Below are 112,883 nucleotides of genomic sequence, written 5' to 3'. Positions count from 1 at the left end.
CCCGATTGCCAGCGGGGTGCTGCGTTGCGCTGAGGCCAATGCAGCCATCTGCGAGTTCACCGCCGAGCATCGCCGCACCACCCGCGCGATGATGCTGGCGCGCCTACAGCAAGGGCAGGCCGCCGGCGAGCTTCCCGCCCAGCTCGATACTCAGGCGCTGGCCGGCTTTTATGCCGGTGTGATTCAGGGCATGTCGGTGCAGGCCATTGATGGCGCTACCTGCGCGGATTTACAGAAGATGGTTGATTTGGCCATGCAGGCTTGGCCTGCGTAGGGCGCCAAACCGAGGGTGCGTTTAGCGCAATTGAATCTGCTGCGCCAAATGGCTAAACACCGTGGCCACGCGGCGCAGGTGGCGCGATTCGGGGTGCGTCAGTAGCCACAGATCGGTGGCGCATTCGTCCAGCGCGCCAGTGAGCGGGCGTAAATTGGGGCGCGTGGCGGCCAGAAACAGCGGCACCATGCCCACGCCCATGCCACGTTCGATTAATTCCACCACCGTTAAAATGCTGTTGACCCGATAGCGTGGCGTGATTTTCGGGTAGTGCTTTTTGCGCCAGAGCACGGTGGGGTGATCGGGCAGGGCATCGTCGGGCGCGATCCACGGTGCCTGCTGGGCGATGGCCGCGGGCAGGTCGGCCCACGGGCTATTTGGCGCAGTAAACAGCGCCACGCTAATGCTACCCAGATGTTTGCCCACCAGATGTTGCGGCGGCTTGCGGGTGGCGCGAATGGCAATATCAGCGTCGCGCCGGGTTAAATTGGCCAGCTCATTGCCGGTGTGCAAATCAAAACTCAGCTGCGGGTGGTGGCGGGCGAGGATATCGAGCTCGGGGGCCACCAGCCCATGCAAAATCGAATCGGTGGTGGTGATGCGCACGCTGCCGGCCACATCTTCGGGCTGCAGTTGCGCGGCCGAGCGGGCTGATTCGAGCGCGATTTCCATTTGCTCGGCATGCTGGGCCAGGGTTTGCGCAAGCTCGGTCGGCAAATAGCCCGCTTTGCTGCGCTCGAATAAACGCTGCCCCAGCCCCAGTTCCAGCCGCTGAATACTGCGATACACCGTCGAGGCATCCACGCCCAGCCGCTCGGCTGCCGCGGCCAACGTGCCGCCACGGCTTACCGCCAGCAAAAATTCCAGATCCTGACTGCCAAGGTGGTATTGCGTTTTTGCATGCATGCTGTGCATTCCTGCGTATGTTTATTGCAAATGGGCAAGGCTAGACTAGCGCATATTAAACACAGGAGGAAATCCGTATGTCGCAACCGATTACCTTGGTCAGCCATTTGCTCTGCCCTTTTGTGCAGCGCGCCGCCATTGTGCTGCTAGAGAAAGGCGTGCCATTTACCCGCAAAAATATCGATCTGGCCAACAAGCCGGATTGGTTTCTGGCCATTTCGCCGCTGGGCAAAGTACCGGTGTTGCAAGTGGGCGAGACGGCGATTTTTGAATCGGCGGTGATTTGCGAATATCTGGATGAAACGCACGCGCCGCCGCTGCACCCGGCCGACCCTTTGGCGCGCGCCCGCCACCGTGGCTGGATGGAGCTGGGCTCGGCGATTTTGAATGACATCGCCGGGATATATTCGGCGCCGGACGAAGCCAGTTTGCAGCTTAAAGCCCAGCAATTGGCGCAAAAATGGGCGCAAGTTGAGGCCGCGCTGAGCGGCGGGCCGTATTTTGCCGGGGCTGAATTCACGCTGGTGGATGCGGTGTTTGCGCCGGTGTTTCGCTATTACGATGCTTTTGAGGCGATAGCGCCGCTGCGTGCGCATCTGTCGCTGGCGCCATGGCCGCAGATCGAGGCTTGGCGGCGCGCGCTGGCGCAGCGGCCCTCGGTGCAGCAAGCGGTGGTGGCCGATTATCCGCAGCGCCTGCAGGCGTTTTTACAGCAGCGTAATTCCTTCCTCGGCACGCTGCTGCAGCCCGCTGCGGCCAGCTGCAGTCTATAAACCCGCGGCAGTATCGGGCGGTAGAGCGCTTATAGGCTGGCGGCCAGCCCAATACCTGCTGGCGGCGATGGGAATGCCCGATTTTTGCCGCGCCATGCCGGTGATTATTGCATTTGAAGGAATAATCAATTCATTGCCATGGCGATTCTCTTGCCTGTGGCGGCGCGCCATACTGAGGCCATCCAATTACGGAACGCCTCAGGAGGCTCCCCATGCCACGCGCCTTTGCCGCCATCACCTTTACCGACAGTGTTAAAGCGGCACAAACTCGCTATCACAGCCGCGAGGGCAATCTGGGTTTTGAGCTGGCTGAGGATAGCCGCAGCGAAATCACCCCGCGCGAGGCTGAGTTTATTGCCGCGCGCGATAGCTTTTATATGGCCACCGTGAACGAAAACGGCTGGCCCTATGTGCAACATCGTGGCGGCCCCGCCGGCTTTTTAAAAGTACTGGACGAACACACGCTGGGCTTTGCCGATTTTCGCGGCAATGTGCAGTATTTGTCGGTGGGCAATCTGCATGCCAACGACAAAATCTCGATCATCCTGATGGATTACCCCAACCGCCGCCGGCTCAAAATCTGGGGCCGCGTGCGCATCGTGCACGAAATCGATGATCCGGCGCTGATCGCCGCGCTGGAAAGCCCCGCCTATCGCGCCCGCATTGAGCGCGCAATGGTCATCACGGTTGAGGCGTGGGATTGGAACTGCCCACAGCACATTACGCCGCGTTATACCGACGCCGATATCGAACAACTGATCGCTCCTTTGCAGAGCGAGCTGGCCGCGCTGCGCGCCAAGCCGCAGGCTGCCGCGCCGCTTGAGCGCTTGGGCAGCGGTGAGTTGGAATTAGTCATCAGCGGCGTGCGCCAGCTGACGCCGCAGGTGCGCGCTTACGAGCTGCGCCATCCGGCTGGTGAAGACTTGCCGCCGGTCACCGCCGGCGCGCATCTGCAAGTGCCGGTGCAGTTGCCCAATGGCCAACAGAGCGTGCGCAATTACTCCATCGCCTCCAACCCCGCGCGCCGCGATATTTACGAAATCGCCGTGCTGCGCCAGGACGACGGCACGGGCGGCTCGGCCTTTGTGCATCAGTATTATCAGCTGGGCATGACGCTGCATTGCAGCATGCCAAAGAACGATTTTGCGCTGAACGAGAGCGCTGCGCCGGTGTTGCTGATTGCCGGCGGTATTGGCATTACGCCGATCAAGGCCATGGCGCAACAGCTCAAAGCGCAAGGCCGTAGATTTGAATTGCATTACGCCGCGCGCAGCCGCCGCGAGATGGCCTATGGCGATCGCTTGCAGCGCGATCTGGCCGGGCAGATTCGCGTTTATTTCAGCGCCGAAGGCGCGCGGCTGAATTTGCCGCAGCTACTGAGCCAAATGGCCGATACCACCGAGGTGTATGTCTGTGGGCCTAGCGGATTGATTGATGCGGTGACCAATACGGCTGCGCAATTACAGATTGATCCCATGCACATCCATTTCGAGCGCTTTGCTGCCGCAGCGCATGGCGAAAACCGGCCCTTTGAAGTGCTGCTGCGCCGCTCGCAACGGGTGATTCCAATCGCCGCCGATCAAACCGTGTTGGCGGCGGTGCAAGCGGCGGGCGTGGATACGCTATCCGATTGCGGCGTGGGCAATTGCGGCACCTGTGCGGTGAAAGTGCTGGCCGGCGAAGTGGAGCATCGCGATCACGCGCTGAACGCCAACGAGCGCGAGCGCGCCGGGCTGATGTGCATTTGCGTGTCGCGGGCAAAATCGGCGCGGCTAGAGCTGGATTTATAAACCGATTGATTTTGATTTGAAAAAGGAAAGCACCATGATCCAGCTCTACGAATTCGCCCTCTCGGGTAATAGCCACAAGGTGAGGCTGATGTTGGCTTTGCTAGGTATACCCTATCAGAGTATCGCCGTGAATGGCGCCGAGCGCGAGCACAAATCGCCCGAGTTTCTGGCCAAAAATCCGCTCGGCCAAGTGCCAGTGCTGGTCGATGGCGACGTGGTGCTGCGCGATAGTCAGGCGATTCTGGTTTACCTCGCCCGCCAGTATGGCGCCGAGCAGGCCGACTTCTGGCTGCCGAACGATCCGGTCGGTCAAGCGCAAGTGCAGGCGTGGCTGGCGACAGCCGCCAATGAAGTGACGCGTGGGCCCAATGCGCTGCGGCTCTTTCATAAATGGGGCCGCACTGTGGCTTTGGCCGAGGCTGAAACCCTCACTGCGCAACTAATGGCCGTGCTGGACACCACGCTGAGCCAGCAGCCGTGGCTGGCCGCGCCGCACATCACGATCGCCGATATTGCCCTCTACCCGTATATCGCGCTAAGCCCTGAAGGGCAAGTGCCTCTGGCGCAATACCCCGCGATTTGCCAGTGGCTGGCGCGCATCGAGGCGCTACCCGGCTATGTGGCCATGCCCGGCATTGCGCAGCAAGTTGCCTAGCCCTAATCAAGCAATCAATCCATTCAACCCATTTTTGGAGTCAACCTATGTCAGCTCGTCCACCACTACCGCCGTTTGATTTGGAATCGGCCACCTTAAAAGTTCGCTTGGCCGAAGACGGTTGGAATTCGCGCGACCCCGAGCGCGTTGCTCTGGTCTACACCGAGGATAGCTTTTGGCGTAATCGCCACGAGTTTGTGCGCGGCCGTGCGCAGATTGTCGAATTTTTAAGCCGTAAATGGCAGCACGAACACGAATACCGGCTGATCAAAGAGCTGTGGGCGTTTGACGGTAACCGCATCGCCGTGCGCTTTGCCTACGAGTGGCACGATGCCGCCGGGCAATGGTTTCGCTCTTACGGCAATGAAAACTGGGAATTCGATGCCCAAGGCCTGATGCAGCGCCGCTTTGCCAGCATTAACGACCTGCCGATTCGCGAAGATGAGCGGCTGTTTCACTGGCCCCAAGGCCGCCGCCCTGATGATCATCCGGGTCTGAGTGATCTGGGTTTGTGAGCACCTTGTCGATTCTTATCTGATTAAAAATCAATGGCTTGTGGTGTTTTTGGCCAGAAACTGCATTTTGTTTGTCAGACCCCAGCCTTTGGCCCGACTAAGTTGCAGATACCGCTGACGGTATCGCTTAAACCACTTTGGAGATCATGCATCATGAACAAACAACTTATCCTCACTAGCGCATTAACCGCCGTACTGGCTGCCGGCGTTTCAGGTACCGTAGTCGCCGCCGACAAAGAAAAATGCTACGGCATCGCCATGGCCGGTAAAAACGATTGCGCGGCCAATGGCCATGCCTGCGCCGGCCAAGCCAAAACCGATAAAGATGCCAAAGAGTGGAAATACGTGGCTGCCGGTACCTGCAAGGATATGAAGGGTACGCTCAAACCGATGTAAGCCCGCTGGCGGTGGCGAGCGCACATGCTGTGCTGGCCGCCGCAGCCTAATCAATAAGGTATCCGTCACTATGCATTGCACTTTACCGCTAAGCACCGGCCTTGGCCTGCGCGCGCCGCACCTCGCTGATGTTTTAGCCCAGCGCCCACCAGTGGCGTGGTGGGAAGTTCACAGCGAAAACTATTTTGGTGGTGGCGAGCCGATTGCCGCGCTGTGCCAGCTGCGGCAGGATTACCCGATCAGCCTGCACGGCATTGGCCTGGGGCTGGGGAGTTTGGGCCCGCTAGATGCGCAGCATCTGGCGCAGCTACAACAGCTGGTGGCGCGCGTTGAGCCAGCGGTGGTGTCCGAGCATCTGGCCTGGAATCGCCACGCCGAGCGCTATTTTAATGATTTGCTGCCGGTGCCGCGGGTAGCCGGCGTGATTGAACATCTGGCCGAGCGCATCAGCATCGTGCAAGACACGCTGCAGCGGCCGATTTTGCTGGAAAACGTCTCGTCCTATGTTGGCTTTGCCGATGAGCTGCTGTCCGAAGCCGAGCTGATGGCCGAGCTGGTGCGCCGCACTGGCTGTGGGCTATTGGTGGATTTGAATAATTTTTATGTCAATGCCCTTAATCTGGGGCTAAACGCCGAAGCGGAGCTGGCGCACATTGCCGGCGACTCGGTGTACGAAATCCATGTGGCCGGCTTTGAATGGTTTGAAGGCACGGCGATTGATACCCATGGCGCGCCGGTGAGTGCCGAAGTGCTGGCGCTGTTGCGGCAGGCGCTGGCGCGCTGGGGCACCAAGCCGGTGCTGCTGGAGCGCGATACCAATCTGAGCGACTTTGCGAGTTTGTATGCAGAGTATTGCTCGCTAGACCAAATAGTAAAAGTATCGGCAGGCAATACAGCTAGGGAGTATGTATGAGCTACGCCCAAGCGATCAGCGCCTTTAGCGCCTTGCTGCTCGACCCGCAGGCCCAGAGCGCCGGGCTATTGTACGCCGCGCGGATGCGGCATTATCGGGCCAATTGCCGGCTTAACCGCATTGCCGCGCTGCAGGGCGTGTTTAGCAATGTGGCACAGCTGGTGGGCGAAGATTTTTTTACCGCTATGGCGTGCGAATATGTCGACGCCATACCGGCGCACGCGGCCGATTTGCACGCCATGGGCGCAGATTTTGCCGATTTCATCGCCCAATTTGCCCCCGCCGCCGAGCTGCCGTATCTGGCCCCCGTGGCGCAGGTCGATTGGGCGCGCTGGCGCGCGTATTTAGCGCCGGATGCCACCACGCTGGGTATGGCCGAATTGGCCGCGCTGGCCGAGGCCGATTTCGCCAGCCTGCGGCTCACGTTTCACCCCAGTTTGCAGTTGGTGCAATCGCTACACTGGCCCATTGCCGATATTCTGGCCATGCATGCCGGCGGCCCCAGCGCGGATTTGCGGCGCGGCGGGCAGCAATTATTAATTAGCCGTCGCCAGTGGCAAGCGATTAGTACTGGCCAGTGGACCTTGCTACAGGCGCTGGTGGCGGGCGAAACAGTAGGCGATGCGCTGGAGCGGGCGCTACAGTGCGAGCCAGATTGCGATATTCAGACCATAATCAGCCTGCTGTTTACCCAAGGGCTGGTGCTGCGGGCCGAGCCCTAGCGCGGCCTTGCCGGCCGATCGATTAAACGAGTTGATAAAAGCATGTTGCAAGATCGTTTTGGTAGAACCATTGATTATTTGCGGGTATCGGTCACCGATCGTTGCGATTTGCGTTGCAGTTATTGCCTGCCGGCGCGGTTTACGCAGTTTGAAGAGCCAAGCCACTGGCTCACCTTTGCCGAAATCGAGCGCGTGGTGGCGGCATTTGTGCGGCTGGGCGTACAGCGGGTGCGCCTGACCGGCGGCGAGCCGCTACTGCGGCGCAATCTGCCCGCGCTGGCGGCGCAGCTGAAAGCACTGGGGCTGCGCGATTTATCGCTGTCTACCAATGCCACCCAGCTGGCCAAATACGCCCAGTCGCTGAAAGCCGCCGGGGTGAACCGTATTAATGTCAGCCTTGATACGCTGGATCGGCAGTGCATGCAAGACATCACCGGCCGCGATGCGCTGGCGCAGGTGATGGCCGGGCTAGCGGCCGCGCGCGCGGCCGAGCTGAGCCCGATCAAGCTGAATATGGTGGCGATGAAGGGCGTGAATGAGGCCGAAATCGAAGCCATGGCCGATTTTGCGCTGAGCAATGGCTATATCTTGCGGCTGATTGAGGCGATGCCGCTGGGCGATACCGGCCGCAATGCGCAATTTCTGGAGCTGGGTGCCGTGCGCGAGCGGCTGGTGGAGCGCTATCAGCTGGTGCCGCAGGCGCTGGAATTAGGCGGTGGCCCGGCCCGCTATTGGCAAACACCGGATGGCAGCGCGCAGATTGGCTTTATCACCCCGCGCTCGCAGCATTTTTGTGCCACCTGTAATCGGGTGCGGCTGACGGTGGATGGTACTTTATACCTGTGTTTGGGGCAGGAAAGCACGGTGGAGTTACGCCCCTTGCTGCGCAGCGGCATCAGCGATACCGAGCTCGATGCCGTTATTATCGCGGCGATAGAGCTCAAGCCCGAACGCCACGAATTTAACGAGCAGCCCACCAAATTAATCCGCTTTATGTCGCAAACCGGTGGCTAAGCCCAGCCGCTCGCCCACACCGAATATGCTTTTCAGGAACCGATTGTATGCTTGATTTTGAAGTGGCCTTAGCGCAATTGCTGGCCCAGGCGCGCGTGGCTACGCGCACCGAATTACTGCCCTTAACCGCGGCGCGTGGCCGCGTATTGGCGCACGATGTGATTGCCCCCATCAATGTGCCAGGCTTTGATAACAGCTCGATGGATGGCTATGCGCTGCATATTCCGGCCGCTGCGCCAGCAACCACGCACTTTCAGATTACCCAGCGCATTGCCGCTGGGGCGGTTGGGCATGCCTTAGCCGCCGGTGAGGCCGCCCGCATTTTTACCGGCGCGCCCATCCCCGTAGGCGCAAATGCCGTGGTGATGCAGGAGCAATGCACGCTGGCGGGTGAGGCACTGCAGCTGGCCGCGCGGGTGCCGCTGGGTGCGAATATCCGCCGCATTGGTGAAGATGTACATCACGGGCAAGTGGTGCTGCGCGCCGGCCAACGGCTCAGCCCGGCCATGCTGGGGCTGGCCGCCTCGCTCGGGATTGCGCAACTGACTGTGTTCACCCCGCTGCGAGTGGCGCTACTGAGTAGTGGCGATGAGCTGGTCGAGCCCGGCCAGCCGTTGCCCGCGGGCAAAATCTATAACGCCAATCGCTATACGCTGCTGGCCCAGCTGCAGGCCTTGGGTTGCGAGCTGCTGGATCTTGGCGTGATCCCCGATCAATTCGACGCCACGGTGGCAGCGCTGGCGGCGGCGGCCAAGCAGTGCGATATTTTGCTCACCTCTGGGGGGGGTATCGGTCGGAGAGGAAGACCATATCAAGGCTGCAGTGCAATACCTCGGTGAACTTAATCTGTGGAAAATCGCCATCAAGCCGGGCAAGCCCTTTGCCTATGGCCGGATTGGCAACGCGGATTTTATTGGCTTGCCCGGTAATCCGGTGTCGGCATTGGTGACGTATTTAATGTTGGTGCGCCCGTTTATGCTGGCGCGGCAAGGCGCGAGCGAGCTGGCGCCGCCGCGCATGACGCTGCCGGCCGATTTTGAGCTCAAGCGCGCGGGTGATCGGCGCGAGTTTTTCCGTGCGCGGCGCAATCCGGCAGGGCAGGTGAGCTTATTTTCGCATCAAGGCTCGGCGGTGCTTACCTCGCTGGTCTGGGCCGAAGGGCTGGTGGATATTCCGGCGGGCACTACCGTGCAGCGTGGCGATCCGGTGGCGTTTATTCCGCTCAGTGCGCTGGAGGGCTAAATGCTGACGATTTTGTATTTCGCCCGCCTGCGCGATGTGCTGGGCTGCGCCAGTGAAACGCTGGCCACGCCACCGGCCACCGTGCGGGATTTAATTGCGCTGCTGGTGGCGCGCGGTGGTGTTTGGCAGGCTGAGCTGGGTGGGTCGCGCGTGTTTCGGATGGCGATTAATCAAGAGATGGCGCAGCTGGATGATGCGATTCCGGCCGGGGCCGAAGTGGCGATTTTTCCGCCGGTCACCGGGGGCTAAGATGCAGCAGGATGTCATCCGCGTACAAAGTGCCGATTTTGATGTCGCCCACGAATACCAGCGCCTGGCTGGCCAGCCGCAGATTGGCGCGGTGGTGATGTTTGTGGGTCGGGTGCGAGATTTGAGTGCCAATGCGGATCTGCTTGCCTTGCATCTAGAGCATTACCCGGCGATGACCGAACGCGCGCTGCAGCAGCTGGTGCAGGCCGCGCGCGCCCGCTGGCAGCTTGATGCGGTGACGATTATTCATCGCGTGGGCCGCTTGGCGCCGACCGAGCAAATCGTGCTGGTGCTGACCGCCAGCCCGCATCGGGATGCAGCCTACGAGGCCAATCGCTACCTGATGGATTATTTAAAAACCGCCGCGCCATTCTGGAAAAAAGAAATCACCCGCCACGGTGAAGCATGGGTAGAGGCGCGCGCGAGCGATGAGCAGGCGCGCGCACGCTGGGAAACCTAAGCCCCAGCGCGCGGCCAGCTAGAAATAGCCCTGGATCTTTTTGCGCTCCATCGAGCCGGATTGATCGGTATCGATCAGGCGGCCCTGTCGCTCGCTGGTGGTGGTGAGCAGCATTTCCTGAATAATCTGCGGCAAAGTGCTGGCGCGGCTTTCTACCGCGCCGGTGAGCGGGTAGCAGCCTAGGGTGCGAAAGCGTACCCAGCGCCGGCTAATGCTGGCGCGCTCGGCCGGGGTGAGGTAGGGCAGGATGCGCTCATCGTCGATGCAGATCCAGGTGCCATCTTTCCACACCACATCCCGCTCGGCTGCCCGATACAGCGGCACGATGTCGATGTTTTCCAGCCAGATGTATTGCCAGATATCGAGTTCGGTCCAGTTCGAGAGCGGAAATACACGGATATTTTCGCCCGGATCGAGCCGGCTGTTATACAGCTGCCACAGCTCGGGGCGCTGGTTTTTCGGATCCCAACGCTGGTGCTGATCGCGAAACGAAAACACCCGCTCTTTGGCCCGGCTTTTTTCCTCATCGCGCCGCCCGCCGCCAAAGCAGGCGTCAAAACCATGCTGCGCCAGTGCTTGCTTGAGCGCGTCGGTTTTCATCGCATCGGTGTATTTCACCGAGCCACTCGTAAACGGATTCACTCCTTCGGCCAGCGCCGCCTGATTAATATGCACGATGATTTCCAGCCCATGTTGCGCCACCAGCCGGTCACGAAAGGCCGCCATTTCGTGAAATTCCCAGGTGGTGTCGACATGCAACAAGGGAAACGGCACTTTGCCCGGCCAGAACGCTTTGCGCGCCAGATGCAGCATCACCGTTGAATCTTTGCCAATCGAGTAAAACATGCAGGGCTTGCTAAATTCGGCCACCACTTCGCGCAGAATATGAATGGCCTCGGCTTCCAACTGCCGCAGGTGCGACAGTTGGGCGGCGGGGATTACCAGTCGGTCCATGTTTGGCTCTCCGGATCATATGAGCTCAGCAGCAACCACTGATTGCGCACTTTGGTGGCAAAGGCGGGGAGCTGTGCCAAGAGTTGCTCGACATGTGCTTTGGGCGCTTCGATCACGACCAGCAGCCGCTGCGGGATATGGTAGGGCGTGTGGTCGTCGGCCATTACGGCTTGCCATGGCAAGCCCGCCAAGAGATCGCTGCCATTACCCTGCATCACCCCCAGCCCGGCGGTAACGGTTTGGGTGGCCTTGCTGCCGCTACCTTGATAATGCGGCGCGACGGCCGAGGCGTAGTACTGCAGATTGATCCACTGCGCGACGGTCACTGGCCCGGCCACGATCGCGGCCAGCAAGCTGCCCTCGCGGTCTTCGACCCAGTGGTAGCCATGCAAAAAGGCACGCCCTTGTAGATTGTGGCCCTGGCTCCAGCTGCGGCGGCCGATGATAAAGGCCGCATTGCGAGCCAAACCCCACTCGGGGCGTACTTCGCTCCAGTCTTCGGCGCGACGCAGGGCTTCCTCATCGGCACGGTCGGCTTCACCGGCCAATTTAGGCAGTTGTGGCAGCCGTTCAGCACTGAGCTGGGCGTAGGCAAAGGGTAGTGCCGCCTGCAGCCGCTGCCAAGCTAGGGCCGCCGGCCCCTCGTGCGGAGCGGCATCGAGCCAGTGCAAGGTATCGAGCGAAGTCTGGTGCTCGGCAGCGATAAACCGGGTGTGCGCCGGGATGGCGATACCCTGCGCCAGCAGGCGCTCGCGGATCAGGCTGTCATTACATAGGGCGGCCAGCACCCGCGCGTTAAAGCCACCGGCCGCGCCACCGCAGGCGCCGCAATCGAGCTTGGCGGCGTAGGGGTTGTTGCGGCTATGGCTGCCGTGGCCGGCAATCACCACCAGCGGGGCAAACTCGCGGGTAAGGCCAATGCCTTTGAGTGCGCCGGCCGCCCATTCGGCCTGCTGGGCGAGCGAAGCCGCCGATTGCGGCCCATGCGCGCCGACGGTAGGGCGGGTTTGCGGCTTGCGCACGCCCCGGGCCCAGCGCTGGCGCCAGCGGGCGGGAATAAAGCTGTGCCACAGCATCTGCAGCCCTTGCCAATGCCCCGCCAGCTCCGGCAGGGCCAGACTGGCCAAGGGGTCGTGTTTGATCTGCTGCTGTACCAGCTGGCGTTGCTGGCTTTGCTGCCGCGCTAAGCGATAGCGTTGGCGCTCATGCGGGGTAGCCGTTTCGCTCACTTCGGCCTGTGGCGCCAAAATCACCGGGCAGGCAGCGTGGGTGTGCTCGCTATCTAGCTCGCGGGTACTGATCGGCAGACCAAAAAAGCCGGCAAAGCCATAGGTGGCAAAGCGGCCGCTGGCCTCGATGGCCCGGCGGAGCGGCTCGGAGCGCACATCGATACAAAACACCAGCTGGGCGACTGGGGCCTCTGCGCGGGTGGGCGCGGCTGGCTGGCTGAGGGTATTTTGCAGCGTCTGGCGATATTGCGCTTCGCGAATTTCCAGCCCTAGCCGGCATTGCGCCAGTGCATCAAAGCGGTGAGCTAGGCGCAGGTATTGCGCGGTTTGCGCTGGGCTAAAGGCCGCCCAATCGGCAGGCTGCAGCTGCGCATGGCGCTGCCAGGCCTCTAGCAGCGGTAGTGGATCAAGAGTTGCGGAGGGTGCGCTGGCGGGTAGAGGCAGCCCTTCGGTCAGGGCGGCTTCGAGCGTGAGCCGCAGCGCCAGGTAATCGGTGAGCGCGCTGATTTCACCAGCTGCGCGGCGGCCCAGCCAGCGCAGCATCCCGGCCCAACCCGGCTGCGCAAGTAGATGTGCTTGCAGATAGGCTAGCTGCTCGACCGGGCTGGCAAGCTGAGCCAGTGCTGCTTGCAGTGCGACCTCGGGACTGGCAGGTAGCTGCGCCAGTTTGCGCCGCACGGCAGCGGGCAGCTGCGGATCATATTGCGCCTGTTGCTGCCAGGCGTGGTATAAATCGGTCTCGGCCAAGCCCCAGCTGCGACTATCGCGGGCAATAAAGAGTTTTGCCCAGCGCTGTGTGGTGCTTTCCAGTAGTTGCAAAGCGGCGGGCTGCCCGGCCTGCGCGAGGCGGCTGGCGCGGCTATGCAAGCCGTGGGCGCTGGGCGCAGGGATGGCTGGCAAGGTGTCGAGCAAGGCCGACCAATCCGCTGCAGGGGCCGCAGTAGTGCTGGCCGCAGGCAGGAGCTGCGCACTGCAAAAGCGCAGCGCCAGCAGATCATCGGCCGGGAAATCATGCTCGCGCAGCCAGTGGCGCAGATGCTGCAACAAGAGTGGTGAGTTGGCGGGCAGGGCATCTAGCTCGGGCAAGTGGGCGCGTGCTGGATACAGTGTGCTGGCGTTGTGGTGAGCAAACCAGCGGGCCACTTCATCAAAGCTGCGGTCTTCCACTCCCTGCCAGGGGCTGCGGGCGGCGAAAGTGGCGATCGGCCATTGTGGCGCCACCACCACCGCTGCGGCCTCGACCAGCGCCGGGGTGAGGTCGGCAGACTGGAGTGATTGCAATGCTTGAGACGACAGTGGGGCGTTCATACCAGTACTCCTTGTTGGGCGCGGCGCGCTAGATGGTTTGGATGCATATCGAGGGTGTGGCGAGGCGCTTCACTCAGGCTAATCAGCTGCCAGTACAGGCGCTGGGCCAGTGGGTGGCGTGGGCGCTGCAGCAGGTATTGCAGTGCGGCCGACCCGCCCAGCAGTAGCGCGGCGCTGAGGTAAATCCAGCCATTGGTCGGTGCGCTAAGGTCGGCCGGTGCCGGCAGCAAGGCGTGCAAACCGGCTCGCACGGCAAAGAAACCACCGACACTCACCAGCCAGAAAGGCAGGCTGCGCCATTGCCAGATCGGCAGCGTGGCTAATCCTTGCGCCAGCGCCCAGGCCAGCAACAGGGCACTGAGCCAGCCGGCAGGTTGTGCGGCATAGGCTGGGTGCAGGGCGAAGAGGCCAATCATCACCAGCGCGGCTAGCAGTAGTACTTTAGGGAAAGCCGGCAGGTTGAGGGCACGTCGCTCGGGGCTAACGGTGCCACCGGCCTGCAAAAACAGGCTGGCTTTAAACAAACCATGCAGCAGCAAGTGAATCAGCGCCGCAAGGTAAGCACCCAGCGCGCATTGCAGCAGCATGCAGCCCATCTGGGCCACGGTCGAGGCGGCCAGCTGGCGTTTTACATCAACCTGTACCAGCGCCATACCGCTACCCAGCAAGATCGAGCACACGGCCAGCAGTAGCAGCGCCACTTGCGCCCAGCCGGCGGCGGCCAGCAGGCTGCCGTAGTGCAGCAGCAAAATCCCGCCGGCATTTACCAGTCCCGCATGCATAATCGCCGATACTGGCGTGGGGGCGACCATGGTGGCCAGCAGCCAGCGTTGGGCAGGCCACTGCGCGGCAGGGATTAAGGCGGCCAGTAACAGCGCGGCTGCCGCAGATTGAATCGCCCAGGCAGGCCAGCTGGCCAGCGAGGTAGGCAGGCCCACTTGCCAGTGCCCGGTTTGCTGCTGCACGAGCACCACCAAGACTAGCAGTGCCAGCCAGGCCACACTCAGCCACAGCCCCACATAGCGGGCTGCGGCTTGTGCGGCCGGCCAGTCACGGGCAAGGCCAATCAGCCGGAACAGCGCCCACAGCGCCAGCCCCCAGCCCAGTAGCAGCAGGCGGCTATCGGTGCTGGCCCAGGCCAGCGAAGTGCCGCTAGTAAGGAGTGTGAGCCAAGCCAGGGCGCGGGCTTGATCAAGATCGCCGTGCAAAAAGCGCAGGCTAAAGCGCTGCACAATCGTGCCTAGCCCTAACACTAGGCTAATCAGCAACCAGGCAATCGGGCTGGTGCTAAGTGGCCAACTGTGGGCGGCTTGCGGTAGGGCTAGTTGCGCCAAGGCAGCCAGCGCAGCAATGGCCGCCAAACGGCTATGCCAGTGCAGATACAGCGGCGTGGTGCGCAGCAGCTGGGCGCTGGCCAGCGCCACCGACAGCGCCAGAGCGCCTAGCCAAAGCCCGAGCGGTAGAAAAGAAACAGTAGGCTGCATGGAACTTCTCGCGTTGATTGCAGATGCAGCCATGATAAAAAAGTGGTGGCATAATTAGAAATTGCGATTAATTTTGTTTTGCATAACTTTTGCTTATGAATGTAACCCTCCGGCAGTTGCAGATTTTTGCCAAAGTAGCCGAAACCGGCAGCTTTACCCGCGCCGCCGAGCAGCTGTTTCTCACGCAGCCCGCGGTGTCGCAACAGACCCGGCTGCTCACCGAAGCCGTGGGCGAGCCCTTGCTCGAAACCATGGGGCGCAAGGTGTATCTCACTGCGGCGGGGCAAGCTTTGCTGCACACCAGCGAGCAAATGAATCAGCAATGGAAAGCGTTTGAGGAAGACATCGCCGCTCAGCGCGGCCTGCACAGCGGCACCTTGCGGCTGGCGGCGGTGAGCACGGCCAAATACTTTATTCCACGGGTGCTGGGGCCGTTTTGCCAGAAATACCCAGGCATTGAAGTAAAGCTGGAAGTCGCCAATCGCGATCGCATCATCGAGCGGATCGAAGACAATCTCGATGATCTGTACATCATGACCAAACCGCCCGAAACCCTGGAGCTGGTGCGCGAGCCTTTTCTGGATAACCCGCTGGTGGCGATTGCTGCGCCCACCCATCCGCTGGCCGCACAGGCGCAGATTACCTTGGCCGAATTTGCCCAAGAGCGCTTTATCATGCGCGAGCCGGGCTCGGGCACCCGCATTGCGCTGGAGGCTTTTCAGGCGCGCGCTGGGGTGAGCTTCAATGTGCGGATGGAGCTCGGTAGCAACGAGGCCATCAAACAGGCCGTGGCAGGCGGGCTAGGGGTGTCGATTTTGTCGCGGCACACCCTGCACCGTTTACCGGTGGAAGAAGATGAAGTGGCGATTTTGCCGGTAGAGGGCTTTCCGCTGCATACCCAGTGGCAGCTGGTGTATCTGAGTAAAAAACGGCTTTCCCGTGCGGCGCAGGCGTTTCTGGCCGAGCTGGCGGCGTGGATTCCGCAATATCGCAGTCGCAAGGGGATTACATGAGCGCGCACCCACCCCGCTATCCGCGTGCCGCTGCCTTGCGCGGCGAGCGAGTGCTGGTCGCCAGCCGGCATCACAAGGCCGCCGCCATGCAACGACCTTTTGCCGCTCTGCTGGGCGTTGAGCTTTGGAGCCCGCCTGAGCTCGATACCGACCGCTTTGGCACCTTTAGTGGCGAAATCGAGCGCCCCGGCCCGCCCGTGGCCATGCTGCAGGCCAAAATCGCGCTGGCGCAGGCTGATTACCCCGCCCAACGCTACTGGCTGGCCAGCGAAGGCAGTTATGGCCCGCATCCGTATTGGCCGCAGTTGGCGGTGGGGGAGGAATGGCTGATGTGGTTAGATGCGCAGACGGGGCAGAGTCTGACTGAGCGGCGGCGGTTTACCACGCGGCATTACGGCGCCTGGATGATCAGTAATTGGGCCGAGCTACGCGCCCGCTTGGCGCAATGCCCGCTGCCCGCGCTGGCGCTCACGTTACGGCCGCTGGCGGGGGATTTGCCAGCGCAAAAAGCCCTGCGGGATGTGGCGGCGGTGGAGGTAGCCTATGCCGAGTATGTGGCCGCAGGTAGCCCAGCGGTGGTGCTTGCGCTGGATATGCGCGCGCATTTACATCCCCCGCGTCAGCGCAGCTTGCGCCGGCTGGCCACCCGTTTGGCCCATCGTTTGGCCACCGCGTGCCCAGCCTGTGGCGCGGCTGGCTTTGGCGAGCGGCAACTGCAGCCGGGCTTGCCCTGCGCTGATTGTGGCCTTGCCACGGCGCAACCCGCCGCACTGGTGTATGCCTGCTCGCAGTGCGGGCATCGCGAGCTGCATCGCCACTATCACACCCCGGCTGATCCGCGCTGGTGTGATTACTGCAACCCTTAGCCCGCGGGCTATGCCGCCTGCGGGCCGCGAGGGCTAGCCGCTTTAAGCGCTGGCAGTATTACTCATGATCAGCGCAGCGGTGGCGGCTACAGCGGCGCCGGCGCCTGCCAGCCGGATCGGCTTGGCTTCGCGGGCCCAATGCCACAGCAGCGCGCCGATTACGCCCACCAGCATCGCCAGGGCAAAAATCATCGCAAAACCAAAAACATAAGATTGAATCGGCATGGTTGCTACTCCTTAACTCCTAAATAACCGTGTTCACGGCAAAGCCGGCCATCGCTCGGGTGGCCACGAAGGGCAATGGCGATGGTGGGGCGCTACAAGAGGTGTTGGCGGCGTACCCTGCCGCATGGGGCCTCATGCTTAAATCGACCGCTGTTTTTGCGCCGCAGTTCCGGTGGTGGGCGAGTTTGTGACTTATTGCCACTCGTCTTGACCGCGCTGGGTTAGTCGGCACGGCATAGCGGCCAGCGGGGCCCAAGTTTCGCCGCGGTGGTGGCGAAACACCTGTGGGCACGCTGATTTGGCTCAATTTTTTTGCCGGCAGCCAGTGGTAGGCTGTTGTGGTCAGGGGGCGATAAGGGGCGCGTGATGCATGAGTTAAGTCTGGCCGAACGTGTACTCCGCATTGCCGAGCAAGCCGCGCAGCAAGCCGGCGCGCAACGGGTCACTAGGGTGCGGCTGGCGGTGGGGGCACTGGCGCATGTGGCGCCCGATACGCTGCAATTTTGCTGCGAGCTGGCCGCGCGCGGCACGCCGCTGGAGCACACCGAATTCACCGTTGAGCAAACCCCGGGCGCGGCCTGGTGCGAGCCCTGCGGGCAAACGGTGGCTTTGCAACGCGTGGGGCAGGCCTGCCCGCACTGTGGTGGCTATGCGCTGCGCATTACTGGCGGCGAAGACATGCAGGTACTGGATATTGCCGTGATCTGATTGGTAGGTATATGCATGCAGCTCATGAATTAATTGGCCTGTATGCATATACCCATCTAGCTGGCGCAGGCCGGCGCAAGGAGCAAGCGATGTGTACCAGCTGCGGATGTGGGCATGGTGAAACGCGGATTAATGGCCTGGTGCCACCCCGGCGGCGGTGCGGTCCCGGGCCGGCGGGGGCCTATCGCCTGGCGGGTGGCGCGCCAACTCAGGCCGAGCCCGCGACTACAGCGGCTAGTGGCCCCTTGGGCGCGGTGCATGCGCCGGAAGTAGACCCCGAGCGCACGATCCGGCTGGAGATCGATATTCTGGCCAGTAATGACGGCCAAGCTGGGGTGAACCGCGCGCGGCTGGCGGCGCAGCAGATTTTTGCATTAAATCTGGTCTCGAGCCCCGGCTCGGGCAAAACCACGCTCTTGGTCGAAACCTTGCGCCGCTGGGTGGGCGCGGCGGCGGTGATCGAGGGCGATCAGCAAACCGATAACGATGCCGCGCGGATTCGCGCCACCGGGGTGCCGGCGGTGCAAATCAACACCGGCAAAGGCTGTCATCTGGATGCGCATATGGTGGCGGGCGCACTGGATGTGCTACAGCAAGAGGGCACTTTGGCCGCCAATAGCCTGCTGTTGATCGAAAATGTCGGCAATCTGGTGTGCCCTGCGGCCTTTGATCTGGGCGAAGCGCATAAAGTAGCGATTTTGTCGGTCACCGAGGGTGAAGATAAACCGCTGAAATACCCGGATTTATTCCGCGCAGCCGATCTGCTGCTGTTGAGCAAAACCGATTTGCTGCCCTATGTGGATTTTAATATCGAAGCGGCAATCGCCATGGCGCGGCAGGTGCGCCCCGATTTGCCGGTGATTCAGCTCTCGAGCAAAACTGGCGCGGGCTTTGCCGAATGGCAGGCGTGGCTGCTGGCTGGCTGCCGACGGGCGCAGCAGCGGGGCTAGCCATGCAGCAGCGCCTGTGTGTGCGGGGCATTGTGCAGGGGGTGGGGTTTCGCCCCTATGTGTACCGCTTGGCCAGCGAATTGGCCTTAAGCGGCTGGGTGCGCAACGATAGCGACGGGGTAACGATCGAAATCGCCGGCCCGGCCCCGCAGGTGGCGCAGTTTTGCCAGCGTCTGCCGCTGGAAGCGCCAGCACAAGCGCGCATTGATGCGCTATTACTGCAGCCTGCCGAGGCGGCGATCAGTGCGCCGGGCTTTACGATTGTGGCCAGCGCCGCGGCGCATTCCGCAGCCAAGGCCAGCATTGGCCCCGACACCGCGCTATGCCCCGCGTGCCTGGCCGAGTTATTCGACCCCGCCAGCCGGCGCTATCGCTACCCGCTGATCAATTGCACCGATTGCGGCCCCCGTTACACGCTGGTGCGCCGCCTGCCTTACGATCGCGCCAACACCAGCATGGCGCCGTTTCCGCCATGCCCAGCCTGTGCGGCCGAATACCAGCAGCCCAGCCACCGGCGTTTTCATGCTGAGCCCAACGCCTGCCCGGTCTGTGGGCCGCAGCTCCAGCTCTGTGATCTGGCTGGCACGCCGCTGGCGGGCCACGGCACGGTGCAGGATGCGCTGGCGCACACGCTGGCCTTGCTGCAGGCAGGGCAGATTGTGGCGATCAAAGGGCTGGGCGGTTTTCATCTGGTGTGCGATGCGCGTAACTCAGCCGCCGTGGCCGAGCTGCGCCGGCGCAAACAGCGCGCCGCCAAACCGCTGGCGGTGATGGCGGCCAATGCCGCCTCGCTGGCGGGCTGGCTGCAGATCAACCCCGCCGAGCAGCAATGGCTCGATTCCCCCGCTCGGCCGATTGTGCTGTTGGCCAAGCTGGCTGGGGCTGATGAGGCTTTGCCGGGTATTGCCCCGCAGCTCTCATCCATTGGCGCTTTACTGCCCTATACCCCTATTCAGTATTTGCTATTTCATGAAGCGGCCGGCCGGCCGGCGGGCTTGGGCTGGCTGGATGAGCCACAAGATTTGCTCTTAGTCATGACTAGCGCCAACCCGCGCGGTGAGCCGCTGATTACTGATAATCAGGCCGCACTCACCCAGCTGGCCGGCCTGGCCGACGCGGTGTTGCTGCATGAGCGCGACATCGTGGTGCGCTGTGATGACAGCGTGCTGCGGGTGGACACCAGCGGCGCGGCGCAGTTTATCCGCCGCGCGCGCGGCTACACCCCGCTGGCTTTGCCGTTGGCGCGGGCAACAGCGCCCATCTTGGCGCTGGGTGGCTTTTATAAAAACACGCTGTGCCTCACGCGCGGGGCCGAGGCCTTTGTCTCGCAATACATCGGCGAGCTAGATCGGGTGGCCAATTGCCGGGCGCTAGAGCAGGCCAGCGCGCATTTGCAGCACCTATTGCAAGTTGCCCCGCAGTGCGTGGCGCATGATCTGCACCCTGATTTTTATAGTAGCCAGCTGGCGGCTCGGCTGGCCGCACAATGGCAAGTGCCGAGTTTAGCTGTGCAGCACCATCATGCGCATATTGCTGCGGTGCTGGCCGAACATCAGCTCGATGAGCCGGTGCTGGGCCTAGCGCTCGATGGGGTGGGCTTGGGCGACGATGGCAGCGCTTGGGGCGGCGAGCTATTGCTGGTGGATGGCGCGCAGGCCCAGCGCTTGGGGCATTTGCGACCACTGGCGCTGCCCGGTGGCGATCTGGCCGCGCGCGAGCCGTGGCGCATGGCCGCGGCGGTGCTGCATCAGCTCGGGCGGGCGGATGAAATCGCCAGCCGCTTTGCCGACCAGGCCGCCGCGCCTTGGTTGGCGCAAATCTTGCGCCGCGCACCAGCCTACACCACCAGCATGGGCCGTTATTTCGATGCCGCCGCAGGCTTATTGGGGCTGGCCACGCAGCAGGATTTTGAAGCGCAAGCGGCCATGCTGCTGGAAGGCGCGGCGGCTCGTTATGGGGCGGTGGCTGCGCCGGCGGCCGGGCATGAGCTGCAACGTTTGCCCAATCAAATCTGGCAGCTGGATTTAGCCCCGCTGTTGCAGCAGATCAGCGTGGCGACCAGCCCCGCGCTGGGCGCGGCGCAATTTCATGCCGGGCTCTGTGTGGCGCTGGCCGATTGGTTGGAGGCCGCCGCGGCGCAAACTGGGCTGCGCACGGTGGCGGGCGGTGGCGGCTGTTTTTTAAATGCGCTGTTACTCAGCGGCCTACAGGCCGAATGTCGCCGCCGCGGTTTGCGGCTGTTGATTAATCAGGCTATGCCCTGTGGGGATGGCGGTTTGGCGCTGGGGCAGGCCTGGGTTGCGCAGCGCTGGCTGGGCGCAGCAGGCCAAACCGATACGCACTGGAGAGCAGAATGTGTTTAGCGATACCGGCGCGGGTGACCGCGCTGCTGGCAAACGACGAGGCGCGCATCGAGGTCGGCGGCGTGCACAAGGTGATCTCGATTGCCTTGGTCGATGAGGTCGCGGTGGGCGACTATCTGATCGTGCATGTGGGCTTTGCCATCGGCAAGCTCGACCCTACCGAGGCTGAGCAAACGCTGGCGCTGTTTGCGCAAATGGCGCAGCTCGACCCCAGCAACCCGGCCCCGTATCAGTGAGGCGCACATGAAATACATTGCTGAATTTCGCGATGGCGAGCTGGCCCGCGGGCTGGCCAATACCATTGCCGCCACCGTCAACCCCGCGCGCGAATACCGGCTGATGGAGTTTTGCGGCGGGCATACGCACGCGATTTCGCGCTATGGCCTGCAAGATTTGCTGCCCGCCAATGTGCGGCTGATCCACGGCCCGGGCTGCCCAGTCTGCGTGCTGCCGATTGGCCGCATTGATAGCGCCATTGCGCTGGCCACCCAGCATGATGTCATTCTCTGTACCTACGCCGATACGCTGCGCGTCCCAGCCAGTGGTGGGTTATCGCTACTGAAGGCCAAGGCGCAGGGCGCGGATATACGCATGGTGTATTCCGGCGCCGATGCGCTGCGCATCGCGCAGGATAACCCCAGCCGCGCCGTAGTGTTTTTCGCGATTGGCTTTGAAACCACCACACCACCCACCGCCGCCATCATCCTGCAGGCGCAGCGCCTGCAGCTGGCGAATTTCAGCGTGCTGTGCAATCACGTGCTCACCCCGGCGGCGATGGTGCACATCATGGAATCGCAACAAGACCCCGCCGCGGTGGCGATTGATGGTTTTGTCGGCCCCGCCCACGTCAGCACCGTGATCGGCTCGGGGCAATACGAAGGCTTTGTTGCGCGCTACCAGCGCCCGGTGGTGATCGCCGGCTTTGAGCCGCTGGACGTGATGCAGGCGATCTTGATGCTGATCCAGCAAATCAACGCTGGCCGCGCCGAGGTCGAAAACGAATTCACCCGCGCCGTCACGCGCGAAGGCAACCGCAAGGCGCAGGGCTTGTGCGAGCAGGTGTTTGAGCTGCGCTACACTTTCGACTGGCGTGGGCTTGGCGAAGTGCCACTTAGTGCGCTGAAAATCCGCCCCGAGTTCGCCCAATTCGACGCCGAGCTGCGCTACCAGATTAATTATGTGCAGGTGCCCGACCACAAAGCCTGTGAATGCGCCACGATCCTACGCGGCCACAAACGCCCAGCCGATTGCAAAGTCTTCGGCACCGTTTGTACGCCAGATCATCCGCTGGGTGCGTGTATGGTGTCGTCGGAAGGCGCGTGCGCGGCGCATTATACTTATGGGCGGTTTAGGATGTCTGCAATGCTGTAGCTTTATGCTGAGCCTGAGAAACCTCTATATTCCTAAGCTATTTTCGGACTTAATGATATTTTTAAACTTTCTTTATTAAGTTTGATGTTTGTATCAGGGGAAAGTCCATCCCAGTGTGCACATTTGTAGAGATAAAATTCATCAAATACTTTAATGATGTGTTCGGATAGATTTGCTGATGAGTCTGGAAGTACTAATTCGGTCGCGGTTGCTTCCCCTGCTTGAGGGCCTTTGTTGTCACATTCTATTGTCATGAGGGCATGAGAATTTTTTTCAAAGATTAAGTATCTGTATTTCCATCGAGTAATTGAAGAGAAGTAGTTTTCTGGTTTGCCAGGAATGTAGCCAGGCTGTGATCTTATTCTCAGACTATCAAGCTCATATATGGCAATGAGTTTTTTGTAATCGACAAATCTTACAAATGAATACTCTTTGCCTATTCTGTCGGGATGCGCTTCATCAAGAATTGAGCAAACTACATCGTGTTCTCGGTTTAAATATTTTGTGCTCCTACCGTGAACAATCTCAGTTACAAACGGCATTTGCAGATTCCTTAACTTGGAGTGAAAAAAACTCACGCTTTGTCTGGTAAGCGTGGAATCAGAAATACACACAAATAGTTTTGAAGGACATGGCTGATGTCCGAATGGTGCAATATTCGTAATTGATCTGCAAGAGTGTACTGTCGTCGTTATTGTTGTGCATAAGGAAATTCCTCGGCCGACATATTATCACTTGCGATGAATTTGTCTTACAAACCCCATTGTCGTAGGCAAAGAATGAAAACATACACCCGCTCCCTCGATTTGAAAAACGGCCGCGTTGATATGAGCCATGGCAGCGGTGGCCGGGCGATGGCGCAGTTGATTGATGAGCTGTTTGCCCGCCATTTTGCCAACGATATTTTGGCCGAACAGGGCGATGGGGCGGTGCTGCCGAGCCTGAATGGTGGCCGGCTGGTGATGGCCACCGATAGCCATGTGGTGTCGCCGCTGTTTTTCGCCGGTGGCGACATCGGCTGCCTCTCGGTGCATGGCACGATCAATGATGTGGCGATGATGGGCGCGCGCCCGCTGTATTTGTCGGCCGGTTTTATTCTGGAAGAAGGCTTTCCGCTGGCCGATCTACAGCGCATTGTGGCTTCGATGGCGGCGGCGGCCCGCGAGGCCGGGGTGCCGATTGTCACCGGCGATACCAAGGTGGTGGAGGCCGGCAAGGGCGACGGGGTGTTTATCACTACCACCGGTGTGGGGGTAATGCCGGAGGGTATTGACCTGAAAGCATCAAAGATTAAGGTGGGCGACAAGATACTGGTGTCGGGTATGTTGGGCGATCATGGCGTGGCGATTATGTCGCAACGCGAAAACCTGACTTTCGAGACCACTATTCAATCGGATACTGCCGCGCTGCATACGCTGGTGGCGGCGATGTTGGAATCCGTGCCCACGCTGCACGCGCTGCGCGACCCCACGCGTGGCGGGCTAGCTGCGGTGCTGAATGAATTTGCCCACGCCAGCGGCCACGGCATGGTGATCCGAGAGGCCGCCATACCGGTGCGCAGCGAGGTTGCTGCCGCCTGCGAGCTACTGGGGCTTGATCCGCTGTATGTGGCCAATGAAGGCAAACTAGTCGCCTATTGCGCCGCTGCCGATGCCGATGCGCTGCTGGCCGCGATGCGCAGCCACCCGCTGGGGCGCGATGCGGCGATCATCGGTGAGGTGATCGCCGATGAACACGCCTTTGTGCAGATGGAAACCGTATTTGGCGGGCGGCGGATGGTGGATTGGCTTAATGGCGAGCAGCTGCCGCGCATTTGCTAGCCGCGTTTTAATCGGCCGCCGGGGCCAGCTGCAATAGCTTGCCATCGTCTTCATCGGTGAGCAGATACACCAGCCCATCCGGCCCCACCCGCACATCGCGTATGCGGCCAAACTGATCTTTCAGTAGCCGCTCTTCGTGCACCACCCGCTCGCCATCGAGCTCCAGCCGCACCAGCATCTGGTATTTCAGCGCGCCCAACAGCAGATTACCGCGCCACGCCGGGAAGGCATTGCCCTGATAAAACACCAGCCCGGAAGGGGCGATGGACGGTGTCCACTGATATTGCGGCTGGGTCATGCCGCTTTTGTGCGTGCCTTCGCCGATGGCCGTGCCCAGCCCATAATTGCGACCATAGGTAATCACCGGCCAGCCGTAATTGCGCCCGGCGCGAATGATATTGAGCTCATCGCCGCCTTGCGGGCCGTGTTCGGTGGCCCACAGCTCGCCCGTGCGCGGGTGAATGGCTGCGCCTTGCACATTGCGATTGCCCAGGCTGTAGATCATGGCGCGGGCGTCTTTGCTGCTGGCCCAGGGGTTGTCAGCCGGAAAGCGGCCATCGTCATGCAGGCGAATGATTTTGCCGGCCAGATCATCGGGCCGCTGGGCGCGCTGCATGTCGCCGCGATCACCTTGGGTAATGTATAAAAACCCCTGTGGATCAAAAGCCAGCCGTGCGCCGAAATGCTGGCCGGCGCTGCTGCCCGGCCGTTGCCGGTAAATCTGTTGCAGATTGTCCAGCCGTGGGCCGGCGGCGCCTTCGCTGAGGCGGCCACGCACGACCTGCGTGGCGTAGCCCTGACCTTCGGGGCCGCTGTAGGCCAGATACACCCAGCGATTGCGGGCAAAATCAGGGTGCACGGCCACATCCAGCAGGCCGCCTTGCCCAATTACCGCAATCGGCGGCAGGCCACCAATGCTACGTGGGTCTAGCTCGCCGCTGCGACTAATGAGGCGTAAACGCCCCGGCCGCTCGGTGACCAACATGCGTCCATCGGGCAAAAACGCCAGCCCCCACGGATGCGCCAGCCCTTGCGCCAAGATGCTGACCTGCAAGGGGTGTTTTTCGCTGGCGATGCGCAGCACATCGGCCTGCGCTGGCTGCAGTAGCGTGGGGAGGGCGATGGCCGCGAGCACGGCCGCAAACAGTAGGCGTGACATGCGCAACTCCGAGGCGATATCTCATCCGCATAGACGCGGGCCGGCGCAAAAAGTGCCACGGTGGCCGCAACGATGACTGTGTGTTTGATGGGGTTCGTTAGGGTATAGGTCTGTGAGGCATATCTAATAGTGCATGCAGGGCTATACCCATTGGTTTAGAGCTGATCGGATTCCACAATGACTTCTCCTGGCTCTGCTGCAAACAGGCCATTGAGCAGGGCGGTGGCAATTTGCGTGGGCTGCACCGGCCGATAACGGCGCGGGATCAGCGGGCCCAAGAGGCGGCAGGCGAATAAACCCAATGCTTCGGCGTGCCGGGGCGGAGTTCGCGCTGCCTGAATCAGTGCGGGCCGCACAATCCGCAAACGCGGAAAGCCCAGCGCTCGCACGCCCGCTTCGGCCTCAGCTTTGGTGCGCAAATACAGATTGCCCTGCAAGCTAGCGCCCAGCGAGGAATTCAGCGCCAGATAAGGCACCCCGGCCTGACGCGCCTGCGTGGCCACTTGCAGCACCAAATCGCGATCCACTGCCACAAAGCCTGCGGGCGAGCCGGCGATTTTCCGCGTGGTGCCCAGCGCGCAAATCAGCCCATCGGCCGCCCACCAGCTCGCATCGCGCGGAAGCTGGGCAAAATCGAGCAGCGGATTCAGTAATTTGGTATGGCTGGGCAGTGCGCGCCGCGTGGGGGCGATCACGGCCGTAATGCGCGGATCGGCCAGCGCCTGCTGCAACACCGCTTGCCCCACCGCGCCGGTGGCACCGAAGACTAATAGTTTCATCACTCACTCCCGCGCTGAATGGGTCTTAGCTTAGCTGAATTCGCCGACCCGCGCGCGGCTGGGCCAGCAGAGCATAGAAGCGCGCAGTGAATAAAAGTGCCGCCAGTGCTGCTGACCGGCGGGCGGTAATGTGGGGCTGGCTTAGGGGTATAGCTCTAAAGCCTATGATAATTAATAGACTAAAGGATATACATTGCAGGGTATATCCGGCACGACCGCTAGTCCTTGCCTTATTGGTGGGCGCTTAGGCCGGGCGTAAATGCGCCGCCAAGCCTCGGCGCGGGGCCGGCTCGACTGGCGGGGCGTAGCCCAGGCGTGCCCACATTTGCACTGTGTGCGCGGCTTCGTGCATCCCCAATAATTGCCGGATTGCCGCGTAGGGCCCGCTTTGCTCGGGGTATTCTTGCAAGGCCTGTTGCAGCGGGTGCATTACCAGCCCCTGCGCGGTGGCGGCTAGCTGTGCCCGCACATAGGCCCGGCCCGCAGCTAATTGGGTGGTTCGGCGATTATCAAGGGTGATCAGCCAGAAAAAGGCCTGCGTACTGGCAATCTTGGCATTGAATTCATCCACCTGCCCACGTACAGCCGCACTCTCGGGCGGTGAAGGGCGGCTGCGATCAAAGAGGCCGGTGGCGGTGAGCAAACGGATGAGCGGGGTATTGAGGCTAATGCCATCGCGGTGCGCCGCAATTTCGTCCGGCCCTACTCGCAGCACCCGATAGGATTCGAGCAGCGGGGCGGGCGTACTCAGCTCGATTTCCCACGCCTGCTGCGCAATGCGGCGGTGCTCGGCGATGCTGGGCTCGCCCGCCATCACCATTCCCATTTCGACGGGCAAGCCCGCCACGCTGGCGCGAATGGCTGCAAGCGCGGCGGCTGTTGGGGTTTGCGGGAGATACAGCGAGCGATTGGTATGCCGCTGCAAAATCTGCGCAAACAGCGGGTCGGGGCGTACGCTGGCATCAGCCAGCAGGCGCACGCGGGCAATCGGGGTGTCGCCTACTTCTTGCCCGAATTCGCCCGCGGGAAACGGCGTAATCTCCGCGCGATAGCCACGCTCTTGAGCGGCGATGGCCAGCAGCTCCAAAAACGTGCCCTGGCTCATCACCAGCTGCCGGTGATAAGGATCGGTTGCCGGCAGTAGCCGCTGTGGGTCGAGTCGCAGCCAAATCGTATCCGGTGTATCCAGATTCACCAGCCAAGATTGCAGATTATGCGCATTGGGCGCGAGGATGGCGTGTGCCAGCACCCATTCGCGCAGCGGCAGGTTGGCGGGCGGTGGCTGCCAGGCCGCAATGGCCTCGGCCGGCAGCGCAGTGCTGCAGCCCGTGAGGGGCAGGGTGGTGGCCACCAGCATTCCGCTGGCGCACAGGCGTAACCATTGACGTCGATTCATGTTGGCGGCTCCGAGACAGGGTGATGTTGATTGTGCGCGGGCAGGTTTTTATTCACAATTGGATAAGACTTTAGATTAGGTATTCAAAAATGAATGAATACGATTTTCCTTGGGATTATGTGCAGTCGTTTCTGGCGGCGCTGGAGCAGGGCAGCCTGATGGGGGCTGCGCGCGCGAGCGGCATTAGCCAGCCAACCCTGAGCCGGCATATCGCCGAGCTAGAGCAACGCTGGCAAGTGGTGCTGTTTGAGCGGACAGGCCGCGGGCTTGTGGCCACACCCGCCGCGCTGAATCTGGCGCCAGCTGCCCGCAGCATGGCCGAGTGCGCTAGCCAACTTGGGCGGCTGGCCACCGGGGCTGAGCGCGAGCTGGCTGGGCGGGTGCGACTGGCGGCCAGCCAAACGGTGGCGTATCTGGTGTTACCCGCGCTGCTGGCGCAATTAAAACAGCGCTATCCGGCCATCGAGATCGAGCTGGTGGTCAGTAATACGCAGGCGAATTTGCTGCGCCGCGAGGCCGATATTGCTTTGCGCATGGTGCGCCCGCAGCAATCCAGCCTGATCGCGCGCAAAATCGCCGAAGTGCCGGTGCGGGCCTGCGCCCAGGCAGGCTATCTGGCGGTACAGGGGCGACCAAGTGAGGTGGCGGATTTACTTACACATGCACTGATTAGTGGGGATCAGCAAGATCAACTGGTGGCCGCTTTTGCGGCGGCCGGCCTGCCCACCGCGCAGCTGCGCTTTGGCCTGCGCTCGGATGATCTGATGGCGCAATGGATGGCGGTGCGGGCGGGCTTGGGCGTGGGTTTTCTGGCCGGATTTTTATGCCGCGCAGCGCCCGAGGTTGAGCCGCTGCTACCCGATTTGCCCCTGCCCCGTTTGCCGCTGTGGCTTACGGTGCATCGTGAGCTCAACAGCAGTGCGCGCATTCGGGCGGTGTATGATTTTCTGGCCGAGGCACTACCGGCAGCCTTGGCCTAAATTTTATAAATAACAGGGTATTGCTCGCAAGCCATTTTGGCGAATTGCTTAGCAAGCATTACCCCGAAAGGGTATTGCTCGGGGCTTCGGCCAGCATGCTCTCGAGCTTGGCCAGCAGGGTGTCCAGTTGTGCAGGTTTGCTCAGCATGCCGGCGATCGGCGGTAGGTAGCTTTGTTTTTCGTTCAGCGAAAAGCGAAAGTGGGTGTGCTGATCAATACCGGTTAGCAGCAAAATCGGTGTGTGGCGAATGTCCCGGTAGCGCGAATCAGCGCGCTCATCGCGGATCTGGTACACCAGCTCAAAACCGGCAGTGTCGGTTTCCAGCATGGCTTCGGTGATGATGGCATCGGGCTTTTCGCGCAGTGCCAGCTGGCGGCCGGCCACGGCCGAATGGGCGCAGCACACCTGATAGCCGTGCGCAGACAGCGCCTCGGCCAGCTGGCTACATAGCGCGGTGTCGTTGTCGATTAACAAGATTTTTTTCATGGCGATGCTCACTCGGCGGGCGGCTTATTTCAGTAGCTCGTAAATCACATTGCGCTTTTCCCAGGCTTCGTTGCGCTCATACATATCGATGGGGAATTCCATCTGCTTAAGCTCTACCGGCGCAGCTTGTTTATCCACCAGGCCCAGTGCCAGCGCCACGCCATACAAAATCGCCTCGGGGCGCGGCGGGCAGCCGGGTATGTAGTAATTCACCGGCAGCACTTTATCGGCTCCGCCGGTGACGTTATAGGTATCAAACCACGCGCCACCGCCAGTGGCGCACGAGCCAATCGCAAACACCAGTTTCGGGTTGGGGATGGCCTCGTAGGCACGCTTCACCAGCGGCAAGGTCGGGCGGGTGACTGCGCCAGAAATCAGCATCGCATCGGCGTGGCGCGGCGAGGCTACCAGCTTGATGCCAAAGCGCTCCACATCGTAAAACGGGGTGAGAATGTTCAGGATTTCGATATCGCAGCCATTACACGCGCCGGTGTTGCAGTGATACACCCAGATCGATTTGCCGAACATTTTTTTGCACAGGTTTTTGAGCATGGCTTACTCCTTATTGCTCGGGCGCTGGTATTGATCGGATTGCTGCAACAGCGTGGGGTCGAAGGTTTCGCTGGTTTTGCGGATCAGCGCGCGCTGTTCGAGATTGTCGTAGCGGAAACCCTTGAGGTTGATGCGGTCGATGGCATTGGTTTTTTCCATCTCATAGCAGCGCCCGCAGCGCTGGCAGGTCATCATAAACAGCTCCATCCGCGTGGTGATGTCTTCTTTTTGATCACAGGCAATCTCGAAGCTATTGCTCATGGTGATGGCCTGCTCGGGGCAGATGTCGGCGCAGCGGCCACAGTAAGTGCAGCGCGAGCCGTCATACAGCATCACGCGCAGCTCCTGGCACACATCGCGGACCAAAATACAGCGCGCCGGGCAGTGATCGGAGCAGCCGCCGCAGCCAATGCATTTTTGGTGATCAAACACCGGCTGGCCGCGCAGATTGGCCGGCACCGGTGGGCGCTCATGCGGATAGTTGAGCGTGACCACGCCCGGTTTCATCACCATCAGCAGTTGTTTGATTTTGCTGGTTAGCCACATGATGTTCTCTCCATCAAAGCACGACGGCCGCAGCAATCGCCGCCAGCGCAATCAAAAACAGCACGCCAAAATAGCGAATCGCCTGATCGATCCGGTAACGCGGGTGCGTGGCCGATAACAGCCCGATCAGCAAAAACACCACCGCCGTCAGTACCAGTTGCAGCGCCAGATCAGCCAAATAAAAGCCGGTTCCCAAGAGCGGCACAAACATCGCAATCGGCAGATAGGCGTAAAACATCTGCTTGAGCATCATGTAGTACTTAAACAGCGCGTAGTTTGGGCCGCTGTATTCGATAAATGGCCCGCCCAACAGCTCTTGCTCGGCTTCAGCCATATCAAACGGTTGGCGTGCCACAAAGGCTTGCAGTCCAAACAGGCTCACCGCAATCATCACCATGCCCGGCAGGCCAAAGGCCGCCATCGGCGTGCCGTAAATCACGGCAGACAGATCAAGGCTGCCGGTTTTGAGTACCCCCAAGAGCAAGATCATGAACAAAATCGGCTCGACCATGATCATGGTGGTCATTTCGCGGCTGGCGCCGATCAGGGCGTAGATGTTTTTGCTGGCAAAGGCGCCCAGCAATACCGCCACGCCGCCCAGGGTAAGCAGATACACCAGTGAAATCGCATCGGCATAGGCTGTAAACGCGGTAGCGCGGCCGGCCAGCGGCAAGATGGCAATCACGCACAGCATGGAGGCAAAGGCGATCACCGGGGCGAGCCGGAAGGGCAAAATGCCGGTCGAATCGATGTTTTCTTTGCCCAACAGCTTGAGCACATCGTAAAACGACTGCACCAGCGGCGGCCCCTGCCGGCTTTGCACCCGCGCCGTTACGCGGCGCACGATGCCGTCGAATAAGGGTGCCAGCGCCAGAAACACCAGCAAATTGAGCAATACCTGCACATAAGACCAAACGGGGTGGAGTGTCGCGGTGGTCATGGTCTTAACCCTTTAGTGAGGCATGGCGTGCCTGTTGCTGGCGCGATAGCGCATCCAGCTCGGCCTTGCTGATGGAGCTGGCTTGCCCGGTTTGCAGATCCACCACCGCCACGCGGTCGGTGCAGGAAAAACACGGGTCGATACTGCCCATGATGATGGGGAAGTCGCCGAATTGTTCGTCCAGCAGCATCAGCGGCACGGCTTGCAGATTGGGGAAGGTGGGGGCGCGCACACGCCAGCGTTCGGGGCGATTGTCCTCGCCGGTAATCACGTAATGCACTGATTCGCCACGCGGCGCCTCCACCACGGTAATGGCATGGCGCTGGGCGGGAATGCTGTCTTTCATCTCGACGAAGAATTCGCCACCCGGCATTTTGTCGAGGCACTGGCGCACGATCTTGATCGCCTCGAAGGTTTCGATCACGCGGATAACGAGCGTGGCCCACACATCGCAGCTATCGAGTACCGGCACTTCAAATTTCATTTCGTCGTAGGCGGCGTAGGGGTGATCGCGGCGCGCATCGATATCCACGCCGCGCGCGCGGGCCACCGGGCCGACCAGGCTCCAATCCAGCGCTTGCTGCTTGGTGATGGTGCCCACGCCCTTGGTGCGTTTGTGGATCGAGGTGTCTTTTTCAATCGCGCGGTGGATGATAGCCAGATCATCTTCGATGGTTTTCATCACCCGGCGGATATCGTCGGCGATCTCCGGCGTAATGTCGCGGCGCACGCCGCCCACCAGAATCATGCCGTAGGTTTTGCGATTGCCGGTCAGGCGCTCGCACAGCCACATAATCTGCTCGCGCACGCGCCAGGCCTGCATAAACACAGTATCAAAACCAATCAGGTGGCCGGCCACACCCAGCCACAAGAGATTCGAGTGAATGCGCTCGAATTCCAGCATCATGGTGCGGATAAACTCGGCCCGGCGCGGGATAACCAACCCTGCAGCTGATTCCACCGCTTGCGAAAATGCCGTGGCATGCACCGAGCCGCAAATGCCGCAGATGCGCTCGGCAATAAATGGCACTTCGTTGTAGCTAATCTGCGTGGTGCAGAGCTTTTCGATGCCACGGTGGGTCATGAAGCCGCGATAGTCACAGCCCTTGATGGTTTCGCCATCGACATACACGGCAAAGTGTTCGGGCTCGTGCAGGCTGGGGTGGAATGGGCCCACCGGCACGATCTTGGTACCCGGTGGCGCTTCATCCAGCTCGTAGGCGATGTCTTCGGCACCCTTAGGCACCAGATTGTGTGGCACATCTTTGCGTAGCGGGTAAATCCCATCCGGCCAGTCATCGGCCAGCACCAGTTTTTTGGGTTTGGGGTGGCCAGCAAAGCGCAGGCCCAATAGATCGGTGACTTCGCGCTCAGACCAGCCGGCCGAGGGCAGATCAGGGGTAATCGACTCGATGATCGCGTCGTTTTCCGGTGCGCTGGTGCGACAGCAAACAAACTGATCGCTATCATCCAGCGCAAAGGTGTGAATCATCCCCAGCGTGCCATCGCGTTCGATATTGTCGTAGCCCACGCTGCACAAATAACGTGCGCCGGCATTGGTGATGATTTTGCTGGCTTCGCGAATCCCGGCGCGCTTCACATCGATAAAAATCGTGCGCGGATCGGTTTTTTCGACGCAGACCACATCATCGCGCAGGCGGGCGATCAGTTTGGCTTCGAGTTCTTTTCGTTTGGACATCTGCATACTCCCCATCAAGCGCGCACGTTGCCGCCGGTCCACTTCATGAATTTCTTGAAGGCATCAAAAATGTGGCTGCTCAGATAGCGGTTGGCGTTGTTGAGCGTTTGGTAGCCACACAGCCAAACCGGCGCCTGGCGGGTTTGCGCGCCGCCCGCGTGTTTCAGCCAGCGCGCGAAAAGCCCCGCCAACACCAGCAGTGCCACCATGACCAGCGGCAGTGAAAACGCCACCACGGTGCCGCTGGCATTGCTCACGGCAACCCCCGCATAGCGCTCAGATAAAGTCGCAAGAAGGGCTGGCGTGGCCAGCGTGTGGGTCAGCACGCCTTCCGAGGCGGCCAGCACGCGACCAAACAGCGCCACAAACAGCCATGGGCACAAACCCTGCAGCAAACAAATGGCGGTGAGCAGCAGTTTGGGCGCCAGCATTAGCTTGCCCACTTCCTGCACCTTGGCGTTCCCGTCCGTGTTCCACTCGACCCCCACCGAGGTAAAGGTCATGCCGTAGAGCTTCACATAGGTGGCCAGCGTCATCGCGCTGGTGACGAGCGCAATTACGCCGAAGATCACAAAGATGCCTGCCGCTTTGCCTGATAGCAGCGTGGCGGCTACGATGGCCCATTTGCTGGTAAAGCCCGAAAAGGCTGGCACGCCCGAAACGGCAATCGCGGCGATACCGGCGATGATGGCGGTGATGGGCATTAGCGCAAACAGGCCGCCGAGTTTGTCCAGATCTTTGGTGCCGGTGGTGTATTGCACGCTACCCACACACAGGAACAGCAGGCTTTTGAAAATGGCGTGGTTCAGTACATGCAAAAACGCGCCTAGGATCGCCAGCAGCGCCAGCGCATGCAGCGCGGCATTCGGCCCCAGGTAATAGCGCGCCGCGCCTATCGCTAAGATGATGTAGCCGATCTGGCCGATGGAGCTATATGCATTCAGGCGCTTGGCATCGACTTGTTTCAGCGATTGCGAGGTACCGATAAACAGCGTGACCACCCCAATCACCGCCACCGCCAGCCCCCAGTACTGCAGCTCGTGCGCGGGCATGTTCTCTGGCGTCATCCAGAACAAGGTGCGGATCAGGCCGTAGATACCGGTTTTCAGCATCACGCCCGACAGCAGAGCGCTAATCGGTGACGGCGCTACCGAGTGTGCATCGGGCAGCCACAGCTGGCCCAGCGGAAACATACCGGCTTTCATGCCAAAGCCGAGGAAGGTGAGGGCCAGCAGCAAGGTGCGCGGGCCGACATCGAGCGTACCCAATTGCTCGGCAATGTAATGCAGTGGCGTACCCCAGCCGCAGCCGGGTACCAGCAGCCCGGCCGTTAGCACCGCCGCCCACGCCAGCTGCATCAGCAGCAGGTATTTATTGGCGCTGCGCACAATCACTGGGTCGTGATGATCAAAGCGGATCAGCCAGAATGAGGTCAGTGTCATCAGCTGCCAGGCGATGGTAAAACCGGTGCTCAGGTCATCCACCGTCACCAGTGCGATCATGCCGGCGATAAATACGGGGTAGCAGAAATAAAAGCCGCGCAGGCTGTAATGGCGGTAATGCGCCATCTGCATATAGCCAATGCAGTACAACGCCACCACGCTGGCAATCACCGCGATCAGTAGCAAAAACACTGCCGAAAATCCATCCACCAGCAGCGGGATCGTGAGCCCAGCCAGCTGCAGATCAAAGCTGGCCGGCGCGCCCGGGCCGCTCAGCACATTGATGGCGCTGCTGGCGAAGAACAGCCCGGCCAGCGCCACCGCCAGCAGGTTCACTACACCTGCCAGTTGGCGTTTGCTGGCGAGTAATGGGGTAATCAGGCCTGCACCCAGCAAGATCGCCAGGCCGGTTTGTAAATGCGGATAGATCGTGGTGTCCATCTTAGTGGCTCCTTCCGGCGTGCTGGCACAGCAGATCAATCACTGCCGCCGCGCTGTCCTGTATGGCTGGCTCCATCTGCAAGCCAAAGTCGATGTTGTGGGCGCTGATACCCAGCAGGTAAACCTGCTTGCCCTGTTGTTCGAGTAATTGCGCGGCCATCGAGAGCGCCAACTTGTGGGTGGAATAGCCTCCGCCGGTTTCCAGCTCGCGCAGCTTGCCCAAGACCAGCGAGCCGGGTGCTTGCCCGCTGCCGCTGATCGCATCCACCAGCAAGATGTGCTCGGCCGGGCCCGCGGCCAGCGCAAACACATAGTTTTCGATCACGTCTTCGACATTCAGCGCCGCATGCGGGCTGCCGGCGGGTAACTGCTGGGCCAAGGTGTCGGCGATATAGCAGCCCACGCCATCGTCGCTGCGCAGCGGGTTGCCAATACCGACAATCTGCGTCGGGCGGCTGAATATTTGGGCCAAATCGTGGGTAAAGCTCATATCTGTTCACCCAGCGTTTTGATTTGCCGATAGGTATAAACCGGCCCATCGGTGCAGACGAGCGTGCGGCCTACCGCGCAGTGCTGGCATTTACCAATGCCGCATTTCATCTGCCGCTCTAGCGTCGAGATGATCGCGTCTTCGCTCATACCGCGTTTTAAAAATTCGCCAATCACGCTGTTAAACATCACTGGCGGGCCGCAGACAAAGGCCACACTGTTATCGACCGGCACCTTGGCCTTTTCGATCATCTGGTTCACATAGCCCACTTCGCCATTCCAACCGGCTTCGGGTTTATCAATGGTGATAAAGGTCTCGAAGCCCGCGTTTTGCTGCCATTCCTTGATGTCCGGCTGGTACATCAGGTCCTGGCTGCTGCGCGCGCCATACAAAAGGATGATGCGGCCGAAATCTTCGCGGTGTTGCAGCGCATGCACGATCGAGCTGCGCAACGGAATCAGCCCAATGCCGCCCGCCACGTAAATGATGTTTTTGCCTTTGATGTCTTCAAACGGAAAGCCATTGCCAAATGGCCCGCGCACGCCGAGCTTGTCGCCGGGTTTGAGCGCGTGTAGCGCGTTGGTCACCTTGCCGACGGCGCGCACCGAAATATGAAAGCGATCGTTTTCCGGGCTGGGCGGCAGCGACACGGCAAATTCACCGGCGCCAAACACCGTGCACATAATGAATTGGCCCGATTTGATGCGAAATTCACGCTCGACGTCTTTATTCGGAAAAGACAGGTAAAAGGTCTTTACCTCAGGGATTTCGTCGCGAATCTCATCGATATTCACCACCTCGGGGAAGGTCACAATCGGGCACAGGCCGGTGGTTTTACAGTTGCCGTGCTCGTGATTGCCGTGACAATTTGCCATCAGTTTTGCCCTCCGGTGATTTCGCGGCGGATGTATTGCACAACATTGGGTAGGCCAATATCGCCGGGGCACACCCACTGGCAGCGGCCACAGCCCACACAGCCGGGGCGCAGGTATTTTTTCGATTGCGGGTAAGACAGCTTGCAGAAAAAGCGCTTATTGCGGCGGTCTTCCACCGGCTGGCGCGGGTTGTGGTCGCCAGCCATGCGGGCATAGCCTTCAAACGAGCACGAATCGCGCATGCGCAGCCGTTCGCACTCGCCACAGGCGGTGGCCGAGTCTTCGATGTTGAAGCAGCTACAGGTTGGGCAAACGAAAGAGCAGGCGCCGCATTCAAAACACTGATCGCCGATGTATTCCCAGGTTTCCGGCTTCACAAAACCGGTGGTGATGCGATTCATCACCTTGGCCACCCAGGCTTTGTTGTCGGTGGCGAGCTCGGGAAAGAGATCAATACTGCGCTCCACCACAGCTTTAAATTCCGCCGCGTGGGCGGCGCTGGCCACCGGCCACTGGTGCGCATCGGCCAGGGCCTGACCTTTTTCGCTGCCCACCCGCACCAAAATGCCGTCTTTAAGCTGCGTTAAATCCAGATCAAAGCCCTCATCGGCATCGGGGCCCGAATGGGTACAAACGCAGAAACACTGCGGGAAAGGGTGCAGGCAGGTATTACTGATCAGCAGGCATTGGCGTCGATGGGTGAGGTAAACATCATCCACAAACTCTTGCCCGAGAAAGAAGCGATCCAGCACCAAAATGCCCGACAGATCACAGGGGCGCAGGCCAAACAGCACTTTGGGCCGCTCGAAATACTGCTTGCTCAGCTCCACGCTCTGGCTTTGCGCGTCGTATTTGTATTTCAGGATGCGCTCCATTTGCGGGAATAAGATTTCCTTCACCGGCATGGAGGGAATCGGCGCGGCCAGATCCAGCGCTTCGGCCGAGGCCAGCTGATCGAAAAACACCTGCTTGGTTTGCGGCTCCACCTGCGGGCCGTAAACGTCGTAACTGGCTTGCAGCTCAGTCACCAGCGCGCTGATGTCGTGCGCCGAGAGGAGGTACATGGACATGATGGTTTCCTTGCCGCTCGTCATTCTTGGATCTGGATCGGAATCACGCTTTCCTCGCCGGCTGCGTAGGCGTTTTCATACGGCAGCAGGAAATCGGAAATCATGTTTTTGATGAAGTAGGGGATATAGGCGGTGCCGGTTTGCACATCGGGCGAAATCTTCACCGCGATCTTCATGCTGGTGCCGATGCTGGAGCGCACATTCACCAGCCATTTGTCCTTCACCTTCAGGCGGGTCGCATCCTCGGGCGAAATCTCGATATAGCCCTGCGGATACAGCCACAGCGTCTGGTCGTATTCGCGGCGTGGCACGATGGTTTTGCGCATCAGATTGTTCTGATGCCAGTAGTGCTGCGCCTTGCCGATCATCAGTGCGAACGGAAATTGCGGGCTGGTGGGCGCTTCCCAGTATTCGATATTAATGGCGTTAAATTGCCGCTGCCGGCTACTGGCAAAGCCTTTCGGATTCCAGTGCTGGCCAAAGCCTTTGCCTAATAATTCATGGCTCAGATCAGTATAACCAGGGGTATGCTTGGCAATGTCTTTAAAGACGTGGGCTGCGTCTTGATACCCCCAGTGGTGCCCCACGGCCGTCGCCAGACGTTGCCATAAGCTCCAGCCCGGCAAGATGCCCCGTTTGTTGTCCACATTCTGGCGCGTGATCTGTACGCGTTTATCCGCGGCGGTGTAGGTGCCGTCGGTTTCGTTGTAGGCCGGTAGCGGAAACACCACGTCGGCCAATTCCATAAAGGCATTTTTATAAGCGCAGGCATACACCACGAAATCCAGTGCAGCGATGCGGGCTTTATCGCGGATAATGCCGTCGTCGTGGTCAATCACCAGCAAGGCTTTGATCGCCGAATCGGGGGTGGCCAATGCTTTGAACACGCTATTGCCCAGCTCGCCCGACATACCCATATCAAAGCTGCCTTGCAGATTGCTAATCCCAGCTACCGGTATCACCGCCGAATGCGGGTGATCCATCCTGTCGGTGAGGAGCGCCAGATTGGTAATGGCATCGATGGTGGGGCGATCCAGCCCGGAAATACCGCTGGAAAATAAAATCACCACTGATTTGGCGTGCTCAAGGTATTTGGCTTCTTCCTCGATTTCTTCGTAGCGGATACCGCTGGCGCGCTCGAGCGCCACCGAGGAAATACTGCGCAGCGACGCCGCGTATTCGCTATAGCCCGGCAGTTTGTCGATATTGGCGCGCCGATCATGGTTGACGGTGCGGATCGCCATCAGCGATTTGCCCAGCGCATTGACCAACAGCCCCAGCGTGCCCGGTTTTTCCTGAAAGTGTTTGGTCGAGAGCTTGGCGATCTGCGTGCGTGAGCTCGAGAGCGTGACCACCCGCGCGCCGCGCCGCTGGGCGGCGTGGATATTGCCGCCGATGATCGGGTTTTGCCGGGTGATGTCGGTGCCAACGACCAGAATATAGTCGGCGTGATCAATCGCGGTGAGGCTGCCATGCGCGCCGGGGTAGCCAAAGGCGTGGCGCAGCGAATCCATGCTCTTGCGGTGGCCAGCTTCGGCGCCAATGCCGCGCAGCTGGGTTTTCAGCACTTCGCGGCTCAAGCGCGCCAGCGTGTAGCCATCTTCGTTGGATGAGCGCGCCGACGCTAGCACGCCAATCTCGCCTGCTTCACCCTTGAATGTTTGCAGTGTGCTCATCACCTTGGCGATGGCTTCGTCGTAGCTGGCCGGGCGCAGCTCGCCGTGTTCGCGAATGAGCGGGGTGGTGATGCGCTCGTGGGTGTTGAGTAATTCATTGGCGTGCCAGCCGCGAATGCACAATTTGCCCTTGCTCACCGGGTGGGTGATCAGCGGCGCCACGCCGTACACCCGCTGCCCATCGGTGTTCAGAAACTGGCCACAGCCGGTACCGCACAGATTGCACACACACGGCTTGTAATGAGCGAGATTCATGGATTTACCAGCCTTTCAATTCACGCAACGACTTGCCGACAATAAAAAAGGCGCCGGTAATACCGCGCGCCTGCTTTTAGCACTAAATAGCTGCTGCATTTCTGCACTTACTGCCATCTGGTACGCTGCAATGCCTTGGGTGAGCGCATTGGGGTGGAAATGGCGAGCAATCAATTGGGTGGAAATAAAAGTGTCGCCAAATAAAGTCAATTTAATTGACGTATTAATTCGTGCGCGGCCGGTTGCGAAAGTGATACAGGGCGCACGGCAATCGTGGCGCCGTGCTGGGCGCGCGATAGTAGGCATGGCTCGACTCTACATCCCTTTAATTATCAAGTAGCTACTGCGATCCAGCGTGGCCGGCGATCCAAATGCATCACCCGTGGGGTGAAGGCTTGGCTTAATTGAAATTAAATCTCAATTACAAATCGCCGACTTTCTACTGCTGCTAAATCGCGCGGTGCTACTTCTGGCAATTACTTGGTTTTTTTAATCCCGCGGTGCGGGAGGTGAATTGCGTTTTCAATGCAGTTTAATCTTTCGTTTCTGCCGAACGTTGCGCCAAATCAAATGCCTTGTTCGAGTGAGCGAGAAGAATAAGCGCATCCCGATTCGCAATAGCGGAGATTAATTTCATGCATATTCCTAATGAAATGCTGCAGGGCGCGCTGTGTCCGGTGACTGCGCTGCTGGCGGTGGGCGGTGTCACGCTGGCTGCGCGGGCGGCCTATCGGGCGCGGCAACAACCGGGGCTAGGGCGCTTTGCCGCGGTGGCTGCGCTGATCTTTGCCGCGCAGATGTTGAATTTTCCGGTGCAGCTGGGCACCTCTGGGCATTTGCTCGGTGGCGTACTGGCGGCGAGTTTATTGGGCACCCCTTGGGCAGTCTTGGCGCTGACGCTGGTGGTGAGTATTCAGGCGCTGGTGTTTGCCGATGGCGGGCTGCTGGTGCTGGGCGCCAATGTACTGAATATGGCGCTGCTGGGCGCTGGGGTGGGCGGCTTTCTGCTACAGCGCTTGCGTGGGCGGGGCTGGCCACTGTGGCTCGCCGTACCCCTGGCAGCGTGGCTTTCGCTGCAGCTCGCTGCCGTGGCTTGTGCGCTGGAGTTGGCTCTCAGCGGTACTTTGCCACTGGCACAGGTGCTGCCGGCGATGTTGGGCGTGCATATGCTGATCGGCGTGGGCGAAGCCTTGCTCAGCGTGCTGCTGGTCGCGCTGTGCAGTGCAGAACTACGCGCACGGCCGCGCGCGCCGGTGGCTTTGCCGGCCTTGGCTGCCGTGCTGATTGCAACTTTGCTCAGCCCTTATGCCAGTAGCTATCCCGATGGCTTGGAGTGGGTGCTGAGCCGGTATGGCGCTTTGCATGAAAGTGCGCCGCTGCTGGTGACGCCCTTCGCTGATTACAGTGTGGCGGGGCTGGCAGAAGGCGCGTTGGCGACCGGGCTGGCGGGCTTGGCGGGGGTATTGCTGGTGGCTGGGGTCGCGTTGGCGCTGGGGCGCCTTGCCCAATACTGGCGCCGCACGGCTTCGGTGTTTTAATCGGGGTATAGCCCGCTAGGCAAGATCAAGATTGGTTTGCGGCAGGATAGGTGCCAGGGTATGCCCCTGGCACTCTGCATTGGGCTGTATCTAAGGTAAACGCTAAAACGGCAAGGCCAGCTGCGGGGTGGGTGGTTTGGGCAAGGGCCGCGCCTGCATGGCATCCGCGGGATACAGCTGCAACCATTGCCGCGCGCGCTGTGGTACTTGGCAATCGAGCCACGCGTCGTAGTGCGTGGCCGGGATAATCACCAAGCTGCGTTTTTCTTCGCCGGGCTGGTGCATGCGGCGCATGAGCGGGTGTTGGTCGGCGTTGATGGTGATTTGAGTGAAGGCGTATTCGGTGCTACCGGCCGGCGTGCGCCAGCTGCGCCACAGACCCGCCACCGCAAAAGGCGCGTCATCCAGTAGGCCGATTTGATAGCGCTCGGCGCGGCCGGATTCATAGCAGGGCTCGTAAAACCCGCGCATCGGCACCAAGCACAGCTGACATTGCTGCCAGGCTTGGCGATAGCTGATTAGCCGATCAATGGTTTCGGCGCGGGCATTGAGCGTGCTGTAGCGGGCGCCGGGCGCTTGCTGTTGGCGCGGCAAGAAGCCGTAGTTGGCCAATACCGCTTGCCGGGCCTGATCGCCGGGCAAAATAATCGGCGCCAGATCATCTTGCCAGACTTCGGCCGCCCACTGATCGGGCGGTGGCTCTGCATGAAAATGCCCGGCCAGCTCGGCCCGCGGCAAGGGCACAAAACTTACGCACATGCTGTGGCAGTGCCGAGCGCAAACGGCAGCAGTTGCGCGCATTCTGCGGGCGACAGCGCCACGCCAAATTCGCGGCGCAATAATGTATCGAGCTCGCTGGCGCTGCTAAAGGTGGTAATGCGCTGGCCAGCCGGGCTGCGGTGGCTGAGTTGCCCTTTATGCAATACCAGCCGGCCATCGGCGCACAGGCGGGTGAGCATCAGCTCGCGCATAAAGCGCGATTGCGGGTGCGTGGCAACAAAATGGTTGCTCACTTCGCTATCGGCTGGGTAGCTGGGGGTGAGATCAAACCAGTACATTTGCCGCCACTGGCCATCCAGCTCGCGCTGCAGATACCAGCCGCTGGCCTCTTCATCGGCCTGTAGGCGATAGCGGTCTTGCCCCTGATCGAAGGTTTCATCCACCCGCAGCGGAATCGGCTCGCACAGCCCGCCACCGCCAAAGCCCACATCCAGCAACCAGCGCTCGCCATTGAGCAGCAGGGTGATGATCAGATGCGAGCGCGGTTTTTCCTGTCGCGGGGTTTGTTCCAGCAGTACGCGCGCGAGGTGAGTGGTGGGCTGCAAGCCTTGCCGCTGTAGATAATCTGCCAACAGGGTGTTTAATTCATAGCAATAGGCTGGGCGGCGCTCTTGCAATACTTTGCGCTCCAACTCGGTGGGGCTCAGCACGGGCCGCCGGCCCAAGAGTAGATCAAGATTACCAAAGGGCAGGGCCGTAACATGGGCGCGATGCAGGCGGGCTAGGCTGGCCTGATCCAGTGGGCCGGCCGGGGTATAGCCCAACGCGGCGTGATAACGAGCGATCCAATCCATACTGGCCTCTTGCGCAATGGTGAGGCTTGATTTTACTGTGAAGAGGCGCGCGTGTACCGCCGGATGAACCGCAGGCCGTGGCGCAGGTCAGAGCAGAAACAGGAGAAAACGATGCGGCAATGGCGAATCTGGCTTGTGGCCAGCCTGATCATGCTGGGGCTGAGTTTAAGCGGCTGCGGCGGGCCCAAGCTGCCCGCCGTGCCGGCCGGGGCAGTGGTGCTGGCGTTTGGCGATAGCCTCACTTATGGCACGGGCGCGACGGCCGACACCAGCTATCCGGCGCGGCTGGCCGCACAAACCGGCTGGCAGATCGTGAATGCCGGGGTGCCCGGGGAAACCGCCGCACAGGGCGCTGCCCGGCTAGCGGCAACGCTGGATGAAGTGCAGCCCAAATTAGTGCTGCTGTGTTTGGGCGGCAATGATTTTCTGCAGCGCCTGCCTGTGGCGCAAACCCAGTCGGCCTTGCGTGAGATGTTGGCGCTGCTGCAGGCGCGGCAGATTCCGGTTTTGCTGATTGGCGTGCCCAAGCTGGGTTTGGGTCTTGATACCCACCCCTTGTATGCTGAGCTAGCCAAGGAATATCAAGTTCCGCTGAACGATACCCTGCTAGAAGATCTACTGGCGCAAGCCAGTCTCAAGAGCGATACCGTGCACCCGAATGCCGCTGGCTACCAGCGCATGGCCGATGAGTTGGCGCGCCAGCTGCAGCAACTGGGCGCGCGCTAAGTCTCGCGGGCCGACTTAATGCTGGGCCGTACGCGGCCACAGCAGCATTGGCGCCGCTACACCAAAAGCCAGTGCGATCACGATCATGGCCGCCGTCACGCCGCTCACCCCGGCGCTGACCAGCAATTGCGTGCCATCGGCGCCATGCGGCAGGGTGGCGATGCCGAGCAAACCTTGCACCGCTTTATACATATAAGTGCCCGGCACCATCGGAATCGCCGCGCTAACTGCAAAAATCGCCCCGGGCTGATCCTGGCGGCTACCCCACCATTCCGCCACGATGCCAATTAGCAAGCCGGCGCACAGCGTACCCAAGACAATATCGCCGCCCAGCACCATTACCAGCTTGCGACAGGCATGGCCGGCAATCGCCAGGCTGCCGCAAACCCACAGCGTGCGCGGTGGCACATTAAACAGCATGGCAAAACCCAGCGCTGCCGGGGCCGCCCATGATTCGAGTAACCAGCTGGCCATGTTTTTACCCCAAAATCCGCAGCGCGATACTCACGCCCACTGCAATGCCGAAAATAATCACCGCACTCATGGCAAAGCGCACCATGCCATTGAGGTAATTGCCATTCAGTAAATCCGACGCGCCATTAATCAGCGGCACCCCCGGAATCAAAAACAGCACCGAAGCGGCCCGTGCCGCATCGGGGGTTTGGCTAAACCAATGCGCCAGTACGCCGGTACACAACAGGCCAACAAAGCTGGCCGCCGTAGCAAAAATCGATGGTTTGAAATGCCGCAATACCAGCGCAAAGCGCACCGCCATGCCACAGGCCGCCCCAATCGTGGTGGCCAATATGGCGGGTATATCGCCGCCAAACAATGCTGCAAAGGCTCCGCAAGAGATACCCACCATGGCGGTGATCGCCCAGCGCGGATAATGCGTAGGTCGGCGGGCGATCTCGGCCAATTGCAATTTGGCGCTCTGGCTATCGAGCTCGCCCTGCTCGAGCTGATGCAACCAGCGGCGCACCGCCGACAGCGCGGCAAAATTCGCGCCCATATGTGGTGCTTTACGAAAGGCGGTGAGGGTTTCGTGGCCGGCGGTTTCGGCCCGCTCGACCGAGACGCCGATATTGGTCGATGAAATCATCACCTCCACTCGCGCCGCCCCCAGCGCTTTGGCAATCCGCTGCATCGCCGCCGAAGTACGGTGCGTGCCCGCGCCCGATTGATGCATCAGTAAGCCCGCTTCCAGCGTAAGATTCAGGATGTCATCCAGCGGTAAAACCGGAGCAGTTGCAATGGTTTGCATGGGTAGCCTGCCGGGGGAGAAGATGCGCCAGATTGTAGGTGAAAACCGTCGCCGCGATCTTGCCAAGCATCAAAACGGCATGCCGGCAGCAACAGCGCTGCTGTGAAAATCACCAATATCGGCTGGAAACGGCAAATAAATTTGACAGCCCGCGGCTTGAGCTATATAGTTCACCCCTCTGTCGCGGGATGGAGCAGTTGGAAGCTCGTCGGGCTCATAACCCGAAGGTCGCAGGTTCGAGTCCTGCTCCCGCAACCAAATTCTACGATTTGGTTGTTACAACCAGATTGTGCAGTAAACATCCTGACGCGGGATGGAGCAGTTGGAAGCTCGTCGGGCTCATAACCCGAAGGTCACAGGTTCGAGTCCTGTTCCCGCAACCAATCGAAAGCCCTTGATTCTATTGAATAAATAGATCGAGGGCTTTTTTGTTTCTGCGCGCTAGAAAGTGCTGGGTGGGCACAAAGGTGATTTTTGTGCCCATTTTGTGCCTTTTTCGTGCCCATCTCCGACTTAAAAACCAGCTTTTTGACCTTTGGGCATTTCACGTTGCAGTGCCCTAGCGAGGGATTTTGGCCATGTGAAATTGTAGACTTGGGTTAAGTTGGCATGCGATGCGCCCTAATTTTGACCTTCGGGCAATTTGAGAAGTTGTGCCCATATTGCTCTGCTCTGGGCACAAGATGGGCACAGGGTTACTGACCTTATTGGTCTTAAAACACCCTTAAAGTACAAGTTAATATTGGGTTTAACTTACTGATTTTTATTGTTAATCCGGTTGTTGGCTTTTGCCCGAGCGTTGCTCGGGCTTCATCTAATTCTTCGCCTTCTAAAGACTCCTTAGTCTTCCTTTTGAGTGTTGGGCACAGCTTCGGGAATGTGTTCGAACAAATCTTCTACTCGACAACCAAAATAGCTACATAGTTTATCTAGTGCATCCAGATCCACTCTAAGGGCGGTTTCTTCATAAAGTAGTGTGATGGTGCCGCGATGAAGTCCAGTGTCGCGGGCTACGTCTGCAATTCGTACTTTCTTTTCGCCCATTAGGCGTGAGAGATGGCACTTGATCATGTTGTTTAACCCATACAAATGTCGTCTAAGACGATATTTTTATTTCTAGATTGTCATTTTTGTTGCTATTGTGTTGCTTAGGGCGACATTATTTCGCTTTGAGTGATTTTTTGTTGTTCTAGTGAATGTTAGTCTAACACGCAGGAGCATAAAGATGACCATGACTTATCTGACGACTGAAGAATTGGCCGCTCGTATTCACTACGAGCCAAGAACAATTCGAAACCAACTACTTGATAACTGTTTGATTGAGGGACGTCACTACATACGCCCCTTTGGGCGGCGAAAACTTCTTTTTATTTGGGAGGTTATAGAGGCGGACATGTTGGCCTCATCAACTGACTCAATTGCTATGCCGATGGCGTGCTAAGGGGGCAATGATGGGGGCTATTCGTGTACGCAAGGAATCTGGCCAGCTTTTCATTGACTTTCGTTGGGAAGGGCGACGATGTCGTGAACAGACAGAGTTGAAAGATACTCCAGCCAACCGTCGAAAGCTTGAAAAAAAGCTACAGCAGATTGAGTCAGAAATTAGCCTAGGGCGGTTCAAATATGAATCTTTTTTCCCAAAGCGAAAAGAAACTCAAATTCCGGCCAAGAAGGCGCCAACGGAAGAAATATCATCTGAAGGGCAATTAGCTGCGTCTAAAACGCCATTGTTTATAGACTTTATCCACGACTGGCTAGCCGAAAATAAGATTGCCTGGCGGCGATCTTATATCGTGACCATTCAGGGCTGTATAGATAAGTACTATCTGCCTGAGTTTGGAGCAGTAAGGGTCGGGGCTATCACTCGTGCAGATTTGCTCAAATTTCGGTCATCACTCGCCAAAGTATCCGGCCGAAATGGGAACGCATCTTTATCTGCCAACCGTATTAACAAGATTATGGACCCCTTGAGGAGAATCCTTGAGGAAGCCGCCGACCGCTATGACTTTACCACGCCCTATGTGCGAATCAAACCGCTGAAGGTGCCTAAGTCTGATGTGCAGCCGTTTAGTCTCCAAGAGGTCAAGCGGATCATCGATACGGTGCGACCAGATTTCCGGAACTATTACATCGTTCGTTTCTTTACAGGGATGCGGACCGGTGAAATCGATGGTTTGAAATGGTCCTATGTCGATTTCGAGCGTCGCCAGATTCTGATCCGGGAAACGATCGTATATGGCGAAGAGGACTACACCAAAACCGATTCATCACAGCGCGACATTGCGATGAGTGAGCCAGTTTATCTGGCGCTTCAGCAGCAATACAAAGCGACTGCCCATTTATCGCCCTACGTGTTTTGCAACCTGCAGGGGGCGCCCATTGATCACAACAATGTGACGAAGCGCGTTTGGTATCCCTTATTAGCCAGACTTGGGTTAGCCCGCCGCAGGCCTTACCAAACCCGCCACACCGCTGCGACTTTATGGCTTGCGGCAGGGGAGGCGCCCGAGTGGATAGCCCGGCAAATGGGGCATGCCACGACCGAAATGCTGTTCAAGGTTTACTCCCGTTATGTACCCAATCTCACACGACGAGATGGTTCTGCCTTTGAGCAGTTATTACTGGCCAATCAGGTGATCGATAAACAGGAAGGTGGCGTATGAGCTCATTTACTTATTTTGCAGCCCAAGGGCCTTTTGTTGAAAAGCCCGACTTCCTTGAACGCGCCAAAACTGCGTCTAACCATCTGCGAGAGCTCGTCGTGATGAATCCACCTCGTCCCCCACATCTCAAACGCTTGTTGTGGCTGGCCCACGGTCCTGAAGCCGAATTGATTGAAGAACAAATCGTGCGTGAACTGGATTTCCCGCCACCTGATGACTTATATGCGGACGAGCTCATGGATACGATGGATGCGCTGTTTCCAGACCATGCATTTCTGCAAAAGCCACCCGGCTGGTTTATATCCTTGCAGGATATCTTTGGGGAAGGATGGCCCACTCACCCACCTCGGGCCCGCCTGTTTCATTTGCCGGTGGAACCCGAATCGGAACAACTCTGCGCTTGCCGATTACTGGCTTCTCAACACGGGTATGACTTTATGGTCATCGATCGCTTGGAAGAGCTGAGCTTTTGGGAGTCGATTGATATCTCTACTGGTGGCCAAGTGACCCATCATCGCGCTTTAGTTTATGTACGTCACTTGGACCTGACATCGATCTCAGTACAGCAGCTGCTGCGTGATTCCAATATGGATTTCATCGTTCCACGCGAGATCCTTCCCGAGGGCTGGTCCGCACATGTTTTGACGCTCGGATACCGATTGCCACCGGTCTTGCACGAAGACGGTATGCATCTTGTGGATCCAATTCGGCTGCAGCGACAAATCGATACGCTGAAAGATCGACAGGCATCGATGCTGGCGCCCCTTATTCTGCCCAAGCCTCTGCAAGCGGCCACACTAGAAGTGTGCCAAAACATGCAGGATTGGTGCGCGCAACTGGGTGCCGAGAGTCATCTGCGCGCTGTGCTGGAGACCATTTGTGCTCAAACCAAAGTGCGCACCCTTGGCGGTAAACCGCTGGGCTTTCGGCCGATTCTGCTAACTGGTGAACCCGGCAATTCTAAAAGCTGGGTTTGCGGACAAATCGCCGAAGTACTTGGCTTACCTCGCTTCAAAATCGATATGGCCGGCAATGGCGATCAAATGCTGCTGGTGGGCTCTTCCCCGAATTGGCAGAACGCTTGCCCTGGTCGCATTGCCCAATTTCTAGCTGAATCGGAAGTGGCCAATCCAATCATCGTGATCGAAGAAGTCGATAAGGTGCTCAAAGATCGGGATAACGGTTTGCAGGATGTGCTTTTGATGCTGCTTGAACCAGAGAACAGCCAAGCCTTTCAGGATAACTTCATTGTTCCGCCGCTGAATTTGTCTCATGTGAGCTTTATCCTCACCAGCAATACCACGGATGGCTTGGGGGCGCCTCTACTTAGCCGAGTCGAGCAAATTGGGATTAGACGGCCCAACCCTGAGCAGTTACTGGCCATGGCTCGGCAGCTCTATAGCCGGATCGTGCAAGAGATGGGGGTTCAGGCGTATTTCACCGCGGAGCTACCCGACAGCTTGGCCCTTCAGTTGGCTACCCGCTCTCGGAGTATCCGTACGCTGCAACTGAATATTCAAAGCGCGGTTGAAGCTGCTGTGCAGAGATATAGTCTGCCTGAACTTTTAGCACATCAACATAATCTGCAGCCCTGCTTGCCACCTCAGATGAGCATTCAGCCCGCAAAGCAGGCAATCGGTTTTCTGCCATAAACCGATATTGAAGTACTCAGTAAACAAAACCCAGCGGATGCTGGGTTTTGTTTTGAATTGGCAGTGGGCTGATCACGACCACGCTTGGGTCCAGCCTAAACACTTATCCTGCCATTCTTTGGAAAGCCGGTTGTACTCATCGCGATACCATTGATTTGAATCGACACGCTGCATGGAACGAAGGTTTTCCCGGCGCTGCTCAAGGCTTTGGCAATATTGAGCACGCAGGGCCTCGTTCTGTTTCTTCACTCGCTGATTGTGCTCCTGCACCGCATCAAATTCCGCTTTAGACACAACTCGACCATCAACCTTATAAACAGTATTGGCTTCTTTGCGCGCCTCGGCGTCTTTATAGCTATAGGTCTGAGCGTTAGAGACGGCACCAATTCCCATATCGGTTTTACGAAGGCCTGTAGCAGAGCAGGGTTGGGCTTGATAAACCACGCGATTGGAAGCATCCAGGCATTTGACCGCCTGCCCGGTTGGGACCTCATTACTGCCTGAGTGATATTGATCGGATTCCTCTGGCGCGCTTTGCTGAGGATTTTCGGGTTGCGCTTGGCTTTGTATCTGCTGCTCAGCCATGCGTTGATTGTGCTGAAGAGCCGCGTTGTATTCCTCTTCGGAAACTTCGACCCCATTGACCTTATAGATCTGCCGATTTGCGTCTTCGATTTTCTTTTGTTCTGCCAGATACGCAGGATCATCCCGAACAAAAGTCACTGTATTGCCCTCGACGACCAAGGTGTAGTGAGGGAGTAAACCTTGGGTATAAGCCAGATATAGGACGATAAGCGATATCAGGCTAAAGATAATAATAAGCTTGGCTTGCGAGAAGTCACTTTTGCGTTCGTAAGGCTCAAAATGGTAATCGTGCTGCATGGAATAGACCTATTATCGCAGTTTTGCCTCTATGACCCGCTTGAGGTCCGCTTCTTTACGGTGCGAGTTTCCTGCTGCTTACCGAGGCTGTGCTGCTATTTTTCACGATCTGACAGCAGGTGTCACCAACTCTGGTCGTTCAATTGTAAAAAGCATGGCTAACATAGGTATCAGCAAAGAATGTCTGGCCAAATTGGTCGCTCCGAGGGGCTGGAATTCGGTCCACGCTGCCACTCATTTATTCTGTTACCACATGAGCCTTCTTACTTTTGCGTTAGCTAAGGCGTCGGCCGACAATATCCTGCCAGCTGACATAAGCCTGAAATGCTTATTGCACTCGGGGTAGCGCATATCGGCTAAACCGGCAAATCTGCATAATCCAGTGAAAGATTGCTACTGACTCGTTAGGATCTAGAAAACTAGGTACGGTTTAACAAACATAAGGCTAGCTGACCAATGTACATGAAGTCGGTGTTTCCGTTTTACACATACTCCAAGGGTGATCGCAAGTACACCTCAATGGGAAGCGGAATCCTGCTGGAATACAAAGGAAAACGTTTCCTAGTAACCGCTGCGCATGTAATCGACCTTTTGAAGGGGCAGAAAGTCTACATCTATATTGGTTCAGAGTTTTATGAAGTAAATGGGCTTCAAGCCCTGACTTCGAATATGGACCTTATGATAAGTAGGGAAGATGACCCACTTGATATTGGTGTCATACAGATGCCTAAACGCCTAGAACTTCAAACAGCTAATTATCGGTTTGTAACACAAGACCTTTATATCAAAGGACTTAGTATTAACTCTGGATTTTATCAGGCTTTGGGATATCCGTATAAGCGCAACAGCCACCTTGCCAATCGGACGGCAAAAGTACCAGGAGAATTTAGGTCAGAAGGATTGCGTTATACCATGGTAGATATAACTAACACTGTGTTGCCTGATCGCATATATAGCCCTGTGCATCATATTGCTACAAGCCATCCCGGTTTAGGGCGAAAACAAGGAGAATGCGATCGCATCAATTTACCTGATCTTCACGGGATTAGTGGCGGTTTACTTCAAAAGGTTACTGAGTACAACATGCTTACAGATGAATTTTCTGGCGCGTACCCTTCTGGGGTGATATTGGGTAGTAACAAACGCGGCGATGCAGTCATATCGATCCGGCTCTCTCTCGTCTTTGAATGCTTAGAGATATGGCGCAACGAATGGTGAGAAGGGAATATAAATATGAGGATTAATTCTCTAAATGGAGTCCAGTCAAAGTGCTAGAATCACTGGTTATGAAGTGAATTAGCTCAAGTATGAATCGAGCCGAGTTTTCTAGCCGTTTTGTCCGCATTGGCCGCCTACCGTACGGCCAGTGGCTTATCGCCCCTGCCCATTCCCGGGGTGAGTAGCGAACCGCTGTATGCCAAACGCAATGGTCAAGGCATCTCCACCGCCAATCTGCACCGGATTATCAAAGAAGCCATGCAGCACGCAGCCAGCCTCGCGCGCGACACCGATCCAGCCGCCGCCGAAGAACTGAGTCAGGCCAGTGCCCATTGGCTACGCCATACACTGGCCACCCGCCTGGTCAATGACGGCCATCCTTTGCAGGCGGTGGCGAAAATCTTGGGGCATGAAGACGTGGCGACTACCTCGCTGTATCTGCATACCGATATGGCCCAGATGGCCAGCATCATGCGGGGACATCGGCCACCGGACAGCACGGAATAAGCGGTGATCCCTTGATTGTGCGGAGTGGGGTAGTCTCTACACACTTTGGCCGCGTTGGGCGGATTTTGCCAATCAGCAGATCCCACTAGAAAAATACTGTCTGGCAATAAAAGAAACAAGATGCGGCAGGAAAAACCGAGGATTTCCTGCCAAGCACTATATAAAAGCACGTCAGCCCTACCTGAGTCGTTACCCGGTTTTTTCAACCACTTGCTAAGTCAGCAACATCTTTCCACCGGCGATTAGTAGCACCAGACTGAGCAGACTGCGCAAGGCGGTGCTGGTCAAATGACGAGCGCCCAGCTCTGCGCCGATCCAGCCGCCCAGACCCGCAGCTAGGGCCCACCAGGGCAGCTCGACCGGAAAGTGGCTGCCTTTAAACCATAAGCCGGCTAGTCCAGCCAGCGAATTGAACAGGATAAATGCAGCCGAAATGCCCGCTGTGCAGCGAATACTGGCCCAACCGGTAATCAGCAGTAGCGGTGATAGAAAAATTCCGCCACCCACGCCAGTCAGTCCCGATATTAGGCCTATGCTGGCCCCTGCCAGTAACAGCGCAGCCTGCGGAGCCGGGCGGGCCGGATGAACCTGATTGAGTTGCAGGCGGAATACCGACCATGCCGCAGCTGCAATTAGCACGACGCCTAGCAAAACCCGGTAGCTGTTGCCGGGCAGATGCATAGCGCCACCCAGTGCAGCCATCGGTACGGATGCGATTACCAGCGGGATAAAAATCGGACGGGAAAAGGCGCCGGCACGGATAAATTTCCAGCTAGCTAAACCGGCCACCAGCACATTCAGCGCGAGTGCAGCCGGTTTCATTACTTCGGGGGCAAAGCCGAGCAATGCCATTACCGCCAGATAGCCCGATGCCCCGCCATGACCGACGGAGGAATACAGCAGAGCGGCAAGAAAAATCAGGGCGCTGGCGAGCATGGTTGATCCTATGGGAGTGTCTGCCATTATCGGCTGACGCTGTGTTTGCTATCTATGCCTATTCAGGGTTGGTCTTAAGTGACGGCAAACTAACCATTTGGTGGTAGTTCAATCCGCTGGTGTCTGGGTTAGCCTTGCCCTATATGAATCATCAAAGTAAGCCGCCAATGTTGAGTGTGACTGGGCTTTCGCTAGTACGTCATGGCCGGATGCTGTGTACTCTGCCGGATTTTTCCGTGCGTTCTGGCGAGTTGTGTCGGGTTTCCGGCCGCAATGGCATAGGTAAAACCACGCTGCTACGCACTTTGGCCGGATTACGCCCACCGGCATCGGGACAGATTATCTGGCGCAACTCCGACGCCATTAGCCGGCATTACTGTGGTCATCAGGATGCACTGAAAGATGCGATGAGTGTAGAAGAGAATCTGCGCTGGGCGCTTGAATTATCAGGCCAGGCGTTTGAAGAAAAGAATCTTGAAGCCGGCATGCGCGATGCCGGTTTGCTGGCGCAGGCGGATACGCCTGTGCGACAGTTATCACAGGGTTATCGCAAACGCGTGGCGCTTGCACGCTTGCTGCTGCAGCCGCGACCGGTCTGGTTGCTGGATGAACCGTTTAATGCGCTGGATCAGGCGGGATGCATGGATCTGGCCAGGTGGATGAAGAAGCACCTAGAAAATGGCGGCTGTGTACTGCTGAGCTCGCATACCGACCTGCCCGCATCCCTGCCTGAGGCGCAGCAGATTGTGCTGAAGCCAGCATGTTGAAGCTGGTGCTACGCGATCTGCAACTGGCTTGGCAGTCACGGGGTGATCTGGCTGTGGGGCTGGTGTTTTTTCTGCTGGTTACTTGTCTGTTCCCGCTGGCCGTCGGGCCGGAGCCGCAAATTCTGGCGCGTATTGGGGGTGGGGTGTTGTGGGTGAGCGCTTTGCTGGCCCATCTACTGGCCTTACCGCGCTTGTTCGAGGCGGATTGGCGCGATGGCACGCTGGAACAACTGATGCTGACGCCCTTGCCGGTCAGTGTGCTGGTGCTAGCCAAATTGCTGGCCTTCTGGATTAGCACCAGTGTGCCGCTGGCCCTGCTGTCGCCCGTTTTGGCGACGCAGTATTTTCTGGATGCCGATGCGCGCTGGATGCTGTTTTATACCCTGCTGCTGGGAACCCCGGTGTTGTCTGCGCTGGGTAGCTTGGGGGCGGCACTGACGCTGGGTGTACGGCAGGGAGGCTTTTTGCTGGCCTTGCTGGTTTTGCCACTGACTGCACCCGTGCTGATCTTTGCCTGTGGGGCTGTGGGCGCAGTGCAATCCGGTTTAAGTGCTCAGTCCGAGCTGTCCTTGCTGGCTGCACTGTGTTGTCTGAGTCTGGCGGTAACGCCCTGGTTAACGGCCATGGCGCTCAAGCTGGCCGTGGAGTCTTTATGAAATCCGTGTTGATCCGCTGGCCGTGCTTCCGCTATGCCGCGCCTTCTCAATTTTATCCGATTGCAGGACGTATTTATCCAAAGCTTTTATGGATAGCAGCTTTGCTAGCTATACCTGGCATGTGGCTGGGTTTTTTGCTCTGCCCGGCCGATGCCGTGCAGGGGGAGGCCTATCGCATTGTTTTTCTGCATGTGCCGACCAGCTGGATGGCGATGTTTATTTATATGGTGATGGCCTTCTGGTCCGTGATTCATCTCGTCTTTCGTACCCGGCTATCGGCATGGATGGCGCAGGCGCTGGCCCCAACGGGGGCAAGTATGGCGTTGTTGTCCTTATGGACAGGGGCTTTATGGGGTAAACCTATGTGGGGTGCCTGGTGGGTATGGGATGCCCGCCTGACCTCCATGCTGCTGCTATTCCTTTTGTATCTGGGTTTTATTGCGCTGACCCGCAGCATGGATGATCCCGAGCGCGCCGATCGTGCCGGTTCGATCCTGGCGCTGGCAGGCGCGTTTAATGTGCCCGTGATTTATTTTTCGGTGTACTGGTGGAACACCCTGCATCAGGGGGCTTCACTAGCGCCGGGCAAGGCCAGCATGCCCTCACTGATGCTGCTGGCCATGCTGCTGCTTTCGGCCGCGGCCTGGCTGTACGGTATGGCCATGTCGCTGGCTCGGGTGCGCGTGCTGATTTTGCAGCGTGAAGCACAAACACAATGGGTGCGGGATTTGCAGGAACAACGATGATGATTTATTGGAAAACGTGGGCCGATTTTCTGGCCATGGGTGGTTATGGTTTTTATGTCTGGCTATCGCTGGGCACCTGTGTGCTGGCCGTGCTGATTGAAGGCTGGAGCCTGCGCCGGCAGCGGGTGCAGATTGTGCGGCAGTTACGCCGGCAGGCCAAATTGCAGGAGTCTGCACCATGAAAGCAAGGCAGCAGCGCTGGCTGGCCGTTGCCGCTGTGCTGGTTCTGCTTGGGCTGGCGACTTATTTTGTGGTGAATGCCTTCCGGCAGAATCTGGTGTTTTTCTATACCCCGACACAAGTACAGGCCGGCGAAGCACCAACAGGACGGGCTTTCCGCATTGGTGGTCTGGTCGAAGCAGGGTCCTTGCATCGGCAGGCGGACGGCGTGACGGTAGCCTTTATCGTGACTGATACTGCCCGGCGCTTGCCGGTGCGCTATCGCGGCATTCTGCCGGATCTGTTCCGCGAGGGACGGGGTGTGGTAGCGCAGGGCCAATGGCAGAACGGCATATTTGTGGCCGCCGAAGTGCTGGCCAAACATGATGAAAATTACATGCCGCCAGAAGCCAAACATGCAGTGGATGAAGCTCACCGCAAATCCCGCGAGGCACAGCCATGATTGTTGAGCTGGGGCATTTTTCGCTAATTCTGGCGTTCTGCCTGGCCTTTCTGCTGGGGGGTATTGGCTTGAAGGGCAGTATTTCTAATGAGTATGGGGTTATGCGGGTTATCCCTATCTCAGTTGTGCTGCTCTTTGGGCTGATTCTGGCCGCATTTTCCGCTCTGGCCTATGCGTTTTTGCGCGATGATTTTTCTGTGCAATATGTAATGCGGCAATCCAATAGCCTGTTGCCGCCCATGTATAAGCTAGCGGCACTGTGGGGTGGGCATGAGGGCTCCTTGCTACTGTGGGTGCTGCTGCTGGGGGGCTGGATGCTGGCCTTGCAAGGGTTGGGCCGGCATCTGCCATTGCAAACTATGGCGCTGGTGCAAAGTATTCTGGCCTTGGTGGGCAGCGGTTTTCTGCTGTTTATTCTGCTGACCTCCAACCCCTTTATCCGTTTGCTGCCGGCTGCAGCGGAGGGAAATGACCTTAATCCGCTACTGCAGGATATCGGGCTTATTCTGCATCCTCCCTTGCTTTACATGGGCTATGTTGGCTTTTCGGTGGCCTTTGCCTTTGCGATTGCGGCGCTGATTACGGGGCGACTGGATGCCGCGTGGGCGAGGTTTTCACGTCCGTGGACCATGGCGGCGTGGGCCTTTCTGACTTTGGGGATTATGCTCGGCAGCGCATGGGCCTATTACGAACTAGGCTGGGGCGGCTGGTGGTTCTGGGATCCGGTGGAAAACGCGTCCTTTATGCCATGGCTGGCCGGAACTGCACTAATGCACTCGCTGGCTGTAGCAGAAAAGCGCGGCGCTTTCCGCCAGTGGACGGTGCTGCTGGCTCTGGCTGCGTTTTCGCTATCGCTGCTGGGCACGTTTCTGGTGCGTTCTGGCGTGCTGTCGTCAGTGCATGCCTTTGCCACCGATCCGGCGCGCGGCACCTTTATTCTGCTGTTTTTATGTGTGGTGATCGGTGGTTCGCTGGCACTGTATGCCTGGCGTGCGCCCCAGATGGAAGGCGGGGGGCAGTTTGCCCTGTTTTCGCGGGAAACTCTGCTGCTGCTGAACAATTTATTGCTTACCGTAGCCTGTGCCACCGTACTGCTGGGCACGCTCTACCCCTTGCTGATTGATGCGCTAGGGCAGGGCAAGTTGTCGGTGGGCGCGCCTTATTTTAATCGCGTCTTTGTGCCACTGATGCTGCCCTTACTGTTCCTGCTTGGGCTAACCACGGCGGTACGCTGGAAGCAGCAATCGGCTGCCGATGCGATCCGCAGCCTGCGGTCACCCGCTGTGCTGGCGCTACTTCTGGGTGGCTTGTCACCGCAGCTGTTTGGAGAATGGCGCTGGGGCGTGGCTTTGCTGCTGGCGCTGGCGTGGTGGATTGTGCTCACAGCCGTGGCTGATCTAAGCCGTCGCTGTAGCTGGCCGACTCTGGCCAATGCCGGCATGCATCTGGCCCATATCGGCATGGCAGTTTTTCTGGCTGGAGCCACGGTGGTGAGTGTTTACGAGCAGGAAAAAGACGTGCGGCTGGACAAGGGCGAGAGGGTCGAGCTGGCCGGTTATACGCTGCAGTTCAACGGTGTACGCGGTGAAAAAGGCGCAAACTATATGGCATTACGCGGCCAGATGGCGCTGATGCAGCAGGGTCAGATGCTGGCCACCTTGCAGCCGGAAAAACGCCAGTATCTCTCCAGCGCCATGCCCATGACCGAAGCCGCCATCCACCATACCCTGCTAGCCGATGTGTATGTATCGCTGGGTGAAATGACCGGCAGCAATCCGCTGCATAGTCCGTGGATTGTGCGCGTGTACTACAAACCGCTGGTGGGCTGGATCTGGTACGGCTGTTTGCTGATGGCACTGGGGGCATTGCTGGCGGCCTGTGACCGGCGCTACCGCTTGCGGAAGGCAAAACCATGAAGCGTTTCTGGCCCTTGCTGCTGTTTATGGCTCTGGCGGTGTTGCTGGCCATCGGCCTGACCCTGAAACCGCGAGAAATTCCATCGCCACTGGTTGGTAAACCGGCTCCGGCATTTACTCTGCTCAGGCTGGATGCGGCTGGCCAGACGTTTTCACCCGCTAACCTCCGTGGCAAGGTCTGGCTGTTGAATGTATGGGCATCTTGGTGCTCGGCCTGTGTGCAGGAGCATGTGCAGCTCTTGCAATGGGCCGGTCGCAAATCGGTGGTACTGGTTGGCCTGAATTACAAGGATGAAGACGATGCCGCGCGGCGCTGGTTGCAACAGCAAGGTGGCAATCCCTACGCCATTATCGCGGCCGATCAGGATGGCCGGGTCGGCATCGACTATGGCGTGTATGGCGTGCCGGAAACCTTTGTGATCGACCGCGCGGGCCTTATTCGCTACAAGCACATCGGCCCGCTAAATGCTCAAGTGCTGGCCGACAAAATCGAACCGTTACTGCGGGAGTTACAGCAATGAAACGGGGTGGCGTCATCAATGTATGGGTATATGTTTGCAGCCTATTTATAATATTGGCCACATGGCAATACCCTGCTTTAGCGGCAGAGCCGGTGGCCACAGACGACCCGCTGGCACTAAATCCGCAGGTTGAGCAGCGTTTGCTGGGCTTGTCGGGCGAGTTGCGCTGTCTGGTTTGCCAGAACGAATCGCTGGCTAGTTCGCGTGCGCCGCTGGCCGAGGATTTGCGCAGGGAGGTCCGCCGGCAGATTGTGGCCGGTAAAACCGACCCGCAAATTCTTAGCTATCTGACCGAGCGCTATGGCGATTTTGTCACCTACCGTCCGCCCTTCAAGGGGCGAACTGTGCTGCTGTGGCTGGGGCCACTGGCTTTACTGCTGCTGATGCTGATCTTTTTCTGGCGACGTTTGCGCCGCAAATCGGCGCCACTGCCTTTACCGGACCAAGCACAGGCGCAACTGGTGGCCTTGCAGCGCGAATTTGACGGAGATGCGCCATGATGCTGTTTTCACTATGGGCCACGCTGCTGGTGTTGCTGGTTCTGGCCGGACTAGCCTGGCCGCTCTGGCGTAGTGCCACCCAGCCCATGGGTGAGGGCGCACGTCAGCAGCGTTATGCGGTGCATCAGTCGGAACTGGCCGAATTACTGGCCGAACACCAGCAGGACCGGCTGGATGAAACAGCCTACCGGCAGGCCATAGAGGAGGCCGGATTGCGGCTGCTGTTGGAAATGCCCCCTGCGCAACATGCGATGGATCGTACCTATTCGGGGCGCTGGCTACTGGCCGTGGCACTCCTGCTGCCGCTGATGGCGGGTGGCCTGTATCTGCATCTGGGCAATCCGGCGGCCGCACAGTCCATGGCGATTCCGACTGCGGATGAGGAAGCCGCACAAATCAGCCGGATGGTTCAATCACTGGAAAGCAAGCTGGCCATTAATCCGCAGGATGACAAAGGCTGGCTAATGCTGGCGCGCAGCTACCGCACCCTGCAACGCTATGACGATGCCGTAAAAGCCTATGAAAAAGCTTGGCCGCTGGTAGAAAACAACGCCGGCGAACTGGCCCGCTTTGCCGGCACACTGGCGGTAGCTCAGAACGGCTTTGCCGGCCGCCCTACCGACTTGCTGGTCCGCGCCCTGACGCTGAACCCGAAGGAAGTGGATGCCTTGATGTTATCGGGTAGTGCCGCATTGGAACGCGGTGATATCGCCAGCGCCCGTCAATGGTGGCAACAACTGCTCAGCCACCTGCCCGCCGACAGCGACGACGCCCGCTGGATACAGCAAAAAATCAGCGAGCTGCCCGGGGCAGCAGAGCAGAAGTAACCGTCAGGATGAATCCGGGTCAGCCCACCCCCGCAAAGTACAAGCTGCAAGTGGCCAGATCGATAATAGGTATATCCATGTAGGCCATATTAAATATGGCCTGTAGAGCAATCCAAGCCCCTGCTTGCAGGGGCTATTTGCATGCTGGGGCAGAGGTAGGCTTACCCCGCCTGCCCATCAGCACGGGCTTGCCAGTACATGGGCAGGTAGACCCGTCCCCAAAGGGCAAAACCGGCGCAGGCTAGCAGGGCGGCCAGCGGGTAGAGAAGGGCGCTGCGGGCGGGCCAGATTTCACCACCTACCCGTGCAAGGGCCACGCCATGCATCAGCCAGTACAGCGTCCAGGCCAGACGGCCAGCCTGTAGCGGGCGGCCGGAATGACCGAGCGTCACGCGGGTCACAAAGCCAAGCAGCATGGTCAGCATAAAGCCGAGGGTAAGGGCATGCAGCGGTGCAAAGCCCAATCCGGCTTGGCCGGATAAAATCAGCAAGCCCGATAGCGCATACAACAGCAGCGACAAACCCGCCCATGCAAATGAAGCATGCAGCATGGCCAGCAAGGGTACTTTAAAGCTACGCTGCAACTGCCAGCGCCAGCTGGTGTAAAGTAGCACGGCGGCCAGTGGCAAATCGGCGGGCAGGGTGGATAGCTGGGCGATGGCCAGTGCGGCATGCCCCAGCATCAGCAGTGGCAAGAGCAGTAGCCAGTCTGGCCGCCATGGCTGATAGGGCATCAGCACATTGGCCGAAAAAAACGGCACCATGCGGTGGCAGACCAGAAAAAATACCGGCAGCAGAAAGCCCCACAAACTGATTTCCACCATGGCTTGCCAGCTGGAGAGCTGTCCACTGTTGTGCCAGTCCAGCGCCAGCAAGATGCCCGCCCAGCCCAGTGCAAAAGCCAGCCCCACGCCGATGGCATGGCGGCGATCGGGTTGCTTGCTGGTGCGAATCCGCCCCCACCAGATCAGCAGGGCTGCGCCCCAGGCCAGTGCATGCAGTAGCAGGGCGATCAGGCGTAAAGACGGCCACAGGCTGCTGGCCAGAAACAGCACACTGCCTGCGGCATAGCCGGCAATCACCGGCGCATAACGGGCCAGCGGTGGCGGTGCCACATTCAGCCAGCGCGGGCCGGCGGTATAGATAAAGCCCAGCATGAATAGCGGAAAAAACCCGTACAGCATCAGATAGCCATGCTGCAGCATCGGCACGCTGGCTTGTGTCAGTGTGCTACCGGTGCTGCGGGCGGCCATCTCGGCCAGCCACCAGAACAGCGCGGCCAGCAGTGTGACGCTGCCGCAGAAAAAACCGATGCGGTGCGGGGCAATAAGCAGACGTTTCATGGTGGGCTCCATGGAGGGGGAATTGATCAGCTGCGCCCTCCCCTGACAAGGGGAGGGCTAGGGAGGGGTAAAATCCTCGGCCCCCACCCTAACCATCCACCTAGCAGGGGAGGGAACGGTTGGACTTTGTAGGCAACGCTATAAACCAGCCGGATGTACGCGTGGGCTTAGTCTGCTGCGATCAGAAAATCGATAACAATTTCGCCGGGTTCGCGGCGCACATAGCTGATTTTTACCCGCGCGCCAAACTGGGCATCGATCTGGGCCAATAGCGGCAGCGGATCGTGGTCATTGCAAAAACGCATGGTTTCGCCACGCTGCAGAGCGTGCAGTGCACCAAAAATGGCCGCATGACGAAAGCGCTTGGCAATGCCGCGCGCATCAAAGCCGTAAATGCCTTCCTGAATGAGTGGAATGGAGCAATCGTGAGTCATGGGTGAATCCATTTAAAGGTAAGAAAAGCCGCCATCGGCTGGCGATGGCAGCGGGATAATCAATTACTAATATTCTCTGCAGCCAGCTCGCCTTGGGGCTGACGCTGGGTTTTACGTAGCAAGCCAACAGCAAACACTGCTAGAAAGAGTGCGCCGACCGAGAACACAATATCACCCGGTACGCGCAGCCAAACCAGGGTATGCATCAGTGGTGATTGAATAATTTCGGCTGAACGGGCATACCACAGACCGGTATTGATACTGTGGAAGGCCTGCAAAATGCCGGCAGGCAGCAGGGACATAAACACCATCATGGCCAGACCGATATTCAAGCTCCAGAAGGCAATGGCCAGTGGCTTGTCCTGCCAGAGCTCGCGGGGATAAAGCCCGCGCAGGCAGAACAGCATCAGGCCGATGCCCAGCATGCCGTACACCCCGAACAGTGCCGCATGGCCGTGGGCGGGCGTCATATTCAGGCCTTGCACGTAATACAGGGCAATTGGCGGATTGATGGCAAAGCCCAGTAAGCCCGCCCCAACCAGATTCCAGAAACCCACGGCCACAAAGCACAGAATGGGCCAGCGATACGCCGCCACCCAGGGTGCGGCTTTGCTGCGGCGATACATGGCAAACGCTTCCAGACCAATGAGCGCCAGCGGGACGACTTCCAGTGCCGAGAACACGGCACCAATGGCAATCACGGCGGTGGGCGTGCCGGTAAAGTACAGATGGTGCAGCGTGCCCAGAATGCCTCCAAACAGAAAGACAATGGTTTCCAGCACAATGGCCGCGCTGGCGGTGCGGGTATGTACCAGCCCCAGCTTGCTGAAAATCAGTGCAATCACAGCGGTGGCAAAGACTTCGAAGAAGCCTTCTACCCACAGATGCACCAGCCACCAGCGCCAGTATTCAATCATCGAATAGTGACTGTGCTGGCCCCACATCAGCGAGGAGGCATAAAACAGACCGATGCACATGGCCGATAAAAATACCATGGCAATCAGGCCGCGACTTTCGCCCGGGGTTTTCAGCGCAGGCCATAGCGCACGCCCCATTAGCAGCAACCACAACAGCAAACCGATAAACAGGCCAATTTGCCAGATCCGGCCCATGCTGGTGTATTCCAATCCCTGATTACCCAGCCAGAAAGCAAAACTGCTACCCAGACGTTCCTGCGTACCGACCCAGCCACAGGCCAGCGAGCCCAGCGCCACCACAATCAGCGCCCAGAACAGCACATTCACACCCAGCGTTTGCAACCTGGGTTCATGGCCGGACAGGGCGGGAGAGATATACAGACCGGTAGCCAGCCAGGCTGTGGCAATCCATAGCACGCCCAGCTGGGTGTGAATGGTACGACTGGCGACAAAAGGAAGAATTTCGCCCAGTGGCAGACCAAAGAAGGTTTGTCCTTCAACCGAATAGTGTGCGGACACAATGCCCATCACCACCTGCAAACCAATCAGCGCAATCACCACGAAGAAATACTTGCGGGTGGCCAGCATCGAAGCGGTGGGCTTCAGGCTGAATAGCGGATCTTTCTCTGGTGCGGCCGGGTCGGCATCCTCGCGGTGGGCGCTGTGATAGCACAGCATGGCCGCAATGCCGGCAATCAGCAGAATGACACTGGCAATCGACCACATGCCGGTGCCGGCGGTGGGGGTGTTGCCAATGAGCGGTTCATGCGGCCAGTTGCTGGTATAGCTCAGGTTTTTTTCGCCGGGGCGATCCGTGCCTGCCGCCCAGGCCGACCAGAAAAAGAAGGCCGGCAAGGCTTGCAGATCGCTGGCATCGCGAATGCTGTCCGGCATCATGGCGTAGTCTTCGCGCAAATCATTCAGCTTGGGGTCTTGCCCAAACAGCCCGCGATAATGCGCGGCCAGTTCGGCAATGACGAGCGCGCGTTCGTCGCTGACAGTCAGTGTATCGGTAGCGGCATCGTAACGGTTTTGCCGCATTTCGCGTTTTACCCGCGCCATAATGGCGGCCTGATCATCGGCGTTGAGTGCAACAAAAGCCTGTTTGAACTGCTTTTGCGCCAGCATATCCCGCAAACCGATGATTTCCCGATGCAGCCAGTCTGCTGACCAGTCGGGGGCCACATAGCTGCCATGTCCCCAGACCGAACCCAGTTGTTGCCCGCCCGCGGATTGCCAGGCCGATTGCCCCTGCGAAATCTGCCCGCCACGAAACACAATCTGCCCGCTCTGGCTGACGATATGGGCCGGAATCGGCGGTTTGCTCAGGTAAATTTCATGCCCGATCCAGCCCAGTACGGCAAACGATAAAACAAAAATGGCAGCCAGCCAGCGCCACCGGCGTGAAAGCGTGTCCATAGCCCCTCCTCATCAATGCGAGTTTTAATATGTAAAAGGAATGAATATTATAAGCTGCGGTCTTGTTGATGTAAAATATTTACATATTAAAGGTTGTTCTTGGGGTATGCCGATGCAAGCGTTTAAATTGAAATCCCACAAGGCAATACTAGCTAGGCTTGGCCGGAGGTCTGCGGGCTTTTCCAGCATGGGGGCGGGGTTCGGTCTGTTACTGACTGGTTTGATCGGTCAATTTTATGGTGGCCGCCATGGTGTCTGGCTGATTGCCCCGCTGGGCGCTTCGGCGGTACTGCTCTTTGCTGTGCCCGCCAGCCCCCTAGCGCAACCGTGGCCGGTATTAGGCGGTAATCTGCTCTCTGCTGTCGTGGGGGTTCTGTGCGCCAAATGCCTTGGTGTATCGCCGCTTTCGGCGGGTTTGGCGGGTGGGCTGGCCATTTTGCTGATGCAAATCGCCCGCTGCCTGCATCCGCCCGGTGGCGCTGTTGCACTGACTGCCGTACTGGCCAGCGCCGGCCCGATGGGGCAACTGGGCTTGGGCTTCGCCCTGTTTCCGGTGGCGATCAATACGCTGACCCTGCTGGCGGTCGCGTATTTATTTCATCGCATCAGCGGACACAGCTATCCGCATCGCCCCTTGCCTGTGTTGCAACGACCTACGCCACTGAGCAAAGAAGATTTGGTCTATGCCATGCAGCATTATGGCGATGACCTTGATATTGACGCGGATGACCTTTATGCACTGGTACAAAGCGCGCAGCAGCGTGGCCTTACTGCGGCAAAGAAAGATTAAGTTGCCTTGCCAGAACGGCCTTGTTGCTCACCAGATCGGCCAGCGTGTAGCGATCCAGCGTGGCGTACAGGGCTTCCTGAGCCTCGAATAGCACGTGCTTAAGCCGGCAGAGGCCATCAATGCGGCAGCCGGTTTCGCCGCTAGCGGGGCTGGTAAAGCATTCCACCACGGGCACATCGGCTTCGCACAGGCGTACTAGCTGGCCAATGCGGATCTCGCTGGCGGGGCGGCCCAGCATTAAACCGCCGCCTTTGCCTTTGCTGGTGGCCAGATAGCCGGCCTTGCTTAAAAAGTGCACCACCTTCATCAGATGGTTATCAGAAACACCGTAGGCACTGGCAATCTGTGCGCGTGTGGCTTTCTGCTCCGGTTGTAGCGCCAGATAAATCAGCGTGCGCAGGCTGTAGTCCGTAAACGCATTCAGGCGCATGGCGAGTCCCTGTGGATTGATCGTGATAAGTGTACGCTGAATAGATATTCAGGCGTGCACTTATCCTTTCAATCCCTCGGTTACACCGGTTTGGACACTTTCAATCCCTGCTCCACGGCCCAGATGGCGGCTTCCAGGCGAGAGCGGAAGTTCAGCTTACGCAAAAGGCTTTTCATATGGACTTTAACAGTGCCTTCGGCAATACCCAGTTCGCGGCCGATCAGTTTATTGGGCAAGCCCTTGGCCAGTCCGATCAGAATGTCGTGTTCGCGATCGGTGAGCTGGGCCAGCATATCGTTACGGACTTTGCCATCCTCATTGCGCAGGGCGAGTGCCAGCGCCCGGCCTAAGCGCTCCGGTATGGCCATGCTGCCCTCCATGGCATCCCCAAGCCGGCTGATGATATCTTCGGGCTCCATGTCTTTCAGCAGATAACCATCGGCGCCAGCGCGAACGGCAGCAACCAGATCACTGCTCTGGTCGGATACGGTCAGCATCACAACGCGGGTATCCAGCTCCATTTCCCGAATGGCTTTAAGTGTTGTGATGCCATCCATTTCTTTCATGTTCAGATCCAGTAAGACCAGATCCGGTTGAAGCTGGCGCACCAGTTCTATGCCTTCGCGCCCACTGGCGGCCTCTCCGGCCACCCGGTAGCGGGAATCGAGTGCCAGTAACTGCACCACGCCTTTGCAGAAAAGCGGGTGGTCATCAATAACCAGTACCTGAATGTATTCATTCACTGCGATATTCCTTGTGAAGGCCTTGCGAAGAACCCGCATCCTGCCGGGCAAAAGGGGTGATAGGGGTAAATTCCAGGCGTATACGGGTGCCGCCAAGCGGGCTGCCCTGCAGATGCAGCTGCCCATGTAGATTACTGGCACGGTCCTGCATAATAATCAGGCCATAGTGGTGCTGTTTGCCCGGGTTAATGGGCAGGCCGATGCCGTCATCGTCAATCGTGACCACAATATGCGGAGCTTGCCATTGCAGGCTGATCTCGGCGTGACTGGCCTGTGCATGGCGTTCCACATTGGCCAGCGCTTCACGCACGATTTGCAGCACATGAATTTCTTCCTGTGCTGCTAGCTCGACGCCCAGCAAGCGGTGATCCAGCCGGACCGGAATGCCGATGCGCTGGATAAATTCATCCACCGTATCTTCCAGTGCGGCCAGCAGACCGCGTTCATTCATTTGCAGGCGGAAGGTGTTGAGCAGCTCGCGCAGTTGCCGGTAAGCCGCATTCAGGCCCTCGCGTAACTCGGAAAGCGTCGCAACGGTATCAGCGGAGGGGGCTGGCAGGCTTGCGCTTAGACGGGATACCTGAATTTTCAGGTAGGACAGCGCCTGAGCCAGCGAGTCGTGCAGCTCGCGGGCAATCACTGCGCGCTCTTCCAGTACAGCCAGCCGCCCCTGTTCCTGCTTGCGGCGGGAGTTGGCCAGTGCGGTACCCAGATTGCGGGCCACTGCCTGTAGCAATTGCTGTTGCCAGTCCTGCAAAACCTGTCCCTGATGCAGATGAATTGGCAGAATTCCGTACTGCACACGGCCTTCGTTCAATTTGAAAATCGGCCGCTGCGGATCCGTGGGCTGGCCGGTAATGCAGCGCTGGCAGTCACTGGCCAGACAGGTCCGCTCGGACTGCTGTGCACTGCTGATACGGAATGCCTGCTCGACATTTTCTCTATCGGTTAAACAAATTGCCGCGCTATCGAAATCAATCAGGGTGCGTACTTCGCTGAGCACAGCGTCGAAGACGGCTTCGCTTGGTTCTTCGTCAGAGAGTAATTCCTTGATCCGGTACAGCAACTCCAGAGTGCGTCGGTTTTGTTCCAGCTCTCTGGTTTTTTCAATAACACGTTCTTCCAGTTGCAGGTAATGGCTGGCCAGATCGGCAATCATTCGGTTCATCAGTTCGCCAAGCTGGCCGATTTCGCCAGCCCCATGCCTTTGAACCCGAGCCTGAAGCTGGCCGTTCTGCACCAGTGTCGCAACATGGGCCATTTCCAGCAGAGGCGACGTAATCCGGCGAAAAAGCCAGGCTAGCGTGAGCACAATCACCAGAGCCATCACGACCAGTGCCAGTCCTTGCAACTGGGCGAGTCTGGCCAGCTTGGCTTCGTGCTCGGCTTCCAGCAGTTTTACATAGTCATCAATCTGGGCAACAAAATGGTGAATGACCGGTAGCAATTGCGGATTTTTCTGTAGCTGCTGTGATTCCTGGATAAGAGGATAGATTTCGCTGCGCCAGGCCAGATCAACCTGATTCCAGCCCACCTGTACCGTGCTGGCCGGGTCCGTGTTCTGTTGCAATTGTGGTGAATACAAGCGCCTTTCGAACTCGCGAACGACTTCTGTCAGTGTTGGCTGGCTACCCGGCACAACAGGCGGAGGCGCCAGTGCGGTTGCTGCCATCAAAAACGCCTGCTTGCGTAAAGAACCCGCCACATTAATGGCTTCTCCGCCGCCACTGGAATGTGCGGCCAGCCACCACGACAGGAAAATCGTGATCAGGGCAGGCAGTACCAGCAGCAGCATGGCAGCAGACAGATGCATCAATATTGAACGCCGGTGTGGCAGATTAAGTAGCAACACTACCTCCAAATATCCGGAAACTTTTCCGGTCTCGCAGACCCATGATCTGCCACCTTATTTTCCTGTGCTTTTGCTCCGCCGCATTTAACCCTTTGTGGGTAGCTTGCTGGCGTGAAAGAGGGGCTTACCCCCAAGGGGGGATTAGCCGAAAAAGATTGTACGCATAAGCTGACAGGAAAGTGTCTGAATGGAGCGCCCAGAAAGTGGATCTGTCGCGTCGCAATCTGCTATTTGGCCGAAAGCCGCAAGCCCCCACTGCCTTGCAGCCGCCATGGGCCACTTCCCGTTTTACGGAAGACTGTACGCGGTGTGGTGAATGTATTGTGGCCTGTCCAACCGGATTGCTCCGCAAAGGTGACGGGGGCTTTCCGCAGCCCGACTTCCGCCAAGCCGAATGCGATTTTTGCGAACAGTGTGTCACGGCGTGCCAGAGCGGGGCTTTGCAATTGCAGGGTCAGGCATGGGCTTATCGCGCAGGTATTTCTGCCCAGTGTCTGGCACATCGGCAGGTGGAATGTCGGGTGTGTGGTGAGGGCTGCCCGCAGCAGGCGATTCGGTTCCGCTTGCAGCTTGGGAAAATGGCACAGCCCCAACTGGATGGTGATCTGTGTAATGGATGCGGCGCTTGCGTCAGTCTCTGCCCGGCACAAGCCATCACGGTGAAGTAGGCCAATGGCCATTTAAAGGATGGGAAAACATGAATGTATACAGTCTGGTATTGCGCCCGGTTCCCGGAAAAACGGCGCAGGTGCGTGAAGGTGTACTCACCATTGCCGGTGCCGAAATCCATCTGGAGCATGAAGGCCGGCTGATTGTCACCGTGGAAGAAACCGCAGATCTGAAAGCCAGCGATGCGCTGAAGCTGGTGCAGCAACTGGCCGACGTGATGTCAGCCACGCTGGCTTACGAATATAGCGATGAGGCAAAAGACCTTGTTGCCGGAATTTCTGCAGCATAAAGGAGCAAATAGAATGGATCGTCGTGATTTTATCAAGGCCAGCGCCGTTTGTGCTGCAGCCGCAAGTATCGGAATTCCCGTGGTGGAAGCTGCCGGCAAGGAAGTTGCCAGCGCAGCAGCAGGTATCCGCTGGGATAAAGCCCCCTGTCGTTTCTGTGGTACCGGCTGTGCCGTGCTGGTGGGTACACAGAATGGCCGCGTAGTGGCCACGCAAGGTGATCCCGATGCAGCGGTCAATCGCGGCCTGAACTGCATCAAGGGCTATTTTTTGTCCAAAATCATGTATGGCGAAGACCGTCTCACCCGCCCTTTGCTGCGCAAGAAAAACGGAGTGTATGACAAAAATGGCGAATTTACTCCGGTTAGCTGGAAAGAAGCCTTTGCCATTATGGAGCTTAAGGCCAAGGATGCGCTGAAAACCGCCGGTCCCACTTCGGTGGCCATGTTTGGTTCGGGGCAGTGGACGATTATGGAGGGCTATGCCGCCTCCAAGTTTATGAAAGCTGGCTGGCGCAGCAATAACCTTGATCCGAATGCCCGCCACTGCATGGCTTCGGCGGTCACCGGTTTTATGCGCACTTTCGGCATGGACGAGCCTATGGGCTGTTATGACGATATCGAAGTCGCCGATGCCTTTGTGCTGTGGGGCTCGAATATGGCCGAAATGCATCCGATTTTATGGAGTCGCATTACCGACCGCCGGCTGTCTAATCCGAATAGCAAAGTGGCTGTGCTATCCACCTTCGAGCACCGCTCCTTCGAGCTGGCCGACAACGGCATGATTTTCACCCCGCAGACCGATCTGGCGATTCTTAATTTTATCTGCCACCACATCATCAGTACCGGCCGCGTTAATAAAGCCTTTATCAGCAAGCATGTGAATTTCAAACTGGGTGAAACCGATATTGGTTATGGCTTGCGCCCCAAGCATCCGCTGGAAGTGAACGCCAAGGCCAATGGCTACCCCGGTGCGGATGGCAAGCCAAAAACCATGCCAACCGAGTCCAAGCCCATCAGTTTTGATGAGTTTGCCAAATTCGTTTCCGACTACACGGTGGACAAGGTCAGCAAGCTTTCCGGTGTACCGGAAGACAAGCTCAAGGCACTGGCTGAGCTGTATGCCGATCCGAAAATCAAAGTCATGTCCTTCTGGACCATGGGGTTTAACCAGCATACCCGTGGCACCTGGGCCAATAACATGATTTACAACGTCCACCTGCTGGTGGGCAAAATTGCCGAACCGGGGAATAGCCCGTTCTCGCTGACCGGTCAGCCTTCGGCCTGTGGCACCGCCCGGGAAGTGGGTACATTTGCCCATCGTTTGCCGGCGGATATGGTGGTGACCAATCCGGAGCATCGCCATCACGCAGAAGAAATCTGGCAACTGCCGGAAGGCACTATCCCCGACAAAGTCGGCCTGCATGCCGTGGCCATGGCGCGGGCGCTCAAGGACGGCAAGATCAAGTTCTACTGGCAGATGTGCAATAACAATATGCAGGCCGGCCCCAATATTAATGGCGAACTATATCCGGGCTGGCGACACCCCAATGTTTTTGTCGTGGTATCCGACCCTTACCCGAATGCTTCGGCGCTGGCGGCCGATCTGGTATTGCCGACCGCGATGTGGGTGGAAAAAGAAGGCGGTTATGGCAATGCCGAGCGCCGTACCCAGGTTTGGCGGCAACAGGTGAATGCGCCGGGTGAGGCTAAATCCGACCTCTGGCAGATTGTCGAGTTCTCCAAGCGCTTTAAGGTAGAAGAAGTCTGGCCGGCCGAGCTGATTGCCAAAAAACCGCAAGTCAAGGGCAAAACGCTGTTTGATGTGCTGTATGCCAATGGCAAGGTGAATAAGTTTAAAAATAATGAACTGCAAGCCGGTTTTGAAAACTTCGAGGCGAAAACCTTTGGTTTTTACATCCAGAAAGGCCTGTTTGAAGAGTATGCCGAGTTCGGGCGCGGCCACGGGCATGATCTGGCTCCGTACGAGGCTTACCACAAGGCACGCGGCCTGCGCTGGCCGGTGGTGAATGGCAAGGAAACCAAATGGCGCTATCGCGAAGGCTATGACCCGTACGTGAAAAAGGGCGAGGGTTTGCGCTTTTATGGCAATAAGGATGGCAAGGCCAATATCTTTGCCTTGCCTTATCAGCAGCCACCAGAAATGCCGGACAAGGAATACGACCTGTGGCTATGTACCGGTCGGGTGCTAGAGCACTGGCATACCGGCACCATGACCCGCCGTGTACCGGAACTACATAAAGCGGTGCCGGAAGCGATGGTGTTCATGCATCCGGACGAGGCCAAACGGCGCGGTTTGCAGCGTGGCATGGTGGTGAAAGTGATTTCCCGCCGTGGCGAAATCACCATCCGGCTGGAAACCCGTGGCCGTAACAAGCCACCTAAGGGGCTGATTTTTATTCCCTTCTTCGATGAAGGCCGGCTGGTGAACAAGCTGACGCTGGATGCCACCTGCCCGATTTCCAAGCAGACCGACTACAAGAAGTGCGCCGTTAAGATTGTTAAAGCTTAGTGGGTATGACTGTATAGCCATTTAAAACAAAAGGCCGTAAAGCAATACCTATGAAAATCAATCGTCGTCAATTGCTAAAGGATGGCGCGGCGCTATGTGGTACGGCGCTGGCGCTGGGCTCCGGCCTTGGGGCGCTGTCCAAGCAGGCCAGCGCCCAGCCGGTGGCTGTAGCGCTGCGCCCGCCCGGAGCGATTGGCGATGATTTTCTGGCCGCTTGTGTGCGCTGTGGTTTGTGTGTGCGCGACTGCCCTTACCACACACTGCAACTAGCGCGGTTAGGGGGTGGCTATGGCGTGGGTACGCCGTACTTTATTGCTAGCCATGTGCCATGCGAAATGTGCGAAGACATCCCCTGTGTAAAAGTCTGCCCGACCGGTGCGCTGGATCACGGCCTGACGGATATCAACAAGGCTCGCATGGGCTTAGCGGTACTGCACGATCAGGAAACCTGTCTGAATTTTCTGGGTTTGCGCTGTGATGTCTGTTACCGCGTCTGCCCGCTGATTGATCAGGCCATTACGCTCGAAAAAGTGCATAACCCGCGCTCGGATCGGCATGCCATGTTGTTACCCACGGTGCATTCGGATTTCTGTACCGGCTGTGGCAAGTGTGAAAAAGCCTGTGTGCTGCCCAAACCCGCCATTAGCGTCTTTCCGGTAGCGCTGGCTAAAGGTGAGGCGGCCGCGCATTACCGCAAAGGCTGGGAAGAAAAGCAGAAGGCCGGTGGTTCATTAATCAGTGAGCAGATCGAATTGCCCGCCCGTTTGCCGGATTCTGCGCCATGAACGCGCTAAAGGCCGGACGCTGGCTGTTGCTGCGCCGATTATCGCAGCTGGGTATTTTGCTGCTGTTTCTAATCGGGCCGTGGTGGGGTATCTGGTGGGTGAAAGGCACGCTGGCATCCAGCTATAGCTTCGGTTTCTTGCCGCTGACCGATCCGCTATTGCTGCTGCAAAGTCTGCTGGCTGGTTTTACGCCCGCCAAACAGGCATGGATTGGCGCAGCCGTGGTACTGGTTTTTTACCTGCTGGTGGGCGGGCGGGTGTTTTGTAGCTGGGTTTGTCCGGTTAATCCATTAACTGATTTGGCGGCGTGGCTGCGCAAACGTCTGGGCTTGAAAACCGGTAGCAATCTGTCACGACAGACCCGCTATGCGGTGTTGCTGACGATTTTGCTACTGGCCGCCTTAACGCACACGCTGGCATGGGAATGGATTAATCCCGTTACGGGGCTGCAGCGCGGTTTGTTATTTGGTATGGGGTTGGGCTGGCTCGTGTTACTGGCTATTTTTGCCTACGACCTCCTGGTGCAGCGGCATGGCTGGTGTGGGCACTGGTGTCCGGTCGGTGCATTTTATGCCCTGCTTGGTCGCGTTGCTCTGCTAAGAGTCTCGGCACGCTTGCGCAATCGCTGTGATGACTGCATGGATTGTTTTCAGGTTTGCCCGGAGCCTCAGGTTATCCGCTTTGCGCTAAAAGGGCAGGGCAGTCCGGTAATTAATTCGGGCGAATGCACCAATTGTGGTCGCTGTATTGAAGTTTGCGATGAAAAGGTTTTCAGGTTAACGCACCGCTTTAACCGGCAGGTCGATTAAAAGCCCGTTGATGATTTGAATGGAGAGGGAAGCAAAATGAAAAAACAACTTTGTGGTTGGCTACTGGCGCTCTGGGCGGGTTTGATGAGCATGCAGGCCAGTGCCGAGGAACTGAAATCCTTGCGCGGCAGCGAAGCGGTTAAGGGCGATGTGCCATCGGAAAACTACCGTTACGAGCGCGACAAACCAGCGCAGCAGCGGCAGTATGTGCAACAGCCTCCGCTGATTCCGCACACCACCAAAGGCTACATGATTACCAAAGAATTTAATAAATGTCTGGATTGTCATGGCTGGAGTCGTGCTACCGAAACTGGTGCGCCGCGTGTTTCGGTTACACACTTTAAAACGCGTGAAGGGGGGGAATTGAGCAATATCTCGCCGCGCCGCTATTTCTGTGTGCAGTGCCATGTGCCGCAAACCGATGCCAAACCGCTGGTGGGCAACCAGTTCAAGCCGGCTGACGGTTTGATTAAATAAGGGGCGGATAATGGGAAAATTAACCGATACATGGCGCAAAGTGCGTGCGATCCGCCTGGGTTTCTGGGGGCTGATCGGCATGTTTGCGCTGGGCATTCTGTTCTGGGGTGGTTTTAACACCGCGCTGGAACTGACTAATACCGAAAAATTCTGCCTGTCCTGTCACGAAATGGCGGACAACGTGTATCCGGAATATCAGCAAACCGTGCATTACACCAACCGCTCCGGCGTGCGGGCCACCTGTCCGGATTGCCATGTGCCGCATGAATGGGGCCCGAAGATGATCCGTAAAATTCAGGCTTCACGCGAAGTCTGGGGCAAGCTAACCGGCACCATCGATACCCGAGACAAGTTTCTGGCCAAGCGCCAGCAACTAGCCGAGCACGAACAGGCACGGATGAAAGCCAATGATTCGCAGGAGTGCCGCAACTGTCACAACTACGAATACTTCGACTATATGGAGCAAAATCGCCGTTCCGCCACCATGCACCAGAAAGGCTTGAGCAGCGGTATGACCTGTATCGACTGTCATAAAGGGATTGCCCATCATTTGCCCAATGTTCAACAGCATGTCGGCGCACCGAAAGAAGGGATTGCCCCCGAGCTGATGCACCCCGCCAACCCGAATGCCAGCAATGCCGCCAGTATTGTGTCGGATGACGCGGCAGGGATTGAATAACCAGAGTATAGCCTTGTAGATATTAATATTAATAAGCTACAAGGCTATACCCATTATTGCCAACCAAAGATAATGCCATGTTGCAAGACCGTTTTGGACGTACGATTGATTATCTGCGCCTGTCGGTGACAGACCGTTGCGATCTGCGCTGCAGCTATTGTCTGCCGGCGCGCTTCAAGGGTTTTGAAGAGCCGGCGCACTGGCTCAGCTTTGCCGAAATCCGGCGGGTGGTCGCTGCGTTTGCTGCGCTGGGCGTGCGCCGTGTCCGTCTGACCGGCGGCGAGCCGCTGTTGCGTAAAGATCTACCCCAGCTGGCAGCCAGCCTGTCGGCGCTGGGGCTGGATGATTTATCGCTATCGACCAATGCCACGCAGTTGCTGCGTTTCGCACCGGCGCTCAAGCAAGCCGGCGTAACACGGGTGAATGTCAGTCTGGACAGTCTGGATCGGGCCTGTCTGGCGGGAATTACCGGACGGGATGCGCATACCGCAATTTTTGCCGGCATTATGGCGGCCAAAGCGGCGGAGCTAACCCCGCTCAAGTTGAATATGGTGGCCATGCGTGGAGTGAACGAGCAGGACATTATCCCCATGGCCGAATTTGCCATGCAGCATAGCTTTATTTTGCGGCTGATCGAAGCCATGCCGATGGGGGAGAGTGGCCGCAATACTGCGTTTCTGGATCTGGGGCCGGTGCGCGAAATGCTGGTGCAGCGCTTTGCCCTGCAGCCGGAGGTTATCGAATTGGGCGGCGGCCCCGCCCGTTACTGGAAAACGCCGGATGGTTTGGGACGCATCGGTTTTATCACGCCGATGTCGCAACATTTCTGCGCCAGTTGCAACCGTGTACGGCTGACGGTGGATGGCACGCTGCATCTGTGTCTGGGGCAGGAACACAGTGTGGCCTTGCGTCCGTTGCTGCGGCAGGGCATTAGCGATGAGGCATTGCAGCAGGTGATTCGCGAGGCTATCGAACTGAAGCCCGAGCGCCACGAATTTAACGAAGCCCCGCAGAAAATCATCCGTTTTATGTCGCAGACTGGGGGCTAGATGATGCAGCCTCAGCGGATTTTTGGCCTGACTGGCCGCTCCGGCATGGGCAAAACGACACTGCTGCTGGCTTTGCTGGCCGAGTTGCGCCAGCGGGGATTAACAGTGAACGCCATCAAGCATTCCCACCATGATCTGCAGCTGGAACCACCGGATAAAGACAGTGCGCGGATGCGGGCCGCGGGCGCACAGGAAGTACTGGTGGCCTCGCCGTATCGGTATGCCATCGTACATGAACTCCACGGCGCGGCCGAACCGACGCTGGCTGAGCAGGTGGCGCGGCTGGTGCCGGCCGATTTGACGCTGGTGGAGGGCTTTAAGCGCGAACCTCACCCTAAAATCGAAGTTTGGCGTGCCGCCAGCGGGCAAACCCCTTTATATCCGGAGGATCCGGCGATTCTGGCCGTGGCCAGTGATGCCCCCGTATCAGGCCGGTACTGGCTGGATCTGAATCAGCCTGCCCGGATCGCCGACTATATTCTGCAAATTTTGGATATTCAAACATGCTAACCGTTTCTGCCGCACTGGATGCGCTCAAGCAACAGGTACGCCTTAATCCGCGTATTCAAACCCTGTCTTTAGACGAAGCGCTGGGCTACACACTGGCCAGTGCGGTGATTTCCTCACTGGCTGTTCCTGATTTTGATAATAGCGCAATGGATGGGTATGTCCTTGCAGTAGATGATATCAATAAGCTGGATAGCTATACCCTTGTGCAACGGATTGCTGCGGGTGAAACGGGCAGGGCGCTGATGGCGGGTGAAGCCGCTCGTATCTTTACCGGTGCGCCAATTCCACCCGGTGGCAATACCGTGGTGATGCAGGAAGATTGCACGGTAGTCGAAGGCTGTTTACAGATTCAGGGTCGATTAACGCTTGGGCAGCATATCCGTCGCCGTGGCGAAGATGTCCAAGCGGGGCGGGAAATCTTGCCGGCAGGTTGCTGGCTGGGCGCAGCCGAACTGGGCTTGCTGGCGGCCATCGGTGTTGCCCATGTTGCAGTGCGCGCGCCTTTGCGGGTGGCGCTGCTGTCCACCGGCAAAGAGCTGGTCGAACCCGGGCAGCCGCTGGGCGCGGGGCAAATCTACAACAGCAACCGCTATGCAATCGGTGCGCTGCTGCGCGAAGCGGGTTGCAGCGTCAGCGATTTCGGTATCGTGGCCGATATGCTGGCTGATACGCGGGCAGCCCTGCAGGCCGCCGCGCAGGATCACGATGTGGTGGTGAGTAGCGGCGGCGTGTCGGTGGGTGAAGAAGATCACGTCAAGGCGGCCGTCAGCGAACTGGGCGAGCTGGCTTTATGGAAAATCGCCATGAAGCCGGGCAAGCCGTTTGCTTTTGGCCGGATCGGCGAAGCCGACTTTATTGGGCTACCCGGCAATCCGGTATCGAGTTTTGTGACCTTTCAGTTGCTGGTGCAGCCTTTTCTGGCTGCGCGGCAAGGGGGGCAGTATCAAGCCCTGTGGCTTGAACTCCCTGCGGGCTTTAGCTTGGCCAAGGCCGGGCAGCGGGATGAGTATCTGCGTGTACGCATTGAAAATAATGCACTTCAGCCGTATACCAATCAAAGCTCTGCCGTGCTGACTTCCGCGGTATGGGCCGATGGATTAGCGCTGCTGCCCGCAGGGCAAACGGTGAAGCCCGGTGATGTGCTGCGCTATTGGCCCCTGCGTGGCTGGAGAAGTGTATGAAAATTGAGGTGCTCTATTTTGCCCGTTTGCGCAGCGAGCTGGGCTGTCAGCAAGAAACGCTGGAACTGGCAGCGGGCCAGACGGTGCAAGACTTGCTAGCCTTGCTGGTGGCGCGTGGCGGAGCTTGGGCCGGTGAGCTGGGCGGCAGTCGCGTATTCCGCGTGGCCATTAATCAGGAGCTGGCACAGATGAGCGATGGGATTCCCGATCTGGCCGAAGTGGCGATTTTCCCGCCAGTGACCGGAGGCTAAATGACAGCGATCTCCATCTCGGTGCGCGAGGCCGACTTCGACCTGGGGCAGGAATATGCCGAACTGATTGCCAATGATACCCAGTATGGGGCTGTTGCTGTCTTTGTCGGGCGGGTGCGTGAAGGGGTATCGGGCCATAATCTAATCCAATCGATGACTTTAGAGTATTACCCTGCAATGACCGAAAAGTCCCTGCACCAGATTGCCGCACAGGCCGCAGCACGCTGGCCGCTGGCGGCGGTGCGCATTATTCACCGGGTTGGCCGTCTTTTGCCCGGCGAGCAAATCGTACTGGTACTGACTTTAAGTGCGCACCGTCAGGCTGCTTACGACGCTAACCGCTTTGTGATGGATTATCTTAAAACCATCGCGCCATTCTGGAAGTACGAAGAAGGCGAAACTGGCGGGCAGTGGGTCGATGCGCGTGAAGCCGACCAGCAGGCCCGTCAACGCTGGGAGAATATCGAATGAAAGTGAGCGCACTGATTCTGGCCGGCGGGCAGGGTAGCCGCCTTGGGGGCATTGATAAGGGCTTGCTGCGTCTGTGTGGGCGCAGTCTGGTGGAGTGGTGCCGTGAAGCCTTATTACTGCAAAGCCGTCCGGCCGATGAGTTGTGGCTGTCGGCCAATCGCAATTTTGATGAATATCACCGGCTGGGTTTTGCCCATATCGTGCATGATCAGTCACCGGATTTTAAAGGACCACTGGCCGGCATCGAAGCCGGCCTGCAGGCTGTAGGCACCGATCTCTTGCTGGTTATCCCTTGCGATGTCCCTGTGCTACCCGACAATCTACTGGAAAAACTACTGGAAAAGCTGGAGTCCGGTGCGCAGGCCGCCGTCGCTTGCTCGGATGTGCTGCATCCGGCCATCTGCCTGTTACGCCAGTCCGTGTTGCCGGTAGTGACTCACCGGCTGGAAACCGGCCAGCTGCGTTTGCGCGATTTCCTCGATGCTATTGATGCAGCCGAAGTTCAGTTTCCGGCGGGCAGCTTTCCCAATCTGAATCAGCGCGAAGATATGGCCCCCATGGAACAAAGGCTACAGGCGCAGCACGATGGGATTCTCACCCACTTCGACCGGCAAGGCGCGGCGCATATGGTAGACGTCGGGCATAAGATGGAATCCCATCGTAAAGCCCGGGCCGTCGGTGAAATCCGCATGCAACCGGCCACGCTGGAGATGATTAACAGTGGCCAGCATAAAAAAGGCGATGTGCTGGGCATTGCCCATGTCGCGGCCATTATGGCCAGCAAACGCACGGCCGATCTGATCCCTTTATGCCACCCGCTGGCGCTGACCCATGTGGGGGCCGAGTTTGTTACGGATGAGGCACAAAGCCGCATAGAATGCCGGGTGACCTGCGAAACCGTTGGTAAAACTGGCGTAGAAATGGAAGCCCTCACCGCCCTGAGCGTGGCACTGCTAACGATTTACGATATGTGCAAAGCTGTCGATCGGGGCATGGTGATTGGCAATATTCATCTGCAGGAAAAACGTGGCGGCAAATCGGGCCACTGGCAAGCCGGACAAGCCTGAGCGCGAATGGCCATATGCCCGCCCGCTGTGGCGGATCAAACTTTTGGGGTAAGACGTGATGGATGTTGTGCGTATTGGTCTGGTGGCGACTTCGGATCGGGCCAGTGTGGGAATCTATGAGGACGAAGGCATTCCCGCTTTGCGTGACTGGCTACAGAAGGCCTTGCTGAATACCTGTGAGTTTGAAGAGCGCCTGATTCCCGACGAGCAGGCCCAGATCGAAGCCACGCTCCGCGAGCTGGTCGATGAGTGTGGCTGTGATCTGGTTCTGACCACCGGTGGCACCGGGCCGGCCCTGCGCGATGTCACGCCGGATGCCACGCAGGCGGTGGCGGACCGGTTGATGCCCGGCTTTGGCGAACAAATGCGGCAGATCAGCCTGAATTTTGTACCGACCGCGATACTGAGCCGGCAAATTGGCGCGATTCGGGGGCGGTGCCTGATGCTCAATCTACCCGGGCAGCCCAAATCCATTCAGGAAACGCTGGAGGGGGTGCGTGACGACAAAGGCCAATTGCAGATTAAAGGCATCTTTGCCGCCGTGCCCTATTGCATCCAGCTAATGGAAGGCCCCTACCTAGAAACCCGCTCTGAAATCATCCCCGCTTTTCGGCCGAAATCGGCAATACGGTCAACCGAATGAATCAGCGGCCACTTTCGTTTAAGTGTCCACTCAAAACGTCTTGCACAAAGCCGAAGGCAGTGTACGCATACGGCGTGGCAAGGAAGCGTCAGAACTTTTGCCGTACTACTTCACCATTTCACTAGCAAATAGAGTCCACATAACATGAGCATTAGCCACATTCTGCAAACCCAGCACCGCCATTGCGACGAAACACTAGCCCGAGCCGAAACGGCCGCTCGAGCGGGTCGGTGGCCTGACTGTATAACCGCCACCGATGAATTTTGCCAGCAGACCATCAAGCACTTCGCTCTTGAGGAAAATGAACTGTTTCCGGCTTTTGAAGCGGCCAGCGGCATGGTCGGCGGGCCGACGCAGGTGATGCGCATGGAGCATGCCCAAGCGCGTGATCTGATGAGCGGTTTGCAGGAGGCAGCACAAAACCTCGATGCTGACGACTTTACCGGTTGCGCTGAAACGCTGCTGATTTTGCTGCAGCAACACAATATGAAAGAAGAGAATATCCTCTATCCGATGTGTGATCGCACCATCCCCGAATTTGCGGATCGCTTGGCATGAGTGTGCTGGATCTGCGTGGGCTGGCGCCGCCAGAACCGCTGGAGCGCATTCTGCACTGGCTGGATTCGGCTGGTGCCGGTGAGCAACTCATCGTACACCTGCCGCATGTGCCTTATCCGCTTTACGATCATTTACGCCTGCGCCCCTGTCATTGGCAATGCGTCGAGCAGTCCGATAACTCAACCATTGTGACGATCTGGCGGGATGCGTAAAGCGGTAAACTCTTTGTGGTGGCGAGCTTGCCCATGCTCCGCAACGAAGTACGGCCAGCAAGGTTAAAAGCATGTTCAATCCAGAATTCAGTTTGCCGGTGGCTTTGCCCATGCGGTTTTTCCGTATGGCTCCGCTATGGCTAGCGATCACGGCTTTGGCCGGCTTCGGGTTGGATGGCAGCGACTGGCATAACCGCTATAATCCGGCACTGCTCGCTATGACCCATCTACTCATGTTGGGCTTTGCCGGCAATATTATGCTGGGGGCTTTGCTGCAGGTATCGGCCGTGGTAGCGGGCGTGCGGGCGAAACAGTCGCTACGCTGGGGTATGGCGCTGTGGGGTGGCTTGCAGCTGGGTACGGCGCTGCTGGCAGTCGGACTGTGGACCATGCAGCCCTTGTTGTTGCAAGGCGCAGCGGGTGTGTTGGGGTTAAGTCTATTCCCGCTGACGATCTGGCTGCTAAGCGCACTATTTCGTAGTAGAGCCCGCGATGCCACGAGCCGGGGGCTGCGCTATGCCACGTTGGCGCTCGCTTTAACCGTTACGGCAGGTATTGCACTTGTGCTCTTGTTAACAATGGGCTGGATGCCGATACCCTTGCCCGATTTGTTGCGCGCCCATGTGCTGCTCGGTATTATTGGCTGGGTGTCGGGCTTGCTGTTGGCTGTGGCGTTGACGGTGGTTCCCATGTTTTTGGTCACGCAGTCGTGGCCGGACTGGCTGGGGCGATGGCTACTACCGGCTCTGCTGGTACTGACATTCCTGGCCGCACTGGATGCGCGGTCACTGATCATATTGCCCTTGCCGCTACTGATCTGGGTGGTGGCATTATTGCGGCAACTACGCACCAGTCAGCGCAAAGCTGATCCTGCCCGCTACTTATGGGCTTGGGGTGGCTTGAATCTGCTGTTGCCCCTGTTGATTGTGCCATGGCTGGATGCATTGCCCGAGAGTATCCCTGTCGGCCTAGCCGGCCATTGGCTACTGGCTGGCCTGTTGCCTGTGTTTACCGCCATGCTAGCCAAAATCATTCCTTTCCTGCTATGGATGGATTACCGCCTGCGGGTGCCTACGGGCGGCAAGTTACGACATATGGGGCAGATTTTCCCTGAACGCTGGCTGCGTCGCTTAAGCTGGCTGGCGCTATCCATGGGTATAAGCTGGTGGCTTTTTTATTTATTGGCCTACATCATGATACCTGTAGTATTGCTAGTCTACGCACTGGCACTGGGCTATTGCTTGCAACGTAGCGTAGTGGCTGCTGGTTCTGTCGCATTAACTTCGTGAGTGTCGCTTAGCGGTAACTGTAGAAAAACTATGGCAGGTAAAACGACGCGGTTCAAAACAGGGTGACAGTTTTCTCTCGGAGTTACTTGCTTAGCTTCTGTCGCATTAACTTCATATAGGCGAGCTTGGCCTGTGACCTACTCCCGAAAAATGGTAGCGGTGGAAAGTAGAGATTTCTGGCAAATTTAACCTTATCTGGGTAGGAGATCTGTCATGAAAAAATCGAAGTTCAGGGAAGAACAGATCGCTTTCGCCTTGCGCCAAGCGGAGTCGGGTACGACAGTCGGGGAAGTCTGCCGCAAAATGGGCATCTCCGAGGCGACTTTCTACAACTGGAAGAAGAAAACGCCCGACTCAAGCGCATGGTTGCGGATCTGAGCCTGAATAAGCAGATGCTGCAGTAAGTCATCCAAAAAAGGTTGTGAAACCGGTTAACAAACGCGAGCTGGCTAACTTCCTGATTGGCGCGTATCGCGTCAGTATCCGGCGTGCCAGGGCCGTTCTTCAGCAGCAGCAAGCAACCTACTTTTATCGCCCCCACCCTCGTGCCGAGCGGCAGCGCATTCGGGAAATTGCTGCCCCGCGCATTCGCTATGGGGCGCGCCGCATCCATTTGAATGCGTGCTGGAGCATGGATTTCGTCGCCGATCAGCTCTTTAATATCCGAGCCTTAACTGTAGTGGATAATTTTAGTCGGGAAAGCTTGGCGATCACGTTAGACTTCGCCCTTAAGGCCGAGGATGTCGTCACGACGATGCGGCATGTGCAAGCTTTACGCGGTACGCCCCAGCGGATTCAGGTGGACAACGGCAGTGAATTTATTTCTCTGGCGCTGGATCAATGGGCCTATGAACAAAGTGTGACGCTGGACTTCTCGCGACCAGGAAAACCCACGGATAATCCCTTTATCGAGTCGTTTAATGGCAGCTTGCGGGATGAGTGCCTGAACGTACATTGGTTTCTGTCATTGGATGATGCCCGTGACAAGATCGAACGTTGGCGACAGGATTACAATGAGTTTAGGCCGCATAGCTCGCTGGGCGACCGGACTCCCAGCGAGTTCCGGCTTGCCCACCTTGAAGCCCGGGATCTCTAAGTCAGACCGCTCGGTTTGTAAGGAGAAGGTCACGGCATAAATCACCTCTTTGTGCCGTTGCCAACTTAGGGCAAATTGATCCACCCGTGATAGCCCACGTACAAGCCCACGAGCATGATTAATGCCCCTGAAAAATATGGCGCTTTACGAGCAAACTCACCGAAGCCATTCCAGCGGGTTGAAACGTGTTTTACACTCAAGGCCGCCAGAACACCTGATAGAACCATTGTTAATGCCAGACCAATACTGAAGCACAGCACCAAGGTTGCACCCAAAGCGATTTCTTTCAGCTGCAGGCAGAGCAACAGTACGGTGATGGAGGCTGGGCATGGAATTAGTCCGCCAGTCAGACCAAAAATGACGATCTGACCGGTTGTGACTTCACGATTGGCAAAGCGACGGCGAATGTCATTGGCGTGTGCTAATTCGTGCGGATCTTGATAGCCAGGTGCAGAGACATCCAGTTCAGCATAACCAGTGATGGCGTGATAGTGATGGTCGTGCTCAACATATTCCACATCATAATCGTGGCTATGGTGGCCGTGCCCCAAGCTTAAACGTGCTATAAACTCATGCGGCTCCGGGATTTCTTGCTCAGATTCCAAAAAGCCGTCACGTTGTACGAACGTGAAGGATTGAATGCTGCCATCGGCGCGTTCGGTTTCGATTTTGACCTGATTTGCCGCCCATGTATGACCACTATCGGCGAATAATTGAAAGCGTGGCGGAACGCCATCTTCAAAGATTTCAAGTCGAACCACGCCATGTCCGGTATCAATTCGCTTCGTTTCATCATGACCATGATGATGGTCGTGGTCGTGGTCGTGGTCGTGGTCGTGGTCGTGGTCGTGGTCGTGGTCGTGAGAGTGCGAGGCGAATTGTTGATTGCGCCAAGTGCGCCAAACCATCCATAGTGCGGTAGCGATAATGATGACCGCTGAAGCCACCTGCAAATAAGGTTCGCTGGTCTCTGCACTCCAACGCTGGCCGAAGTACATACCGCCTAAAGCAATAATCCAGACTACCGCGGTGTGAGAGATCGTTGCTGAAACGCCAAGCAAAATGGCCTGCGTGATCGTTCCACGCACGGCAACAATAAAGGCCGCCATCATGGTTTTGGAATGACCTGGCTCCAAGCCATGCAAAGCACCTAATAAAATTGCACTTGGAATAAATAGCCAGGCATTCGCAGCACCTTGCTGTAATAGCGTAGAAAACTCTGTCATGCGACCACCTTATAGGTATTTGGTAATGGCTTTAAATTCACGGATAGCATCCGCGCTCTGATCTTGCACTGCGTGCTCAAGGCAATGATCGATGTGGTCATGCACCAAGGTCTTTTTGGCGCTGCTCACCGCACTTTCAACCGCCTGCAATTGCTGGGCGATTTCCAAGCAACCGCGCTCGTTTTCGAGCATGGCGATGACGCTATTGAGGTGGCCTGCGGCGCGTTTTAAGCGCTTGATGATGTCGGGATGTGATGCGTGCGTACCCATAACTCTATATCCTATCCTGGGGGTTAGGATATTAGCCTAAGGTTATGGCCTTGTCTGCAGGAATTGCTTAGTGTGTGATTGGAAAATGGGATCCTGTTTTATGGAAAGGCCTTCCCGCCCCATGATTTGAAATGATCAAATTTGGGGCGGGAGTAGTGCGTTAACGCACTGCTTGCAAGCATCCTTACAGAGTCAAGGCTTTTATGAGCAAGCCAACAACCGCACTTGCGGCGATAACATGAATAACATTGCGTTTGTATTTGAACAAGGCGATGGCCGCAGCAATAGAAATCAGTACTGAGATCCAGTCTACTGAAGTCAAAATTCCACCAGCGAAGCCCTTTGGCCACCAAACGTGATAGCCAAAAAACAGTGCCAGATTCAAAATCACGCCGACTACAGCAGCTGTGATGGCAGTCAATGGTGCGGTGAATTTCAAATCATTGTGCGTGGTTTCAATCAATGGGCCACCAGCCAGAATAAAGATGAAGGATGGCAGAAAGGTAAACCACGTCACCAGTGTGGCAGCAACTGCACCAGCCAGAAAGACTGATTCAGGGCCGAATATGGCTTTGACATAACCACCAACAAAACCGACAAAAGCCACAACCATAATCAATGGGCCAGGCGTGGTTTCGCCAAGTGCCAAGCCGTCAATCATTTGGGTTGGTGTGAGCCAGTTGTAATGGCCAACTGCCCCTTGATACACATAGGGCAACACCGCATAGGCACCACCAAAAGTCAGTAAGGCCGCTTTGGTAAAGAACCACCCCATCTGTGTCAACGTGTGACCCCAGCCAAAATAGGCAGTCAGCAAGCCCATTGGAACGACCCACAGCAGTACGCCAATGACGATAATTTGCACCAGACGCGACCAGCGAAATAGCGCGTGTTCTGGTGTTGGCGTATGGTCATCAATCAGCGCCGCGCCGTAGGATTTATCCGCCTTGCCATGGCCTCCACCCGTTTTGAAGCGGTCAGGCGCAATGCGACCGCCGATATAACCGACTAATGCTGCAACGGCCACAATGATGGGGAATGGTACATTCAACGCAAAAATTGCAACAAATGACGCTGCAGCAATTGCCCACAGGACATTGTTTTTCAGAGCTCGCGAACCGATGCGGTGTGCGGCTTGGACGACAATGGCCGTAACTGCAGGTTTAATGCCATAGAACAACCCAGAAACCAGTGGCACATCGCCAAATGCAATGTAAACCCACGATAATGCAATGAGTATCGCCAGAGAGGGCAATACAAATAAGGCGCCTGCTGCAACACCCCCACGAGTTTTATGCATTAGCCAACCAATATAGGTTGCCAACTGCTGCGCTTCAGGGCCGGGCAAGACCATGCAATAGTTCAGCGCATGTAAAAACCGTTTCTCAGAAATCCAGCGACGACGCTCAACTAACTCTTCGTGCATGATTGAGATTTGACCTGCTGGCCCGCCAAAGCTGATAAAACCGAGCTTGAGCCAAAACAAAAATGCCTGCCAAAAGCTCACCGCCGGTGGCGGTAATTCGGTCTGCTCAACCTTAAGCAATTCGGGTTTGTTCATGATGAGGAATTTCTTTGTTCAAAACTGCTTAGCAGGCCATCAAACACAGCACTGGCAGAGAGTAAAAGTTGATCATCGTTGGTGATGGCGTCGCGCAGGCCTGCGAGCACGGTTTCGATGCCGACTGATTCAGGCGGTTGAATACCACCGACATCGAGGTAATGCACCAAGGCACCGAGTCGTTTCAGCCCTGCTGCTTCTAGCCCAAAACTGTCCAGCAGGACTTCAAAGGTCACGCGATGCCCAACATGGCTAAAACGAGCGCCATCAAAATCAAATCCCAATGCATCTGTAGGGCAATCCGCTGGAGACTCCAGCCAAAGTAATTTGGCTTTAGGATCAATAAAACGGCGAATCAGCCAAGCGCTGGCCAAGCGATCCACCCATGGTCGCCGGCGCGTTGCCCATGTTCGACCTTGGTATTCGCTCAAAAACAGTCGCGCTACATCTCCCTCAGTGGGATAGGGCTCATCCGGCGCTAAGGCTCGTGCCGAAGCTAACTCCAGCTCTTTCAATGCGGCATCGGCCTGTTTTTGGGCTTCGTTCGGGAAGAAATCAATCTCGCACAGTGCTGCAAACGCTTTGCGCTGTTTACGCACTTGTTTGATCACTTCTCGAACCGTCTCAGCGCTCAGACTCGCTCGAACTTTTGTTATTTCGGCAAGCAGCGCCACATAATCTGCGGTACGGTCGAATAGATGGCTAAATTCATCAGCCTCAGGCTGCTCAATGTCGAGCACGTAAGCTGAACCACCAGCGGCCTGAACATCTGTTGCAATCGAGGCCAGTGTTTGCCTGCAAGCTTCAAGGGCAGGCAGCAAGTACACACCATCGCGTACAACGGCTGCACCGGAAGATTTAAGCGTACGCCAGGCTCGCATCCGCACAGTGGCGGTCTCAGTTGGCAAAGTAAGGATAAGAGAAATTAGTTTCATTTGTAGAGTTTAAAACAGAAAGGTTGTAAACTCTACAAAAATATCAATTTGAAAGGTAAGTCGATACCTATGGTTTGGCGTCCGCTATGGCTGAGCAGCACAAGAATGCCGCACAACAAAAAAAGGCCGCAATCTGATAGCGGCCTTTCATTTTTACAGCTTCGTCATCGACACATCGGCCTTGGCGGACGTACAGTCTTGGTACACGCAAGCTGATTTTACGAAAATTAGCATACACAAGAACGCCCTAGGGAACTCCATATCTAGATATCGATCCGCACGCGATTAAGTTTCATGCTGGCGGGCTATGCCAAATCATTCGCGGAGAAATCAAGTATTGTGTCTGACGTGCTCTGAGGCTAATTGCTACTGAGAACGCGTGGCATCGCTAGATTAGGCTACGGGCTTAGTGTGATTGTCACCGTATCGCGATAGGTGCCTGCGGCCACTAACGGCTGACCACCAAACACTTTCACCCAAAACGAAAACCGCCCCTGATTTTGATCGGTAATCATAATGGTGCCGATTTGATTGCCGCTATTGCCAAAGATGGTGCTGCAAGCGCCATCTAAGCACAGCTGATAGCGCAACGTATCGCTGCGGCTATCATGTTTCATGCGGCGATTTTCAATGCTGCCCGTGTTTAGCGATGGGCCTGCGCTTAGACTGGCGATGGCACCGCCGCTGGTACACGTGAGAAAAATGGCATATTGGCGCGTAATGTCGATATCGGGGAAGTAAACCCCCATATCCCCGATGGGTAAGGAGCTGATCGAGCAGCTCATCGCCCAGCTTGCACCGGGAAAGCCCAAGCAAGAAGCTAGCGCGAGGGCGAACCATTGTTTGCTCATTTATTGCGCCCCTTTTCGCAGGCAGTGTATCGGGCCCAATTCAGTCACAACTTCATTCTGTGGGGTAATGCTGATGCGGGCAGTACAGTCTTTTGCTTCAAAGAGATACTCTCCAGGGGTAAGCTCTTCCGTGTAAAAACAGCCATCCAAGCTGGTGCTGATGGTGACGGTCTTGCCGTTTACTTGGCTACTTAGGACGACATTGCGTAATGGCTCGCCCAGCTCGTCAAGTAATTGTCCGCTAACGGCGTTGAGCTTTTGCAATCGAAACATCACCGCGCGGCCATCGCGATTGCCGCTAAGTATTTCGTACTGCAGGTAATTAACGCTGTATTCAATCGGAATATCGTTTTGGTTTAAGCCAATTTGCTGGTAATTAAAGCTCGCAATATCGGGCAACAATAAATAACCATCTGCATCGGTGTTCCCCATGGCGCTGCTATTGTGGGTGACGCCAATATTCGGCAGCCCCGTATCAACCCAAGCAAAACTATCGTGGATATACCGCGTTGCACCCCAGCGGCCTTGGCCGGAGGCGATGGCCCCTTGCCAATTAGCGCGCCAATTGGTGTTGCTGCCTTGTGCGCCAGCGGTGTGCATCACATTGAAACTGGCTTGCCCGTAGCGCAAATTGCTTTCGAGCCAGCCTAAATAATCAGTCCCATTGTCTTGTTGCTGTGCGCTTAAGCTATAACCCCAGCCTTCGCCGCTCGGTGCGCTTTTATTCAGGGTACTGGCATAACGCATGTGCTCGTTTTGGTACTGAGCCCCGCTGTAGAGATTATGTCCCGAGCCAAAATACCATGATAGATTCAAGTACCCGCTCCAGTCGCTGCCTAATTGATGGTCGACTTTGCGAATTTGGCTGCTTACAGACACATTGCGCCACGGTGAAATCGAATAGCCCAGCGTATAGCGATGTAAGTTTTGCAGTGGGTCGTCACTACTTTGCCGGCCATATTCCAGATTGATATGGCCCAAGCGCTGGTTGCCCCAGCTCGCGCCCACATTGACCGACCAGTCCGCAGGCGTAAGTGGGGTGAGTTCGGAATGAGTGCGCCAATAGCCTGCGCTTTGCCGTTGACCATTGGCATACAGGCTAAAGTCGCCATTGCTATAGCGATACTGAAATTTCTGGGCATGGCCATTTTGTTGGGTGTCATGCTCAGCCCAAGACGCTACAAGGCCTAGCACGCCATACTGCCCTAATTTTACATTGCCAAATACACCATAACTGCGATCATCCGGATTACCACTGGCCTGCGCCCCAACCGTTAACCAATCGCTTAGACCAAAGCGGTGAAAAGCCGCGTAGGCCAAGCCTTCATAATGATCGAAACTGCCGTTTTGCCGCGCCAGCCCGAGGTTGTAGTTAAATTCACTTAAACCGGCTTTGAGTAGAGAGTCGTCAAAGTAGTAGGGGATTGCAATATTCTGCACGCCACCGTACTGATCTTTAATCACAATATCGACGTTTTGCAGCCCCGAGAAATATTGCAAATCGCCAAACTGGTACATGCCGGGTTGTAGATTAACTGTCTTAATCTTTTGGCCGTTTAAATACACTTCGGCAGTCGACGGCTGCGTGATCGCGGCCTGACTATTAAAACTGGGCGCGCTTTCGAAATCGGGCTGCATACTAAACACGCGCGAGATGCCGATACCCGCCATCGTTTGATTAAAGCCCAGCGCAGCTTGGCGCGGGCTTAAGTCGCCCAGCGTTGCGCGCAACATCAGTTCGGGTTGATCGTAGTCCAATGTGGTATTAAGCCGTCGCCATTGCTGGTTTTCGCTTTGATAATCGTGTTCGCTACGAAAATTGAAATGTGCCGCGTTGAGATTCAGCGTTGGGCTGATTTGATACGCAAGGCCACCTTGCTGTTGGTAGAGCGCGGAGAGCCGATAGCTCAAATAGCCCGAAAAAGGCGCTGCGGCAGGGTAAAGCTCGGTATGCGTTTGCCGCAGTGAGACGGTTTTGTCACCAAATTCGCTCGCTGGGGCGTCAAGGTACACGGTGAGCGTTGAAGTATCGATGCGGCTTTGAATCCCGCCTAGGGTGTCGGCCCGATAATAGCGTGTCTGATCGTGGCTAATTAGTTCGCCATGAAGGGTATTGATTCCGGCGCCTTTTAATGATTGCTCTGCAATCCAATACCCCTCTTGGTCGTAAATGGCTTCTACATCACCTTGCGCCACGCCGTTTACGACCAGATTGAGCAAAACTTGCTCCAGCGCGTGGGCGCTGGTGCTGCAACACAGCAGTAATAGCCAGCGAACTAGGGTCTGCATGCGGAGGCAGGTATTGAAATCGATTGGCTGAGGGTTTGTTGGTCGGTTTCAATCACAATCTGTTGTGCTTGATTATGCGAACACGCGCTAGCAGGCAAGGGCAATTGGTAGTTGCGGCGTACGCCTGGGTGCAAATACCATTGATCGAACTGATTGATCTCGTCGCCATCATGACCGATACGCACCCGCGTAAGGCGCTGGGTGGTGTTGCCGTTATTGTGTAGCTCAAACCGCAATTGCTGCTGACCGACCTCAATGACACTACTCTTGAGCTGCACCAGCCGCGGGCTGGGGCGCACAAAAACCGGCACGCCAAAACTCACGACCATCGCAACCTGACCTTGCGTTTCTTCGCTCGGCGTATTCGGTTGCTCGTTAATATATAAACGATAAGCGCGTTCTTGTGCCGTGGCGGCTAGTTTGCGCCCGAGCCGAATAATCTGCTTTTGCTGCGGGGCAATTTCAAATTGGCGCGGAAAAAAAATCAATTCATCAGGCGCGTCGGTATACGTTTCTTGGCCGTGCTCGTCTTGCGTCCAACGTTTGAGCTCTAGCGCAAAGCGCAGCGGCTTGTCGCCTTGGTTACTGACCATAATGGCCTGTGATTTATCGTGTGGGCTCAGCTCAACGCGAATGGGGGAAACGGCAAATTGCCCAGCCCAGCTCGATAAACAACATAATCCGATGAAGAAAGCAGAAACAAAGCGCATAGTGTGGCCACTTGCGGATAAAGAGTGTGCTGATAGTTTAGCTGCCTGTCTCGCCAATGCAGGCCGTTTTAGGGCTTGCGGGCACCGAGTGGTGTACCCGAGCGACAGCGTAGCTCAATGTGCATTGGCGAGTGGCTCAATACGTGGATTAAGGCGTGAGCGTTAGTACGACGGTGTCGGTATAACCATTGGCCACCGCGGCGGCGTCTAGATCGCTGCCTTTGATTTTGGCGCTTAAATTGAGTGTTTCTGGGCTGGCGATGCCTGCCCCGGTGCCGCTTTCTTTGTCTAGTGCCAATTCATACGGCAGTTTATTCGCGCCGCTGATTAATTGATTACTGCCGTTTTCGGCATTCCGGCCAGAGTCGGCCGAAATCGTGTATGGCACGCCTGCACTGCACCAAAATTGCGTTGACGCGGGTTGGCTAACATCGCCTTGGCCTGCCCGTAAGTCGCCCATATTGATGGTGACGTCAGACGCATCGGTAAAGGCACACGTGCCGACGATATTGGCATTGATAATGACGTTTTTGCTCGCCGCTACCGCCGACGTGGCTAGAGTGGCTGCCGCAAGCGCTGCAAGTAGATGGGTCGCAATTTTATTCATGATGATGCCTCTTTTGAAAACAATGGGTTTAAAACGCATAAACCTAGTTCACAGTTTAATGAGGCAGGGAGTGCGCTTCATCGCAGTAGTCCACTGCGACGGCGTGTAATATTACATCGAAGCTTACGGGTTAACGCTCAGTACAACGGTGTCGGTGTAGGTGCCAATTGGGCGGGTGGCGTAGTCGGCTTCCAATACGGTGGCTTTGAGCTGTAAATCAATCACGCTGCCTTGGCTGATGCCCGAGCTAGGGCTCACCGTAATGGCGTAGGGTAGGCGCGCATTGCCATTTCTAGCCGCCATTTGCCGCTGTGTTCCCGATGGATATAAACCATCGCTGAGCCGAACGTAGAATTCGGTGCCGCTGGTGCAGGTGACAGGCACGCTGCTTTGCAGTGTGCGATCGCCATGGCCTAGCTCGCCAAAGTCCATCACTAAATCTTCGCCAGTCACAAAACTACAACTGCCCAGCACGGTAATTTGTAGCTGCAATTGGCTTGTCGCCGCCGCTTGCGTGAATGTGCTGAGGGCGCATAGCAAGAACGTGGCTAATAGTCGATAAATACGCGTTGCCATTGTTGTTCCTCCCTTTTGCTGATAGCGGCCCACTGTCGGCCTTGTTTACAGTCAACTGGGCCTTGCTGCGTGGTTGTGATGTCGAGCGGGGCGCTTGCAGGAGGCAATTTCGTGGCGCAAGTTGACACCACATTGGCGCTAATTCTCACTTCTTTAGCCCAAAGCGATGAAACAACTAGGCTGAGGAAAATTAGACCTAGAGTTCTCATAAAGTCAACTGAAGTTAAAACTTGGAAAAGGCTAAGCAGCATATTTTTTGCCAAAACGTAGCTTAAACGAAGAAGTTAATGCTTTGGGCATTTTTTGCGAACGCTGAATTGACCTACCTCTGGAGGGTGTCCTAATTTTGTGTAAATGGTTATTTGGCAGGAAACTGCCGTATTGTCCGGATAAGCTCCATATTTGCAGGGCTGCAATATCAGCAGCTTCACCACCTTCCCTAGTGCTCAACAGTTTTCAATTCTTGCTCAAAAATTGATACGATTGCGAAAACAGTCGAGATACTTTCTGCATGAGCTCAGCATCAAAACAACCTTTCACCCGTTACATCGTTGGCCAATATGGAGAGTGGTCATCTGCAGGCCCAATTCTGGGTGAGGAGTCCCCAGGCTATCCAGTTCATCGCGTTGCACCAGACGAGCCTCATGTTAAACATGCTGTAGCTTGGTTTGTCTATGAGCATCACGCCATTCAATTCGCGACGCTACTCAACGCTTCAGATCGGTAAGTTAGCGTACGTGTATGCATAGCCAGTCACTCTAAGTAGCTGTACATCCACTCAACGTGCTGCGTGGGGTGGAAATCGGGCCTAGCAGGCTAGGTCTTCGAGTGGATGACCTCCTCCCGAAGAATCGTTAGGCCATCATTGCATTGAATGAAGGCCAATCAGATTGCCTTCAGTATCGACCACCATCGCAATAAAACCGTGTTCACCAATAGACAGTTTAGGTTTAAAAACTTCTCCACCATTTGCCGCCGCCCGTGCAGCCTCAACTGAACAGTCCTCGCAAGAGAAATAGACCAATGTACTCCCTCCAGAAGGGCAGCCAGGGAGTTTTACCAGCGCTCCAGCTGCACCTGAATCTTCCATTGACATTGGAAATGCCCACATCTCCATCTCTGGGAAGCCTATTGGATCAGGATTTTTTAGCTCTTCTAATGTGCCATCAAAGACCGCTTCGTAAAATGCCCTAGCACGAGGCATGTCCTGAACGTAGATTTCAAACCAGCCAACAGGATTGCTTTTCATGGTGGGGCACCTTTTGAAGAAGTTTTGAATAGGGCTAATGTATAGCCGATTCAACATGTTATGCAGGTTTTCTATTTCTTCTCAATCGTTTCGTGTTAATGATCCATGAAAGCTAACAGTCGGTTGTGCCCATTGGCACGCTTGTGTTCCGGCACCAGCGTTTTAAATCAAGCCATCTGGTCCGTATGCTCCCTAGTCTGCGGATTCCCTTAACAGAGAAGTGTCGTGATAAGTCGTGGTCACTTTTTTATGACTACTGGGTTAATTGCAGTGGCCGGCGTAAAACTGAACGCGATATGTGGCAAGGTGTTCAGGTTAATCACCACCTCATGCACGGTGTTTGCTTCCAGCGGGTCCATCGGGAGCAAGAATGCTTGGGCCGCATCAAAGCTCGACTCACCCTGATAGCAGCCCGTTAGATCACCAGGAATTGGATTGGTACACCCATTTTGGATGCGACGAACCGGTACAAATTGGCCGGTTCTGGTGTTTTTGATCGTTGCTGAGATGATTGAAGGTGTGACCCCTTGTGGCACTTGAATCAGAATCGGGGTACCCACTACACGAGCGCCAACATCCGGTGCGGGATTCGGGACTTCCTGATTAGGGCGGAATTCATTGGGGACTTTGGAGCCTTGGCAGGGATAGGTTCTGGCGCGATCTTGGCCTACTTTGCCTGCATCCACGAAGGTCAAATCTGTAGTGGCACACTGAATTTGGCCACCTGATTAGAGGTGTTATCCTGCACCTCATCAGTGATTAGGTGACTTCATGAACATCAAAACCAGACCCACATTCACGCCTGAATTTCGCCTCGAATGTGCGCAGCTTGTGCTCAACAAAGGCTATTCCGTTCGAGAGGCCGCTCAGGCAATGAACGTAGGTAAGTCGACCATGGATAAATGGGTTCGGCAATTGCGCGAAGAACTCGCCGGCATGACGCCCAAAGCACCCCATTCCTGATGAATTGATCACAGACCTGCTGGCTAACTACCAAAAACCCGAAGACCTCATCGGTGAGCAGGGTCTGCTCAAGCACCAGACCCGTTGGACTGGCTTTGATGACAAAATCCTCTCGCTCTACGCACGTGGCATGACGGTGCGCGAGATTCAGGCTCATCTGGAAGAAATGTATGGCACCGAGGTGTCGCCCAGCCTGATTTCATCGGTTACCGATGCGGTCATCGACGAAGTCAAAGCTTGGCAATCGCGGCCGCTAGACGCGGTTTATCCGATTGCATATGTAGACTGCATTCACGTCAAAGTCCGCGAAGGTAGCGTGCGTGTCAAAGCGGTCTATTTGGCACTGGGCGTTACTATGGCGGGTGAGAAGGAGGTGCTAGGAATGTGGATTGCCCAGACTGAAGGCGCCAAATTCTGGCTGCAGGTCGTCAACGAGCTGCGCAATCGCGGCGTGCAGGATATCCTCATTGCCTGCGTCGATGGACTCAAAGGCTTCCCCGAAGCGATTGAAGCGGTCTTCCCCAAAACAGCGGTGCAGCTGTGCATCGTGCATATGGTGCGTCACAGCCTGAATTATGTTTCGTGGAAACGGCGCAAAGCGGTGGCGGAAGATCTGAAGCGGATTTACCAGTCGGCGACGGTCGAGGAAGCCGAACAGCGGCTAGCTGAATTTGAAGCGAGCTGGGATGAAGAATACTTGCCGATCAGCCAATCCTGGCGGCGCAATTGGCCCCGGCTAATTCCCTTCTTTGACTTCCCACCGGAAATCCGCAAAGTGATTTACACGACCAATGCGATTGAGTCCATGAACATGAGCCTGCGCAAGCTGACCAAAAACCGGGGTTCATTCCCGAGCGATGAAGCGTTACTGAAATTGTTCTACCTAGCGCTGCGTAATATTAGCCAGAGATGGACGATGCCACTGCGGGATTGGAAAGCGGCGCTAACCCGGTTTACTATCCAGTTTGAGGAACGACTTCCTCAGTAATCAACGAAGCCGATTTACACAAAATTCTGCACACCCTCACATGAGGCCAGCACGAGCATTCTTAAATAAAGCATGCTATAGGTCGTTGGGTGGCGATATAGCTTTCAAGTCTATTTCTAATTTTTTTGTAAAACTACTTTTCAGGTAAATCTAAGTGATTTACGGCGACCTGATGCTGCCATGCATTTCCATTTAATGCTCTTTCATATCCTAGTGAGAATAATTTTTTCATGTATTCTCTATCAAAGAAGTCGTTTGGCTTCTCATTGAAATCCATTGGGATCCAGGACAAATTGAAGCCGATGCCATCCCTTTGCGAAAGAATATAAACTTTGGCTAAATCGCCTATTCCCTGGGTCCGGATTAGTGATGAAATCGACTTGCTTAGAATTGGAACTAAAGAAAGTCCAACGTTGTCCCACTCCGGTGTCAACTTTGAATTCCTTATTACATAAATCTGTGGGGTGCCTTCAACCTTAAGTCGTTGTGCGATTAGTTTCCAATTCAAACCCGGTGCAGACAGAAATAGTTGTGAAGTTACACCGCCATCCACATGAACCTCCTGGTACACTCTAGTACCCACATTGACATCAATAAGCACAGGTGGGAAAGCCCCAGGGATGGATGCAGAGGCAAGAATCACTTTGTGAATAAGCTCCTTTGCATTTGGGCTGCCACTAGCCGCTATTTTGGTAATGTCCCATGTCACCGGACGCGTGGCGTCTAGGTTCGTCGTGCCAACTAACAATGATCGTCCCTTGCGGCCTTCAATCGCAATTTTCTCAATCATTTGATCATTGATGTATTTTTTAATGAGTGTTTTCAAGCGAACTGTATCTGCAGCCGCATCACCACTTATAATTGATAAAATGCTTCGGACTTCTATCAGATCCTTGGATGAGTAACTTGTGTATATTTCTTTTAATTGAGGATCATATTCAGCGCCTAAGAAAGCAAAAGGTGCGATCAGTGCTCCAGTACTTACACCTGTAACAATCTGAAATTCTGGGCGTTTGCCTGCTGCAGATAAACCGACCAGAAGTCCAGCCCCAAAAGCACCATCGGCGCCCCCTCCTGAAACAACGAGATAATTGTGAGGGCGATTCATTATCGCTGAAAACCTCGACTCCAATTCACTATCACTTAGATTTTTCCAGCGTTCAAACCCATCTGGAGTTTGATCTCCCCAGTAGCGTGCCTCTGGTATATCAGGGATAAAAGCTTGCTTCTCTAAAGCCTTCGGAAGAGGAGAGGTTCGATTTTGGGGCGTTGCACAGCCGGAAAAGGCAACAACCACGAACGAGAGGATGATGGAGCTAAGTAAAGTAGTAACCCATTTGCTACTGGTTGTAACAACGAATTGACTCACAAAGACTCCTTTAATTTCGAACGTGTCATTAGAGGTACGAAGCCCCCCCAAATATTATAAACCATCTTAGATCATCATCTTTTCATTAGGTTTACATCAAGATGGATCTTGGTGACTAGCATGCACAGATAAAATAATCATTTTTAGGCGTCTACTTGCTTGCAACTAGGCCTCAGCTACACAACAATGAGGGTTAACTAATCTACCAACCTAAGAACGTTATGCAGCTTCGCTTTGTGCTGATTTTTTTATTGTTATTGTCGTTCTATAGCAATGCAGGTCTAGATGCTTTGTTTCCATCCCAGATTCAGCGTGATGGTCAAAACGCAAGTGGGCCTACAAAGCTCATGACGGAGAATGATCCTCAGCGATTGGCACAGAAAATCGCCCTAGCTCAGCAGGCTATCGATCGACTCAATGCATCAGATAGTGGCGATCAGAACGACAATCGTATCTGGCTTGAGCTACAAATCTATGCATACCAGCAAAATCAAGTTGCACTTGCCGGACTTGCTGGGCAAATCGAACTTCGTAAGTCTATTATCTCTCAGCCATTATTCCCAGTCGATAATATAGTAGATCTTGATAACCGGCGGAGTCAACTTCAATTAGCAGATAATGAAATAAAAAATTTAATTGCAAGTTTGACTATGCAAGAAAAAGAGCTTGAGCAGAATCGAAGCAATCTTACCAATAGTGAGGTCGAGTTACGTCAGAAAACAGAAGATCTAGATAAAAATGTATCCGATTCCAGTAAAAAGACTCAAGCACTACAGGCTCTTCAGATTGCACAGCTGAAGCAGGAAGCTTATTCCGCAATATTGGCGGCACAAGATGCTCGACAACGATTTACACGTGCCCAGTTGCAAACACAGCGCGAATGGCGTGATGCATTGAATGCTAGCCTCTTGAAAGTCTCCCCCGCACCTAGATTCGAAAAGCAGGACTTAGATCGCATATTGAGTAGCATTTCTAAACGCCAGAAAGAACTTAAAACTAAGCAACAGCAATTGAATGGAGAGGAAAACAAGCTACAGCTGGGCCTTGGTAATTTAATTGCCAGACGGCAGGAGTTGGAGCAAGAATTAAGACTATATCCATTAAGTGATAAAGTACAGGCAGACGAGAGAAGGAGACTCCTTTCTCATCAGCTTAATAAGCTAATGCAGGATGAATACCTTTTGCAGATGCGCCTAGAAAGCAATGCGATTAGTGCTGGTTTGCTGTCTGATAGTATTTTAGCAAATACACTTGAAAGTACATTCTGGAAGAAAAGATTTGAAATAAGTCAAAGTGAGGCTCGTGATCAACTCGCCGTTGTTTACGAGCAAATTCTAGGTTGGATTAAGCATCTATCTGGTCTGGAAGAAAATCTTGAATCATCCATATTGGTGGCACAAAGCCAATCAGCTCGGCTATTTCAGGAAAAGGATCCCCATAGCCAAAATCTTGCTCAGCTATGGCAAGCTCGCGAAGCGCGCTATTCAGAAGCTAAAGCAGAGATTACACATAATCGGATGCTATTCAGTCGCTGGGCTGATGAGTTCGCAGGAAAAGAAGTAACCCAAAGCCTTGGTGCCCGTTATTCGCAATGGCAGGATACATTGCTGTCATTTGTTGAAAATAGTTGGAGTTTTGAGTTGTTCAATGTTAACGATGATATTAACGTTGATGGACAAAATATCTCAATTCGAAGAAGTGTTACCGTTGGCAAGGTTATCGTTGCAATTCTATTGGTGACTGTCGGTTTTTCTGTGTGTATCTGGCTTGGTAATTTAATTGAGCGGCAAGTGCGCCAACATTCATGCTGGTCCCCAGTTGCAATTCGGATTACTAAGCGATGGTTGCTTTCATTTTCATTCCTGATTCTATTGATTAATAGTTTGCTTTTGGTGCGTATCCCGTTGGCTGCGTTTGCATTTCTTGGTGGTGCCATTGCAATTGGTCTAGGTTTTGGTACTCAGACACTTCTTAAAAACCTCATTAGTGGACTCATGATGCTCCTAGAGCGCCCATTTAAGCCTGGAGATACTGTAGAAGTTGGTGGGTTACGTGGCACTATCGTTGATATGAGTGTTCGTGCTGCCGTTTTGCGCGATATTAACGGCATTGATACTCTAGTTCCCAACAGCACTTTTTTGGAGCAAAACGTCACGAATTGGACCTACTCAAGTAGTCTTGTGAGACAAAGTGTGCAAGTCGGTGTGGCGTACGGTAGTGATGTGAGATTGGTCGCTCGGTTACTTGAAGACGTTCTTCTGCAGCATGGGCATATCGACCAGCATCAAAAGAAAGAAATCCTACTTGAAGACTTTGCTGCAGATGCCTTGGTATTTGGTGTGTACTATTGGGTTGATCTAAATGGTTCAATGACGGGCCGGCAGATTGCTAGTGATTTGCGCTTTATGATTGAAGCAACTCTAAGAAAGCACAACATAGCGATAGCTTTCCCACAACGGGATGTACATATAGATCTAGCAGGAGATAAACCGCTTCGTGTTGAGTTGCAAGCTGCGAGTCTGTCAGTTGAAAATAGTAGGCCAAACCAAGCATGATTAGTCCTATCGTTTGCGTGCCCCTTGAAGGGAATGGATACTCTGATGCTCCACCACCCTTGATTATTTTTTAACCAGAACTGGATTGAGCGCTCCGATCGGTGTAAAGCTGAACACGATCTGCGGCAAGGTGTTCAGGTTAATCACCACCTCATGCACGATGTTAGCTTCCAGCGGGTCCATCGGGAGCAAGAATGCTTGGGCAGCATCAAAGCCCGACTCACCCTGATAGCAGCCCGTTAGATCACCAGGAATTGGATTGGTACACCCATTTTGGATGCGACGAACCGGTACAAATTGGCCGGTTCTGGTGTTTTTGATCGTTGCTGAGATGATTGAAGGTGTGACCCCTTGTGGCACTTGAATCAGAATCGGGGTACCCACTACACGAGCGCCAACATCCGGTGCGGGATTCGGGACTTCCTGATTAGGGCGGAATTCATTGGGGACTTTGGAACCTTGGCAGGGATAGGTTCTGGCACGATCTTGGCCTACTTTGCCTGCATCCACGAAGGTCAAATCCCCTTGCAGGAAGGTCAGCCGGAACTGCTCGCTGCCATCAGCGGTGGTGGCTTTGACGAAAGATGTTCCCACGTCACTGAGCGGCAACATATTGGCCCCCAAGTGATACACCGTATTCAATAGGCTTTGAGCCATGGCTTGGCCGGCTGTATTCAAACTCTGGAAGGTATAGCCTGCCGGCAAGCTCTGAGTGGTGAGGGTTTCTGCAACCCGAGGAGTCCCCGTCATGCCACCCGCACTATTGGCATTGGGATAGCCGCGATAACTGGCTCGCTGGGCTGGGGTGACACCGGTAAAACCAGTCTTACCCACGGTTTGAGTATGCACATAACTCAGATCGTTTTCGGCTACTCGGTTGAGATAATAGTTATTGGCATCAACCACTGCTGAATTGAGGGCGCTTGAAGTCGTGATGGCGCCGAACCCACATTCATTGCGCGCGGCATTCAAATACGCTTGCGCCGCTACGGTGGCTGTCGCAGTGGTCTGCGATGGATCCACTGTCGGTGCTGGGGTCACCAAGGGGGCAGGCGTACTGGTACTCGTCGACGTACCGGTATTGGTCGAGGCGCCTGTACCACTACCCCCACCACAAGCGGTGAGTAGCGTGGTCAGCATCAGAAGACTCGTGGTGAGCGGGTGTGGATGTCGCATGATCAATCTAGGATTTGTTGTATGAGAATGAAATTTCAGGGGTAGGGTCCAGCTCTTCGGACGTGACCGCCTCTGGATCCGCTAGGCATTCCAGCAAACGATTGACGACTCGCTCTAAGTTGGGCTTGTGCACCATCCAGAATTGCGGCCAGTCGAATGCAAAGCCGACTTCGGGTGCCGCCGTCATATTGAAGATCAAATAACAGCGCGCCATCAGGGCGTACAACAAAGCCAGTCCACCGAAACCCATGATCAGCCTGCCGTCATTGGTCGCGAAACTCGCAAGCCAGGCCCCGAGCACTGCAATTGGGGTGAAGATCGTCGGGACATTCATAAAGTCACGCAATTTGAAGGCATCCCGAATATCGCTCGCGCTGGCCAAGAGATAGCGCTGTTGCGTACTGTGATTCACGATGCCAATCGGCAGCGTGCGGATTTCGGGCTTGCCAATCAGTGGTTTGAACTGAGACGAGGCGTAGAGCAGGCTCAGCACTTGTCCTTCGCGTAGCGAGATATCCAACTTAGGTAAATCCACTTCGACTTCACCCACTGCAGGATCAAATAGCCAGAAGTGGCTATCAACCTCGGTCTTGGACGTTACATACAGCTTATGGGTATCAAACCCCGGGTGTTGACCGTAGTGGCTGGTGATTTTTTCTCGTTCGCGGCGCTCAGGGGCAAGGACGAGTCCGTTAAGACTCGTGAAGCCCACGAGGCGCTTCCCAAAGAAGTAATTCCGCATCCGAAAAGCACGCGCTTGGCAAAAGGCGTTGAAGTTCGTTTCGTCGAGCTCAATGGGCGTCTGATTCATAGCCTGACACTCCATCATTGTGTGCAGTATTGTTTGCTGAAGGCCTTCTGCGTCGGTAAAGCCTGACCTCGACCGACTGCACCACATAACTGATCGAACTGCTCCAGCTTGGGTCCTGCTAAGAGGCTATTGGCATTGCCCCGGCTGGCATTCGACAGTGACCACAGATCATCTGCCTTGAAGCGTTTGCATTCCTGCTGGATTTCGAACAAGCGATCGCAGTCGCCTTTGGCCAGCTTGCCGCCCTCCAGTGGTTTTGTGGCGCCGCAATGTTTTGCCACCCACTCATCCACCCCAAAGCGACCACTATCTCGGAAGACCTGCTCAGGCACACTTTGCACGCAGCGGTCCCATTCTGCGCCAGTCTTGGGTTTAGACCAGGCTGGGGGACTCAGGCAGAGTAATGCAATGAGGGGGAGTAGGATTCGTTTCATAGCGGGGCCTCGCGCAGGACAGGCTGTAATTGATCAGCAACTTCTCGCTGTTATTGCATAACAAAAAGATAACGATAGTTGTCATATATGCAACGATAGCGCGTAGTGAAGCGTGCGGCAACTGGGCATGCTGCAATGCATGAAAAATACAACCCAACCCGCAACAGCTCGACAAGTGTTTGCCTACAATGTCCGGCTGGCACGTCGACTTAAAGACCTCTCGCAAGAAGCGCTGGCCTTGCAGGCCGGGATGAGCCGAACCTATGTGTCGGAAGTGGAACGAGGGGAGCGGAATATCTCAATCGATAGCATGAGCTTGCTGGCACAAGCCCTCGGTGTGCCCTTGTCAAAGCTGGTCGACCCTGATGGGTTTGAGCACATCAAGCTCTAGCAAGTGCATCCATAACGGAGACAATAAAAAGCCCCATCCAAGGATGGGGCTTTTGCGTTTGAGGGACTTACTCAGTCGATCAAATTAGATCGCCAGTTCTTCCAGCGTTTTGCCAGCAGTCAGTGCATCGTGAACCCATTGAGGTTTACGGCCGCGACCTGTCCATTGTTGTGATGGGTCTTGTGGGTTTGCGTATTTTGCCGCAACTGCTTTAGCGGTTTTCTTGCCCGCTTTGCCGCCGAACAGGTCGGCGATGCTCAGGCCCAGACTCGCTGCACGTTGTTGCACTTCAGCGCGCAGTTTTTCAATCTCAGTCGAGCGACGGCTAGCCAACTCAGCATTAATCTGAGTGAGCAATGAATTCAGTTCTTCGTAGGTTTTGTTATCAAGTTGCATGTGTTTTCCTTAATTACTATAGGTACTTATTGTGTTGCAGTAGTCCGTCCGAGCAAACATTCTAAGCGTGCATCACAGACAACTAATCTACATCATACACATAAACCTAATTTAACCAATCCCTGATTTAATTCAGATCTGATTTTTATTGTATCTGCCTCAGTGATTCAAGACAGAGACTTTGATTGGTGATGTCACTTTTGATTCATCACACTGCCTTCTGAGGCCAGGGTGCTGGACTCAAGTGCGGTAGCCGCAAGAGCCTGCTCAAATACTTGATAGGCCATTACGTGCGGTGTGCTTTGCGTTTCCTGACCATTGTCTTTTTTCTTGATCGCTTGCGCTGCACGAATCTTTAATTCGGCATAAGTATTTCTTGTCTTTAAAGTGTGAGACAGATTCAGATTGACCCCAGCGGGTAAACAATCTGTCCATATCCCGGCTGTGCTTGGAGTCACGGATTGATTGGTGCGAATGGTGGTTACGAGTGCCTCATGCTCAATTTTTACTTCATGAACCAGCCAATTGATGACACTTAAAAATTGTGCTCGTTCGCGGAATTCATAAATATGTTCCCGAGGGACTAAACGTCGCAGCATTATCTTCGTGATGGACTCGCTCAGTATCGGATCCCTTTTCCAGGCTTTTTGAAGCTGCGCCAACCAAGCTCGGTATGTTGCGATTAGGGCCATCGGGGGGAGCTTAATTTTAGGGATGCGACGATGGCGGGAGCCATCTTTCCTTTTTTTCTGTGATTGTAGTGACTCTATCCACTTGGCATTTCTTACCCAGCGCTCGGCAGATTCTGGAGCGTAGCCCATTGCAATCAGGGGCGCTATGGCCCAGTTTTTTTCACGTGGCCACTTGAGGATGTTTACAACTTGCTCGGTTGAAATTGCAGGTTTTCCAGGAGGCCAATGCATTGTTGGCTTCTGGTAATGACATAGCGTAGTGACTTGTTCATAAAATTGATTTTTATCGGCGGAAAACTGGAACAGTGACGAAATGGGATCACCATAGTCCTGCGATTTATTGTCATTTGCTTGGTAGGTCTTGCTAATGTGTTTATCTGCTAACCAGGCCACTACATGCCGCGATAGGAGAGGGGAATTGAGCTGAATTAAACGTGCTGACAACCAACCATGTAGATGGATATACGAAGTTAAAGTAATTCCAGGCTCAGCATGTCCCATCATCGAACTGATTGCATACAGCCCGCGACGATCTGGGCTGATTGCCGCTTGCTGAGATGTTTCTTCCATAAAGGCACTCCTAAACCGCACCAATGCATCCCTCTCAAAAAAGGGATGTTCAAATAGGGGATAGTCGCGGTCCAGAATCCTGTGCTCTTCTACTGCCGCCAAACGGATCATTGCCCAGTTGGCAAAGCTATGCCGAAGGCTATGAAATACTACTTCTTCATCACCCGTCGCAAGTCGTAATGCGCGTTGGCAAATATTGATCAGCCAAGGGGCCTTGATCCTTTCATAGGTCAGGTCCGCATCTGCAAAGATGAAAGAGTCTTTTTCTCGCGACTTATTTTCTTCGTCTCGCAGATGCAAAAGCTCATCAAGGAGTGGGGCTGGCAATAAGGCCCTCAATGGCAACTGTCTTCGCGATGTTTCTGTTTTAAGTTTTCGTGCTTTATGCGGTGTGATGATCAAATAAGGGTCATGCGTGCCCTGAAGATCCTTGCGACGAAGAAAGAGGATTTCATTGCGCCGCAAACCACAATAAAACCCGAGTTTGAGGATGATGGTTGCGAGCTTAGCTGAACGCTGATCGTTTTGTGCTGCAGAACTAAGGATTAAATCGCAGGCGCGATCTACATCTAGAGGTGACACGAGCTTGGCATGAATTTTTTTTGTGGCGTGGCAAAAGCCCTCAACCGTTTTAAAATCAATTGGGGTAATGCCATACTCATTGGACAGCCAAGTATGGAATTCACTCAAATTCCAACTAATATCCCCTCGCCGTGCCGCCTTTTGCATCACGATTTCATAGCATTGTCGCCAATCCTCTTCATCAAATTCATACACATTTTGACCCTTTGCGGCCTTGATAAGACGACTGTAAAAACACCCCAAATAGCGTCTGATGGAGGAAACTCGAAGGACCTTCCGTTGAAGACCTCCATGCTTAAGCAGATGAAGTGCACGAGCCACGATTAGACCAGTCATTGAATCGTATGAGGCCTGATATGTTTCCTTAAAGGCGACGATTGCATTTTTGAAATCAGAGGTGTTTTTTCCGGTGTTGATTGCTGAGCGCAGGCTCGTAAGGATGGCTGGATCAAAGTCCTGTTGTTCATAGGTTCTGGCAGTCGCTAATTCCAGGCTGGGCGAGGGAGGCAAATCTGTAGCCTCAACCGCCAAGCTTTGGTTGGGGCGAAGTACCATTCCCATCAGAATTCGCTGAATATCTGGCGTGGGTAGCGGAGTAGCGATGTTGACGCCGTAAAGCAAATCACAAAGATAAGGAGGGAGTGTCAGCGAGAGTGCCGTTTGCCTACCAATTTGCAACGCTTTGAAATTCACATTCAATGGTAAACGAGTTTTGAGACGTGCTTTGATCCCCGCAAAGATGGCGCCATTTTTTTTGAAAGGGTTTTTGTTAAGTTGAATATTTAACTTTTTAATTAAAGCGGTTAGCTCTGGAGGCAACCAATGTGGATGCTTCTGGTTTTGTAGTGTTTCGAATAGGTATAGGTTTAAACGTGCCGACTTAGTGGTGTGTGGAGGAGGGTGCCCAGTCCAGACTAACCAGCCAATAAATGCCAATTGGACATCTGTGAATAAGCAGTTCGGACCAGAACTGCGCAACGTTAGCTGCTCAGTCCACATTTTTTGCAGCAGCTGCCATTGCTGATAGAGCGCAAATTTATCAGGGGTAAAACGTTTGGCTGGAATTCTGAAGGAAATTGCAGGTGGCTGAGGCAGCGTAGTACCTGCGAGGATGTTGACTGCCTCTATGACCCGCCCGATATATGCGAGTCTTAATTGTTTATCTCGAGGGTGCAGCCCCTTTTGAAGAATTTCATATAACTGAAGCAACTTCTCGTTTTTCAATGACTTCAGTTCGTTGGTATCAAGCAAATCCGGAAACTCAGTCCGAATGATCTCGTAAACGGCGGCCTCTTGATGCATCCTGCGTTGATGTCCCGCAGAGACCTTGCTGGGCTGCCTGGTGAGGTGTTCCTGCCAGAGTGAATCAGTTACAGGATCGGACATGCCATTTCTCGAATGCTGAGTTCCTCAAGTATCGGGGCAAGGTGTAATTCAATATTTTTTCTGAACTGTTGCGGATTCATGCTGGAGTAATTTGACCACGGTGCCTCGCCATACCGATGGTGGCCCATAAACGCTGCCAATGCTGTTTGTCCCATCCCATTTTCTAGCAATACGCTACGCAAAAGATGTCGATTACTGTTTGGGCGGATATTGAGAAAGTACTCAAGCTTATCTTGGTAGCTTTGAGGGCTTACCTCAATAATCGAATGCTCATGATTCAGAAAGAAGATGAGGGGCAGGGACTGGATCTGCTCGATAGGGCATGCGCTTACTGCATTGCTCCTCGTGGCATTATTCTTTGTTTTACGTGCAGTTGCGCCTTTTCTGGGGTTTCGGTTTAGTTCTGCAAACACCGCTGGGTTGTGAGAAGCCAGTCGGGTGAGCAGTCGTTTGCGATATTCGAGGAAGTTTCGCATGTGTGCACAAAGAACTTTAGGCAGATAAACAATTCGCGTATGCGCGAAATCATCACTATCCTTGTCGGACAAAAGACACCATCCTTGCTCAAGATCTAGATCCGTATCTCTGGCGAATGCGCCACTGGTAGGGCGTGCACCGGTTGCTAATCCAAGTATCAATAGTGTGTATACCGCATATGCATTATGCAAATCCTGCAAGCGGTATGACTTCAAACCTTCCTGAGTGATCTTTTGCAGGTCAAGAATGCACTGCTTCAACGGCGTCATGAATGGTTTTAGACGAGAGCCAATCGTGTTCTCACTTTGTAATTCGGATGTCGTGTGAGATGGGGTTGTAAGCGCAGATGCCGGCCAAAAAGGCTGCGCGCCATCACTGGTCAGCAGTGAATGTAATGCCTCACGATAGCGTTGAAGCAGGAAACTCTCTGGTAAGGCGGTATATGCCAGTTGAACCAAATAAACTTCACGTTGCTGGCCTGTGATGATGCTGGCTAGGGATGGATCACCTCCCGGCATTTGGATGAGCCGATGAAAAAGTAGGGCTTCAATTCGGTGAAGTGTCCATCGGTACGCTCCAGGTCGATGTATTGAGTTCAGGATGGCTTGGATTCTGTCTTGCAAGGTATCGCGATGTTGCGTGAAACAAATATTGTTGTCAGGGCTGCCCCTGAGGCTTTGGATCGCATCCCCAAGCTTGGTTGGTAGTGGCAGGCTCAGGCGATCAATGACTGGAAAATAGTTTCTTTTTTGCTCTGGCGTTAGGAGCTTGTCACTCTGCGTTGAATGAGTCGGCACCGTCAGGAACCAATCGTGACCCGCTTTGCTGAGTTGGGCGGCTTTAAGTTTGGCTGCAGCCCCAGTCGTCGTTGCAAATTGCACCCTATAAATTTCCTCAAAGGTGCGCCCACTAATGATGATTAGCCAGAGTAGGCATTGAGCGGGATCATCTAAGTCACGACTCTGAAGCGCTTGCAGTAGTCGTTTGATCTCGGTTGGTGTCGCCTGATTTAATGAAAATGGCAAATTCTGCCGCTGACGAGCGAGCGCGTTGTGTAGCCCTTTGGCGCTGCGGCGCATCCTAATCACATCAATCCGTTTGGTGTTTGCTGTGGGTGTGATAGGTGTAATGCTAATGGTCTGAGTCTCTACACCAAATTCGTGACGTGCATCGCCTGGAATCTGTGTTTCTTTACTCTGCAGGATCTCCTGAATGCGGAGATCGTGCTCAAATTTGAATTCATCCGGGGGCAAGGATTCATCTGTGAGTTCTCCACGGTTAGGTTGGCCGATCATCTTGCCACCCCCCTGACCATTTCCACCCTTGGGTTTAGCGGGCGTGCGCTTCTTTAGTTCCCCATTGAATAAGCCCCATGCCTCTAATGCTCGACGGGTAAAGAATTGCAGCGGCTCATCGGTGCTCCTGCCTAGCTTAGAATGATTGGTTATGCCCGCTTGAATTTCATTAAACATTTCAGCCACAGAGCATGGCTTCTCTGGTACCGAGTCCAATAGGCCTGCGGATGCAAGCTCCCCAAGCTTGCGCAAACATCTTCCGAGATCTGCTCGTTTACTTTGTTTATCAATAAAATGTGGCTGGTTCAGCGTGAATAGGGCAAAGGCCGATAGTATTTCATGCTTCTTTCTGAACAGACTTGATGCGCAACCGTACCAAAGTGCGCAAAAGAGAGGATGGGTTTCTGTATGAGGTCGAAGCGTTTTTCTACCTAGGCCATTGGGATTGATATCGCTCGGACTAAAGAAAATGAGTGGAAAGTACTGGGTGAGGCTTTCAGGGGTGGTGGCTTTTATTTGCTTTAATGCATCAGTGAGATTTTTAAAGATTAATTGGTCGCGCTCAAAGTCCGCACTGAATTTATATTTAAAGGGTTTTTCTTCCTCTTTATTTAAGTTTGCCTTGTGATTGATCTCTGCAAAGTCTTGTGCAGTTTGCAGGAAGTTTGGCGCATGTCCCACCACATGAAATAGTCCCATCAGATCGGGGGGCGCATCAATTCGTCTCAACGCGCTGAATAGATGCTCGTTGTCCAGATCCGGAAAGCATAGACTAAGTGGCACCCATTCTTTCATTCGTCTATCCGCAGATCTCGAGCCGCGTACAAGTTCGCTGTTGCATCATCCATCGTGAGGCCTTGGTGTTCGCTTGAAATGACGGAGGTCTCAAGCGATTGCGGTTTGATGAGTTTCTTTTTCCGGCTTAGCGTTGCGCGAGTCAACTGCGCGTATTTCAAAAAGCGATTTTGCGAACCATATATTTCCGCAATTGCCCCCTGCTTGGCCGCATTTTTTTCCGGCTGAGATTCATCTTGTTGGGCCCAATAAAGCTGTGCAAAATCTTCTTTGCTCAGCTGAGATGTGAATGGGCTAAGAAACGTCTCGAAGAATGGGAGCTGCTTGAGCTGTTCTCGAGACGGCTTTGGGAAAAGGATGGCTGGAAGTGGACGGTCTTGAGTTTTGTGCATCGGATTGGCATCCATGAAATCATGCCACATCGCTAATGTTCTAAAACCAGCTATGAAAATGTATCGTTGTTGATCAGAGGCTTTTGAAGTAGCCCCTGTGACAATCATGGGACTCAGGCAGGCCTGCAGGTAAAGCTCATCCTGATTGCATACGGGAATTCGGGTCGTTCGTTGATGATCGGCTTGAAGATGGCCATAGCGTTGAGCAGGCTCTCTGGGCGCTTCAATTTGCCCAAGTCTGATTTCAATCAAGCGAGGTTGCTCTCGATTCATCCACCTAGATTCCCATATCACACCAATGAGACTAACTGGCAGACCGGATTGAAACTCGGGCTATCAGTCAGCATAACTATTTTGTTTGATCTTGGTGAGAAAGTCTTGAGGCACTTCAATGCTGTATCTACTTTGCCGGATTATGGCTAGTAAATGAGCTGATTTTGAGTTGTAAGCTTGTATGGCACATGGGTAAAATGGCAAGAATAACAACAAGTTTTGGTATGAGTTGTGCTCCGAATTATCCTCTGCTCTGTACTTGGCCTTTTTTTGAACTCTGCGCATGGTGAAGCAACTGTTAGCGGCGCAGGTTTACCCGTCAAAAACATTTTCATGGAAGACAATCTTCCAACGAAACGAACAAGCTCCCCTGATGCTCACTATGAGACTATTGATCCATTCAGTGGGCGTCTCAAAATTAATATCCCAGTCCTTTCGTGGCAGGGAAATGGCCATTTGCCGATAAACCTGAGCTGGAGCTATAGGCAGGGCTCGCCAGAGAGTAGGGGTATCTTTGTTCCACGAGTGAAATTCTCAGGTCGTGATGAGAATTTATGTGGAATCCCCGCGCAGCATTCCCGTACAGAGGGGTTTTATCAGTACGACGGACTACAGCCCGTCATAGAAATGCCTGATGGCTCGACTTTCGAGCTATATGCAAAAGATTCAACATTTCAGGCGTTCATCTCCGCAAACCAATGGCGACTGACCTGTTCAGGGCCCAATACTGCGCAGCTAGATTCGCCTGATGGTTTAAGTTATCGGCTGGATCAAAAACATATTGTTGAGCATCAGCAAACGGATTATCTGCCGGGCTACTTCTCTAAATGCCAAGTTGGGAACTTAAACACGTGCACTGAATATGGCACGACATCGAGCACAATTTCGTACCTATCGCCAAGTCAAATTAAGGCTCCAAATACGGAGAGTCTAAGTCTGTCCTATCAGGGGGGGCGGTTGGTTCAAGTTTCAGCCTCTGATGGCCGTCTTGTGCAGCTCAGTTATTCTGGTGCAATACTGACGGGGCTTCGTGCAGGTGATCGTGCTTGGCAATTCTCTGGCTATGCCTCTACAAATCCACAAGTCGTAAACGAGCCTGATGTCGTTATTACGAATCCAGATGGCACAACTTGGAAAGTAGGTTTTTATCAAGCTTCAAGGGTACCTGCACTCAGGCCCCTTGATATGTTCGTGGGTATTCCAAATCGACTAACCACACCGCAAGGTGGCGTAATTAACTATGAGCACGGTTGGCAACCCTATGATGTTAATGCATATGCCAATCTGAACAGTCCTGCTTGTTTGCGTGTTGATGCCTCCCCCGCAGACAAAGCCCAGTGTAAAGGCATTATCAAAAATGCTTTGGTTGGTAACGCGCTCACTTCAACAGCCGCTGTTTGGAAAAAAACGACCTCGGATGGTGGTGTTTGGGTCTATAGCACCTATGCACCTGGTGCAGATTTATTCATCAATCGTAATTCAACGACTCCGCTTGATATTCGAAAAGTAATCCGTCCAGATGGATCATCTGAGATTACCAGCTATATGAATGCTGCCGATGTGCCTAGCTGCGCTACAGATCGCTGGAAAATCGGATTACAAAAGAAAAGTGAGCTGCTTGATCAAGCCGGTAATGTACTTCAAACCACAGAGTTTGGTTGGACCTCTTTAGTCATCAATAACTTTGGTCATCACTATCTGACTTTAAAAACCAACGATGAAATGAGTTGCGTTGGTCAGCAGGTTCGACTTCCTCTAAACGAACGTAAGACTACAGTACGCCAAGGCAGCTCATATTCGGTTCAAACAAGCTTCGATGCCTTTGCTCGTCCGCTGACTGTTCTGGCCTCAGGTGATGGGGTTAATACGTGGACGCAATATGCATACGAAACACCCGCATCTGCTTGGCGATTAGATCGCGTGAAGTCAGAGACAATCAGTCCGGGATCTGGCCAGCCTGCGCACTCGGCCATCGCACGTTCATTCGATATCTATGGCAATTTGCTGCTTGAAAACAAAAATGGTGTGGTGACTGAGTATGATAATTTTCCAAATGGGGAAGTCAGGTCAGTAAAAGATCCGCGGGGTTTAGTCACGACCTATGACAATTACTATCGTGGCGTCCCACAAATTGAAGTTAAGCAGCTTGCCACAGGAAAAGAAGGCCCCTCCTGTCCGGCCAATATTAACTCAGTTACCACGAGTCGAACTGTTGATGATTTTGGCAATATCACGTCCGTGAAGGATCCTCGGGGCAATACGATCTCATATCGTTACGATAACATGAGTCGCCCCATCACAGTGACACCAGCCAGAGGCAGTGCCACGACAATTCAATGGACCCCAACATCGAGAACTGCTACCCGTGGTGGTACGACAGACTTTCAAAGTTGGGATGGTTTTGGTCGTACCAATCAAACGATAGTGAATGGATTCATCACAAGCAGTGTGATTGACAGCCTAGGCCGAAAAATCTACCAAAGTTATCCGGGCACACCCAATGAAGGGGACAGCTTCACCTATGATGCCCTGGGGAGAGTCACAAAAGAAACTCATGCTGATGGTTCGTATCGGAGTTATAGCTATCAAGGTAGTGAAGTTGCGATCACAGAGGAACGTGGGGTAAAGACAACCTATCAATACCGTGCCATTGGCGACCCAGATGAAAAGAAATTGGTTCGTGTGTCCCCGGCAATAGTGAATGACACAGTGATTATTGAGCGCGATATTTTGGGTAAAGTAACTAAAGTTACTCAAAATAATGTATCTCGAACCTGGAGCTACGACAGCAAACACTATTTAGTGCAAAGAGCTGACCCTGAGCTTGGAGTTACAACATTTGTTAATGACCCAGTTGGCAACGTGCTGACCAAACAAGTCAATCAGCTGCCTGCAACAAGCTTTACCTATGACGGAAACAACAAGCTAAAAAGCATTTCATTCGCAGATCAATCAGCTGAGCCAGCATGTTTAAAATATGATGAAAATTCAAATCTGATCGAGCAAAAGACCAACTCTGTTACTCGCTCATTTGAATATGATGCAAATAATAACCCAACGAAAGAGACCCTATCCACCGCAGGGTCAACTTACTCGCTGCAGTATGAGTATGATTCAAATGACTTTAAGACTGCGTTGGTTTATCCAAATGGACAGCGTATTGAGCTTGCGCCAGACTTGTTTGGTCGCCCAACCAAGCTGGGCTCATTCATCTCAGGCATCAAATATAATCCTCGCCATCAGGTGCTTCAGTACTACGGTGCAAACGGCCGTAATAATGTTTTTGAGTTTACCGGACGAGGTTGGCCTAAATCCCAAAAACTAGCATTGATTAATGATCAGGTTCCGCAAGAGCCTGTGGCGCCTGTTCCGCCTGCCCCATTTAATCAAACGCCACCTACTGCGCCGACTCCACCGGCACCTCTGGCATTTCCTGAGCCTGGTGCAACAATGTCAGCAGATACTGCTTGCCGAGCACTGTACAGAGAACCACTCCTCAGTGACTTTAGTGGACTTAATGGCGCGGCAGATCGCTATCGCGCTGCTTTTGCAACTTGGCAAAGTGAAATGGCAGGCTGCACAACCAATTGGAATCAAAGAGGTGTCGTCTGGAGTGATGGTCAAGCCGGATGCCGTGCCGCTAATCCTGCTCCCCTGCCTTCACAATTTGTACGTCCCGAGCAATATCAAAGCGCACTGAATACTTGGACAAACACGAAGCTGAATCCGTGTTTGGCCGACTGGCGTCCTAAGGCTGCCGCATGGGCGACCTATCGTGGACAAGTTTACACCTACAACCAACAAAATCAGCAATATCAAACCAACTTAGCAAACTACAACCAATCCCTGCAGCAGCATCAGCAAGCGACAGTAGCGTATAACCAAGCTAAGGCAAAATATGACCAAGATTTGGCTGCATATAAAGCTTCAGTGGCTTCACGGCTGCTAGTTGATACTAACTATTCGTTTGATGGCGTCGGAAATCTTAAGGAGATCAGGGATAACGTTTACCCGAAATGGAATCGAGTCAATCGCTACGATGAAGTTGACCGCCTTGTCGTCTCTGATGGCTACTGGGGTGAGGGTGATATCTACTACGATGGAAATGGCAACATAGTGAAGCAAGTTGCTGGCGACTATCGGATTGAATACACCTATGACGCAACGCAAAAACTTAAGTCTGTTACTGGGAATAAATCATTCGCCATGTCTTATGATGGCTGGGGCAATCTGATCAGCCGAGGTGATGGGCAAAGTTATCAATTCGATTCGGCAGGCAATTTACGCTGGGTTAATAAAGGTACCCCAAGTCAGATTTCATATGTCTATGATGCTGCGGGAATCCGCGTTCTCACAAACGGAGTAGGTCAAAATAAACTCGAGTTTACGGGTTTAGATGGATTGCTTTACTTCGAGAAAGATCTATCGCTTGGAACAAGCATCAATCATCTGTATATGGGGCGCCAAAAGCTTGTTGATGTAGAAGCGAATGGTACAGCCACATATTTCCATAATGACTCCTTAGGAAGTCCAATCGCAGCCACCGATGCCAGTGGGAAGTTGTTATGGCGAACAGCATTTACCCCATTCGGTGAGAAAACTCATGACGGTGCAACTGGCCAGATTAAAAACCAGCAATGGTTCACTGGCAAACCACATGAGGAAGCCACAGGTCTGAGTTACTTCGGTGCCCGCTGGTATGATCCGGTGCTGGGTCGTTTTACTGCGATTGATCCTGTCGATTGGAATGAAGTCAATCCAATCCACAGCTTTAACCGCTACGCGTACGCGAACAATAATCCGTTTAAGTTTTTTGATCCGGACGGGCGAAATCCAAAGCTAGTAGTTGATTTTGCCATCAATCTTGGCCTGAATTACTTAACAACAGGGCAATGGAATGTTGTTGGTGCGTTAACGGATACAGCCGTGGGGGCTTTAAATCCAGTAAAAACATTGGAAAATGCGGCTCGTGTTGCCAAAATCACGAAAAATGCGATTTCTCTAAGTGACCGCGCTAAACAGATCCATCAAGCAGTTTCAAAAATCACGCAGTCCAAAACAACAATTGCGGTTGCAAGGACTGCTGATGGAAAGTTAATTGTTGGGTCGAGTGAAAAGAGTTTACGTAGAGCGCAGCGAAATATGCTTAATAGCAACGAAGCTGCAGTTAAGGGAGACGGTCATGCTGAGGTCACAGCTGTAAAGGCAGAAGAGGAACAAGGAGAGACAATTGTATCTGTTGGTGCTAGTCGGCCAGTATGCGAGAATTGTCAGCAGTTTCTTGAATCGCGAGGGATTGAAATCCAAGGAGAAAGGAAATGAGTGATTTTTTCGATGACATGACACGTAAAGTTTCGTCTCGTCTTATTGATTTAAATGAAAGGGCTAGACTTCTTTTTTCTATTAGCTGTGTTTATGCATTGTATCCATCATTTGTTAAGTTTAATGGTGTATATAAGCACAGAGATGTGGAGCCTATTGTTAAGGCCCTGAAGGGTGTTGAGCATTCAATTTTATGTGGTTCTGCTCTTGATTTTTTTACTGTAGATGAGTTGATGGATCTCGCGCCTGACACAAATGAGTATGATGATATTTTTGCAAGTTTGTGCTTAGACTTTGTGGCATCGCTTGAGATGCTTAATCGAGTTTTATGTGGAGAAGATGTGGCCAAGGATATCTCGGAACTATGTATTGATTCTGTTGATATGTATGTCCAAAATTTAATAACAGAAAAGTATGGCGATGTTGGCTTTGAGTTGGCAATAAAAAATCATCATTTAATGAAAAATGAATTGATTCGCCAGTTAACGGTTTTGTCAAGTTTAGATGGCCAATTGGAAGATTCAAAAGTAGCTTGCTTATTTGAAGAGTGGAGGTCCTACTCAGGAATCTGGGTAATAATCCAGTAGCACGGTAGGGTGACCTCCCCCCAAAAAATGGTAGCGGTGGAAAGTAGAGATTCCTGGCAAATTTAACCTTATCCGGGTAGGAGATTTGTCATGAAAAAATCGAAGTTCACAGAAGAACAGATCGCTTTCGCCTTGCGCCAAGCGGAGTCGGGTACGACTG

113 protein-coding genes, 2 tRNA genes and 3 pseudogenes (1 of these 118 running past the window's edge) are annotated in these 112,883 nt (G+C 55.5%); 67 read left to right on the top strand and 51 right to left on the bottom strand.

Annotated elements, in window-relative coordinates; translation table 11 throughout:
* Window positions 1-274, top strand: the final stretch of a protein-coding gene (locus tag QV747_RS07165) for a TetR/AcrR family transcriptional regulator (RefSeq protein ID WP_273430093.1). The gene continues 329 nt to the left of window position 1, outside the view; only the last 274 of its 603 coding nucleotides appear in the window; the start codon falls outside the window, past its left edge; the stop codon is at window positions 272-274.
* Window positions 275-295: 21 nt separating this feature from the next.
* Here the strand turns inward: QV747_RS07165 and QV747_RS07160 are convergent, their stop codons facing one another.
* Window positions 296-1,180, bottom strand: a complete 885-nt coding sequence (locus QV747_RS07160; protein WP_273430092.1) for a LysR family transcriptional regulator — start codon at window positions 1,178-1,180, stop codon at window positions 296-298.
* 77 nt (window positions 1,181-1,257) lie between these two features.
* On the opposite strand from QV747_RS07160, the gene QV747_RS07155 reads away from it, so the two are divergent.
* The 12 genes from QV747_RS07155 to moaE all read left to right on the top strand — a co-directional run bounded on the left by QV747_RS07155 (window position 1,258) and on the right by moaE (window position 9,909).
* Complete coding sequence (locus tag QV747_RS07155) at window positions 1,258-1,953, top strand: glutathione S-transferase family protein (RefSeq protein WP_273430091.1); 696 nt, start codon at window positions 1,258-1,260, stop codon at window positions 1,951-1,953.
* A 212-nt stretch (window positions 1,954-2,165) separates the two neighbouring features.
* Entirely contained in the window at window positions 2,166-3,743 is a 1,578-nt protein-coding gene (locus QV747_RS07150; protein WP_273430090.1) for a pyridoxamine 5'-phosphate oxidase family protein, read from the top strand.
* A gap of 34 nt (window positions 3,744-3,777) precedes the next feature.
* Window positions 3,778-4,398, top strand: coding sequence for a glutathione S-transferase family protein (locus QV747_RS07145; RefSeq protein ID WP_273430089.1), 621 nt, complete (start codon window positions 3,778-3,780; stop codon window positions 4,396-4,398).
* A 47-nt stretch (window positions 4,399-4,445) separates the two neighbouring features.
* Window positions 4,446-4,913: a nuclear transport factor 2 family protein gene (locus QV747_RS07140; protein ID WP_273430088.1), complete on the top strand. Its 468-nt coding sequence runs from the start codon at window positions 4,446-4,448 to the stop codon at window positions 4,911-4,913.
* A gap of 153 nt (window positions 4,914-5,066) precedes the next feature.
* Complete coding sequence (locus QV747_RS07135; RefSeq protein WP_308445252.1) at window positions 5,067-5,309, top strand: DUF2282 domain-containing protein; 243 nt, start codon at window positions 5,067-5,069, stop codon at window positions 5,307-5,309.
* Window positions 5,310-5,379: 70 nt separating this feature from the next.
* Complete coding sequence (locus QV747_RS07130; protein ID WP_273430087.1) at window positions 5,380-6,222, top strand: DUF692 domain-containing protein; 843 nt, start codon at window positions 5,380-5,382, stop codon at window positions 6,220-6,222.
* Entirely contained in the window at window positions 6,219-6,944 is a 726-nt protein-coding gene (locus tag QV747_RS07125; RefSeq protein ID WP_273430086.1) for a DNA-binding domain-containing protein, read from the top strand. Before QV747_RS07130 ends, QV747_RS07125 begins: the two co-directional genes overlap by 4 nt.
* Before the next feature lie 42 nt (window positions 6,945-6,986).
* Window positions 6,987-7,958 (top strand): GTP 3',8-cyclase MoaA, encoded by a 972-nt coding sequence (gene moaA, locus QV747_RS07120; RefSeq protein WP_273430085.1) that lies wholly within the window; start codon window positions 6,987-6,989, stop codon window positions 7,956-7,958.
* 47 nt (window positions 7,959-8,005) lie between these two features.
* A complete protein-coding gene (locus QV747_RS07115; RefSeq protein ID WP_273430084.1) occupies window positions 8,006-8,797 on the top strand; it encodes a molybdopterin molybdotransferase MoeA in 792 nt (263 codons plus the stop codon).
* On the top strand, window positions 8,781-9,200 hold the full coding sequence (locus QV747_RS07110; protein WP_273430083.1) for a hypothetical protein: 420 nt from the start codon (window positions 8,781-8,783) through the stop codon (window positions 9,198-9,200). The genes QV747_RS07115 and QV747_RS07110 overlap by 17 nt, the downstream gene beginning before the upstream one ends.
* A complete protein-coding gene (locus QV747_RS07105) occupies window positions 9,201-9,449 on the top strand; it encodes a MoaD/ThiS family protein (RefSeq protein WP_273430082.1) in 249 nt (82 codons plus the stop codon).
* A gap of 1 nt (window position 9,450) precedes the next feature.
* Window positions 9,451-9,909 (top strand): molybdopterin synthase catalytic subunit MoaE, encoded by a 459-nt coding sequence (gene moaE / locus QV747_RS07100; RefSeq protein WP_273430081.1) that lies wholly within the window; start codon window positions 9,451-9,453, stop codon window positions 9,907-9,909.
* Window positions 9,910-9,927: 18 nt separating this feature from the next.
* On the opposite strand, the gene cysD is transcribed toward moaE, so the two are convergent.
* Genes cysD through QV747_RS07085 form a run of 3 tightly spaced genes read right to left on the bottom strand, consistent with a single transcriptional unit; the run spans window position 9,928 to window position 14,884 of the window.
* Complete coding sequence (cysD, locus tag QV747_RS07095) at window positions 9,928-10,863, bottom strand: sulfate adenylyltransferase subunit CysD (protein WP_273430080.1); 936 nt, start codon at window positions 10,861-10,863, stop codon at window positions 9,928-9,930.
* Window positions 10,848-13,400 (bottom strand): putative inorganic carbon transporter subunit DabA, encoded by a 2,553-nt coding sequence (locus QV747_RS07090; RefSeq protein WP_273430079.1) that lies wholly within the window; start codon window positions 13,398-13,400, stop codon window positions 10,848-10,850. The genes cysD and QV747_RS07090 overlap by 16 nt, the downstream gene beginning before the upstream one ends.
* Window positions 13,397-14,884: a proton-conducting transporter membrane subunit gene (locus QV747_RS07085; RefSeq protein WP_273430078.1), complete on the bottom strand. Its 1,488-nt coding sequence runs from the start codon at window positions 14,882-14,884 to the stop codon at window positions 13,397-13,399. Before QV747_RS07085 ends, QV747_RS07090 begins: the two co-directional genes overlap by 4 nt.
* Window positions 14,885-14,979: 95 nt before the next feature.
* On the opposite strand from QV747_RS07085, the gene QV747_RS07080 reads away from it, so the two are divergent.
* The gene (locus QV747_RS07080) at window positions 14,980-15,897 is read left to right on the top strand and encodes a LysR family transcriptional regulator (RefSeq protein WP_273430077.1); all 918 of its coding nucleotides are present in this window, start codon (window positions 14,980-14,982) and stop codon (window positions 15,895-15,897) included.
* Window positions 15,894-16,763, top strand: a complete 870-nt coding sequence (locus tag QV747_RS07075) for a DUF6671 family protein (RefSeq protein WP_273430076.1) — start codon at window positions 15,894-15,896, stop codon at window positions 16,761-16,763. The genes QV747_RS07080 and QV747_RS07075 overlap by 4 nt, the downstream gene beginning before the upstream one ends.
* Before the next feature lie 42 nt (window positions 16,764-16,805).
* Here the strand turns inward: QV747_RS07075 and QV747_RS07070 are convergent, their stop codons facing one another.
* Window positions 16,806-16,988 carry a hypothetical protein gene (locus tag QV747_RS07070; RefSeq protein WP_028450167.1) on the bottom strand — a complete coding sequence of 61 codons (183 nt, stop codon included), beginning with the start codon at window positions 16,986-16,988 and terminating at the stop codon, window positions 16,806-16,808.
* A 366-nt stretch (window positions 16,989-17,354) separates the two neighbouring features.
* Between QV747_RS07070 and hypA the strand changes: the two genes are divergently transcribed.
* Genes hypA through hypD form a run of 5 tightly spaced genes read left to right on the top strand, consistent with a single transcriptional unit; the run spans window position 17,355 to window position 22,380 of the window.
* Window positions 17,355-17,696: a hydrogenase maturation nickel metallochaperone HypA gene (hypA, locus tag QV747_RS07065; RefSeq protein ID WP_273430075.1), complete on the top strand. Its 342-nt coding sequence runs from the start codon at window positions 17,355-17,357 to the stop codon at window positions 17,694-17,696.
* An 11-nt stretch (window positions 17,697-17,707) separates the two neighbouring features.
* Window positions 17,708-18,646: a hydrogenase nickel incorporation protein HypB gene (gene hypB / locus QV747_RS07060; RefSeq protein ID WP_273430074.1), complete on the top strand. Its 939-nt coding sequence runs from the start codon at window positions 17,708-17,710 to the stop codon at window positions 18,644-18,646.
* Entirely contained in the window at window positions 18,595-21,009 is a 2,415-nt protein-coding gene (hypF, locus tag QV747_RS07055; RefSeq protein WP_273430073.1) for a carbamoyltransferase HypF, read from the top strand. The genes hypB and hypF overlap by 52 nt, the downstream gene beginning before the upstream one ends.
* Window positions 21,000-21,245 carry a HypC/HybG/HupF family hydrogenase formation chaperone gene (locus QV747_RS07050; RefSeq protein ID WP_273430072.1) on the top strand — a complete coding sequence of 82 codons (246 nt, stop codon included), beginning with the start codon at window positions 21,000-21,002 and terminating at the stop codon, window positions 21,243-21,245. The genes hypF and QV747_RS07050 overlap by 10 nt, the downstream gene beginning before the upstream one ends.
* A gap of 7 nt (window positions 21,246-21,252) precedes the next feature.
* Window positions 21,253-22,380, top strand: coding sequence for a hydrogenase formation protein HypD (gene hypD / locus QV747_RS07045; protein ID WP_273430071.1), 1,128 nt, complete (start codon window positions 21,253-21,255; stop codon window positions 22,378-22,380).
* A gap of 32 nt (window positions 22,381-22,412) precedes the next feature.
* Here the strand turns inward: hypD and QV747_RS07040 are convergent, their stop codons facing one another.
* A complete protein-coding gene (locus QV747_RS07040) occupies window positions 22,413-22,922 on the bottom strand; it encodes a hypothetical protein (RefSeq protein ID WP_273430070.1) in 510 nt (169 codons plus the stop codon).
* 237 nt (window positions 22,923-23,159) lie between these two features.
* Here QV747_RS07040 and hypE point away from each other — a divergent pair, with 237 nt between their 5' ends.
* Window positions 23,160-24,200, top strand: coding sequence for a hydrogenase expression/formation protein HypE (gene hypE, locus QV747_RS07035; protein ID WP_273430069.1), 1,041 nt, complete (start codon window positions 23,160-23,162; stop codon window positions 24,198-24,200).
* Between the two features lie 7 nt (window positions 24,201-24,207).
* Here the strand turns inward: hypE and QV747_RS07030 are convergent, their stop codons facing one another.
* From QV747_RS07030 to QV747_RS07020, 3 genes are all read right to left on the bottom strand, one after another.
* Entirely contained in the window at window positions 24,208-25,359 is a 1,152-nt protein-coding gene (locus QV747_RS07030; protein ID WP_273430068.1) for a PQQ-dependent sugar dehydrogenase, read from the bottom strand.
* Window positions 25,360-25,514: 155 nt separating this feature from the next.
* Entirely contained in the window at window positions 25,515-26,138 is a 624-nt protein-coding gene (locus QV747_RS07025) for a hypothetical protein (protein WP_273430067.1), read from the bottom strand.
* A 244-nt stretch (window positions 26,139-26,382) separates the two neighbouring features.
* Window positions 26,383-27,534, bottom strand: coding sequence for an Acg family FMN-binding oxidoreductase (locus QV747_RS07020; protein ID WP_273430066.1), 1,152 nt, complete (start codon window positions 27,532-27,534; stop codon window positions 26,383-26,385).
* Between the two features lie 89 nt (window positions 27,535-27,623).
* Here QV747_RS07020 and QV747_RS07015 point away from each other — a divergent pair, with 89 nt between their 5' ends.
* A complete protein-coding gene (locus tag QV747_RS07015) occupies window positions 27,624-28,514 on the top strand; it encodes a LysR family transcriptional regulator (RefSeq protein WP_273430065.1) in 891 nt (296 codons plus the stop codon).
* Between the two features lie 58 nt (window positions 28,515-28,572).
* On the opposite strand, the gene QV747_RS07010 is transcribed toward QV747_RS07015, so the two are convergent.
* Genes QV747_RS07010 through QV747_RS06965 form a run of 10 tightly spaced genes read right to left on the bottom strand, consistent with a single transcriptional unit; the run spans window position 28,573 to window position 38,987 of the window.
* Entirely contained in the window at window positions 28,573-29,001 is a 429-nt protein-coding gene (locus tag QV747_RS07010) for a response regulator transcription factor (RefSeq protein ID WP_273430064.1), read from the bottom strand.
* 24 nt (window positions 29,002-29,025) lie between these two features.
* Entirely contained in the window at window positions 29,026-29,553 is a 528-nt protein-coding gene (locus tag QV747_RS07005; RefSeq protein WP_034619528.1) for an NADH-quinone oxidoreductase subunit B family protein, read from the bottom strand.
* Window positions 29,554-29,556: 3 nt separating this feature from the next.
* Window positions 29,557-30,099, bottom strand: a complete 543-nt coding sequence (locus tag QV747_RS07000) for a 4Fe-4S binding protein (protein ID WP_047396167.1) — start codon at window positions 30,097-30,099, stop codon at window positions 29,557-29,559.
* A gap of 13 nt (window positions 30,100-30,112) precedes the next feature.
* Window positions 30,113-31,039, bottom strand: a complete 927-nt coding sequence (locus QV747_RS06995) for a respiratory chain complex I subunit 1 family protein (protein WP_273430063.1) — start codon at window positions 31,037-31,039, stop codon at window positions 30,113-30,115.
* Window positions 31,040-31,043: 4 nt separating this feature from the next.
* Window positions 31,044-32,738 (bottom strand): NADH-quinone oxidoreductase subunit C, encoded by a 1,695-nt coding sequence (locus QV747_RS06990; protein ID WP_273430062.1) that lies wholly within the window; start codon window positions 32,736-32,738, stop codon window positions 31,044-31,046.
* Between the two features lie 14 nt (window positions 32,739-32,752).
* Window positions 32,753-34,621, bottom strand: a complete 1,869-nt coding sequence (locus QV747_RS06985; protein WP_273430061.1) for a proton-conducting transporter membrane subunit — start codon at window positions 34,619-34,621, stop codon at window positions 32,753-32,755.
* Window position 34,622: 1 nt separating this feature from the next.
* Complete coding sequence (locus tag QV747_RS06980) at window positions 34,623-35,111, bottom strand: hydrogenase maturation protease (protein WP_273430060.1); 489 nt, start codon at window positions 35,109-35,111, stop codon at window positions 34,623-34,625.
* Window positions 35,108-35,986, bottom strand: a complete 879-nt coding sequence (locus tag QV747_RS06975) for an FAD/NAD(P)-binding protein (RefSeq protein WP_273430059.1) — start codon at window positions 35,984-35,986, stop codon at window positions 35,108-35,110. The genes QV747_RS06980 and QV747_RS06975 overlap by 4 nt, the downstream gene beginning before the upstream one ends.
* Window positions 35,986-37,056 carry a 4Fe-4S dicluster domain-containing protein gene (locus QV747_RS06970; RefSeq protein WP_273430058.1) on the bottom strand — a complete coding sequence of 357 codons (1,071 nt, stop codon included), beginning with the start codon at window positions 37,054-37,056 and terminating at the stop codon, window positions 35,986-35,988. The genes QV747_RS06975 and QV747_RS06970 overlap by 1 nt, the downstream gene beginning before the upstream one ends.
* A gap of 20 nt (window positions 37,057-37,076) precedes the next feature.
* On the bottom strand, window positions 37,077-38,987 hold the full coding sequence (locus tag QV747_RS06965) for a molybdopterin oxidoreductase family protein (protein ID WP_273430057.1): 1,911 nt from the start codon (window positions 38,985-38,987) through the stop codon (window positions 37,077-37,079).
* On the opposite strand from QV747_RS06965, the gene QV747_RS06960 reads away from it, so the two are divergent.
* A complete protein-coding gene (locus QV747_RS06960) occupies window positions 38,986-39,327 on the top strand; it encodes a hypothetical protein (protein ID WP_273430056.1) in 342 nt (113 codons plus the stop codon). The genes QV747_RS06965 and QV747_RS06960 overlap by 2 nt on opposite strands.
* A gap of 295 nt (window positions 39,328-39,622) precedes the next feature.
* Window positions 39,623-40,525: an energy-coupling factor ABC transporter permease gene (locus tag QV747_RS06955; protein WP_273430055.1), complete on the top strand. Its 903-nt coding sequence runs from the start codon at window positions 39,623-39,625 to the stop codon at window positions 40,523-40,525.
* Window positions 40,526-40,627: 102 nt separating this feature from the next.
* On the opposite strand, the gene QV747_RS06950 is transcribed toward QV747_RS06955, so the two are convergent.
* Window positions 40,628-41,284, bottom strand: a complete 657-nt coding sequence (locus QV747_RS06950; protein ID WP_273430054.1) for an SOS response-associated peptidase — start codon at window positions 41,282-41,284, stop codon at window positions 40,628-40,630.
* Window positions 41,275-42,099, bottom strand: a complete 825-nt coding sequence (locus tag QV747_RS06945; protein ID WP_273430053.1) for an arylamine N-acetyltransferase — start codon at window positions 42,097-42,099, stop codon at window positions 41,275-41,277. The genes QV747_RS06950 and QV747_RS06945 overlap by 10 nt, the downstream gene beginning before the upstream one ends.
* Window positions 42,100-42,210: 111 nt before the next feature.
* Between QV747_RS06945 and QV747_RS06940 the strand changes: the two genes are divergently transcribed.
* Window positions 42,211-42,825, top strand: coding sequence for a GDSL-type esterase/lipase family protein (locus tag QV747_RS06940; protein ID WP_273430052.1), 615 nt, complete (start codon window positions 42,211-42,213; stop codon window positions 42,823-42,825).
* A 15-nt stretch (window positions 42,826-42,840) separates the two neighbouring features.
* Here the strand turns inward: QV747_RS06940 and QV747_RS06935 are convergent, their stop codons facing one another.
* Together QV747_RS06935 and QV747_RS06930 are read right to left on the bottom strand one after the other, a co-directional pair.
* A complete protein-coding gene (locus QV747_RS06935) occupies window positions 42,841-43,299 on the bottom strand; it encodes a threonine/serine exporter family protein (RefSeq protein ID WP_273430051.1) in 459 nt (152 codons plus the stop codon).
* 4 nt (window positions 43,300-43,303) lie between these two features.
* The gene (locus tag QV747_RS06930) at window positions 43,304-44,089 is read right to left on the bottom strand and encodes a threonine/serine exporter family protein (protein ID WP_273430050.1); all 786 of its coding nucleotides are present in this window, start codon (window positions 44,087-44,089) and stop codon (window positions 43,304-43,306) included.
* A 182-nt stretch (window positions 44,090-44,271) separates the two neighbouring features.
* Between QV747_RS06930 and QV747_RS06925 the strand changes: the two genes are divergently transcribed.
* Window positions 44,272-44,347: transfer RNA gene (locus QV747_RS06925), tRNA-Met, on the top strand.
* Between the two features lie 49 nt (window positions 44,348-44,396).
* Window positions 44,397-44,472 (top strand) — tRNA-Met (locus QV747_RS06920).
* A gap of 457 nt (window positions 44,473-44,929) precedes the next feature.
* Here the strand turns inward: QV747_RS06920 and QV747_RS16620 are convergent.
* Entirely contained in the window at window positions 44,930-45,160 is a 231-nt protein-coding gene (locus QV747_RS16620; protein WP_047396196.1) for a helix-turn-helix transcriptional regulator, read from the bottom strand.
* A 154-nt stretch (window positions 45,161-45,314) separates the two neighbouring features.
* Here QV747_RS16620 and QV747_RS06915 point away from each other — a divergent pair, with 154 nt between their 5' ends.
* From QV747_RS06915 to QV747_RS06905, 3 genes are read left to right on the top strand one after another with little or no spacing between them, the layout of a single operon-like run.
* Window positions 45,315-45,530 carry a hypothetical protein gene (locus QV747_RS06915; protein ID WP_047396199.1) on the top strand — a complete coding sequence of 72 codons (216 nt, stop codon included), beginning with the start codon at window positions 45,315-45,317 and terminating at the stop codon, window positions 45,528-45,530.
* A gap of 10 nt (window positions 45,531-45,540) precedes the next feature.
* On the top strand, window positions 45,541-46,752 hold the full coding sequence (locus QV747_RS06910; RefSeq protein WP_273430049.1) for an Arm DNA-binding domain-containing protein: 1,212 nt from the start codon (window positions 45,541-45,543) through the stop codon (window positions 46,750-46,752).
* Complete coding sequence (locus QV747_RS06905; RefSeq protein ID WP_273430048.1) at window positions 46,749-48,404, top strand: AAA family ATPase; 1,656 nt, start codon at window positions 46,749-46,751, stop codon at window positions 48,402-48,404. The genes QV747_RS06910 and QV747_RS06905 overlap by 4 nt, the downstream gene beginning before the upstream one ends.
* A 72-nt stretch (window positions 48,405-48,476) precedes the next feature.
* On the opposite strand, the gene QV747_RS06900 is transcribed toward QV747_RS06905, so the two are convergent.
* Window positions 48,477-49,286, bottom strand: a complete 810-nt coding sequence (locus QV747_RS06900) for a hypothetical protein (RefSeq protein WP_047396202.1) — start codon at window positions 49,284-49,286, stop codon at window positions 48,477-48,479.
* A 519-nt stretch (window positions 49,287-49,805) separates the two neighbouring features.
* On the opposite strand from QV747_RS06900, the gene QV747_RS06895 reads away from it, so the two are divergent.
* Window positions 49,806-50,504 (top strand): hypothetical protein, encoded by a 699-nt coding sequence (locus tag QV747_RS06895; RefSeq protein ID WP_156129079.1) that lies wholly within the window; start codon window positions 49,806-49,808, stop codon window positions 50,502-50,504.
* 117 nt (window positions 50,505-50,621) lie between these two features.
* Window positions 50,622-51,011 (top strand): tyrosine-type recombinase/integrase, encoded by a 390-nt coding sequence (locus tag QV747_RS06890; protein ID WP_197053886.1) that lies wholly within the window; start codon window positions 50,622-50,624, stop codon window positions 51,009-51,011.
* A gap of 213 nt (window positions 51,012-51,224) precedes the next feature.
* Here QV747_RS06890 and QV747_RS06885 read toward each other — a convergent pair whose 3' ends face one another.
* Window positions 51,225-51,947 carry a sulfite exporter TauE/SafE family protein gene (locus tag QV747_RS06885; RefSeq protein WP_197053887.1) on the bottom strand — a complete coding sequence of 241 codons (723 nt, stop codon included), beginning with the start codon at window positions 51,945-51,947 and terminating at the stop codon, window positions 51,225-51,227.
* Window positions 51,948-52,114: 167 nt separating this feature from the next.
* On the opposite strand from QV747_RS06885, the gene ccmA reads away from it, so the two are divergent.
* The 9 genes from ccmA (at window position 52,115) to ccmI (ending at window position 58,502) form a co-directional block, all read left to right on the top strand.
* Window positions 52,115-52,714 carry a heme ABC exporter ATP-binding protein CcmA gene (gene ccmA, locus QV747_RS06880; protein ID WP_047396329.1) on the top strand — a complete coding sequence of 200 codons (600 nt, stop codon included), beginning with the start codon at window positions 52,115-52,117 and terminating at the stop codon, window positions 52,712-52,714.
* Window positions 52,708-53,370, top strand: a complete 663-nt coding sequence (gene ccmB / locus QV747_RS06875) for a heme exporter protein CcmB (protein ID WP_047396212.1) — start codon at window positions 52,708-52,710, stop codon at window positions 53,368-53,370. Before ccmA ends, ccmB begins: the two co-directional genes overlap by 7 nt.
* 101 nt (window positions 53,371-53,471) lie before the next feature.
* Window positions 53,472-54,116 (top strand): heme ABC transporter permease CcmC, encoded by a 645-nt coding sequence (gene ccmC, locus QV747_RS06870; RefSeq protein WP_231550555.1) that lies wholly within the window; start codon window positions 53,472-53,474, stop codon window positions 54,114-54,116.
* The gene (gene ccmD / locus QV747_RS06865; RefSeq protein ID WP_231550556.1) at window positions 54,113-54,298 is read left to right on the top strand and encodes a heme exporter protein CcmD; all 186 of its coding nucleotides are present in this window, start codon (window positions 54,113-54,115) and stop codon (window positions 54,296-54,298) included. The genes ccmC and ccmD overlap by 4 nt, the downstream gene beginning before the upstream one ends.
* Window positions 54,295-54,738, top strand: a complete 444-nt coding sequence (gene ccmE, locus QV747_RS06860) for a cytochrome c maturation protein CcmE (protein ID WP_047396217.1) — start codon at window positions 54,295-54,297, stop codon at window positions 54,736-54,738. The genes ccmD and ccmE overlap by 4 nt, the downstream gene beginning before the upstream one ends.
* On the top strand, window positions 54,735-56,654 hold the full coding sequence (locus QV747_RS06855; RefSeq protein WP_273430047.1) for a heme lyase CcmF/NrfE family subunit: 1,920 nt from the start codon (window positions 54,735-54,737) through the stop codon (window positions 56,652-56,654). Before ccmE ends, QV747_RS06855 begins: the two co-directional genes overlap by 4 nt.
* A complete protein-coding gene (locus tag QV747_RS06850) occupies window positions 56,651-57,175 on the top strand; it encodes a DsbE family thiol:disulfide interchange protein (RefSeq protein ID WP_273430046.1) in 525 nt (174 codons plus the stop codon). The genes QV747_RS06855 and QV747_RS06850 overlap by 4 nt, the downstream gene beginning before the upstream one ends.
* A 92-nt stretch (window positions 57,176-57,267) precedes the next feature.
* Window positions 57,268-57,675, top strand: coding sequence for a cytochrome c-type biogenesis protein (locus QV747_RS06845; RefSeq protein ID WP_231550557.1), 408 nt, complete (start codon window positions 57,268-57,270; stop codon window positions 57,673-57,675).
* Window positions 57,672-58,502: a c-type cytochrome biogenesis protein CcmI gene (gene ccmI, locus QV747_RS06840; protein WP_047396225.1), complete on the top strand. Its 831-nt coding sequence runs from the start codon at window positions 57,672-57,674 to the stop codon at window positions 58,500-58,502. The genes QV747_RS06845 and ccmI overlap by 4 nt, the downstream gene beginning before the upstream one ends.
* Before the next feature lie 161 nt (window positions 58,503-58,663).
* Here the strand turns inward: ccmI and QV747_RS06835 are convergent, their stop codons facing one another.
* The 3 genes from QV747_RS06835 to QV747_RS06825 all read right to left on the bottom strand — a co-directional run bounded on the left by QV747_RS06835 (window position 58,664) and on the right by QV747_RS06825 (window position 62,615).
* Window positions 58,664-59,845: an NnrS family protein gene (locus tag QV747_RS06835; protein WP_273430045.1), complete on the bottom strand. Its 1,182-nt coding sequence runs from the start codon at window positions 59,843-59,845 to the stop codon at window positions 58,664-58,666.
* Between the two features lie 167 nt (window positions 59,846-60,012).
* On the bottom strand, window positions 60,013-60,279 hold the full coding sequence (locus QV747_RS06830) for a DUF2249 domain-containing protein (protein ID WP_047396231.1): 267 nt from the start codon (window positions 60,277-60,279) through the stop codon (window positions 60,013-60,015).
* Window positions 60,280-60,338: 59 nt separating this feature from the next.
* Window positions 60,339-62,615 (bottom strand): nitric-oxide reductase large subunit, encoded by a 2,277-nt coding sequence (locus QV747_RS06825; protein ID WP_273430044.1) that lies wholly within the window; start codon window positions 62,613-62,615, stop codon window positions 60,339-60,341.
* Between the two features lie 187 nt (window positions 62,616-62,802).
* Between QV747_RS06825 and QV747_RS06820 the strand changes: the two genes are divergently transcribed.
* The gene (locus QV747_RS06820) at window positions 62,803-63,405 is read left to right on the top strand and encodes an HPP family protein (RefSeq protein ID WP_052190867.1); all 603 of its coding nucleotides are present in this window, start codon (window positions 62,803-62,805) and stop codon (window positions 63,403-63,405) included.
* Here QV747_RS06820 and QV747_RS06815 read toward each other — a convergent pair.
* From QV747_RS06815 to QV747_RS06805, 3 genes are all read right to left on the bottom strand, one after another.
* The gene (locus tag QV747_RS06815) at window positions 63,383-63,835 is read right to left on the bottom strand and encodes an Rrf2 family transcriptional regulator (RefSeq protein WP_047396239.1); all 453 of its coding nucleotides are present in this window, start codon (window positions 63,833-63,835) and stop codon (window positions 63,383-63,385) included. The two genes, QV747_RS06820 and QV747_RS06815, sit on opposite strands and share 23 nt — an antisense overlap.
* Window positions 63,836-63,915: 80 nt before the next feature.
* Entirely contained in the window at window positions 63,916-64,578 is a 663-nt protein-coding gene (narL, locus tag QV747_RS06810) for a two-component system response regulator NarL (protein WP_273430043.1), read from the bottom strand.
* Window positions 64,571-66,391: a histidine kinase gene (locus tag QV747_RS06805; protein WP_047396244.1), complete on the bottom strand. Its 1,821-nt coding sequence runs from the start codon at window positions 66,389-66,391 to the stop codon at window positions 64,571-64,573. Before QV747_RS06805 ends, narL begins: the two co-directional genes overlap by 8 nt.
* A 218-nt stretch (window positions 66,392-66,609) precedes the next feature.
* On the opposite strand from QV747_RS06805, the gene napF reads away from it, so the two are divergent.
* From napF to QV747_RS06715, 19 genes and pseudogenes are all read left to right on the top strand, one after another.
* The gene (gene napF / locus QV747_RS16615; RefSeq protein WP_081986679.1) at window positions 66,610-67,098 is read left to right on the top strand and encodes a ferredoxin-type protein NapF; all 489 of its coding nucleotides are present in this window, start codon (window positions 66,610-66,612) and stop codon (window positions 67,096-67,098) included.
* 29 nt (window positions 67,099-67,127) lie between these two features.
* On the top strand, window positions 67,128-67,388 hold the full coding sequence (locus tag QV747_RS06800; protein ID WP_052190868.1) for a chaperone NapD: 261 nt from the start codon (window positions 67,128-67,130) through the stop codon (window positions 67,386-67,388).
* 13 nt (window positions 67,389-67,401) lie between these two features.
* Complete coding sequence (napA, locus tag QV747_RS06795) at window positions 67,402-69,918, top strand: nitrate reductase catalytic subunit NapA (protein WP_047396248.1); 2,517 nt, start codon at window positions 67,402-67,404, stop codon at window positions 69,916-69,918.
* A gap of 50 nt (window positions 69,919-69,968) precedes the next feature.
* On the top strand, window positions 69,969-70,703 hold the full coding sequence (gene napG / locus QV747_RS06790; RefSeq protein WP_047396250.1) for a ferredoxin-type protein NapG: 735 nt from the start codon (window positions 69,969-69,971) through the stop codon (window positions 70,701-70,703).
* Window positions 70,700-71,512, top strand: coding sequence for a quinol dehydrogenase ferredoxin subunit NapH (gene napH / locus QV747_RS06785; protein WP_052190869.1), 813 nt, complete (start codon window positions 70,700-70,702; stop codon window positions 71,510-71,512). The genes napG and napH overlap by 4 nt, the downstream gene beginning before the upstream one ends.
* 36 nt (window positions 71,513-71,548) lie before the next feature.
* Complete coding sequence (locus tag QV747_RS06780) at window positions 71,549-71,989, top strand: nitrate reductase cytochrome c-type subunit (protein WP_047396256.1); 441 nt, start codon at window positions 71,549-71,551, stop codon at window positions 71,987-71,989.
* Window positions 71,990-71,999: 10 nt separating this feature from the next.
* A complete protein-coding gene (locus tag QV747_RS06775) occupies window positions 72,000-72,668 on the top strand; it encodes a NapC/NirT family cytochrome c (RefSeq protein WP_052190870.1) in 669 nt (222 codons plus the stop codon).
* A 77-nt stretch (window positions 72,669-72,745) separates the two neighbouring features.
* Window positions 72,746-73,717 carry a GTP 3',8-cyclase MoaA gene (moaA, locus tag QV747_RS06770; protein ID WP_273430042.1) on the top strand — a complete coding sequence of 324 codons (972 nt, stop codon included), beginning with the start codon at window positions 72,746-72,748 and terminating at the stop codon, window positions 73,715-73,717.
* Entirely contained in the window at window positions 73,718-74,227 is a 510-nt protein-coding gene (gene mobB / locus QV747_RS06765) for a molybdopterin-guanine dinucleotide biosynthesis protein B (protein WP_273430041.1), read from the top strand. It abuts the gene before it with no gap.
* The gene (glp, locus tag QV747_RS06760) at window positions 74,221-75,408 is read left to right on the top strand and encodes a gephyrin-like molybdotransferase Glp (RefSeq protein ID WP_273430040.1); all 1,188 of its coding nucleotides are present in this window, start codon (window positions 74,221-74,223) and stop codon (window positions 75,406-75,408) included. The genes mobB and glp overlap by 7 nt, the downstream gene beginning before the upstream one ends.
* Complete coding sequence (gene moaD, locus QV747_RS06755; RefSeq protein WP_047396265.1) at window positions 75,405-75,659, top strand: molybdopterin converting factor subunit 1; 255 nt, start codon at window positions 75,405-75,407, stop codon at window positions 75,657-75,659. Before glp ends, moaD begins: the two co-directional genes overlap by 4 nt.
* Window positions 75,660-76,130 carry a molybdenum cofactor biosynthesis protein MoaE gene (locus tag QV747_RS06750; protein ID WP_197053890.1) on the top strand — a complete coding sequence of 157 codons (471 nt, stop codon included), beginning with the start codon at window positions 75,660-75,662 and terminating at the stop codon, window positions 76,128-76,130. It abuts the gene before it with no gap.
* Window positions 76,127-76,669, top strand: a pseudogene (gene mobA / locus QV747_RS06745) (molybdenum cofactor guanylyltransferase MobA); the annotation flags it as partial. The gene QV747_RS06750 and the pseudogene mobA, both read left to right, overlap by 4 nt.
* Before the next feature lie 18 nt (window positions 76,670-76,687).
* Window positions 76,688-77,197: a cyclic pyranopterin monophosphate synthase MoaC gene (gene moaC, locus QV747_RS06740; protein WP_052190877.1), complete on the top strand. Its 510-nt coding sequence runs from the start codon at window positions 76,688-76,690 to the stop codon at window positions 77,195-77,197.
* A 58-nt stretch (window positions 77,198-77,255) separates the two neighbouring features.
* Window positions 77,256-77,840 (top strand): molybdopterin adenylyltransferase, encoded by a 585-nt coding sequence (gene mog / locus QV747_RS06735; RefSeq protein WP_047396269.1) that lies wholly within the window; start codon window positions 77,256-77,258, stop codon window positions 77,838-77,840.
* Window positions 77,841-77,984: 144 nt separating this feature from the next.
* The gene (locus QV747_RS06730) at window positions 77,985-78,398 is read left to right on the top strand and encodes a hemerythrin domain-containing protein (RefSeq protein ID WP_052190871.1); all 414 of its coding nucleotides are present in this window, start codon (window positions 77,985-77,987) and stop codon (window positions 78,396-78,398) included.
* The gene (locus QV747_RS06725) at window positions 78,395-78,610 is read left to right on the top strand and encodes a DUF2249 domain-containing protein (RefSeq protein ID WP_047396271.1); all 216 of its coding nucleotides are present in this window, start codon (window positions 78,395-78,397) and stop codon (window positions 78,608-78,610) included. The genes QV747_RS06730 and QV747_RS06725 overlap by 4 nt, the downstream gene beginning before the upstream one ends.
* Before the next feature lie 71 nt (window positions 78,611-78,681).
* A complete protein-coding gene (locus QV747_RS06720; protein ID WP_047396274.1) occupies window positions 78,682-79,899 on the top strand; it encodes a hypothetical protein in 1,218 nt (405 codons plus the stop codon).
* A 213-nt stretch (window positions 79,900-80,112) separates the two neighbouring features.
* Window positions 80,113-80,995 (top strand): annotated as a pseudogene (locus tag QV747_RS06715) (IS3 family transposase).
* 65 nt (window positions 80,996-81,060) lie between these two features.
* On the opposite strand, the gene QV747_RS06710 reads toward QV747_RS06715, so the two are convergent.
* From QV747_RS06710 to QV747_RS06660, 11 genes are all read right to left on the bottom strand, one after another.
* Entirely contained in the window at window positions 81,061-82,221 is a 1,161-nt protein-coding gene (locus tag QV747_RS06710; protein WP_273430039.1) for a nickel/cobalt efflux protein RcnA, read from the bottom strand.
* A 9-nt stretch (window positions 82,222-82,230) separates the two neighbouring features.
* Window positions 82,231-82,491 carry a metal-sensing transcriptional repressor gene (locus QV747_RS06705; protein WP_028450114.1) on the bottom strand — a complete coding sequence of 87 codons (261 nt, stop codon included), beginning with the start codon at window positions 82,489-82,491 and terminating at the stop codon, window positions 82,231-82,233.
* Between the two features lie 184 nt (window positions 82,492-82,675).
* Window positions 82,676-84,052: a chromate efflux transporter gene (gene chrA, locus QV747_RS06700; RefSeq protein ID WP_273430038.1), complete on the bottom strand. Its 1,377-nt coding sequence runs from the start codon at window positions 84,050-84,052 to the stop codon at window positions 82,676-82,678.
* On the bottom strand, window positions 84,049-84,987 hold the full coding sequence (locus tag QV747_RS06695; RefSeq protein WP_273430037.1) for a chromate resistance protein ChrB domain-containing protein: 939 nt from the start codon (window positions 84,985-84,987) through the stop codon (window positions 84,049-84,051). The genes chrA and QV747_RS06695 overlap by 4 nt, the downstream gene beginning before the upstream one ends.
* Window positions 84,988-85,385: 398 nt before the next feature.
* Entirely contained in the window at window positions 85,386-85,838 is a 453-nt protein-coding gene (locus QV747_RS06690; protein ID WP_047391574.1) for a spore coat U domain-containing protein, read from the bottom strand.
* On the bottom strand, window positions 85,839-88,127 hold the full coding sequence (locus tag QV747_RS06685; protein WP_273430036.1) for a hypothetical protein: 2,289 nt from the start codon (window positions 88,125-88,127) through the stop codon (window positions 85,839-85,841).
* Window positions 88,115-88,837, bottom strand: coding sequence for a molecular chaperone (locus QV747_RS06680; RefSeq protein WP_028450109.1), 723 nt, complete (start codon window positions 88,835-88,837; stop codon window positions 88,115-88,117). The genes QV747_RS06685 and QV747_RS06680 overlap by 13 nt, the downstream gene beginning before the upstream one ends.
* Window positions 88,838-88,985: 148 nt before the next feature.
* Window positions 88,986-89,444: a spore coat protein U domain-containing protein gene (locus QV747_RS06675; RefSeq protein ID WP_028450108.1), complete on the bottom strand. Its 459-nt coding sequence runs from the start codon at window positions 89,442-89,444 to the stop codon at window positions 88,986-88,988.
* A gap of 123 nt (window positions 89,445-89,567) precedes the next feature.
* Complete coding sequence (locus QV747_RS06670; protein WP_034619523.1) at window positions 89,568-90,020, bottom strand: spore coat protein U domain-containing protein; 453 nt, start codon at window positions 90,018-90,020, stop codon at window positions 89,568-89,570.
* An 862-nt stretch (window positions 90,021-90,882) separates the two neighbouring features.
* Window positions 90,883-91,269 carry a VOC family protein gene (locus tag QV747_RS06665; RefSeq protein WP_028450106.1) on the bottom strand — a complete coding sequence of 129 codons (387 nt, stop codon included), beginning with the start codon at window positions 91,267-91,269 and terminating at the stop codon, window positions 90,883-90,885.
* Between the two features lie 239 nt (window positions 91,270-91,508).
* Window positions 91,509-91,829 carry a hypothetical protein gene (locus QV747_RS06660; RefSeq protein WP_273430035.1) on the bottom strand — a complete coding sequence of 107 codons (321 nt, stop codon included), beginning with the start codon at window positions 91,827-91,829 and terminating at the stop codon, window positions 91,509-91,511.
* Between the two features lie 211 nt (window positions 91,830-92,040).
* On the opposite strand from QV747_RS06660, the pseudogene QV747_RS06655 reads away from it, so the two are divergent.
* Both QV747_RS06655 and QV747_RS06650 read left to right on the top strand, forming a co-directional pair.
* Window positions 92,041-92,220 (top strand): annotated as a pseudogene (locus tag QV747_RS06655) (transposase); the annotation flags it as partial.
* 28 nt (window positions 92,221-92,248) lie between these two features.
* The gene (locus QV747_RS06650) at window positions 92,249-93,220 is read left to right on the top strand and encodes an IS256 family transposase (protein ID WP_373317293.1); all 972 of its coding nucleotides are present in this window, start codon (window positions 92,249-92,251) and stop codon (window positions 93,218-93,220) included.
* A gap of 133 nt (window positions 93,221-93,353) precedes the next feature.
* On the opposite strand, the gene QV747_RS06645 is transcribed toward QV747_RS06650, so the two are convergent.
* Entirely contained in the window at window positions 93,354-94,589 is a 1,236-nt protein-coding gene (locus QV747_RS06645; protein WP_273430033.1) for a patatin-like phospholipase family protein, read from the bottom strand.
* Window positions 94,590-94,810: 221 nt separating this feature from the next.
* Between QV747_RS06645 and QV747_RS06640 the strand changes: the two genes are divergently transcribed.
* Window positions 94,811-97,144 (top strand): mechanosensitive ion channel domain-containing protein, encoded by a 2,334-nt coding sequence (locus QV747_RS06640; RefSeq protein ID WP_273430032.1) that lies wholly within the window; start codon window positions 94,811-94,813, stop codon window positions 97,142-97,144.
* Between the two features lie 63 nt (window positions 97,145-97,207).
* Here the strand turns inward: QV747_RS06640 and QV747_RS06635 are convergent, their stop codons facing one another.
* The 3 genes from QV747_RS06635 to QV747_RS06625 are packed head-to-tail and all read right to left on the bottom strand — an operon-like array spanning window position 97,208 to window position 99,565.
* Window positions 97,208-98,320, bottom strand: coding sequence for a hypothetical protein (locus QV747_RS06635; protein WP_288791484.1), 1,113 nt, complete (start codon window positions 98,318-98,320; stop codon window positions 97,208-97,210).
* A 7-nt stretch (window positions 98,321-98,327) separates the two neighbouring features.
* Entirely contained in the window at window positions 98,328-99,131 is an 804-nt protein-coding gene (locus tag QV747_RS06630; protein ID WP_273430030.1) for a hypothetical protein, read from the bottom strand.
* A 14-nt stretch (window positions 99,132-99,145) separates the two neighbouring features.
* Window positions 99,146-99,565 (bottom strand): hypothetical protein, encoded by a 420-nt coding sequence (locus tag QV747_RS06625; RefSeq protein WP_288791483.1) that lies wholly within the window; start codon window positions 99,563-99,565, stop codon window positions 99,146-99,148.
* Window positions 99,566-99,704: 139 nt separating this feature from the next.
* On the opposite strand from QV747_RS06625, the gene QV747_RS06620 reads away from it, so the two are divergent.
* Complete coding sequence (locus QV747_RS06620) at window positions 99,705-99,956, top strand: helix-turn-helix domain-containing protein (RefSeq protein WP_028450100.1); 252 nt, start codon at window positions 99,705-99,707, stop codon at window positions 99,954-99,956.
* 84 nt (window positions 99,957-100,040) lie between these two features.
* On the opposite strand, the gene QV747_RS06615 is transcribed toward QV747_RS06620, so the two are convergent.
* The 4 genes from QV747_RS06615 to QV747_RS06600 form a co-directional block, all read right to left on the bottom strand.
* Window positions 100,041-100,352: an H-NS histone family protein gene (locus tag QV747_RS06615; protein WP_273430028.1), complete on the bottom strand. Its 312-nt coding sequence runs from the start codon at window positions 100,350-100,352 to the stop codon at window positions 100,041-100,043.
* A gap of 194 nt (window positions 100,353-100,546) precedes the next feature.
* Window positions 100,547-103,582, bottom strand: coding sequence for a site-specific integrase (locus tag QV747_RS06610; RefSeq protein ID WP_273430027.1), 3,036 nt, complete (start codon window positions 103,580-103,582; stop codon window positions 100,547-100,549).
* Window positions 103,567-106,149: a hypothetical protein gene (locus QV747_RS06605; RefSeq protein WP_273430026.1), complete on the bottom strand. Its 2,583-nt coding sequence runs from the start codon at window positions 106,147-106,149 to the stop codon at window positions 103,567-103,569. The genes QV747_RS06610 and QV747_RS06605 overlap by 16 nt, the downstream gene beginning before the upstream one ends.
* A complete protein-coding gene (locus QV747_RS06600; RefSeq protein WP_273430025.1) occupies window positions 106,146-106,814 on the bottom strand; it encodes a hypothetical protein in 669 nt (222 codons plus the stop codon). Before QV747_RS06600 ends, QV747_RS06605 begins: the two co-directional genes overlap by 4 nt.
* 627 nt (window positions 106,815-107,441) lie before the next feature.
* Here QV747_RS06600 and QV747_RS06595 point away from each other — a divergent pair.
* Together QV747_RS06595 and QV747_RS06590 are read left to right on the top strand one after the other, a co-directional pair.
* Window positions 107,442-112,136 (top strand): RHS repeat domain-containing protein, encoded by a 4,695-nt coding sequence (locus tag QV747_RS06595; RefSeq protein ID WP_288791482.1) that lies wholly within the window; start codon window positions 107,442-107,444, stop codon window positions 112,134-112,136.
* Entirely contained in the window at window positions 112,133-112,723 is a 591-nt protein-coding gene (locus QV747_RS06590; protein ID WP_273430023.1) for a DUF416 family protein, read from the top strand. The genes QV747_RS06595 and QV747_RS06590 overlap by 4 nt, the downstream gene beginning before the upstream one ends.
* Window positions 112,724-112,883 lie beyond the last annotated feature (160 nt).

The organism is uncultured Chitinibacter sp. (assembly GCF_945957625.1).
GTDB classification, from domain to species: Bacteria; Pseudomonadota; Gammaproteobacteria; order Burkholderiales; family Chitinibacteraceae; genus Chitinibacter; species Chitinibacter tainanensis.
This window is presented reverse-complemented; position numbering and strand designations above follow the sequence as displayed.

Bases quoted from the DNA above. Each gene is read 5' to 3' on its own strand.
- QV747_RS07160 (WP_273430092.1), bottom strand. From the start codon at position 1,180: ATGCATGCAAAAACGCAATACCACCTTGGCAGTCAGGATCTGGAATTT.
- QV747_RS07155 (WP_273430091.1), top strand. From the start codon at position 1,258: ATGTCGCAACCGATTACCTTGGTCAGCCATTTGCTCTGCCCTTTTGTG.
- QV747_RS07150 (WP_273430090.1), top strand. From the start codon at position 2,166: ATGCCACGCGCCTTTGCCGCCATCACCTTTACCGACAGTGTTAAAGCG.
- QV747_RS07145 (WP_273430089.1), top strand. From the start codon at position 3,778: ATGATCCAGCTCTACGAATTCGCCCTCTCGGGTAATAGCCACAAGGTG.
- QV747_RS07140 (WP_273430088.1), top strand. From the start codon at position 4,446: ATGTCAGCTCGTCCACCACTACCGCCGTTTGATTTGGAATCGGCCACC.
- QV747_RS07135 (WP_308445252.1), top strand. From the start codon at position 5,067: ATGAACAAACAACTTATCCTCACTAGCGCATTAACCGCCGTACTGGCT.
- QV747_RS07130 (WP_273430087.1), top strand. From the start codon at position 5,380: ATGCATTGCACTTTACCGCTAAGCACCGGCCTTGGCCTGCGCGCGCCG.
- QV747_RS07125 (WP_273430086.1), top strand. From the start codon at position 6,219: ATGAGCTACGCCCAAGCGATCAGCGCCTTTAGCGCCTTGCTGCTCGAC.
- moaA (WP_273430085.1), top strand. From the start codon at position 6,987: ATGTTGCAAGATCGTTTTGGTAGAACCATTGATTATTTGCGGGTATCG.
- QV747_RS07115 (WP_273430084.1), top strand. From the start codon at position 8,006: ATGCTTGATTTTGAAGTGGCCTTAGCGCAATTGCTGGCCCAGGCGCGC.
- QV747_RS07105 (WP_273430082.1), top strand. From the start codon at position 9,201: ATGCTGACGATTTTGTATTTCGCCCGCCTGCGCGATGTGCTGGGCTGC.
- moaE (WP_273430081.1), top strand. From the start codon at position 9,451: ATGCAGCAGGATGTCATCCGCGTACAAAGTGCCGATTTTGATGTCGCC.
- cysD (WP_273430080.1), bottom strand. From the start codon at position 10,863: ATGGACCGACTGGTAATCCCCGCCGCCCAACTGTCGCACCTGCGGCAG.
- QV747_RS07090 (WP_273430079.1), bottom strand. From the start codon at position 13,400: ATGAACGCCCCACTGTCGTCTCAAGCATTGCAATCACTCCAGTCTGCC.
- QV747_RS07085 (WP_273430078.1), bottom strand. From the start codon at position 14,884: ATGCAGCCTACTGTTTCTTTTCTACCGCTCGGGCTTTGGCTAGGCGCT.
- QV747_RS07080 (WP_273430077.1), top strand. From the start codon at position 14,980: ATGAATGTAACCCTCCGGCAGTTGCAGATTTTTGCCAAAGTAGCCGAA.
- QV747_RS07075 (WP_273430076.1), top strand. From the start codon at position 15,894: ATGAGCGCGCACCCACCCCGCTATCCGCGTGCCGCTGCCTTGCGCGGC.
- QV747_RS07070 (WP_028450167.1), bottom strand. From the start codon at position 16,988: ATGCCGATTCAATCTTATGTTTTTGGTTTTGCGATGATTTTTGCCCTG.
- hypA (WP_273430075.1), top strand. From the start codon at position 17,355: ATGCATGAGTTAAGTCTGGCCGAACGTGTACTCCGCATTGCCGAGCAA.
- hypB (WP_273430074.1), top strand. From the start codon at position 17,708: ATGCATGCAGCTCATGAATTAATTGGCCTGTATGCATATACCCATCTA.
- hypF (WP_273430073.1), top strand. From the start codon at position 18,595: ATGGCAGGCGTGGCTGCTGGCTGGCTGCCGACGGGCGCAGCAGCGGGG.
- QV747_RS07050 (WP_273430072.1), top strand. From the start codon at position 21,000: ATGTGTTTAGCGATACCGGCGCGGGTGACCGCGCTGCTGGCAAACGAC.
- hypD (WP_273430071.1), top strand. From the start codon at position 21,253: ATGAAATACATTGCTGAATTTCGCGATGGCGAGCTGGCCCGCGGGCTG.
- QV747_RS07040 (WP_273430070.1), bottom strand. From the start codon at position 22,922: ATGCCGTTTGTAACTGAGATTGTTCACGGTAGGAGCACAAAATATTTA.
- hypE (WP_273430069.1), top strand. From the start codon at position 23,160: ATGAAAACATACACCCGCTCCCTCGATTTGAAAAACGGCCGCGTTGAT.
- QV747_RS07030 (WP_273430068.1), bottom strand. From the start codon at position 25,359: ATGTCACGCCTACTGTTTGCGGCCGTGCTCGCGGCCATCGCCCTCCCC.
- QV747_RS07025 (WP_273430067.1), bottom strand. From the start codon at position 26,138: ATGAAACTATTAGTCTTCGGTGCCACCGGCGCGGTGGGGCAAGCGGTG.
- QV747_RS07020 (WP_273430066.1), bottom strand. From the start codon at position 27,534: ATGAATCGACGTCAATGGTTACGCCTGTGCGCCAGCGGAATGCTGGTG.
- QV747_RS07015 (WP_273430065.1), top strand. From the start codon at position 27,624: ATGAATGAATACGATTTTCCTTGGGATTATGTGCAGTCGTTTCTGGCG.
- QV747_RS07010 (WP_273430064.1), bottom strand. From the start codon at position 29,001: ATGAAAAAAATCTTGTTAATCGACAACGACACCGCGCTATGTAGCCAG.
- QV747_RS07005 (WP_034619528.1), bottom strand. From the start codon at position 29,553: ATGCTCAAAAACCTGTGCAAAAAAATGTTCGGCAAATCGATCTGGGTG.
- QV747_RS07000 (WP_047396167.1), bottom strand. From the start codon at position 30,099: ATGTGGCTAACCAGCAAAATCAAACAACTGCTGATGGTGATGAAACCG.
- QV747_RS06995 (WP_273430063.1), bottom strand. From the start codon at position 31,039: ATGACCACCGCGACACTCCACCCCGTTTGGTCTTATGTGCAGGTATTG.
- QV747_RS06990 (WP_273430062.1), bottom strand. From the start codon at position 32,738: ATGTCCAAACGAAAAGAACTCGAAGCCAAACTGATCGCCCGCCTGCGC.
- QV747_RS06985 (WP_273430061.1), bottom strand. From the start codon at position 34,621: ATGGACACCACGATCTATCCGCATTTACAAACCGGCCTGGCGATCTTG.
- QV747_RS06980 (WP_273430060.1), bottom strand. From the start codon at position 35,111: ATGAGCTTTACCCACGATTTGGCCCAAATATTCAGCCGCCCGACGCAG.
- QV747_RS06975 (WP_273430059.1), bottom strand. From the start codon at position 35,986: ATGGCAAATTGTCACGGCAATCACGAGCACGGCAACTGTAAAACCACC.
- QV747_RS06970 (WP_273430058.1), bottom strand. From the start codon at position 37,056: ATGTCCATGTACCTCCTCTCGGCGCACGACATCAGCGCGCTGGTGACT.
- QV747_RS06960 (WP_273430056.1), top strand. From the start codon at position 38,986: ATGGATTTACCAGCCTTTCAATTCACGCAACGACTTGCCGACAATAAA.
- QV747_RS06965 (WP_273430057.1), bottom strand. From the start codon at position 38,987: ATGAATCTCGCTCATTACAAGCCGTGTGTGTGCAATCTGTGCGGTACC.
- QV747_RS06955 (WP_273430055.1), top strand. From the start codon at position 39,623: ATGCATATTCCTAATGAAATGCTGCAGGGCGCGCTGTGTCCGGTGACT.
- QV747_RS06950 (WP_273430054.1), bottom strand. From the start codon at position 41,284: ATGTGCGTAAGTTTTGTGCCCTTGCCGCGGGCCGAGCTGGCCGGGCAT.
- QV747_RS06945 (WP_273430053.1), bottom strand. From the start codon at position 42,099: ATGGATTGGATCGCTCGTTATCACGCCGCGTTGGGCTATACCCCGGCC.
- QV747_RS06940 (WP_273430052.1), top strand. From the start codon at position 42,211: ATGCGGCAATGGCGAATCTGGCTTGTGGCCAGCCTGATCATGCTGGGG.
- QV747_RS06935 (WP_273430051.1), bottom strand. From the start codon at position 43,299: ATGGCCAGCTGGTTACTCGAATCATGGGCGGCCCCGGCAGCGCTGGGT.
- QV747_RS06930 (WP_273430050.1), bottom strand. From the start codon at position 44,089: ATGCAAACCATTGCAACTGCTCCGGTTTTACCGCTGGATGACATCCTG.
- QV747_RS16620 (WP_047396196.1), bottom strand. From the start codon at position 45,160: ATGATCAAGTGCCATCTCTCACGCCTAATGGGCGAAAAGAAAGTACGA.
- QV747_RS06915 (WP_047396199.1), top strand. From the start codon at position 45,315: ATGACCATGACTTATCTGACGACTGAAGAATTGGCCGCTCGTATTCAC.
- QV747_RS06910 (WP_273430049.1), top strand. From the start codon at position 45,541: ATGGGGGCTATTCGTGTACGCAAGGAATCTGGCCAGCTTTTCATTGAC.
- QV747_RS06905 (WP_273430048.1), top strand. From the start codon at position 46,749: ATGAGCTCATTTACTTATTTTGCAGCCCAAGGGCCTTTTGTTGAAAAG.
- QV747_RS06900 (WP_047396202.1), bottom strand. From the start codon at position 49,286: ATGCAGCACGATTACCATTTTGAGCCTTACGAACGCAAAAGTGACTTC.
- QV747_RS06895 (WP_156129079.1), top strand. From the start codon at position 49,806: ATGGGAAGCGGAATCCTGCTGGAATACAAAGGAAAACGTTTCCTAGTA.
- QV747_RS06885 (WP_197053887.1), bottom strand. From the start codon at position 51,947: ATGCTCGCCAGCGCCCTGATTTTTCTTGCCGCTCTGCTGTATTCCTCC.
- ccmA (WP_047396329.1), top strand. From the start codon at position 52,115: ATGTTGAGTGTGACTGGGCTTTCGCTAGTACGTCATGGCCGGATGCTG.
- ccmB (WP_047396212.1), top strand. From the start codon at position 52,708: ATGTTGAAGCTGGTGCTACGCGATCTGCAACTGGCTTGGCAGTCACGG.
- ccmD (WP_231550556.1), top strand. From the start codon at position 54,113: ATGATGATTTATTGGAAAACGTGGGCCGATTTTCTGGCCATGGGTGGT.
- ccmE (WP_047396217.1), top strand. From the start codon at position 54,295: ATGAAAGCAAGGCAGCAGCGCTGGCTGGCCGTTGCCGCTGTGCTGGTT.
- QV747_RS06855 (WP_273430047.1), top strand. From the start codon at position 54,735: ATGATTGTTGAGCTGGGGCATTTTTCGCTAATTCTGGCGTTCTGCCTG.
- QV747_RS06850 (WP_273430046.1), top strand. From the start codon at position 56,651: ATGAAGCGTTTCTGGCCCTTGCTGCTGTTTATGGCTCTGGCGGTGTTG.
- ccmI (WP_047396225.1), top strand. From the start codon at position 57,672: ATGATGCTGTTTTCACTATGGGCCACGCTGCTGGTGTTGCTGGTTCTG.
- QV747_RS06835 (WP_273430045.1), bottom strand. From the start codon at position 59,845: ATGAAACGTCTGCTTATTGCCCCGCACCGCATCGGTTTTTTCTGCGGC.
- QV747_RS06830 (WP_047396231.1), bottom strand. From the start codon at position 60,279: ATGACTCACGATTGCTCCATTCCACTCATTCAGGAAGGCATTTACGGC.
- QV747_RS06825 (WP_273430044.1), bottom strand. From the start codon at position 62,615: ATGGACACGCTTTCACGCCGGTGGCGCTGGCTGGCTGCCATTTTTGTT.
- QV747_RS06820 (WP_052190867.1), top strand. From the start codon at position 62,803: ATGGGGGCGGGGTTCGGTCTGTTACTGACTGGTTTGATCGGTCAATTT.
- QV747_RS06815 (WP_047396239.1), bottom strand. From the start codon at position 63,835: ATGCGCCTGAATGCGTTTACGGACTACAGCCTGCGCACGCTGATTTAT.
- QV747_RS06805 (WP_047396244.1), bottom strand. From the start codon at position 66,391: ATGCATCTGTCTGCTGCCATGCTGCTGCTGGTACTGCCTGCCCTGATC.
- QV747_RS06800 (WP_052190868.1), top strand. From the start codon at position 67,128: ATGAATGTATACAGTCTGGTATTGCGCCCGGTTCCCGGAAAAACGGCG.
- napA (WP_047396248.1), top strand. From the start codon at position 67,402: ATGGATCGTCGTGATTTTATCAAGGCCAGCGCCGTTTGTGCTGCAGCC.
- napG (WP_047396250.1), top strand. From the start codon at position 69,969: ATGAAAATCAATCGTCGTCAATTGCTAAAGGATGGCGCGGCGCTATGT.
- napH (WP_052190869.1), top strand. From the start codon at position 70,700: ATGAACGCGCTAAAGGCCGGACGCTGGCTGTTGCTGCGCCGATTATCG.
- QV747_RS06780 (WP_047396256.1), top strand. From the start codon at position 71,549: ATGAAAAAACAACTTTGTGGTTGGCTACTGGCGCTCTGGGCGGGTTTG.
- QV747_RS06775 (WP_052190870.1), top strand. From the start codon at position 72,000: ATGGGAAAATTAACCGATACATGGCGCAAAGTGCGTGCGATCCGCCTG.
- moaA (WP_273430042.1), top strand. From the start codon at position 72,746: ATGTTGCAAGACCGTTTTGGACGTACGATTGATTATCTGCGCCTGTCG.
- mobB (WP_273430041.1), top strand. From the start codon at position 73,718: ATGATGCAGCCTCAGCGGATTTTTGGCCTGACTGGCCGCTCCGGCATG.
- glp (WP_273430040.1), top strand. From the start codon at position 74,221: ATGCTAACCGTTTCTGCCGCACTGGATGCGCTCAAGCAACAGGTACGC.
- moaD (WP_047396265.1), top strand. From the start codon at position 75,405: ATGAAAATTGAGGTGCTCTATTTTGCCCGTTTGCGCAGCGAGCTGGGC.
- QV747_RS06750 (WP_197053890.1), top strand. From the start codon at position 75,660: ATGACAGCGATCTCCATCTCGGTGCGCGAGGCCGACTTCGACCTGGGG.
- moaC (WP_052190877.1), top strand. From the start codon at position 76,688: ATGGAACAAAGGCTACAGGCGCAGCACGATGGGATTCTCACCCACTTC.
- mog (WP_047396269.1), top strand. From the start codon at position 77,256: ATGGATGTTGTGCGTATTGGTCTGGTGGCGACTTCGGATCGGGCCAGT.
- QV747_RS06730 (WP_052190871.1), top strand. From the start codon at position 77,985: ATGAGCATTAGCCACATTCTGCAAACCCAGCACCGCCATTGCGACGAA.
- QV747_RS06725 (WP_047396271.1), top strand. From the start codon at position 78,395: ATGAGTGTGCTGGATCTGCGTGGGCTGGCGCCGCCAGAACCGCTGGAG.
- QV747_RS06720 (WP_047396274.1), top strand. From the start codon at position 78,682: ATGTTCAATCCAGAATTCAGTTTGCCGGTGGCTTTGCCCATGCGGTTT.
- QV747_RS06710 (WP_273430039.1), bottom strand. From the start codon at position 82,221: ATGACAGAGTTTTCTACGCTATTACAGCAAGGTGCTGCGAATGCCTGG.
- QV747_RS06705 (WP_028450114.1), bottom strand. From the start codon at position 82,491: ATGGGTACGCACGCATCACATCCCGACATCATCAAGCGCTTAAAACGC.
- chrA (WP_273430038.1), bottom strand. From the start codon at position 84,052: ATGAACAAACCCGAATTGCTTAAGGTTGAGCAGACCGAATTACCGCCA.
- QV747_RS06695 (WP_273430037.1), bottom strand. From the start codon at position 84,987: ATGAAACTAATTTCTCTTATCCTTACTTTGCCAACTGAGACCGCCACT.
- QV747_RS06690 (WP_047391574.1), bottom strand. From the start codon at position 85,838: ATGAGCAAACAATGGTTCGCCCTCGCGCTAGCTTCTTGCTTGGGCTTT.
- QV747_RS06685 (WP_273430036.1), bottom strand. From the start codon at position 88,127: ATGCAGACCCTAGTTCGCTGGCTATTACTGCTGTGTTGCAGCACCAGC.
- QV747_RS06680 (WP_028450109.1), bottom strand. From the start codon at position 88,837: ATGCGCTTTGTTTCTGCTTTCTTCATCGGATTATGTTGTTTATCGAGC.
- QV747_RS06675 (WP_028450108.1), bottom strand. From the start codon at position 89,444: ATGAATAAAATTGCGACCCATCTACTTGCAGCGCTTGCGGCAGCCACT.
- QV747_RS06670 (WP_034619523.1), bottom strand. From the start codon at position 90,020: ATGGCAACGCGTATTTATCGACTATTAGCCACGTTCTTGCTATGCGCC.
- QV747_RS06665 (WP_028450106.1), bottom strand. From the start codon at position 91,269: ATGAAAAGCAATCCTGTTGGCTGGTTTGAAATCTACGTTCAGGACATG.
- QV747_RS06640 (WP_273430032.1), top strand. From the start codon at position 94,811: ATGCAGCTTCGCTTTGTGCTGATTTTTTTATTGTTATTGTCGTTCTAT.
- QV747_RS06635 (WP_288791484.1), bottom strand. From the start codon at position 98,320: ATGCGACATCCACACCCGCTCACCACGAGTCTTCTGATGCTGACCACG.
- QV747_RS06630 (WP_273430030.1), bottom strand. From the start codon at position 99,131: ATGAATCAGACGCCCATTGAGCTCGACGAAACGAACTTCAACGCCTTT.
- QV747_RS06625 (WP_288791483.1), bottom strand. From the start codon at position 99,565: ATGAAACGAATCCTACTCCCCCTCATTGCATTACTCTGCCTGAGTCCC.
- QV747_RS06620 (WP_028450100.1), top strand. From the start codon at position 99,705: ATGAAAAATACAACCCAACCCGCAACAGCTCGACAAGTGTTTGCCTAC.
- QV747_RS06615 (WP_273430028.1), bottom strand. From the start codon at position 100,352: ATGCAACTTGATAACAAAACCTACGAAGAACTGAATTCATTGCTCACT.
- QV747_RS06610 (WP_273430027.1), bottom strand. From the start codon at position 103,582: ATGTCCGATCCTGTAACTGATTCACTCTGGCAGGAACACCTCACCAGG.
- QV747_RS06605 (WP_273430026.1), bottom strand. From the start codon at position 106,149: ATGAAAGAATGGGTGCCACTTAGTCTATGCTTTCCGGATCTGGACAAC.
- QV747_RS06600 (WP_273430025.1), bottom strand. From the start codon at position 106,814: ATGAATCGAGAGCAACCTCGCTTGATTGAAATCAGACTTGGGCAAATT.
- QV747_RS06595 (WP_288791482.1), top strand. From the start codon at position 107,442: ATGCCTGATGGCTCGACTTTCGAGCTATATGCAAAAGATTCAACATTT.
- QV747_RS06590 (WP_273430023.1), top strand. From the start codon at position 112,133: ATGAGTGATTTTTTCGATGACATGACACGTAAAGTTTCGTCTCGTCTT.